General features: G+C 40.7%; 108 protein-coding genes, 4 pseudogenes and 1 CRISPR repeat array (2 of these 113 cut by a window edge). Of the genes and pseudogenes, 42 read left to right on the top strand and 70 right to left on the bottom strand.

Going from position 1 to position 115343, the window contains the following annotated elements:
• Positions 1–284 carry the end of a GUN4 domain-containing protein gene (locus ACMX3D_RS05685; protein WP_482750479.1) on the top strand. Its footprint begins 1399 nt before the window's first position, so the window shows 284 of its 1683 coding nt (coding positions 1400–1683); its start codon lies beyond the left edge, outside the window; its stop codon occupies positions 282–284.
• A 41-nt stretch (positions 285–325) separates the two neighbouring features.
• Positions 326–748, top strand: coding sequence for a hypothetical protein (locus ACMX3D_RS05680; RefSeq protein WP_482750478.1), 423 nt, complete (start codon positions 326–328; stop codon positions 746–748).
• Positions 749–1084: 336 nt separating this feature from the next.
• Positions 1085–3611: direct repeats of the CRISPR family, unit length 37 nt; unit sequence GTTTCAATCCCTGATAGGGATTATTTGAAATTTCAAC.
• A gap of 226 nt (positions 3612–3837) precedes the next feature.
• On the opposite strand, the gene cas2 is transcribed toward ACMX3D_RS05680, so the two are convergent.
• From cas2 to ACMX3D_RS05625, 11 genes are all read right to left on the bottom strand, one after another.
• Positions 3838–4128: a CRISPR-associated endonuclease Cas2 gene (gene cas2 / locus ACMX3D_RS05675; RefSeq protein WP_482750477.1), complete on the bottom strand. Its 291-nt coding sequence runs from the start codon at positions 4126–4128 to the stop codon at positions 3838–3840.
• A gap of 19 nt (positions 4129–4147) precedes the next feature.
• Positions 4148–5152 (bottom strand): type I-D CRISPR-associated endonuclease Cas1d, encoded by a 1005-nt coding sequence (gene cas1d, locus ACMX3D_RS05670; protein WP_482750476.1) that lies wholly within the window; start codon positions 5150–5152, stop codon positions 4148–4150.
• Between the two features lie 127 nt (positions 5153–5279).
• Positions 5280–5873, bottom strand: a complete 594-nt coding sequence (gene cas4, locus ACMX3D_RS05665; RefSeq protein ID WP_482750475.1) for a CRISPR-associated protein Cas4 — start codon at positions 5871–5873, stop codon at positions 5280–5282.
• A gap of 36 nt (positions 5874–5909) precedes the next feature.
• Positions 5910–6746: a CRISPR-associated endoribonuclease Cas6 gene (gene cas6, locus ACMX3D_RS05660; RefSeq protein WP_482750474.1), complete on the bottom strand. Its 837-nt coding sequence runs from the start codon at positions 6744–6746 to the stop codon at positions 5910–5912.
• 39 nt (positions 6747–6785) lie between these two features.
• Positions 6786–7397: a 2OG-Fe(II) oxygenase gene (locus ACMX3D_RS05655; RefSeq protein ID WP_482750473.1), complete on the bottom strand. Its 612-nt coding sequence runs from the start codon at positions 7395–7397 to the stop codon at positions 6786–6788.
• A 24-nt stretch (positions 7398–7421) separates the two neighbouring features.
• Positions 7422–8087, bottom strand: a complete 666-nt coding sequence (gene cas5d / locus ACMX3D_RS05650) for a type I-D CRISPR-associated protein Cas5/Csc1 (protein ID WP_482750472.1) — start codon at positions 8085–8087, stop codon at positions 7422–7424.
• 3 nt (positions 8088–8090) lie between these two features.
• On the bottom strand, positions 8091–9143 hold the full coding sequence (gene cas7d, locus ACMX3D_RS05645) for a type I-D CRISPR-associated protein Cas7/Csc2 (RefSeq protein ID WP_482750471.1): 1053 nt from the start codon (positions 9141–9143) through the stop codon (positions 8091–8093).
• Positions 9143–12127 carry a type I-D CRISPR-associated protein Cas10d/Csc3 gene (cas10d, locus tag ACMX3D_RS05640; protein ID WP_482750470.1) on the bottom strand — a complete coding sequence of 995 codons (2985 nt, stop codon included), beginning with the start codon at positions 12125–12127 and terminating at the stop codon, positions 9143–9145. The genes cas7d and cas10d overlap by 1 nt, the downstream gene beginning before the upstream one ends.
• A 3-nt stretch (positions 12128–12130) precedes the next feature.
• Positions 12131–14125, bottom strand: a complete 1995-nt coding sequence (gene cas3 / locus ACMX3D_RS05635; protein WP_482750469.1) for a type I-D CRISPR-associated helicase Cas3' — start codon at positions 14123–14125, stop codon at positions 12131–12133.
• Between the two features lie 59 nt (positions 14126–14184).
• Entirely contained in the window at positions 14185–14418 is a 234-nt protein-coding gene (locus ACMX3D_RS05630) for a DUF433 domain-containing protein (protein ID WP_482750468.1), read from the bottom strand.
• A gap of 76 nt (positions 14419–14494) precedes the next feature.
• Positions 14495–14701, bottom strand: coding sequence for a hypothetical protein (locus ACMX3D_RS05625; RefSeq protein ID WP_482750467.1), 207 nt, complete (start codon positions 14699–14701; stop codon positions 14495–14497).
• Positions 14702–15144: 443 nt separating this feature from the next.
• Here ACMX3D_RS05625 and ACMX3D_RS05620 point away from each other — a divergent pair, with 443 nt between their 5' ends.
• Positions 15145–16011 (top strand): WYL domain-containing transcriptional factor, encoded by an 867-nt coding sequence (locus ACMX3D_RS05620; RefSeq protein ID WP_482750466.1) that lies wholly within the window; start codon positions 15145–15147, stop codon positions 16009–16011.
• 7 nt (positions 16012–16018) lie between these two features.
• Here the strand turns inward: ACMX3D_RS05620 and ACMX3D_RS05615 are convergent, their stop codons facing one another.
• The 4 genes from ACMX3D_RS05615 to ACMX3D_RS05600 form a co-directional block, all read right to left on the bottom strand.
• A complete protein-coding gene (locus ACMX3D_RS05615; protein ID WP_482750465.1) occupies positions 16019–16921 on the bottom strand; it encodes a hypothetical protein in 903 nt (300 codons plus the stop codon).
• 10 nt (positions 16922–16931) lie between these two features.
• On the bottom strand, positions 16932–17435 hold the full coding sequence (locus tag ACMX3D_RS05610) for a phage tail protein (protein ID WP_482750464.1): 504 nt from the start codon (positions 17433–17435) through the stop codon (positions 16932–16934).
• A gap of 13 nt (positions 17436–17448) precedes the next feature.
• Positions 17449–17598 carry a hypothetical protein gene (locus ACMX3D_RS05605; RefSeq protein WP_482750463.1) on the bottom strand — a complete coding sequence of 50 codons (150 nt, stop codon included), beginning with the start codon at positions 17596–17598 and terminating at the stop codon, positions 17449–17451.
• Between the two features lie 72 nt (positions 17599–17670).
• A complete protein-coding gene (locus ACMX3D_RS05600; RefSeq protein ID WP_482750462.1) occupies positions 17671–19911 on the bottom strand; it encodes a substrate-binding domain-containing protein in 2241 nt (746 codons plus the stop codon).
• A gap of 301 nt (positions 19912–20212) precedes the next feature.
• Here ACMX3D_RS05600 and ACMX3D_RS05595 point away from each other — a divergent pair, with 301 nt between their 5' ends.
• A complete protein-coding gene (locus ACMX3D_RS05595; protein ID WP_482750461.1) occupies positions 20213–20851 on the top strand; it encodes a histidine phosphatase family protein in 639 nt (212 codons plus the stop codon).
• Positions 20852–20861: 10 nt separating this feature from the next.
• On the opposite strand, the gene ACMX3D_RS05590 is transcribed toward ACMX3D_RS05595, so the two are convergent.
• From ACMX3D_RS05590 to ACMX3D_RS05580, 3 genes are read right to left on the bottom strand one after another with little or no spacing between them, the layout of a single operon-like run.
• Positions 20862–25061: a CHAT domain-containing protein gene (locus ACMX3D_RS05590; RefSeq protein ID WP_482750460.1), complete on the bottom strand. Its 4200-nt coding sequence runs from the start codon at positions 25059–25061 to the stop codon at positions 20862–20864.
• A 29-nt stretch (positions 25062–25090) separates the two neighbouring features.
• Positions 25091–25276: a hypothetical protein gene (locus ACMX3D_RS05585; protein WP_482750459.1), complete on the bottom strand. Its 186-nt coding sequence runs from the start codon at positions 25274–25276 to the stop codon at positions 25091–25093.
• A 57-nt stretch (positions 25277–25333) separates the two neighbouring features.
• The gene (locus ACMX3D_RS05580) at positions 25334–26035 is read right to left on the bottom strand and encodes a hypothetical protein (protein ID WP_482750458.1); all 702 of its coding nucleotides are present in this window, start codon (positions 26033–26035) and stop codon (positions 25334–25336) included.
• Positions 26036–26258: 223 nt separating this feature from the next.
• On the opposite strand from ACMX3D_RS05580, the gene ACMX3D_RS05575 reads away from it, so the two are divergent.
• Entirely contained in the window at positions 26259–28229 is a 1971-nt protein-coding gene (locus tag ACMX3D_RS05575; protein WP_482750457.1) for a DNA polymerase III subunit gamma/tau, read from the top strand.
• Between the two features lie 132 nt (positions 28230–28361).
• Here the strand turns inward: ACMX3D_RS05575 and ACMX3D_RS05570 are convergent, their stop codons facing one another.
• On the bottom strand, positions 28362–29768 hold the full coding sequence (locus ACMX3D_RS05570) for a glycosyltransferase family 2 protein (protein WP_482750456.1): 1407 nt from the start codon (positions 29766–29768) through the stop codon (positions 28362–28364).
• A gap of 520 nt (positions 29769–30288) precedes the next feature.
• Between ACMX3D_RS05570 and ebsA the strand changes: the two genes are divergently transcribed.
• Together ebsA and ACMX3D_RS05560 are read left to right on the top strand one after the other, a co-directional pair.
• Positions 30289–30663 carry a type IV pilus biogenesis protein EbsA gene (gene ebsA / locus ACMX3D_RS05565; RefSeq protein WP_482750455.1) on the top strand — a complete coding sequence of 125 codons (375 nt, stop codon included), beginning with the start codon at positions 30289–30291 and terminating at the stop codon, positions 30661–30663.
• A 320-nt stretch (positions 30664–30983) separates the two neighbouring features.
• Positions 30984–32078, top strand: coding sequence for a phosphotransacetylase family protein (locus ACMX3D_RS05560; RefSeq protein ID WP_482750454.1), 1095 nt, complete (start codon positions 30984–30986; stop codon positions 32076–32078).
• 90 nt (positions 32079–32168) lie between these two features.
• Here the strand turns inward: ACMX3D_RS05560 and ACMX3D_RS05555 are convergent, their stop codons facing one another.
• Positions 32169–32579 carry an SRPBCC family protein gene (locus ACMX3D_RS05555; RefSeq protein ID WP_482750453.1) on the bottom strand — a complete coding sequence of 137 codons (411 nt, stop codon included), beginning with the start codon at positions 32577–32579 and terminating at the stop codon, positions 32169–32171.
• A 195-nt stretch (positions 32580–32774) separates the two neighbouring features.
• Here ACMX3D_RS05555 and ACMX3D_RS05550 point away from each other — a divergent pair, with 195 nt between their 5' ends.
• From ACMX3D_RS05550 to ACMX3D_RS05540, 3 genes are all read left to right on the top strand, one after another.
• Complete coding sequence (locus ACMX3D_RS05550) at positions 32775–33278, top strand: hypothetical protein (RefSeq protein ID WP_015112345.1); 504 nt, start codon at positions 32775–32777, stop codon at positions 33276–33278.
• Between the two features lie 200 nt (positions 33279–33478).
• Entirely contained in the window at positions 33479–33874 is a 396-nt protein-coding gene (locus ACMX3D_RS05545; protein ID WP_482750452.1) for an MAPEG family protein, read from the top strand.
• A 70-nt stretch (positions 33875–33944) separates the two neighbouring features.
• Positions 33945–34436 carry a YajQ family cyclic di-GMP-binding protein gene (locus ACMX3D_RS05540; protein ID WP_482750451.1) on the top strand — a complete coding sequence of 164 codons (492 nt, stop codon included), beginning with the start codon at positions 33945–33947 and terminating at the stop codon, positions 34434–34436.
• 452 nt (positions 34437–34888) lie between these two features.
• Here the strand turns inward: ACMX3D_RS05540 and ACMX3D_RS05535 are convergent, their stop codons facing one another.
• Positions 34889–35761 carry a DUF3153 domain-containing protein gene (locus tag ACMX3D_RS05535; protein WP_482750450.1) on the bottom strand — a complete coding sequence of 291 codons (873 nt, stop codon included), beginning with the start codon at positions 35759–35761 and terminating at the stop codon, positions 34889–34891.
• Positions 35762–35957: 196 nt separating this feature from the next.
• Positions 35958–36488, bottom strand: a complete 531-nt coding sequence (locus ACMX3D_RS05530) for a tetratricopeptide repeat protein (protein WP_482750449.1) — start codon at positions 36486–36488, stop codon at positions 35958–35960.
• Positions 36489–36638: 150 nt separating this feature from the next.
• Here ACMX3D_RS05530 and ACMX3D_RS05525 point away from each other — a divergent pair, with 150 nt between their 5' ends.
• The gene (locus ACMX3D_RS05525) at positions 36639–37055 is read left to right on the top strand and encodes a hypothetical protein (protein ID WP_482750448.1); all 417 of its coding nucleotides are present in this window, start codon (positions 36639–36641) and stop codon (positions 37053–37055) included.
• 51 nt (positions 37056–37106) lie between these two features.
• Here ACMX3D_RS05525 and argB read toward each other — a convergent pair whose 3' ends face one another.
• From argB to ACMX3D_RS05510, 3 genes are all read right to left on the bottom strand, one after another.
• Complete coding sequence (gene argB / locus ACMX3D_RS05520) at positions 37107–38000, bottom strand: acetylglutamate kinase (protein WP_482750447.1); 894 nt, start codon at positions 37998–38000, stop codon at positions 37107–37109.
• A 147-nt stretch (positions 38001–38147) separates the two neighbouring features.
• The gene (locus tag ACMX3D_RS05515; protein WP_482750446.1) at positions 38148–38708 is read right to left on the bottom strand and encodes a shikimate kinase; all 561 of its coding nucleotides are present in this window, start codon (positions 38706–38708) and stop codon (positions 38148–38150) included.
• Between the two features lie 145 nt (positions 38709–38853).
• Positions 38854–40467, bottom strand: a complete 1614-nt coding sequence (locus ACMX3D_RS05510) for an NB-ARC domain-containing protein (protein WP_482750445.1) — start codon at positions 40465–40467, stop codon at positions 38854–38856.
• 582 nt (positions 40468–41049) lie between these two features.
• On the opposite strand from ACMX3D_RS05510, the gene ACMX3D_RS05505 reads away from it, so the two are divergent.
• Entirely contained in the window at positions 41050–41250 is a 201-nt protein-coding gene (locus ACMX3D_RS05505; protein WP_482750444.1) for a hypothetical protein, read from the top strand.
• Between the two features lie 48 nt (positions 41251–41298).
• Here ACMX3D_RS05505 and ACMX3D_RS05500 read toward each other — a convergent pair whose 3' ends face one another.
• The 4 genes from ACMX3D_RS05500 to ACMX3D_RS05485 all read right to left on the bottom strand — a co-directional run bounded on the left by ACMX3D_RS05500 (position 41299) and on the right by ACMX3D_RS05485 (position 45927).
• Positions 41299–41994 (bottom strand): LapA family protein, encoded by a 696-nt coding sequence (locus ACMX3D_RS05500; protein ID WP_482750443.1) that lies wholly within the window; start codon positions 41992–41994, stop codon positions 41299–41301.
• A gap of 85 nt (positions 41995–42079) precedes the next feature.
• The gene (locus ACMX3D_RS05495; RefSeq protein ID WP_482750442.1) at positions 42080–42700 is read right to left on the bottom strand and encodes a flavin prenyltransferase UbiX; all 621 of its coding nucleotides are present in this window, start codon (positions 42698–42700) and stop codon (positions 42080–42082) included.
• A gap of 19 nt (positions 42701–42719) precedes the next feature.
• Positions 42720–45071, bottom strand: a complete 2352-nt coding sequence (locus ACMX3D_RS05490; RefSeq protein WP_482750441.1) for a ribonuclease R family protein — start codon at positions 45069–45071, stop codon at positions 42720–42722.
• 607 nt (positions 45072–45678) lie between these two features.
• On the bottom strand, positions 45679–45927 hold the full coding sequence (locus tag ACMX3D_RS05485; RefSeq protein ID WP_482750440.1) for a hypothetical protein: 249 nt from the start codon (positions 45925–45927) through the stop codon (positions 45679–45681).
• 139 nt (positions 45928–46066) lie between these two features.
• Here ACMX3D_RS05485 and ACMX3D_RS05480 point away from each other — a divergent pair, with 139 nt between their 5' ends.
• The 4 genes and pseudogenes from ACMX3D_RS05480 to ACMX3D_RS05465 form a co-directional block, all read left to right on the top strand.
• Positions 46067–46909: a hypothetical protein gene (locus ACMX3D_RS05480; RefSeq protein WP_482750439.1), complete on the top strand. Its 843-nt coding sequence runs from the start codon at positions 46067–46069 to the stop codon at positions 46907–46909.
• Between the two features lie 80 nt (positions 46910–46989).
• On the top strand, positions 46990–47451 hold the full coding sequence (locus ACMX3D_RS05475; RefSeq protein ID WP_482750438.1) for a hypothetical protein: 462 nt from the start codon (positions 46990–46992) through the stop codon (positions 47449–47451).
• Between the two features lie 18 nt (positions 47452–47469).
• Complete coding sequence (locus ACMX3D_RS05470; RefSeq protein WP_482750437.1) at positions 47470–47613, top strand: hypothetical protein; 144 nt, start codon at positions 47470–47472, stop codon at positions 47611–47613.
• A gap of 30 nt (positions 47614–47643) precedes the next feature.
• A pseudogene (locus ACMX3D_RS05465) lies at positions 47644–47829 on the top strand (hypothetical protein); the annotation flags it as partial.
• Positions 47830–47901: 72 nt separating this feature from the next.
• On the opposite strand, the gene clpP reads toward ACMX3D_RS05465, so the two are convergent.
• Positions 47902–48507, bottom strand: coding sequence for an ATP-dependent Clp endopeptidase proteolytic subunit ClpP (gene clpP, locus ACMX3D_RS05460; protein ID WP_482750436.1), 606 nt, complete (start codon positions 48505–48507; stop codon positions 47902–47904).
• A gap of 420 nt (positions 48508–48927) precedes the next feature.
• Here clpP and ACMX3D_RS05455 point away from each other — a divergent pair, with 420 nt between their 5' ends.
• From ACMX3D_RS05455 to ACMX3D_RS05430, 6 genes are all read left to right on the top strand, one after another.
• Positions 48928–49083 (top strand): hypothetical protein, encoded by a 156-nt coding sequence (locus ACMX3D_RS05455; protein ID WP_482750435.1) that lies wholly within the window; start codon positions 48928–48930, stop codon positions 49081–49083.
• Positions 49084–49211: 128 nt separating this feature from the next.
• Positions 49212–51338 (top strand): thioredoxin domain-containing protein, encoded by a 2127-nt coding sequence (locus tag ACMX3D_RS05450; protein WP_482750434.1) that lies wholly within the window; start codon positions 49212–49214, stop codon positions 51336–51338.
• 59 nt (positions 51339–51397) lie between these two features.
• Positions 51398–51622: a hypothetical protein gene (locus tag ACMX3D_RS05445; RefSeq protein ID WP_482750433.1), complete on the top strand. Its 225-nt coding sequence runs from the start codon at positions 51398–51400 to the stop codon at positions 51620–51622.
• Complete coding sequence (locus tag ACMX3D_RS05440; protein ID WP_482750432.1) at positions 51622–51885, top strand: type II toxin-antitoxin system RelE family toxin; 264 nt, start codon at positions 51622–51624, stop codon at positions 51883–51885. The genes ACMX3D_RS05445 and ACMX3D_RS05440 overlap by 1 nt, the downstream gene beginning before the upstream one ends.
• Before the next feature lie 80 nt (positions 51886–51965).
• The gene (locus ACMX3D_RS05435) at positions 51966–52601 is read left to right on the top strand and encodes a molybdenum cofactor guanylyltransferase (protein WP_482750431.1); all 636 of its coding nucleotides are present in this window, start codon (positions 51966–51968) and stop codon (positions 52599–52601) included.
• A 276-nt stretch (positions 52602–52877) separates the two neighbouring features.
• Entirely contained in the window at positions 52878–53792 is a 915-nt protein-coding gene (locus ACMX3D_RS05430) for an ABC transporter substrate-binding protein (protein WP_482750430.1), read from the top strand.
• A 52-nt stretch (positions 53793–53844) separates the two neighbouring features.
• On the opposite strand, the gene ACMX3D_RS05425 is transcribed toward ACMX3D_RS05430, so the two are convergent.
• The 10 genes from ACMX3D_RS05425 to rimI all read right to left on the bottom strand — a co-directional run bounded on the left by ACMX3D_RS05425 (position 53845) and on the right by rimI (position 62761).
• Entirely contained in the window at positions 53845–54798 is a 954-nt protein-coding gene (locus tag ACMX3D_RS05425) for an FTR1 family iron permease (RefSeq protein ID WP_482750429.1), read from the bottom strand.
• A gap of 116 nt (positions 54799–54914) precedes the next feature.
• The gene (locus tag ACMX3D_RS05420) at positions 54915–55349 is read right to left on the bottom strand and encodes a ferritin-like domain-containing protein (RefSeq protein ID WP_482750428.1); all 435 of its coding nucleotides are present in this window, start codon (positions 55347–55349) and stop codon (positions 54915–54917) included.
• Between the two features lie 152 nt (positions 55350–55501).
• Positions 55502–56542, bottom strand: coding sequence for a ComEA family DNA-binding protein (locus ACMX3D_RS05415; RefSeq protein ID WP_482750427.1), 1041 nt, complete (start codon positions 56540–56542; stop codon positions 55502–55504).
• A gap of 191 nt (positions 56543–56733) precedes the next feature.
• A complete protein-coding gene (locus tag ACMX3D_RS05410; RefSeq protein ID WP_482750426.1) occupies positions 56734–57759 on the bottom strand; it encodes a multicopper oxidase domain-containing protein in 1026 nt (341 codons plus the stop codon).
• 327 nt (positions 57760–58086) lie between these two features.
• Positions 58087–58392: a hypothetical protein gene (locus ACMX3D_RS05405; protein ID WP_482750425.1), complete on the bottom strand. Its 306-nt coding sequence runs from the start codon at positions 58390–58392 to the stop codon at positions 58087–58089.
• Between the two features lie 5 nt (positions 58393–58397).
• Positions 58398–58688, bottom strand: a complete 291-nt coding sequence (locus ACMX3D_RS05400; protein WP_482750424.1) for a DUF3349 domain-containing protein — start codon at positions 58686–58688, stop codon at positions 58398–58400.
• Positions 58689–58750: 62 nt separating this feature from the next.
• Entirely contained in the window at positions 58751–58906 is a 156-nt protein-coding gene (locus ACMX3D_RS05395; protein ID WP_482750423.1) for a peptidoglycan-binding domain-containing protein, read from the bottom strand.
• Between the two features lie 156 nt (positions 58907–59062).
• A complete protein-coding gene (locus ACMX3D_RS05390; protein ID WP_482750422.1) occupies positions 59063–59185 on the bottom strand; it encodes a hypothetical protein in 123 nt (40 codons plus the stop codon).
• 129 nt (positions 59186–59314) lie between these two features.
• On the bottom strand, positions 59315–61786 hold the full coding sequence (locus ACMX3D_RS05385; protein WP_190983501.1) for an ATP-dependent Clp protease ATP-binding subunit: 2472 nt from the start codon (positions 61784–61786) through the stop codon (positions 59315–59317).
• A 426-nt stretch (positions 61787–62212) separates the two neighbouring features.
• Entirely contained in the window at positions 62213–62761 is a 549-nt protein-coding gene (rimI, locus tag ACMX3D_RS05380; protein ID WP_482750421.1) for a ribosomal protein S18-alanine N-acetyltransferase, read from the bottom strand.
• A gap of 192 nt (positions 62762–62953) precedes the next feature.
• Here rimI and lysA point away from each other — a divergent pair, with 192 nt between their 5' ends.
• The 3 genes from lysA to uppS all read left to right on the top strand — a co-directional run bounded on the left by lysA (position 62954) and on the right by uppS (position 66193).
• Positions 62954–64360, top strand: coding sequence for a diaminopimelate decarboxylase (lysA, locus tag ACMX3D_RS05375; RefSeq protein ID WP_482750420.1), 1407 nt, complete (start codon positions 62954–62956; stop codon positions 64358–64360).
• A 163-nt stretch (positions 64361–64523) separates the two neighbouring features.
• Positions 64524–65447: a diadenylate cyclase CdaA gene (cdaA, locus tag ACMX3D_RS05370; RefSeq protein WP_482750419.1), complete on the top strand. Its 924-nt coding sequence runs from the start codon at positions 64524–64526 to the stop codon at positions 65445–65447.
• Positions 65444–66193, top strand: coding sequence for a polyprenyl diphosphate synthase (uppS, locus tag ACMX3D_RS05365; RefSeq protein ID WP_482750418.1), 750 nt, complete (start codon positions 65444–65446; stop codon positions 66191–66193). The genes cdaA and uppS overlap by 4 nt, the downstream gene beginning before the upstream one ends.
• A gap of 153 nt (positions 66194–66346) precedes the next feature.
• Here the strand turns inward: uppS and ACMX3D_RS05360 are convergent, their stop codons facing one another.
• Positions 66347–66619, bottom strand: coding sequence for a DUF3143 domain-containing protein (locus ACMX3D_RS05360; RefSeq protein ID WP_482750417.1), 273 nt, complete (start codon positions 66617–66619; stop codon positions 66347–66349).
• A gap of 31 nt (positions 66620–66650) precedes the next feature.
• Positions 66651–67196 carry a J domain-containing protein gene (locus ACMX3D_RS05355; RefSeq protein ID WP_482750416.1) on the bottom strand — a complete coding sequence of 182 codons (546 nt, stop codon included), beginning with the start codon at positions 67194–67196 and terminating at the stop codon, positions 66651–66653.
• Positions 67197–67433: 237 nt separating this feature from the next.
• Here ACMX3D_RS05355 and ACMX3D_RS05350 point away from each other — a divergent pair.
• A pseudogene (locus ACMX3D_RS05350) lies at positions 67434–67700 on the top strand (transposase); the annotation flags it as partial.
• An 18-nt stretch (positions 67701–67718) separates the two neighbouring features.
• Here the strand turns inward: ACMX3D_RS05350 and ACMX3D_RS05345 are convergent.
• Both ACMX3D_RS05345 and dnaK read right to left on the bottom strand, forming a co-directional pair.
• Positions 67719–68714, bottom strand: coding sequence for a DnaJ C-terminal domain-containing protein (locus tag ACMX3D_RS05345; RefSeq protein WP_482750415.1), 996 nt, complete (start codon positions 68712–68714; stop codon positions 67719–67721).
• 154 nt (positions 68715–68868) lie between these two features.
• Entirely contained in the window at positions 68869–70947 is a 2079-nt protein-coding gene (gene dnaK, locus ACMX3D_RS05340) for a molecular chaperone DnaK (RefSeq protein WP_482750414.1), read from the bottom strand.
• 329 nt (positions 70948–71276) lie between these two features.
• On the opposite strand from dnaK, the gene ACMX3D_RS05335 reads away from it, so the two are divergent.
• Positions 71277–72128: a M28 family peptidase gene (locus ACMX3D_RS05335; protein WP_482750413.1), complete on the top strand. Its 852-nt coding sequence runs from the start codon at positions 71277–71279 to the stop codon at positions 72126–72128.
• Between the two features lie 279 nt (positions 72129–72407).
• Here the strand turns inward: ACMX3D_RS05335 and ACMX3D_RS05330 are convergent.
• A pseudogene (locus tag ACMX3D_RS05330) lies at positions 72408–72619 on the bottom strand (hypothetical protein); the annotation flags it as partial.
• A gap of 102 nt (positions 72620–72721) precedes the next feature.
• Here ACMX3D_RS05330 and ACMX3D_RS05325 point away from each other — a divergent pair.
• Positions 72722–76420, top strand: a complete 3699-nt coding sequence (locus ACMX3D_RS05325) for a hydantoinase B/oxoprolinase family protein (RefSeq protein ID WP_482750412.1) — start codon at positions 72722–72724, stop codon at positions 76418–76420.
• A gap of 68 nt (positions 76421–76488) precedes the next feature.
• On the opposite strand, the gene ACMX3D_RS05320 is transcribed toward ACMX3D_RS05325, so the two are convergent.
• Entirely contained in the window at positions 76489–76731 is a 243-nt protein-coding gene (locus tag ACMX3D_RS05320; protein ID WP_482750411.1) for a hypothetical protein, read from the bottom strand.
• Between the two features lie 990 nt (positions 76732–77721).
• Here ACMX3D_RS05320 and ACMX3D_RS05315 point away from each other — a divergent pair.
• The 3 genes from ACMX3D_RS05315 to ACMX3D_RS05305 all read left to right on the top strand — a co-directional run bounded on the left by ACMX3D_RS05315 (position 77722) and on the right by ACMX3D_RS05305 (position 85818).
• Positions 77722–80046, top strand: coding sequence for a glycoside hydrolase family 31 protein (locus tag ACMX3D_RS05315; protein ID WP_482750410.1), 2325 nt, complete (start codon positions 77722–77724; stop codon positions 80044–80046).
• A gap of 350 nt (positions 80047–80396) precedes the next feature.
• Positions 80397–84278 (top strand): PAS domain-containing hybrid sensor histidine kinase/response regulator, encoded by a 3882-nt coding sequence (locus ACMX3D_RS05310; protein ID WP_482750409.1) that lies wholly within the window; start codon positions 80397–80399, stop codon positions 84276–84278.
• A 676-nt stretch (positions 84279–84954) separates the two neighbouring features.
• Positions 84955–85818, top strand: coding sequence for a DNA/RNA non-specific endonuclease (locus tag ACMX3D_RS05305; protein ID WP_482750408.1), 864 nt, complete (start codon positions 84955–84957; stop codon positions 85816–85818).
• Between the two features lie 201 nt (positions 85819–86019).
• Here ACMX3D_RS05305 and ACMX3D_RS05300 read toward each other — a convergent pair whose 3' ends face one another.
• Positions 86020–87198: an AI-2E family transporter gene (locus tag ACMX3D_RS05300; protein WP_482750407.1), complete on the bottom strand. Its 1179-nt coding sequence runs from the start codon at positions 87196–87198 to the stop codon at positions 86020–86022.
• A gap of 107 nt (positions 87199–87305) precedes the next feature.
• On the opposite strand from ACMX3D_RS05300, the gene ACMX3D_RS05295 reads away from it, so the two are divergent.
• Together ACMX3D_RS05295 and ACMX3D_RS05290 are read left to right on the top strand one after the other, a co-directional pair.
• Complete coding sequence (locus ACMX3D_RS05295; RefSeq protein ID WP_482750406.1) at positions 87306–87734, top strand: hypothetical protein; 429 nt, start codon at positions 87306–87308, stop codon at positions 87732–87734.
• A gap of 281 nt (positions 87735–88015) precedes the next feature.
• Positions 88016–89443: an LCP family protein gene (locus ACMX3D_RS05290; RefSeq protein ID WP_482750405.1), complete on the top strand. Its 1428-nt coding sequence runs from the start codon at positions 88016–88018 to the stop codon at positions 89441–89443.
• Positions 89444–89612: 169 nt separating this feature from the next.
• Here ACMX3D_RS05290 and ACMX3D_RS05285 read toward each other — a convergent pair whose 3' ends face one another.
• Both ACMX3D_RS05285 and ACMX3D_RS05280 read right to left on the bottom strand, forming a co-directional pair.
• The gene (locus tag ACMX3D_RS05285) at positions 89613–90272 is read right to left on the bottom strand and encodes a hypothetical protein (protein ID WP_482750404.1); all 660 of its coding nucleotides are present in this window, start codon (positions 90270–90272) and stop codon (positions 89613–89615) included.
• 166 nt (positions 90273–90438) lie between these two features.
• Positions 90439–90801, bottom strand: a complete 363-nt coding sequence (locus tag ACMX3D_RS05280; protein WP_482750403.1) for a four-helix bundle copper-binding protein — start codon at positions 90799–90801, stop codon at positions 90439–90441.
• A gap of 1087 nt (positions 90802–91888) precedes the next feature.
• Between ACMX3D_RS05280 and ACMX3D_RS05275 the strand changes: the two genes are divergently transcribed.
• Positions 91889–94480: a GAF domain-containing protein gene (locus tag ACMX3D_RS05275; protein ID WP_482750402.1), complete on the top strand. Its 2592-nt coding sequence runs from the start codon at positions 91889–91891 to the stop codon at positions 94478–94480.
• Between the two features lie 264 nt (positions 94481–94744).
• On the opposite strand, the gene ACMX3D_RS05270 is transcribed toward ACMX3D_RS05275, so the two are convergent.
• Both ACMX3D_RS05270 and ACMX3D_RS05265 read right to left on the bottom strand, forming a co-directional pair.
• Complete coding sequence (locus ACMX3D_RS05270) at positions 94745–95335, bottom strand: DUF2808 domain-containing protein (protein ID WP_482750401.1); 591 nt, start codon at positions 95333–95335, stop codon at positions 94745–94747.
• 72 nt (positions 95336–95407) lie between these two features.
• On the bottom strand, positions 95408–96094 hold the full coding sequence (locus ACMX3D_RS05265) for a hypothetical protein (protein WP_482750400.1): 687 nt from the start codon (positions 96092–96094) through the stop codon (positions 95408–95410).
• Between the two features lie 713 nt (positions 96095–96807).
• Between ACMX3D_RS05265 and ACMX3D_RS05260 the strand changes: the two genes are divergently transcribed.
• A complete protein-coding gene (locus ACMX3D_RS05260; protein ID WP_482750399.1) occupies positions 96808–97299 on the top strand; it encodes a DUF4149 domain-containing protein in 492 nt (163 codons plus the stop codon).
• A 164-nt stretch (positions 97300–97463) separates the two neighbouring features.
• Here ACMX3D_RS05260 and ACMX3D_RS05255 read toward each other — a convergent pair whose 3' ends face one another.
• Together ACMX3D_RS05255 and ACMX3D_RS05250 are read right to left on the bottom strand one after the other, a co-directional pair.
• Positions 97464–97766 (bottom strand): TMEM165/GDT1 family protein, encoded by a 303-nt coding sequence (locus ACMX3D_RS05255; protein ID WP_482750398.1) that lies wholly within the window; start codon positions 97764–97766, stop codon positions 97464–97466.
• Between the two features lie 229 nt (positions 97767–97995).
• A complete protein-coding gene (locus ACMX3D_RS05250) occupies positions 97996–98412 on the bottom strand; it encodes a TMEM165/GDT1 family protein (RefSeq protein ID WP_482750397.1) in 417 nt (138 codons plus the stop codon).
• 145 nt (positions 98413–98557) lie between these two features.
• Here ACMX3D_RS05250 and ACMX3D_RS05245 point away from each other — a divergent pair, with 145 nt between their 5' ends.
• Together ACMX3D_RS05245 and ACMX3D_RS05240 are read left to right on the top strand one after the other, a co-directional pair.
• A complete protein-coding gene (locus ACMX3D_RS05245) occupies positions 98558–98812 on the top strand; it encodes a YlcI/YnfO family protein (protein ID WP_482750396.1) in 255 nt (84 codons plus the stop codon).
• Complete coding sequence (locus ACMX3D_RS05240; protein WP_482750395.1) at positions 98805–99236, top strand: type II toxin-antitoxin system VapC family toxin; 432 nt, start codon at positions 98805–98807, stop codon at positions 99234–99236. The genes ACMX3D_RS05245 and ACMX3D_RS05240 overlap by 8 nt, the downstream gene beginning before the upstream one ends.
• Before the next feature lie 142 nt (positions 99237–99378).
• On the opposite strand, the gene ACMX3D_RS05235 is transcribed toward ACMX3D_RS05240, so the two are convergent.
• The 8 genes and pseudogenes from ACMX3D_RS05235 to ACMX3D_RS05200 all read right to left on the bottom strand — a co-directional run bounded on the left by ACMX3D_RS05235 (position 99379) and on the right by ACMX3D_RS05200 (position 103293).
• Positions 99379–100527, bottom strand: coding sequence for a DUF4429 domain-containing protein (locus ACMX3D_RS05235; protein WP_482750394.1), 1149 nt, complete (start codon positions 100525–100527; stop codon positions 99379–99381).
• Positions 100528–100566: 39 nt separating this feature from the next.
• Positions 100567–100647 (bottom strand): annotated as a pseudogene (locus ACMX3D_RS05230) (YkgJ family cysteine cluster protein); the annotation flags it as partial.
• An 82-nt stretch (positions 100648–100729) separates the two neighbouring features.
• Complete coding sequence (locus tag ACMX3D_RS05225) at positions 100730–101026, bottom strand: hypothetical protein (protein ID WP_482750393.1); 297 nt, start codon at positions 101024–101026, stop codon at positions 100730–100732.
• A gap of 48 nt (positions 101027–101074) precedes the next feature.
• Positions 101075–102334 (bottom strand): hypothetical protein, encoded by a 1260-nt coding sequence (locus ACMX3D_RS05220; RefSeq protein WP_482750392.1) that lies wholly within the window; start codon positions 102332–102334, stop codon positions 101075–101077.
• Positions 102331–102660 (bottom strand): hypothetical protein, encoded by a 330-nt coding sequence (locus ACMX3D_RS05215; protein ID WP_482750391.1) that lies wholly within the window; start codon positions 102658–102660, stop codon positions 102331–102333. Before ACMX3D_RS05215 ends, ACMX3D_RS05220 begins: the two co-directional genes overlap by 4 nt.
• Complete coding sequence (locus ACMX3D_RS05210; RefSeq protein WP_482750390.1) at positions 102657–102812, bottom strand: hypothetical protein; 156 nt, start codon at positions 102810–102812, stop codon at positions 102657–102659. The genes ACMX3D_RS05215 and ACMX3D_RS05210 overlap by 4 nt, the downstream gene beginning before the upstream one ends.
• The gene (locus tag ACMX3D_RS05205) at positions 102809–102991 is read right to left on the bottom strand and encodes a hypothetical protein (RefSeq protein WP_482750389.1); all 183 of its coding nucleotides are present in this window, start codon (positions 102989–102991) and stop codon (positions 102809–102811) included. Before ACMX3D_RS05205 ends, ACMX3D_RS05210 begins: the two co-directional genes overlap by 4 nt.
• Positions 102988–103293: a hypothetical protein gene (locus ACMX3D_RS05200; protein ID WP_482750388.1), complete on the bottom strand. Its 306-nt coding sequence runs from the start codon at positions 103291–103293 to the stop codon at positions 102988–102990. The genes ACMX3D_RS05205 and ACMX3D_RS05200 overlap by 4 nt, the downstream gene beginning before the upstream one ends.
• A 74-nt stretch (positions 103294–103367) precedes the next feature.
• Here ACMX3D_RS05200 and ACMX3D_RS05195 point away from each other — a divergent pair, with 74 nt between their 5' ends.
• On the top strand, positions 103368–103547 hold the full coding sequence (locus tag ACMX3D_RS05195) for a hypothetical protein (RefSeq protein ID WP_482750387.1): 180 nt from the start codon (positions 103368–103370) through the stop codon (positions 103545–103547).
• Here ACMX3D_RS05195 and ACMX3D_RS05190 read toward each other — a convergent pair.
• Entirely contained in the window at positions 103544–104326 is a 783-nt protein-coding gene (locus ACMX3D_RS05190; protein WP_482752279.1) for a tyrosine-type recombinase/integrase, read from the bottom strand. The two genes, ACMX3D_RS05195 and ACMX3D_RS05190, sit on opposite strands and share 4 nt — an antisense overlap.
• On the opposite strand from ACMX3D_RS05190, the gene ACMX3D_RS05185 reads away from it, so the two are divergent.
• Positions 104262–104450: a hypothetical protein gene (locus tag ACMX3D_RS05185; protein ID WP_482752465.1), complete on the top strand. Its 189-nt coding sequence runs from the start codon at positions 104262–104264 to the stop codon at positions 104448–104450. The two genes, ACMX3D_RS05190 and ACMX3D_RS05185, sit on opposite strands and share 65 nt — an antisense overlap.
• Positions 104451–104747: 297 nt before the next feature.
• On the opposite strand, the gene ACMX3D_RS05180 is transcribed toward ACMX3D_RS05185, so the two are convergent.
• A complete protein-coding gene (locus ACMX3D_RS05180) occupies positions 104748–105155 on the bottom strand; it encodes a hypothetical protein (protein WP_482750386.1) in 408 nt (135 codons plus the stop codon).
• A 378-nt stretch (positions 105156–105533) separates the two neighbouring features.
• Entirely contained in the window at positions 105534–105689 is a 156-nt protein-coding gene (locus tag ACMX3D_RS05175) for a hypothetical protein (RefSeq protein WP_482750385.1), read from the bottom strand.
• On the opposite strand from ACMX3D_RS05175, the gene ACMX3D_RS05170 reads away from it, so the two are divergent.
• Complete coding sequence (locus ACMX3D_RS05170) at positions 105688–105957, top strand: hypothetical protein (RefSeq protein ID WP_482750384.1); 270 nt, start codon at positions 105688–105690, stop codon at positions 105955–105957. The two genes, ACMX3D_RS05175 and ACMX3D_RS05170, sit on opposite strands and share 2 nt — an antisense overlap.
• Positions 105958–106188: 231 nt before the next feature.
• On the opposite strand, the gene ACMX3D_RS05165 is transcribed toward ACMX3D_RS05170, so the two are convergent.
• Positions 106189–108957, bottom strand: a complete 2769-nt coding sequence (locus tag ACMX3D_RS05165; RefSeq protein WP_482750383.1) for a DNA polymerase domain-containing protein — start codon at positions 108955–108957, stop codon at positions 106189–106191.
• A 2-nt stretch (positions 108958–108959) separates the two neighbouring features.
• Positions 108960–109451, bottom strand: a complete 492-nt coding sequence (locus tag ACMX3D_RS05160) for an NUMOD4 domain-containing protein (protein ID WP_482750382.1) — start codon at positions 109449–109451, stop codon at positions 108960–108962.
• 263 nt (positions 109452–109714) lie between these two features.
• Here ACMX3D_RS05160 and ACMX3D_RS05155 point away from each other — a divergent pair, with 263 nt between their 5' ends.
• On the top strand, positions 109715–110848 hold the full coding sequence (locus tag ACMX3D_RS05155; RefSeq protein ID WP_482747696.1) for an ISAs1 family transposase: 1134 nt from the start codon (positions 109715–109717) through the stop codon (positions 110846–110848).
• Between the two features lie 207 nt (positions 110849–111055).
• Here ACMX3D_RS05155 and ACMX3D_RS05150 read toward each other — a convergent pair whose 3' ends face one another.
• The 3 genes from ACMX3D_RS05150 to ACMX3D_RS05140 all read right to left on the bottom strand — a co-directional run bounded on the left by ACMX3D_RS05150 (position 111056) and on the right by ACMX3D_RS05140 (position 112908).
• Complete coding sequence (locus ACMX3D_RS05150; protein WP_482750381.1) at positions 111056–111196, bottom strand: hypothetical protein; 141 nt, start codon at positions 111194–111196, stop codon at positions 111056–111058.
• Between the two features lie 151 nt (positions 111197–111347).
• Positions 111348–112484: a tyrosine-type recombinase/integrase gene (locus ACMX3D_RS05145; RefSeq protein ID WP_482750380.1), complete on the bottom strand. Its 1137-nt coding sequence runs from the start codon at positions 112482–112484 to the stop codon at positions 111348–111350.
• 73 nt (positions 112485–112557) lie between these two features.
• Complete coding sequence (locus ACMX3D_RS05140) at positions 112558–112908, bottom strand: YkgJ family cysteine cluster protein (RefSeq protein WP_482750379.1); 351 nt, start codon at positions 112906–112908, stop codon at positions 112558–112560.
• A 130-nt stretch (positions 112909–113038) separates the two neighbouring features.
• Between ACMX3D_RS05140 and psb30 the strand changes: the two genes are divergently transcribed.
• Positions 113039–113173: a photosystem II reaction center protein Ycf12/Psb30 gene (gene psb30, locus ACMX3D_RS05135; protein WP_062296431.1), complete on the top strand. Its 135-nt coding sequence runs from the start codon at positions 113039–113041 to the stop codon at positions 113171–113173.
• Between the two features lie 153 nt (positions 113174–113326).
• Here the strand turns inward: psb30 and ACMX3D_RS05130 are convergent, their stop codons facing one another.
• A protein-coding gene (locus tag ACMX3D_RS05130) for a single-stranded-DNA-specific exonuclease RecJ (protein ID WP_482750378.1) crosses the window boundary here: on the bottom strand, positions 113327–115343 show its 3' portion. It continues 77 nt past the right edge of the window; the window shows 2017 of its 2094 coding nt (coding positions 78–2094); the start codon falls outside the window, past its right edge — the gene reads right to left on this strand; it ends in the stop codon at positions 113327–113329.

Below are 115343 nucleotides of genomic sequence, written 5' to 3'. Positions count from 1 at the left end.
AAGTAGATTACGAAACAGAAAAGAAACTTGGCGATCGCTTAGGGTGGCGAAAGGAGGGAAATTGGTTAAAGTACGACCAACTAACTTTTAATTTATCTCCAACAACACCGATGGGACACCTACCAGTCACATGGTTACACTATAACGAAGATATTGTTGACATATTTCCCCAATCATCAGCAGAATCATTATCAATGGCAGCTTGGCGAGTCGGTTCTTGGCTAGTATGGCAGATGCACTTATTTTTTACTCGTGTGAATGTTTGTAATGAAAATAATTTATAAATTAATTACAAACTATTTAATCCTAGAGAGAAATAAAGCCAATGAATAATATTGATATGAATCTTTCTGATACGGACATTGAAATTTTACTTCTTGGAAAATGGCGATTTAATAAAGAGTGGGAAAAAATTTCTATTGAATTTAAAGATGATATGACTTATAGGCAAACTAGGACTCAAACATTTATTTTATCTAAACCTAGAGAATTGCTCACAGGTAATCAGTTTTCTGGTGTATGGTATGTAGATGATAGAAGATTATGTTTAATTGCTAAAGCTGCTCCTAAATCATTTTTAAATTTAAATTTAGTAATCTTACCTAACATTAATATTGCAGACATAGTATTTAATTTAGTTTCTCTGTTTATAACAGAAAAATATGAAATTATTAAAATTAATAAAACGGAATTTATGATAAAAGATGAAAAACAATCAATTATTGGCAAAAAAATAATTAAGTCCTGAAAATTTCTAGAGCTTGTAAAGTTGCTTGAGTTAATGTATTTATAACTCCTAAGAGGAAGTTTGGAAAGTCATAAAAGATACTAAGAACCCCTCTCCAAACCTCTCCCCGAAGCGGAGAGAGGCTTTGAAACCCCATTCCCTATAAGGGAATGGGGGCTGGGGGGTTAGGTTTTTCAGATTTTGATGTTAACAATAATACTTTCCAAACAACCTCTAAGACTAACTATAATTTGGAAGAATAGACTTCTTGCATATATTTAACTTAAGCTTCACGCAGAGCCGCAGAGGCGCATAAAGGAAAGAGAAACTTATAGGTAATAGAGAGGTTGATGATATGTTTCAATCCCTATTAGGGATTAATTGAAATTTCAACTGTATCTAATAGATATATCAAGTATATCCAAACAAATAGCCCCGTTTCAATCCCTGATAGGGATTATTTGAAATTTCAACAAATCAGACCATGACCAACCTATGGTAGTTTTGCTGTTTCAATCCCTGATAGGGATTATTTGAAATTTCAACCTTTTTCTCCCACGCTCCCCTTGGTCAAAATTTCGTTTCAATCCCTGATAGGGATTATTTGAAATTTCAACCGCTGCTACTAGACGCACTAAAAGCAATCAGCGTCACAGTTTCAATCCCTGATAGGGATTATTTGAAATTTCAACTTGGCGGGGCCGAATACATCTTTGATATGTATGTGTACGTTTCAATCCCTGATAGGGATTATTTGAAATTTCAACTTGATGAGCCAACATACTGGGCTGGTACACCTGGTTTCAATCCCTGATAGGGATTATTTGAAATTTCAACCAGTAGCCGTAGGACGGAATAAGGACGGCTGAGAGTTTCAATCCCTGATAGGGATTATTTGAAATTTCAACTCGAGACAAGTACATCAGCGATCGCGCCAATATCTCAGTTTCAATCCCTGATAGGGATTATTTGAAATTTCAACCAGGTTTAACCTAATGGTTATGGGGATTGACTTCGGTGTTTCAATCCCTGATAGGGATTATTTGAAATTTCAACTTCTAGTTTGGGGTAAGGTTAAGAAACCATTGTCAGGTTTCAATCCCTGATAGGGATTATTTGAAATTTCAACAAACTTATACCTAAAGCCTACCAAGGTCTGGCAACATGTTTCAATCCCTGATAGGGATTATTTGAAATTTCAACCGAGCAACCCGATTACGCTAAAGAGCTTAAGCTTGCTGGTGTTTCAATCCCTGATAGGGATTATTTGAAATTTCAACTACACCACCCCAAAATTGACCACACAAATAACAATGTTTCAATCCCTGATAGGGATTATTTGAAATTTCAACGACAGCATGGACGAAGAACTTAGCCGCCACCTCTGTTTCAATCCCTGATAGGGATTATTTGAAATTTCAACTTGTAATTCCTTAATCAGTTCTGATAGTTGCATCTTGTTTCAATCCCTGATAGGGATTATTTGAAATTTCAACATAATATTTACTCTTGCATTTCTCTCGTCAAATGTGTTTCAATCCCTGATAGGGATTATTTGAAATTTCAACTCCCCTACACTGGCTCAAGTATTTGGCTCTAGCGCGTTTCAATCCCTGATAGGGATTATTTGAAATTTCAACCAAATCATTTATTTTATTATTAGTATTGTTATGTTTCAATCCCTGATAGGGATTATTTGAAATTTCAACCCAATGACTAGTAACTAATCACAACAACTTCAATAGTTTCAATCCCTGATAGGGATTATTTGAAATTTCAACTGCTGTAAATGGGCTGTTGATTCACGTTTAATCAAAGTTTCAATCCCTGATAGGGATTATTTGAAATTTCAACTCCCTAGAGAAAGTCTGCCTTAGACACAACATCCGCGTTTCAATCCCTGATAGGGATTATTTGAAATTTCAACTGATATGAGCAAGTGCGGTGCATTACTTACATGGGGTTTCAATCCCTGATAGGGATTATTTGAAATTTCAACCTCAAGCCCGACCAGTGTAGACACATTGTCCACTCCTGCTGGTTTCAATCCCTGATAGGGATTATTTGAAATTTCAACAGTCAACTACCGTTGATGTTAGGCTATCTACATTTGAGGTTTCAATCCCTGATAGGGATTATTTGAAATTTCAACTATCACTAGTAAACATTCGTGCTGAAGCTAACTTAGTTTCAATCCCTGATAGGGATTATTTGAAATTTCAACTTTAAGTCGTCTATGCAATAGTCTGCAATGATGGAAAGGTTTCAATCCCTGATAGGGATTATTTGAAATTTCAACTCAAACTAGCTACCTTCAGCTTTATGTAGATAGACGTTTCAATCCCTGATAGGGATTATTTGAAATTTCAACATTGCCCAAGTGGAATATACGAGGTTTTGTGAAACTTGTTTCAATCCCTGATAGGGATTATTTGAAATTTCAACAGCAAGAGTAGTATGCTATGCCGATACAGCTTTAGTTTCAATCCCTGATAGGGATTATTTGAAATTTCAACAATGGGTGTGTCAAGGTAAACAGTAGTCAAGTTGCGTTTCAATCCCTGATAGGGATTATTTGAAATTTCAACACTTCTCGAAGTCCGTTCGGGGTCATCCAAATAATGTTTCAATCCCTGATAGGGATTATTTGAAATTTCAACTGGCTAGAACTACTGGATATTGAAGCCAAAGTAAGTTTCAATCCCTGATAGGGATTATTTGAAATTTCAACCTGGTCACAGCTTTGAGCCACTGTATATCAAATTTTTTTAAGTTTCAATCCCTGATAGGGATTATTTGAAATTTCAACGCGATCGCCCACAAGTCTTAATCGCTTAGGAATGCCGTGTTTCAATCCCTGATAGGGATTATTTGAAATTTCAACTGCGGGAGCCGAAAAGCTAATCTGTATTTGGTTTTCGAGGTTCAGTTTCGCGGATGGGTTGATTATAGCCGGAGAAAATTTTAGGTGATTTGAGAAAAATAGCTGAAACCAAGACGATACAAGGTGCGCGGATGATTTTAAATGATTTTTTCTGCAAATTCTTGTACTGAAAGGAAGACAGCTATTTTTCCTCAACCCTGATTTTCTACAGCTACCCATCCGCGCATTAGGCAAAGAAAATGGTTTCGTCGCGGGGTTGTTCGCCACCGATGCGTTCGATTTTATCAAAACAGCAAGCGCAGAGAAAGTAAAAGCGGATGCTGTCGGTATCAGGTTTAATGAGTTTGTGCAAACGCGATCGCAATTTGGCATATTGAGTCTCGGTAAGCTGGCACTCAAATACGCTATACTGCACCCACTGTCCATAAGATTTCAAAATTTTATGGATTTTGGTACGGCGTTTGTCTTCTGGGACATCGTAAGATACAACCACTTTCTTTTTCAATTCATCTTTCACTCAAACTTCCTCCTGTCACCTATTTCAAAACCAGTGGCGGATATTTCTCGGTTTCACCCATAAGGTATTTCGCTAATAGTCGCGCTTGTAGTTCAAAAGCTTCTTGATAAGTGCATTTGCGCCCCATAACGGGATGTTTAAATTCGGATTGTTTTTTCTGTGCGTATAAGCGCAGGAATGTTTTTCGTCCTTCAGGTGTGAGGGAAACTGCACCGCTTAAGGGTTCGGTGACAAAATCTGCGGGTGTTAGCAGTTGCTTGTTTAAGGTAGATAACACTACTGCATCTACTATTAGAGGGCGAAATTCTTCCATTAAGTCTAGTGCTAGAGAGGGTCTACCATAGCGATCGCAATGCAGATATCCTAAATATGGATCAAACCCAACTATATTAATCGCACCCTGCACATCATGGCGCAATAATGAGTAACCAAAACTAAGTAAAGAATTCACCGGATCAGTAGGCGGACGGCGCAAGCGGTGAGAAAATTGAAATTCTGCATTCTTAATTAGTTCATTAAAACAACCAAAGTAAGCTGCACTACCAGCACCTTCTAAACCTCGCAGGGAGTTGATATTATGTGTAGTGTCGATGGGTGCGATCGCTTGTTCTAATTGTGTAATCTTTTTAGATAAATCTATATCGGAAGATTCGCGCTGGCGACGAGTGAGGAGGTTACGGTAATTTTTCAATTTACCACGTACAAATCCTTGGACTACATGAATTGCTTGGGGTGATTCTCCAGCAGCTTGCCATTGGGCTTTGCGGACAAATATATTTTTCGTAACTTCTGGTTCTATGCGTCCTAAATAACGACCATTTTCTGTGAGGAATGTGAGGGGAATGCTGCGTTCTAGTAGTTCTGAAATAACAGCAGGCGAAACGGTAGCACGTCCTAAAACTACTACACCTTCTATTTTGATGAGTGGTACATCTAAAATAGTTTTTTTATCGAATTTGACGCTAAGGCGTTCATCAATTTTGCCAATGAAAGCGTCTTCTTGGCTGATGTAAACTGTACCCATGATTATTTCCTTTATGAGAGGTGAGAGAGAGTTTTTTTTGACGCAGAGCGGCGCGGAGGGTAGTGCAGAGTTTCGCGGAGGATTAGACACATTTTTTCTTTGCGTCTTTGCGCCTTGGCGTGAGCTTTTAAATAGCTTCTTGATAGCGTCTTACTTTATCGGCTGATTGAGGAAGACATTGAGGAGATAAACTGCATCCATCACAGCGTTTTGTTTTGATGGCTTTGGGCATTGCGCCTGTAAATAAAAGCATTTGTACGGCTTCAATTGTTGCGATCGCACTCTGTCTTAATTCGTCGTTAATTTCTACTAGTTGACGTTGGTGTGAATGTGCATAATAAATATAGCCTATGCTGATAGATTTGCCTGTCATTTCTTCCAAACACAAAGCTTGAGCGCAGACTTGCAATTCATCATTATCCCATTCGCCTTTGCGTCCGCGTTTGTATTCGATGGGGTAGCATTCACCGTTTTCTAATTCAACTAAATCGGCTTTGCCAATCAGTTTGTACTTATCAGATTTCAACCAAATGGCGCGAATTTGCCAAGTTTCTTCACGTTGTCCTTCACTTAAAGTATGGACGCGATCGTGTAAGGTTGTACCTTCAATTGTGTATTGGTTATCACTAAATTCGCCTGCACAAAACATCCGCCAACAGCGATGCGAACAGTAGGCATATTGGTTTAATGCTGCAATTGGTATATATTCAATATCGTTCATAATTTATTTCACACTTCAGACTTCATAATTCATACTTCACATTCGACGTACCATTCCCATACCCATTGTTGTTTTGCGTCCGACTCCTGCATATAACGCAAAGTTAGCTAAGGTGTTAAGCTGTTTAATTTGGCTAGGTTCAGCTTCACCTAATATTCGATAATTAACTTCGCCAATAATGCCAATAAATTTGCTGCGAGAGTCGGCTAATATTTCTGTGTGGATGTTAACAAATGAAGGGAATATTGACTCAAGAGAAATGCCAGATAGTTCTATACCGCTATATTTATTCCACCGCGAAATTAGGGAATTGAAAACACATTCTCTAGTCGGAAGGGTAGTATCAAAATGTCCTTGGCGGAAGGCGGTGGGTGTGGCGAAGGTAAAGTTAAGAGAACGTTCAGTATCACTGGCTTCTTCGTACAATTGAGTATAGGTGCAAGCATTTGCCCAAGGTTGCGTTGATTGGGGTGTGCCTTGAATGCTGGTAATATACAAATCAGCCGGGCCAAGATGCCAAGGGTGATTAGGATTGAGGTTGAGCCATAGTTGCGTTAGCTTACCAAAAAGCGTGTCATCTAATAAGGAGATACGCCACCAGCAGGGTGTTCCGGCGGAAATTGGTTTTTGATGTTCCCACTGTAGTTTAGATCCCCCCCTACTCCCCTTCAAAAGGGGGGAGTTAGTGCTACTAATTTGTAGCGGGGAGAGGGTAAAGGCTTTGTCTGCGGTAGAATCATGTAAGCGATCGCCTAATTCTCGATCTACAGAACTGACTAGAGTTAAAAATAGGGCGTGTAAATGTCTACCTGTAAGATACTGCTGTGGAATAGGCGACTGCGGAAGCAGATTAAGAACTAGACTGTGCGGCATATAATCAAGTCAAAAGTCAAAAGGCAAAAGTCAAAAAACTTACTTGCGTTTCTTTGTTGTATTTTGAGCAACTCTAGACTCTACTGTAAACTCTGGTATTTCTACGACTTCAGCATCGCTTAAAGTATACTGTTCGCAAACTAAACTCAGGCGGCTTCCAGGGGTTCTCACAGCATTGACAGAATGAGTTAAATCGCCTTGAAAGTAGAGTAGGGTATTCATCTGCGGCTTAATTTGTCCTAGTTGGCGTTTGTGCGATTTGAGTACCAGTTCACCCCCTTCCATATTTTCTGGTACGCGCACATAAAGAACGCTGACAAAGGTAGGTGGTTCAACGGTTTTGCAGTAGGAACGTAGAGAACGATCTATATGCGGATCGACGCGAGAACCTTCTTTAAGTAGTAAGGGGTTGAGGTAAAAAGCGTTACAGTTAGGCTGGAGAGCCAAATCAAGGTAGGGTTTGAAGTAGGGGAATTTTTGCTCTACTGTGGAGATATGCGATCGCCTGAATACCACAGAAAATCCCTTAGTACCGACAAAATCGCGGTTGAGGTTGTTGACAGCAAAGTAAGGACAAGCATGAATTTCTCCCCACAAGTTATTGAGGTATTCGCTGGGGAAGGCGTTTGGTTGTTGCTGATAGTGTTTCACAAGTGGGGAGCGTTGCAGTAATAATTAACTACGAAAATGATATGCCATACGAGCCGGAATTTTGATGTCTTTCAACTCTTTGAATTGATAGTATTGCCCTCGCATTTGTACATTTTGAATTAAACTAACTGGAGGCATATTCACCACATCGTAGCTAATCACTTGATTGGTAAACATCACATCCAAAGGATTTAAAGGATATTTGCAGGTAAATAAACCTTCAGTAGTTTGAGGTTGTGGTAATGGTTCAACTGTCACCTCAGCCTTACTCATCCATTTACCTAGACGAATCCATTTTGGTAATTTGAGTTCTTTTTGGGAGATAACAAAAAACTCAAATACACTTTCTGGTGCTAACTCTCTAATACGTCCAAAAGTAGGAATATTTTTGCTGATTTTATCCATTTTGACATGATAAGAGAGGTTAGCAAATTTATAGGTGTGCGTTACATAAGCAGATTCTAAAGGACGTGCAGGTGTAATATAAATACCTTGCTGATTGAGAGGTTCTAAATCTCTTTCGTAATGGGGTATATGCTCTGCATCGTAATAACTACTTTTCGCTAAACCAAGAGCATAAGCCAGAGCATAGTTATGTAAATATTGCTCTGTTACATAAAGCCTACCTAACTCACGAGTAGCAAAATACAGTGGGTCTTGCAATGTCAGGAGAAGACGATAAACTTGCATACATTATGAGTCCTCCCCTTCATCTGTCTTATTTCTATTCCTTCTACTTCTGCTGCTGTTAGTATTTTCTGATTTTTCTTCTTTCAGAACACCCGTTGCTTTTGCATAATTTAAAGTCTCTTCTGTCAATAAATTCATCCATTGTTGAAAACTAGCCTCATCTGCAAGAATAGATTGAGCTTCATTTTGAAGAGATACAAGAGCTTCTTTTGCGATTAATTCATAAAAAACTCCGTCTTCTTGAATCAATTCATTGACAGCTTGCTCGGTAGCTTCTTTAAGAGAATCAAGTTCATAAGGAGGTAAAACTTCTCCGATAATGTCATAAATTTTTTGAGTTAAGCGCAAATTGCTGAAAATTTCACCGTCAGCAAATATTATTGCTACAACCTTATTTCGCATTTGTCCAGTACGTGTAGTCTGTGCGCCATAACGTTTAGTACGGTACAAATTATTCAACAGATATAAAAAAGTATTTGGTGTCGGGTCACGTAATGTAACTACACTGGGAAAAGGCACTTCTGGCAATACATGGTCTTGTTCACTAAAACGGTTAGTCGTGTCTGTTCCCTGCGTCATAGTCCCATCTTCATAAGGTGCGTTCAGCGTAAAAGTTCCGTGAGACTCTTCATATTTGGGAACAGCGTAAGCTGAATCTATAAAAACTTTGGATTTCTCCGAACCAGAATTATCCGCGCCACCTTTACCGACAGCATAACCGTAAATAACGCAGTCAGGACAAACTCCACAAGGATTTTCATTGTAAGCGCAGTCTTTATTATGTTGGGTTTTGATATGACTGTAGATTTCATAACGTCGCAATAATTCACGTCCTGTTAAACGTTCAGGAGTAGTTTGCTTACGTTTAAAAAGAACTAAACGACTAATTACTTGTGGAGCATTTATTCCGGCTCTAACTCTTGCTACATTTAGTTCTCCATCTGTTTTAAATACTGCATAAGAGTCAGTTTCTCGCAGAATTACAAAGTGAGCATATTTAGCTCCTGGAATGCGAGGAATAAAATCCTGAAAATGTTTCTTGTATTGTTCAAACATTAATTTGACTCCTTATTTTCTGATTTTTGTGCTTTTTCTTCAGGCTTTTTGATGTACTGTTTGATATACCAAGCCTCCGCCGCATGACGAATAAGATTGATATTTTGTCTTAGAAGTGATCTTTCAGACCTACAATAGTTCTTAAATACTTCGTTGACAAAATATTTAGCAAATTCTTCAATAACAGCTTGACGCAGGTTTTTATCCTTCACTACCTCCGATGGTATATAACCTTCGTTATTGTTATTTAGTACACCATCTACTAGAGAAAACAAGTAACCTTCTATCATTAATTGCAGATCATCGTCAGCAGTATTAGGCTGGCTTTCTAAGATAACCTTTGCAGCTATGTTTAAAGGTCGAATTCTTGTGTAAGCTGAGGAATTTTTACCTGACGCTCGATAAAACTCAGCATATTTGTTCACTAATCCTTCAATCATTTTCATAGGGCTATGGCATTTGTAATAATCGATTAACAGTTGGTAGTAACTTAGCAATTTTGCGGCAACAATAATTGATGGATCATTAAGCTGAGTTGCTTTCTTTTTACGCTCCTCCTTTTTAATATTTTCAAGTATGCGATCTGCGTAATGAAACACATACAAAGGACTAGTATCTAAAGATTGAGAAACATTGTTTAAAGCATTCCATACAGGAAAATTTCTACTATCACGGTATGCTTGGGATGTCAGGGCATACACAGCAAAAGCCGCAGGAATAGCAGTTAACAACTCATCAAGACGGAAACTAGATTTTCTGATGCTATGTTGCCAGTAAGTATGTACGTCATCCAAAACCGCAGTTTCTTTAAAATCTGCTCCTGAGTCGTATGGTGGAAGAGTTGAGCGACTCGCAACTACTTTAACACCAAAGGTTAAAGGTGCAATTAGCGTTAATAGTGCTGGCATATGCCATACTTCTGTATCAGTTGGTTTTTTAAATAATGCTGGAATTCCTAAAAGATAATAGCCGTGCATCTGTCCTTCTAAATATTCTGTTTTTTCAAGCCGCCGTTTCTCATTTTCCTTAGAATCACTGCCTACCCTAAAAACATCTGCACGGGGAATATATTTAGGAGCGTAATTATGTTTAGCTAATTCTTTATCTAAATCATAAAAGACATTTTGAGCAAAGCTTTGATAGGCTCGATTCATTATAAGAGCCGTTTCTGGAGTGAAGTAGTAATCTGGATAAAGGTGCAGATAAACAACATCATCATCTACTTCTAAACTCCTGCGTAAAGAGTAACTACGAAGCAGTTTTTCTGCTTGGCAAACTGTACAAATACCACGTAAAGATTCTTTGGAAAGGCTAGTCACTCGCTTGTTAGTATAACTAGAAAATTCCTCTCGGACATCAAAGGCACTATTACAAACAGCACATATTGGTTCACGTTTACGATTAGCTTTATTACGATGGTAACGATTTAACTCTTTTTCAAAATCATGGTGTTTATCACTATCGCTGATATCTAATATTTGAGCAATATAAGAATCAAGAAAAGCAAACGCTGTTAACTGTTGTGGTTTACCCCATTCTGCAATTACTTGGCGGATAGCTTTTATCATTACATTTTCAAGTTCAGCATCATTGAAGTTGCCATTTTTACCAATATAATGTCCAGCTAAAAAATACCAACCATGAGGTACACCGCCAAGAGCAGGTATGCGTTGTAAAGCTTCTAGATATTCATTCATATCTAAAGCATTAAGTAAAGCTTGGATAGCCTTTTCTTCACTTACTTCATAGTATTCTTTAAGAATATCTACTAATCCTCTAACTCCTTCTGCTAGTCTATCTACCTGTAAACTAGCTGGGTAATTCCAATCTAAATCTACTAATTCAGGAAGTAACCTGATTTTTTCTCTTCTTTCGCCAGTTATCGGAGGTCGCTTTTCACCAAGTATATTAAAAACTTGGCGAATAAGAGTTGCTGCTGCAAGTTCAACATCAGCAACTTCTTTCATATCTGGTTTACAACTGATAATACCTTTTGGTTGACGATAAATTAAACTACCTAATCCCTTAGAAGCAGTTTTTAAGATGTGCGATCGCACTATTTCAGCAAGGTTTGATAAATCTGGTTTTTCACTATCTTTTGGTGCAAAGTATGTAACTCCATCAGGGAAAAATAAAAAATCTATCCATCCAACTTCCCTTGCTTTCTTTAATACTGCATTGTGAATTGTTTGAGTTAATAATCCTCGGTTTTCTATAGTACGATGATGACGAATAATATACTTATCCTTTAACCTGCGTTGTACAATTGCCCGAATATTTTCTTGATATAAACTATCTGGACGATGAGCTATAGAAGCTACTAAGTCCGCAAAGCGAACAAACTCAGCTAAGTTCATCAAATGTTCAGGAGGTAATTGTATATCTTGGAAGTTAGCCAGAGTTAAATTTGCTCCTCTTGCATCTTCCGCATTTTGGGCAAGAAAGGCTATATCTTGCCAATATTCACTGCTGATAAATTTCCATAGTCTTAAAGTTTCAGCCCAAATGTTGAAATAATGCTGATATTTATTCCATTCTTTACCATCCATCCGCACATTACCTAATTGCGTAAGTACAACCTTATTGAGGTCGTGCAGAGTAACTGCTGCTAAATATAATCGTTGTTCAAGTTCATCTAAATTTGCTAATTTAACTAGAGTCCAACCACCAACCGCTGCATTTAAGAGGTGTATAGCTAAACTTTGGTCTTTATGTTCAACTAATTTAGTAATAATTTTTTCTTTTTTCTCTGCTTTGGCATTAATAGCTAACTTTTCAGCCGCTTCTAAACTCATTCCTTTTGCTGGCTTGAGGCTGAAGTAATCAAGAATATTAGGAAATACCTTTTCTATCCAATCTCTCAAAACTTTATCTTCAGCCTTATTCAAAGTGTCTAATGCTAAAACTACTAACGGAGGCTCTTTTTCCGGTATAACGGGTTTACCATAATCATTAGGCTGTAACCAATCAAAATCATCTGTCATTTTTCACTCTCCCGCAATAAATATTTCATTAGTTGGTTGCCAATATAGAAGACTGTCTAAAAGTAGTGCATCCAATCCAAAAGCGACAGGATATTGTTTTCGACTTAAATCTACTACTTTGTGTAATTCAAATAAAGCAGGTAATCTATAAATACGACGCAATGCTTTAATATCGTATTTACTAGGGTCTGCAACGCAAGTTGTAAGGGGTAAATATTCAAGCTGTTGATTTATTTTTTTAATTTCTCTATGCTGACTCTGTATAAAAAATCCTTTCCTTTCTTGTGCTATATTGAGAACCAATCTATCCAAATAATCTGGAAAAGTTACTTCTACAAGTTCATAGCTACTTAAATATTGTGTAATTCGTGCATATAATCCCAAATTGTTTTTATAAAAGGGTTCATTTAAATTTCGACTAATTTCCTGAGCTTCATCCTCTGAAATAAGTTCAAAATCTGTTCCTGTAAGTAACCGTAATAAACTAATACTCCTGACTGCATTTGTATATGGATCATTAATCCATATATCTAACTGTCCTGCACCTCGAAAAGTCTCCAGATCCTTAATAATAATTTTGTGTTCTTTGAGTTCGTTCAGCCGACACCATTTGGGAGTTGCACCAACAAGCCGCGTAGCTTCCTGAGAATAACGCTCAATCAGAGTTTGATATTGATCTTTTTGCTGATTAAGCAAACAAAACCTAATTGTAGAAAGGACACAACCCCAACGGCTTAAATATCGGTCAAATTTTTGAGGCTGTTGATATACTTTTTCTCTAACATTTGTGAAAAAACTTTCTCTGTCTACTTCGGTTTCATTACGATAAATCTCAGAAAATTTATCTTTTACCCAATCTGGAACTAAAGCTATTGCTTGATAATTGGTAAATCCATCATGTCTTCCTAGTCGGCCTAAACGCTGAATAAATGTTCCAGCATCTAAAGATTCGTAAATTAAAAAGTTTATAGCAAAGTCTACACCTACATCAACTGTGGAAGTTGCAATAATTAATTGTTTATTCATTGCATCTTCTCTAATTTTTGCACCAGTGAGACCTGTATTTTCCCCTATACTTAAGCCCAAATTAGTATTCTCTAAAGTTTTGATTATTCGCTTGGCAGCAAATACACTGTTAGCAATGATAAGTCCTTTAGATTTAGGATATTGAACAAAGAATTGCTTGATGTATTCTAAATTCTCAAAAACCCAATTTTCGATTCCCCCATTGCTTTGCTCAGAACTAACCAAATCTAACTTAACTTCGTGTAGAATTCTACGATGAGTATCACTTTTTTTTAAATCATGATCATACTCACCTTTAATAACTTTGGTAGTAATCCCTGCTTTGTCAAGAACTCTTAATAAAATATTATCTGGGGTTGCAGAAAGAAAAAGAAATTTTGCTGCAAAACGCTCTCCTAAACTTGCTCTGTTAAATGCAATACCATCCAAGACATTAGCAATTTGTGGTGCGCTAAAAATATGGAATTCGTCAAATACGACGTACCGATAATAAGTTAGCCAATATTCAGCTATTTGGGCTATGTTGCCAAATCTACGATTATAGTAAAAGCGGTGAATTAAAGTAAAGATATCAGGATTGGTTGCTATTAAGTCATTGCCTTCGGCTGCATTTTTCAATGTTTCAATTTTGTTAAAACCCTCAGCACTCATATAGGAAGCTAATTTAGCTCCTGTAAGTTCACCTATTTGTAAATCAAGATTAAGTTTATTTTTCCATTTTCCTATTTGTTTAGCTTGGTCGCGTATAAGCTCATTGGTAGGATAGTTCAATAAAGCTTTTCCAAACCCACGTTCATTAAAAGCTGGAAGAAGAGCAGCTAAAGTTTTACCGTCACCAGTTAGAGCAGTATCAAATACAATTTGATAATTTTTAATAGCATCCCAAACTTCTTGTTGATGAGTAACAAGTTGAATATGAGAAATAGATGTCTGGGAATATTTTGACCATGTAGAAAGGAGTTTGATTTTCATAAATTACTCTAAGTCCTGAAAAATTGGAGATAATTTGGTATGGTTCTACATACACTAAATTAATAAGAGTCTGCAAAAACATTCTTTATCATCTCTGCACTATAGGCAATACAAGCGAGTATGTCTTCTTTTTCTATACCTGGATAAGCTTCAATAATTGTCTCAATTGTTTTTCCTGCGGATAAAAGGTCAAGAATCAGAGAAACCCAAATCCGATGTCCAAGAATGCAAGGTTTACCAAAACAAATATTTGGATCAATGGAAATTCTGGACAGCAAATTATCATCGGTCATAGTCATTGACCTCACTAGCTGCTTTTTAAGGAAATGGGAATAGCTGGAACTACCCCCAATATGCGAGAAATATTATTTATACGATCGCTTTCGGCTTGATGAGCAGTCTATACTCGTGCTGTTGACCTTGGATACGACGTTTATCAAACTGATAACCACGCTTCTTGAGAGTGTGCATAGTTGCAGAAAATCGATGGCTAATTTTCTCTACTAACTCTTCTGTAGAATGCCAGCAAGTATCTGACATCAGTTGAAGCATCCGATCTTGAAGGTTATCTTTCATCAGAAATTACCTCGATAGGTTTACGCCGAAGAAGCCATGTTAGTGCTAACCTATGAGATGCCACTCAACATAGGTGAACTGAAACGGCTTTGTTTCGGTTCTCCTTAATATAACACTATAAATTTGTCTGTAGTAAAAAAGTGATTAACTAGCAGAATCAACAAAATTCTGAATGAGATTTTTTTAGATGTATACTAAAGAAGCCTTGAGATTCAAACATAATCCCTATAAGGGATTGAAATTGTAGGAAAGATGTGATCAAGGCATTAAGACAACTCATAAATCCCTATCAGGGTTTGTCAGCCAGAGCAAGACTCTGGCTTTTTTTATATCTTTATTCAAATACCTTATATTGTGTCCGTAACTGGTTGTTAAAAACTATATTGGCACGCAAAATAGAAGTTGACAAGAGATTACAAGTATAAAGTATACGGACAATTTTAATGAGTCGAAAAGGTCAATCTATTACACTGTCGATATCAGAACACGATAAAGCTGAGTTAGAAAACTTAGCTCTGGAATTTGGTATGAAGTGGGGCGATCGCCCGAATATCTCCAAATTAATAGAAGCGATCGCTCGTCATCATTTAACTATTGGTAAAAATCACGACTGGTCAGAATCGCGTATACGTGCTATTGACCGAGCAATGCGAGTATTAGGAGACGTAGGGCAAAATGAGCAGGCGCAGATAATCGCACAATTATTACTTGAACGTAGCGAACTACCAATACCTCTGCGAACCGACATCGAAAGTTTTTTAGGAAACTTACCTCCACAGTGGCGTTTAGAAATAGACCGTTACATCTTACGCCAGCAGCCGTTTCAACTCAGTTATCAAGACGCAGCACAACGAGTATGGAATTTTACTGTGCGTTACGCCAAAGTTACAACTCACGAAAAACGTCAGTATCTTGACTGCTGGTGTGAGGAAACCCAAGGTAACTTTGATGTCGAAGAACTACAGCACAATTGGAGTTTGCGTTTAGATAGGATACAAGATGCTGCGGTTTTACCTGTTGGTGGTGAGTGGCGTTTTGGTTTAGCAGAGATAGATGTAGAAATGTATCTTTTTGCTGGTTTAGCCTTTGCTTATCAACCTAAACCAGAAGACAAAACAAATGAATGGCTACCAGATACACGAAAAGTGCGGCGAGTTGTGAGGGGTGTTTTTAGTACCTTTTGGTTTATTCGAGAGGTGATGCAATATGCACCAGATTGTGTGATTGTAGCACCGGAGAATGTGCGATCGCTCATCAAAGAAAAACTCAAAACTCTCTGTCAGTATTATGATTTAGAAGTTGATTACTGAGATAAATTTACCAAGACAAACGCCCGGAGTAATTATTACCCCGGCGTTCGCTTTCTATCGCCAAACGCCGTTTGAGCATTTTATAAACTTCTCGTGCAAGAGTGTCCAAGTTTTCTAATTCTTCTTTTGAAGCAGAATCTTCGTCGGTCGATAAATTACTACCATTCTCCTCAATCGATTCGGCTGAATTTGAAGTTTTAGGACTGGCTTGGATAACTTGTTTAGAAGTGTGATTTTTTAGAGTTCTGATATGTTGTAAAGGTGTTAAATTATCCCTTTGTTGCTTGTCTTTGAGCGCTTGTATAACCGTTGTTTGGCTAACACCATCAACTTGAGTTTCACCAAAGAATTCAGCAATACTTGACCATGAATCTGGTATGTCTTGTACTGGTGCTTTTTGGATTTGGTAAGTAGGAGTAGAAGAAATAGGGACTGAATGAGGTATATCCTCTGAGTCTATTTTATTTGCAACTGATGATTGAGAAATAGGACGATAATTGGAGATTTTTTTTAAGGCTTTAGGTAACTGGGGAATTTCTCTTTTTGCTTGAATAATTGTCGAATTTACATTAGTAGGTGTGATCGCTTCAGTTTGAGATAGATCTATTGTAAGATTATTATTTTCTGATTTATGTTGAATATTAGTTGATTTTGTTACTTTATTTACTTCAGATAGATTTGATTTGTTTAAATGTTTTGGTTTAGATTCAGAAACAAAAGGTGAATTTTGAACTTGAGTGTCAGAATTAGATAATGCTTTTGCACCTATAGGCATTAAAGTTTTGGGGCTGATTAATTTTTGCCCCAAAGGTTTATGAGTTAGTAAAGGACGCTTTATCCCTAAGTTTAAGTCTGTTATTTCTGTTTCTGAAGGCTCTGAGCCAAAATTTGTTGTCTCATTTTTTGCCATATACTATTTATTAATTACTAGAAAAGAATCCTGAGCTATCGCGTCCAGAAAGAATAGATGCACCGCCAGACCTTGTTTTATCAACTTTCAAGCCTTCGTATGTTAAAGTTAATTCTTCAATAGCAACTGTGCTAGAATCTGCACTTAAACTTGGTGCTTTCCAGGAAATAGGTACAGCACCAATTAAAGTCCAACATTGCATTGTTTCGCCTGCTTGATTAAAAACTAAAATATTGACGTTACGTCGTTCTGTTGCACCACTCAAAACTTTATTTAACCAATTCCAGAATGTTAAGTCGTTAGTAATACCACGTTTGAGGATAACATCGGAAAAATCTGCGGGATTTAACAATACTCTTTGTTGATTATTAACACCACCTTCAGCAAATTTTTCAGTTTTAATGTTAACACCCAAACCTTGGCATTCTGTAAAACAGGCTGTGAGATTACTCTCAATTTCTACATAAAATCTATTTGCGGTAACATAATTTAACTCTCGGCTGCTGTTAGCCATTTTTCCCTCCTATCTAATTTTTAAATTTTTCTTTTTGCTGCTTTAAGTCTTCTTTCATCAATTCATAAACTTTATCACTCAGCTTCCATAGTAGTTGACGATCGCACATTATCTTTCCTGCTAACTTAGCAAGTGCTTTTTGTTTCTCACTATCATTATTCATATATAAAAAACTGAGAAATAGAATTACATATATCAATAAAGTTTACCTCTGGAATATTAGCCAAAAGTCTACTCAATGTTTATTTTCATTTAGTGGTACTAAACCAGCTTTCTCTAATAGTTGTTGTACTTCTGAGGTTCTCAGCATTTCTGCAAATTTTTGACCGATGGGAGGACGGCTGTTATCTCCAGGATACAATACAACTAATGGATAGCTTAGTGGATAGCTGCCTGTTTTAAAAACTTGAACGTTAGGTTTATAACTGCCTTTATCATCACATAAATCAGTATTTGGATCTATTGATTTACCATTATCTTGTACTAAAGTTTGCACAGCAGCATGATTACGATATGCTATTGCTAAGGGATAAGCAGAACACTGACCAAATACTTGGCTGAGTGTAGCAAAACCAATACTGCCAATATTTTCTTCTTCAAAGTCGCGCAAGACTTTTTGCAACATTTCTAAGGTTGACAAAGACGTGATATTGACTGTCGAATTTGTGAAAGATGTACTGGATTTTTGCTGTTGTTGTAAATTGCGAAAAGCTGCGATCGCACTTGCATTTTGTAGTACTCTATTTTCAAAAACTCTGATTGATTCTGTATCTTTGGGTATGTAAAGACTGACTGGTAAATTAGGTAAATTTGCTTTTTTTAATTGTTTCCAGTTAGTAATTTTACCTGTATATAAATCTTGTAATTGCTCAATACTAATCTGACCATTCAGCGCTCTTGGTAGACTTTTATCGCGCTTAGAATAACTAAAAGCTACAAATACCACTAAACCATCATAGGCAAATTCTTTATGTCTTAACTCTGGACTAAATTTTTCAACTAAATTAGCGATCGCAAAGTCTGCTTTACTAGATTGTACGTTAGCGATCGCTTGCTCTAAACTATCTTCTGGCTGGTAATTTAACTGCAATTTCGGCTGACTGGCTTTTAACTTTTCTTCTAGGGTTTGATTTTGCAATATCAAATTGCTTTGTCGTCGGATAAAACTCCAAGTACTTTCTTTTTCAGCACTGTAGTTAAATTTTCCCGCTGGTACACCAGTCACACTTTTTAAACAACAAACTACTGGTTCTTCAACTACATCTTCTTGATATTGAAATTTTTGTATTATCCACAATATTAATCCAACTAAAAATAATACGCCTAATATACTTAATATTAATATAGATGGACGATAGAGCTTATTTATTTGTTTTTCAGATTCTGCTGTAACTATTAATACTTCCTTTGGTAAAATCTGATGGATTTGTAATAATGATTGTCGTGCTTCTTCGGCATTATTAAATGGTGTACCTAGTCCTAAAAGTCTGAATAAAAAAGCTTTAAAATCTAGACTTACTAATTGCCAATACTGCTCTTGTTTCGGGTCAATATCTGTATCTAACGTATTACCTGCTAACAAATAAAAGGCAACATATCCTAAATCTATCAAGTCTTGAGCAACAGTAGAAATGATAGTTTTTGTAGTTGATAAATCAAACAACTTTTCCCACAATGCTAAATCACTTAAATGGATAAAAAATTCTGCGGTATCAGCCGCTATCAACAGACTATCAAGATTAATATTACCGTGAGCGATTCCCTGTTGGATTTGCCCAGTGGGAAGACTAAATTTTTGAGTGTGGAGAAATTGCAGAGTTTGTAATACTTGGTCAAGAACACGGTACACTTCCCTCTCAGACATGGGTTTATTAATAGTTGTCAGGTATGTCCTGAGAGTGGGATAAGCATCGATATTGCCGCTAGTAACAAGATAGCAGCGTTCGGCAACTGGATCTGCGATCGCATCCCAAGGAAAATTCAACCGAATATCTTGAATTCTCCCATCGGCTAAACTCAAACCAGCTAAGCGTTCAAAGGCTTGTTTCCGGTCTCTAGTTTCCTCTGAGTTAAAAGCCAGTTGGGGTAATAAATATTCTTTAATAATTGCTGGTTGTTGGTCTGTTAGTTGAATTCCCTGATATAAACGTCCCAGACCACGATTTCCAAGATAACTATCTATGCGATATCGCCCTTTATATCCCCGAAATTCAGTTTTTGCTGGTAAAAGCGCCGGAAAACCACAGTTTTGACAAGTTTTAGCAGTGGGATTTTGCTCTAGTGTTTTTTGTGTCCATTCACAGCTTAAAGTATTTCCCGTCCAGCAGCGATATTTTCTGTAGATGATATCCACCCCTGTAGGAGTTGGTGGTTGTGTTACAGGAGTTAAAATCGGTTCTGGTTCTGGAACTGGTGGGTTTTCTGCTTTAGGGAAAAACCTCTGAGGTAGTTTGGCTTTGATTTGTTCATAAACCACGACTGAAAACCCTTAGCGATCGCTTTATCTGCCGCATCCTACACTGAATTTTTGCTCACAGACATTAGACTTTCCGCTAAAAAATTGGGAGTAGGAAGTCATTGATAACTATTGGTTGTAAATTTTATCTAATGGAAGAGATTAAGGTCATTAGCAAGATTGAAGCTAGATACAAATTCAAAAATTTGTGGTTGATTGACTTTTTTGGTTAATTACTTTGTCCTGGTGTTACATACTTGATTGCAAGATTAATGGTACTTTATGTTTGCACACACTCCTTTATGCCAATCCTATACAAGCTATGACACTCAATTTATATTTACTACGACACGGAGAAACTACTTTTAGTCAAAGTGGTAATTTCTGCGGTGCAACTGATGCGGAGTTGACATCTGAAGGGATGGAGATGGCACAGAGTTTTGCCGATGTTTATCAAAAATTGAAGTGGGAAGCGGTTTATGTTAGCCCGATGAAGCGCACAATTGCAACTGCCAAGCCAATTTGTGATGCTATTGGTATGGATATGCAGTTACGTGATGGACTGAGAGAAGGTAGTTACGGCGAATGGGAAAGTAAGAGTAAATCGTTTGCCCAAGAGAAATACGCCGAAAACTATGTAAAGTGGTTGACAGAACCCGCTTGGAATGCACCACTAGGTGGCGAAACGGCGGTAGATATTGCTAACCGTTCTATGCCTGTAATTGCTGAAATTCAAGAAAAACATCCCCAAGGGAATGTTTTAGTAGTTTCCCATAAAGCCACGATTCGGATTTTGCTTTGCAGTTTACTGGGAATTGATTTAGGACGCTATCGCTATCGGGTGAATATTTTGGTTGCGTCGGTAAGTATGGTTAAATTTGACGTTAATGGCCCTTTGTTAGAAATCTTAGGCGATCGCCATCATATACCAGAACATCTTCGCTCTCGTCCAGGAACATGATAGTTCCTACTTAATTTCTGCCTGTAATTATGAACCCTGCCCAATAATAAGGATGATTATATGGCTTTTTATCAGGAACTATTTTGCTAACTCTATATAGATGTGTTGCTAAATAAGTTCTAATTCTTAATTCATCAGGATGGAGAGATTTAATTAGATCTGCATACCATATAGTTAATTCTCCGGCTGTTACTTCTTGCAACCATGTAGTAGCTTCAGTTAAGGCATTAGCTGGTGATTGATTGACCTGGAGTCGGCGATAAAATTCTATGCTTAATAAAGCACTGGCGGATGATTCAACATTCCAAAGAGTGCTGATAATTTGGGGAACTCCACTACAGAGAAAACCATGAACTAAGGAGACATATTCGGTAGTAATATTCTGGCTGAGATTACTAGCAAATTTGCAAGCGGAAAGTATTACTAAGTTGTAACTAATGAGATTTTTCTGACAGATGTCTTCTATTGTCAGTTTATCTTCACCTGCCAATTCCAATTCTGATTTTGCCAGTTCAATAAAATTGTTGATGGCATTACCTGTAAAATGAAAGATATTGTAATTCTCAGCTAAAACATTTTCTACATTAGTTTTAGTAGCTGCCTCCTCCTTGATACGTTGAGGATAATCAAACATTTGGCTGATAACTTCTGATTCCAACTTAGCAAATTTTGGTGGAGAATAATTTATTCTAGTCGGAGATTCAATGCTGAGGAATTTTTGCTCTTGCAATCGTCCTAAAATTCTAGGTTGTAAGGTTAAACCTAAGTGGACACTAGGCAAATAGTTAATATTTAATTTTGACTCTAAACCTGGGATTTCTGAGTCAGAATTATAAGGGTTAAACAGTACGTGCAAAGGCAATCTAGACAAATCGCGGTGAGGAATTAAAATTAGATTTGTGATGCCTTCAAGTTCTTGGGTAATTGTAGAAATTTCGAGAATTTTTTGCAGATGTAAGAGTTTTTCTTCCATCTGCGATCGCCAGAAATGATTGCTTTTAGTTTGTGGGTCTTGGGCTTGGTGACAATAATCTTGATATGCTTGATTCCAGTCTTCTAACCAATGTTCAAAAGCAATCAGTCTTCTACTAGCTTCAGGTAAAGGTAATTCTTGCAGCGGTTTAGTAGTTTCTGATGATATATTTCCTAATTCTTGTACTGGAATAAATACCAAAATAGGTGATGGCGCTTCATCTTTAATAATGAAAGTATGCAGGGCGGCTGGGCTAATATGCCAGTAAATAATAGCAGTGCAAGGATTCAATAAATGTTGAACTGAACGATAGTTGAGTGAATAAATTTCATCTTGCCAGCCAAACAAAAGCCATTGTAAACAAGCATTTTTTCCCTGTTCTGCTAATTCCCAAGCTTCTACCAAATCACCAGATTCGACTAAAAAGTCAACTGCTAATTGCCCAATTCCCGCAAATTTCAGCGCTAACTGTTTTTTACTTTCCTCGGAACGAGTCTCATCACTCAGCAATTCTTGTAATAAATTAGCGGCGCGTTGTTGTAATTCTTGTGCTTGTGTGATTTGCCCTAAACCTAACAGCACTTTAATTAAAGATTGCAGTATCTCTAAATGCAGCTGAGGAAACCCTTCCCAGCTAAGAGTTAACAGTGCTTGATTGTAGCCAAATACAGATTTGCGCCAATGTTGGCGGGATGCAGGTTGTTTTTTACCTTGTTCATAATGGGTGTTACCAATGGCGAGATGCAATCTACCCCAACCTTCAGGGTGCGTATCAGGGCGGATTTGTTTTAACCCTTGTTCATAGCTGGCTAGTTTACCCACATAACCGCCTTGCTTTAAGGCAGGATTAGTGGCGGCAACGCTCGTTAATAAATTTAATACATCGGTATCTGGTAGATGACCGATCGCCGTACCTCGACCAATCCAAGCTTCCCAGTAGTCCAGTTTGATTTGTAAGGCGTTGTCGTAAGCAACGATCGCTTCAGAATATCGTTCTAAATAAAACAGTGCTACTGCTTGATTGTACCAAGCTAGATGAAAGTCGGGTTTAATGGCTATGGCTTTTTGGTATGAGGTGATAGCTTCTTCGCGCTTGCCTAAGTTATCTAGCGCTACACCCCGGTTATACCAAGCTAAATAAAAATCAGATTGTGCAGCTAAGGCTTGATCCCAAGAGGCGATCGCTTCTGACCACTGTTTTAAATTAAACAGCACCACACCTCGGTCAATCCAAACTTCGTGATAGTCTGGTTGCAGTTCTAAAGCTTGATTGTATGAGGTGATCGCTTCTTCATACTGTTCGCTCACAGCTAAAGCGATACCTCGGTAATACCATGTTTCTGGGTCTTGGGGTTGTAATTCCAAGGCTTGATCATAACTTGCTATGGCTTCCCCCAGATGTCCCAACTTCAGTAATGCCAAAGCTTTACTAGCCCAAGCTTCTGGGTAATTAGGCTGAATTTCTATAGCTTGATTAAAAGATGCGATCGCTTCCTCAAATAATCCCAATTCTCCCAGAGTACCGCCGCGATTGTACCAAGCTTTGAAATGGTCTGGTTTCAGGTCAATAGCTGTATCATAAGCAGCTACAGCTTCGGCGAAACGTTCTAAATGGAACAATGTCAAGCCACGATTAAACCAATACTCATAAGATTCTGGTTGCAATTCAATGGCGCGATCATAAGAAGCGATCGCACCTGTTAAATCTCCGGTTTTCGCTTGTTGCAAACCTTGATAAAACCAAGCTTGAGCTTGAATGACTGCATTTGCCGGATTAGTTGTAGTAGGTAGAGACGGGTTAGATTGTGTTGTCAAATTTATCGCTAACTGCTGCACTAAATGAGCGCTTTGATCTAGCCTCCCCAACAGTTCATCTAGGGTATAGGCGACATTTGGATCTAAATTTGCTAAATACTGATCCCAAGAATTTTCCGAAGATACTGTGCTGACGATTCTTGTCTGTTGTTCTGGATATTCTAATAACAATTCGCCTAAGTTACCGATGACATCCTCCGCAGCCGGAGTCAAAAATGCTACTGCTGCGGCAGGAACAAATTCCTCTCCTGTGTCTTCCCAGGTTACTTCTTCCTGATTTTCTGTTGCTATTTCCTGCGGTGGTGAGGTGGTGAATTCTTCCCCTGCGTATTCCCAACTTGATACAGATGTGTTGTCTATTACATATTCTTGGGGTGGTGTAGTCTCTGCCAATTCTTCCGCTGTATACTCCCAGAGGCTATCTGGGGAAACTTCTTGGGATGGTGTGGTGGTGAATTCTTCCCCTGCGTATTCCCAAGTAGATAAGGATGTATTGTTTATTACATATTCTTGGGTTGGTGTAGTCTCTGCCAATTCTTCCCCTGGTGGGTACTCCCAGAGGCTTTCTGGGGAAACTTCTTGGGATGGTGAGGTGGTGAATTCTTCCCCTGCGTATTCCCAACTCGATACAGATGTGTTGTCTGTTACATATTCTTGGGGTGGTGTAGTCTCTGCCAATTCTTCCCCTGGTGGGTACTCCCAGAGGCTATCTGGGGAAACTTCTTGGGGTGGTGAGGTGGTGAATTCTTCCCCTGCGTATTCCCAACTCGATACAGATAAGTTATCTGTTGTGGAGTCTTGAGGTATTGTACGAACTACAAATTCTTCTCCTGTGTATTCCCAGATGATTTCTTCGACGTTTTCCGTAGAAACTTCATCAGCTGCATTTTCTTGCGGTTCATCATACTCCCACAACGATTCGCCTAAATTACGCAGCAAATTCTGTCCGGGAGTATTTAACACAGAATCACTTTCATCGTTGGTTGTGGATACAGCAGGTTGCGCCTCAGTATCTTCATTCCATTCGTCGAGATTCCGTGTCATTAATCGGATACCAATGTCGTATGAAAGTTCGCCAACTTTGCCGACATTGAGTTCTCCAAGTTGTACCATCTGCGCTGCTAACTGTTCATTAGGCGCAGGTGAAATTAACAATTTTTCACCAAAATTGAGTAACCAATCTATCCAACGCTCAGTACTAATACGGTCTTCCATGCGTTGGAGATATCTAATAGCCCACTGTTGCCCTCGTCCTTGATGTACCCCTTCTAGCAGTTGGGTAAACAGAAGTTCCAAATCAGCATTAGTTAACTCAGGAGGTGGTTCTACCATCTCCTGTTCCCTAACGGTTTTTAAAGTCTGTTTACTACCAGTGGGCTGGTTTGACTGTGTTTTAAGCCACTGCCATAGCTGCGTGAGCATCTGTACATACTCTGAAGGTTTTGTTTATCCTAGATTGTAGCGATCGTTATGTCAAAAAAATCTAGATTTGCGTGAAACCCACTGTTATTAACGGATTTATCGGGTAGATGTTTATAAAAAATATACAAAACTTTGTTAGTTGTCATCCATTGGTTACAAAGTGCTGAGTGCTGAGTGCTGAGTTGAAATTTAGTTTTTTCCAGCTTTTGAGCCATCAACACTGTCCTCGCCTAAGTGACTACAGCCATACAATCCAGAGTTAATGGATTTGCTCAAGCTAACGTTTCATCGGCAGATGAGCTACTGGGAGTATAGTATTGATGTACCAATTCCTTAATAATCACTTCTGGATCGTCTGACTCAATTCCAAGTTGCTGGGAAATTTGCTGACGTAAGTTTTGATCTTCCTGCATCATGCTAAACAACTGTTCTAAGGTGACAGTTTGATAATCTCCTTCGGGAATAGAGTTATCTGCTGTTTCTGTTTCTTGTTGTTCTCCATAGTTTTCTGCTGATGGGAAATTTGTTCTGGAAGCATCTGGCCCGTCATATTCCCAGATAGGTTCGCCAGAATTACGAGTCAACAACTGCATCCCAATTTCGTAAGCTTCATCTCCAAGTTCTCCTACACCCAAATCACCTAGTTGTACTAACCGCGCAGCTAACTCATTATTCGGTGTAGGCGCTGCCAATAATCTTTCGCCAAAGCGTCGTAACCACTCTATCCACCGTTCTGTGGAAACCCGATGTTCAATATTGTGTAGCCACTTCAGCGCCCAGGCTTGTCCTCGCGCCTGATGCACTCCCTCTAAAAGTTCGGTGAACAGAAATTCCAAATCTGTATCGCTCAGGGGTGGGGCTGACTCTGGCTGGATATTCACCTCAGCTTTTTTAGGAGTTGGTTTTCTCCCGAATAAACTTTGAAAGAGGTTTTTGAGCCATTGAACTAACCGCTTGAGCATTTGCCGCACCATAAAGTATTGTATACCCTAAGATTGTAGCGATCCAACTGAACTATGAAGTATGAAGGCTGAGGTCTGAAAAGTTAAGATTTCATACTTCATACTTCACACTTTATACTTTATTAGTTCAAATGTACTATACTAAAAAACAGACACACTGCGTTTAAAATATTTGAACGCCGAGTTGGGCGTTAATAGTAAATCAATTTTGAAAATGTAGTGACATTTTCCCTCCATGCCTTACGAACCCCTGCACCACAAGTATCGTCCGAAGAGTTTTGCTGAACTAGTGGGGCAAGAGGCGATCGCTACTACCCTAATTAATGCTATCCGTACAGCTAAAATTGCCCCTGCTTATTTGTTTACCGGGCCAAGAGGTACGGGTAAAACATCTAGTGCCAGAATTTTGGCCAAATCCCTCAATTGTCTCAATAGTGACAAGCCGACAGCCGAACCTTGCGGTGTGTGTGATGTATGTCAGGGTATAACTAAGGGCTATTCCTTAGATGTCATTGAAATCGATGCTGCTAGTAACACTGGTGTCGATAATATCCGCGAACTGATAGAAAAAGCACAGTTCGCTCCAGTACAGTGTCGGTATAAAGTGTATGTGATAGATGAATGCCATATGCTCAGTACCCAGGCATTCAATGCGTTATTAAAAACCCTAGAAGAACCACCTAAGCACGTAGTATTTGTTTTAGCAACAACAGATCCTCAGAGAGTTTTACCGACAATTATTTCTCGTTGTCAACGGTTTGATTTTAGACGCATTCAACTAGAGGCGATGGTCAAGCATTTAAATGCGATCGCCTGGAAAGAAAGTATTGATATTACTGAAGAAGCTGTCACCTTAGTAGCCCAAATATCCCAGGGCGGGTTGCGGGATGCAGAGAGTTTACTTGACCAATTAGCGTTGTTATCTGGGGAAGTCACACCTGATAGAGTTTGGGATTTAGTTGGTTCTGTCAGTGAACGAGACTTGTTAGCATTATTGAGTGCGATCGCTCAAGATAATCCAGAAGCAATTTTAGACTGTAGTCGCTACATCCTTGACCGGGGTCGAGAACCGCTGACTATTCTGCAAAATCTTGCCAACCTTTACCGCGACTTACTCATTGCCAAAACAGCACCCAACCGCCAAGATTTAGTAGCTTGTACTGGGCAAACTTGGGCTGCCTTAGTTGAATTGGCACAAAATTTCCATATCAGTACAATTTTGGCGGGACAACAACACCTGCGCACAACCGAAGTCCAACTCAAAAATACTACCCAGCCACGTTTGTGGTTAGAGGTAACATTGTTAGGATTGTTACCTAGCGCCAGCGTTCAGCCGTCAACCACAGTTGTTTTACCCAAAATTAGCATCCCTGCACCACAAAATAATTATCACCCAGCACCACCACCAACCCAAAAAGCCACCCCTGCACCTTCACAACAGCAACCAACCTCGCCACCTCTCCCTGTTGCTTCACCTACACCTACACAGCCAGTCACACCGCCTCCTGTTGCTTCACCTGCACCCACACAGCCAGTCACCCCTGTACCAGCTGCCGAAGAAGTTGTACCAGCAGATGCACAATTAGACTTAACAGCAATTTGGCAGCAAGTACTGAGCAATATTCAGCAAATTCCCCGACGAGCATTGTTAGGGCAAATGTGCCATCTCATTGAGCTTGATGGTAATAGTGCGCGTGTAGGTGTAAAACCTGCATGGTACGACAAAGTTAAATCAGATTTAACAATGATTACAGCGGCTTTTCAGCAGACATTCAATCGAAACATTGAGGTTAGTTTAGAAAAAGCCACTGCTACCACTTCTTCCACAACTAAAAAAGAACCATCAGTCAACGGTTCCAACCGTGTTCAGCAACCACCTACTCCTAAGTACAACAACCATAATTCACCACCAGCGCCAACACCGCAGCCAGTTGCACCTCCACCTGTACCAGTACCTCAGTCGCAGGTTACACCGCCACCTGTCAAAACCGAATTTCCAGCAAATGGTAATGGTACTGCTAACATCCAAACTCCGCCACAACCCACGCAACACTCCTCAGAAGAATGGGAAGAAGTGACTAGAGCCGCTCAACATTTGGCACAATTTTTTGATGGGCAAATTGTTCGCTTTGCCGATGATGGCTCAGATTTATCTAGTCACATAACTGCATCCGACTGGGTAGAAGAAGCAGAAGTAGATGACTAGTACAAAAAGTCTGAAGTCTGAAGTCTGACAATGAAGAAACCTATTAAGATCTCAATCTTTCGTTTTATATTAAACAAAAAAAAGGCAAAAGAAACACATTCTTTTGCCTTTTTCCTTTCAATTTTTACCTTTTTAATCTCCGCTGCCAGAATGCACTGTTTTTACCCATTTCAAGCGCTTTGGCCTGATGGACATCCGGGCAGTTGTACTACTCATTACTATTAACCAGTGCAACATATATAATGTGCCGCGTAAGGTTTGTAGAAGTAACACAGGATAAGTGGCAACAGTGAATTTTTGCTCTTGACGTATCCGCCGCAGTCCAGCAAACATACCAAAAACAGACATGGATACAGATAAGGTAGTGATTGGGCCTAACAATGGCAAGCGATGTCGAGCGATCGCCATTAACAAATCTGGGACAGCAGCGGTTGGCAAGATGTACATGGTGATCATGAACATGAGCATATCCCAGGTTTTACGGGTACCCATGCGGTTTTTCAGAATTAGATCCCAGTAATCTAAATAACGCTGATAGCCGCCTTCAGCCCAACGGTTGCGCTGATGCCAAAGGGCGATCGCAGTTGTCACACCTTCTTCTTGGACGGCTGGGTAGAATACGCACTCAATATCCCAATTATCCAGATGCAGGCGCAATGTCATATCCAAGTCATCGGTGATGGTTTCCTCGTTCCATCCACCACAACTTTCTAAGGCTGTACGCCGGACAAATTGACCGTTACCCCGCAATTCGCCAATACCACCCAGGGCAACCCGTTGTTGTTGGAACCAAGTGTCCAGAGCCATTTCTGCCATCTGTCCCTTAGTCCAAAAATTTTCCTTGGCGTTGGCGATCGCTTTACGCACCTGCACCGCACCAACTTTTTCTCTTTGAAACAAAGGTACTATCTGGAGTAACAAGTCTGATGGCACTTGAGCATCAGCATCAAACACGGCGATAATGTCGCCTTTTGTCTGTGGCAAAACCTGATTTAATGCTCCAGATTTACCACCACCAGCTTGAGGGGAACGCCTCAGTACTTTGAGTTTTTTATGTTCTTGCGCTAGTTCTGCTAAGATTTGCGGTGTTTTATCGGTACTGTTATCGTCAATTATCCAGACTTCGTATTTCCCATCGGGATATTCTAGATTGCAAAGATTTTTGACTAATTTACCAATTACCGCTTCTTCATTTTTGGCGGCTACCAACAAAGATACAGAGGGTAATTCGCCCTGCATTTCTTTTTGATAGTGGCGTGGTCTAGCAAATACTACCACCAAGGCATGAAGTCCCATGATTGTGGTCAACCCTAGGACAAAAATATAAGCCCAAGAAGCTAAGTGTAGAGCGATCGTACCACTCCAAACTATTGACAAAACCAGAGCGGCTTTACGTCTACGTCCTTGAAACCGGGATGGTTGAGACAAACGATTTGTCCCTACCAGTGACTCTTCTTCAGCCGATAGGTCAGCCAATAGAGAATCAAGCCCTTCAAGCTCTTTGTATGAATCGTTTTCAGGCCAGGAGTTCGCTGGCATAGGTTACTTAATGCGGTACCAGTATTTTTCTACACCCATAAATAAGCTGGGAATTATTTAACGTCAAACTTTTACTATGCTACCTGTACTTACCTGCTGCATCGAAGATTGGTACTAATTTACCCATCTGTATGTTGCCTTTGGATGACAAGTTGAGATTAAGCAAAGTAATCGCAAGACAGTCACAGCTTGCAGTTGTGACACATTGCAATAAGCGCGTTCACTGCCTAATATTAGGTTTTTTCGCGGCTACTGCCCCAGCTTGGATAAAAGCTAATGCAGCCTTATTGTAACTGAAATTTTAATATTTCTTAGTAGTAACTTTATTGGCACTATCACAAAGTCAAAACTAAAAAGACGAAATACAAAGAATTACTTATTATGTATTTATTTAATTAAGATTTTTACTCACACCCATAAGACTTGTTTGTTTGTAGTGTGTATTACAGTCTTTTTTTTGGGAATACTATTGACAACGATTAATATCCCCAGTTTCAACCAACTTGAGGAATATTCAACAATGTCTATTGAGCAACTCCAGCCTGCAACCCAGCAGCAAGCAAGCGTTTACTTGCCTTACATTCAAGGTACAAAGCGTAATTTCTTGCCCTATGCCATCAGTCTCTATCAAAAAGGCGTTTTAGAGGGACATCGCAAAATAGAAGCCAGTGAAAATATTCCCTTTGTCGCTTCTTGGAATGTGGCCACCTTGCCTTCTGACTTAACACGCTGCCGAATGCAGTTTGATGGGAACGCTGAACTCAATTACGAAGTGATGATGGCCAGTTTTGAGTTCATCGGTTTTTTGATTGAATTAATGGACAACTATAAACGTTATCGTGTGACAGACTTTTCCCAATCTTTTTACCGCAAGTTGCTGCGTATTGATGAATAAATAAATTCACTAACAGTCTAGGGTGTAGGATAACAAGCAAGATTTATTTCTCGCCAACCTACCCCAGACAGACATGATTCCAGGTTTTGAGGCATGGTAGAGTTAATGGATTTAGAAAACAGTTAAAGTAATAATTTAAATACCCAGTAGTTAATAGCTTAATAGCAGAAATACTATAAATAAAAGCTAATTTTTTAACCCAAAAAATGTTAACTCTCAAAAACTATGCTCACTAAGAGCGTAAGTCTTCTGCTGGAACAAACTAAAATTAGGAAACACCTAGCTGGGTTCTACTTCCTTTTGAAATTAGGAGTGCATGTGTGCCAAAATCTGCTAAACATCTGCTGATTGGCTCAACTGAAACTTACAGTGGAAAATCTGCCACAGTTTTGGGTTTGTCTTATCAGCTACAGCAAAAAGGACTGGATATTGCCTACGGTAAACCGCTGGGAACTTGTTTGAGAGCATCTGGTGGCACTGTAGTAGAAGAAGATGTCCAGTTTATTGCTTCTAGCCTTAACCTAGCAGCAAACCGCATTGCGCCTACCATGCTGGCTTTAGATGAAGTCAGTGTGCAGAAACGTTTAAGCGGCGAAGATAACACTAATTATCGACAGTCGCTGGTACAGCAATATTTACAAGTTGTTCGCGGAGATTTAGTCTTACTGGAGGGGCCAGGGAATTTAACAGAAGGAAATCTGTTCGATTTGTCGGCGTTACAAGTAGCAGAAGTATTAGATGCTGCGGTATTATTAGTAACCCGTTACAACTCGCTATTGTCGATAGATGCTTTATTAGCAGCTAAACAGCGTGTGGGCGATCGCTTAATTGGTGTTGTCCTCAACGATATTCCTACTAAAGAGTCAGAAATGGTGGAAAATCTTGTTCGTCCATTTTTGGAACAGCAAGGTATTGCCGTACTCGGAACACTGCCAAAAAGCGATTTACTCCGAAGCGTCAGCGTGGGTGAACTGGCAAATCAGTTAAATGCCGAAGTTCTCTGTCGCAGCGATCGCTTAGATTTGATGGTAGAAAGTCTGGCCATTGGCGCGATGAACGTTAATGCAGCAGTAAAATATTTCCGTAAACGGCGTAACATGGCAGTGGTAACAGGAGGCGATCGCGTCGAAATTCAACAAGCTGCCTTAGAAACCTCAACCCAATGCCTCATCCTCACAGGACAACTACCGCCGCAGCCATTCATTCTCAGTCGCGCTGAAGAATTGGAAATTCCGATTTTGTCTGTTGACTTAGATACCCTAACCACTGTAGAAATTGTTGACCGTACTTTTGGTCAAGTCCGCGTCCACGAACCAATTAAAGTGCAGTGCATTCGCCAGTTAATGAATGAGCATTTTGACATTGAGCGTTTATTACTGAAACTTGGCTTAAGTCCAGCAACAGCGTTGTCCTAGACGCAAAAGATTACCCAAGATGCCAGTAAGCTAATACACCTAAATGTTGTGTTCTGTCGTCAAGACTAGCATTCGTCAAAGTAATTAGTTTCATGCTTCGGCAAGCTTGCGGATATTATCCATCACTTCTGGTAAGACTTTTTGAAACTTTCGACCTAATAGGTTGCTGAATAAAAAAGACAAAATTCCAGTGAAGGAAATCTCGTGCGTAAAGAATCTACCACTTTGGTTTACGGTGAGATAACGTCTAACGTTGAGCTTGCACAAAGGCAACTGAGTGGTGAATGTGTAGCTCTTTTTTGGCTCTAAATCCGAGATGAAGAACACAGACACAGGGGCATTCTTGGGTTTTAGCTTACCTTTGGCATAGAGTGTGAAGTCTCCTTCAATGGATGCGGACTCTAGTTCTGTGTCCCATCTTGGCCAATTATTCACGTCAACCCATATCTCCCAGATCTTTTCTGGTGAGGCGTTAGTTTTTACTGTATGACTGAATTTCATCCTTTCAAGACTTACGCAATTTACTTAGATTTCATAGTTGAGGCTGTCAATAGTCTATCGTCCAACAAAAGCTGATTATCTAGCTACTTAGTTAAATAATTAAAAAATTGTAGCAATGTCTAACTTCAGCTGGCTTCTCACCTACACTCTGTTTGGTAAAATATCTGGGTCGTTAAATTCTAATTAATTCTATCTTTGAGCCAGTCAATAGATCTTATTAACCTCGATACATTAGCGCAAGAACTGGCGACAATCCAGCAAACAGGTTCTAAGCGAATTGCTTTGCTGGGTTCTCGCCATGTGCCGATTACCCATCAAAATCTGATTGAGATGATGACATACGCCTTGGTTTTATCGGGCAATCGAATCATCACCTCTGGTGCAACTGGGACTAATTCAGCTGCCATTAAAGGAGCAATGCGTGCTGATCCCAATTTGCTGACTGTGATTCTTCCCCAAAGCTTGGAACGCCAGCCTTTAGAATCTCGGCAGCAGTTAGAACAGGTAATGCATCTGGTAGAAAATCCCAGTAACGATAACCTGTCTCTGGCTGAAGCTAGTTACATCTGTAACAAAGAGATTGTCTCTCGTTGCCAGCAGTTAATTTGTTTTGCTTTTCATGACAGTCGCACTCTGCTACAAACCTGTGGCGATGCGGAAGAACAAAGAAAAGTAGTAACTTTGTTTTACTTTGATTAGTCAACAGGAGCCAGTGCGTTGGGGAGACAGTGCCGTGGGCGGGTTTCCCGACTTGAGGCAACTGTCGTCGGCTCTGCCGACTTGAAGCAACTGGCGTTCAATAGTCAACAGTCAATAGTCAACAGTCAAACAACTTACTGGCTATGGGCTATAGACAATAGACTATGGACTATAGACTATGGGTTATGGACTATTAACTAATGATTATTTTTCTGTACTGTATTGCCGCTGCTGCTGTACTAATTTATCTGCCGTTTTTGGTAGTGGGTTATGCTCGTGTCAGCGTTGGGTATGATATGTCAGCACCCCGCGCTATGTTTGATAAATTGCCGCCTTATGCTCAAAGAGCTACTTGGGCGCATCAAAATTCTTTTGAAACATTTATGATTTTTGCTGTCGCAGCATTGATGGCATATGTAACGAATGTAAATTCCTCTTTGGCTGTGGTGGCAGCGATCGCTTTTGTGGTGACTCGTTTGCTATACTCTATTTTTTATATTTTGAATATACCAATTCTGCGATCGCTCATGTTTGCTATTGGTTCTCTTAGTTCTGCAACTCTCATCTTCTTTAGCATCATTCAAGCAAACAATTAAGCACAGGGAAGAGGAGAGAGAATAGCAATTACAAGTTACCTCATCCACAATCCCAAGTTCAACATTTTTTATGGCTTCAACTTACTCCTTTGACATTGTGAGCGACTTTGATCGACAAGAATTAGTTAACGCTATCGATCAAGTCGTGCGAGACGTTAACAGTAGATATGACCTCAAAGATACTAAAACTACTGTCGAGTTGGGTGAAACAACTATTACTGTTAACACGGATAGTGAGTTTACCCTAGATTCTGTACACAATATTCTGCGAGAAAAAGCTGCTAAGCGAAGTCTCTCTCAGAAAATTTTTGATTTTGGCAAGGTTGAATCTGCTAGTGGAAACCGAGTACGTCAAGAAATCACACTCAAAAAAGGTATCAGCCAAGATATCGCCAAACAAATTTCTAAATTGATTCGTGACGAATTTAAAAAGGTGCAAGCCTCAATTCAAGGCGATGCTGTGAGGGTTTCTGCCAAGTCAAAAGATGATTTGCAAATTGTCATCCAACGGTTAAAACAAGAAGACTATCCGGTGGCATTACAATTTACGAATTATCGTTAAAAAATGCTCAAACCAAGTTAAGGTTTTGTAACTAAACTGCCAACAAAACAAATTTGTTGGCAGTTAGTTTTATTGAGCTAGGACAAAGGAAAAAATATAGCAGTCACAGCAGAGATAATGACAAAGACGAATTATCAAACATGGACACTGAGCGACTTTAAAGCCTGTTCCCTGTTCCCTGTTCCCTGCTACATCATTTAGACTGAGTAAGTGTACTTATTGTTGGAGAAAATCCAATGCGTGATCCACAGAAAAATGAAATTAAAATTGATCCAGGGACTGTGGTTTTAATTGTGTCTATCTTATTACTTTTGCCGCTGGTACTTGCTGGTTTTTTCTGGCAATGAAGATATTGATAGATAGTATATTCAGCACTCTCAAAAATTATTTACTTGGGACTGTGATCGCCAACTTCGGAATTAATCATCCCACTGGCGATCGCATTTACCTGACTATTCCGTAGCTGTTGGTTGAGGCGCAAACTGAACTCTGGGATCTGGCATGAAGGTGTATCTTAGGTACAGTCCACCCCAGACAAACAAGATAATTAACAAAGCACCAATACCGAGAGGGCTGGGAAGCCAGAAGACTACTTCTATATGGTTGAGTTCACCAGTTTGGAGTCGCCATACCAGTTGATTACCTTGTTTTTCTGGTTCGACAGCATTTTCTGTGAGTTGAATATTTTTAGCACCCCAAGGAGTTTTTAAGCTAAATTCTAAATCGAGAATTGCACCTGCATCAGTAAGAACGTTACCTTTGTTGGCAATTAGGGCAAGCGATCGCAAGTCTAAGTCATAAATTAAACGATTGCGGACTAACAGTAAAAAATTATTTTGGAATAGTAATAAATTTGATTCAATATTAGGTAATTCCGAATCAGATTCACTGGTTTTATTTTCTACTTTTTGATTGTTGTGGGAGCTAAAAAACTCATTAAACTTAGTTTGTAACTCCTGACCATTACTGAAGGGAATTGTAACTATAATTTCTTCTTGAGAAATTCGTCGCGCTTTGCCTTCAAGTTTCCGAGCGCGACTTTCGATACTATCTAACCATGCGTATACATAATCACCGCTAAAACTGGTGAGTCTTTCTCCTAACTTAATATGCTGAACCAGTTCACCGCTATTAGAGTGGTTAAAGTTTACGCCCACATCATATTTGACACAACCAGATAGCAGCAGGGACGTTAACACCACCAACCACACCACCGACTTTCGAGGGGAAAAGACAAGGTTAATGCTGCGTTCTATTTTTGCTGTTAAAAAGCCAAATGGTCGAATTAACCACATCAATATCTTTTCCAACTTAGAAAAATTCATTAGTGTATTTCTCCTAAAAAAACAACTAAAGTATGAAGTATGACTTATGAAGTCTGAAAGTTATATCTCACACTTTACTAAGAATTGAAAATCAATAGCCTCAGATACCTGACTTCTTAAAGAAGTCGCGTATCTAGTTATCCATTAATAATTTAGAAATACTATATTTCATACTTCACACTTCACACTTCATACTTTAAAATGCCAACCAAGCTAAGTAGGAGATAATTACGCCAATAGCAGTTATTGCCACCCAAATAAAGCGGTTATCTTGAGTATTGACCTGGCTGAGGTCAACAAATTCTGGTTCAGCAGGTTTTTTCTTGACAGAAGACTTGCCTGGATTGACAGCAACACGCATTTTGGATTCATTATCTGATAATGCACCCAAATCTGGAATTTCAGTCATCCATTCACTAGGTCTTTTAAGCTTTGGTGCTTGTAAAATGTAGAGCAATCGCCGAGCTTGTTTACTAATTTCTGAGTGGGGATGTCGTTGGAGTTGTTTGCAAAGAGCGATCGCTTCTTCATTTCTTCCGGCTGCTTCATAAGCTGTTACTAGCCAAATTTGTGCTTCCCCTCCTAAACGGGAATTACGAGCTAATAAAGCACTTGCCTTTTCCAGATTTTCTATAGCTTCTCGATATTGCCCATTTTCAAAGGCAACTCTCCCGGCTTGGTAACGCTTTCTGGCAATTTCTAAACTTGGTTCACTCGCGTTTTGCATATAAATCAGCACTGCCTTAATTTTGCCAATGCCAGTAATCTTTGTGAAATCTTTTTAGAAGCTGGCAATTTTCAATTAGATAAACTTTTAAAATTTTAACTAGTAGTCATCTGTAAAAATCCCTAATTATTCAATGCAGGTGAGCAAAATATGGTAAATATCAAGTCTTCTCAACTGAATTGGCTAGGAGCAGGACTTACTTTGGTATTGATGAGTACCGCAATTTCCCCAGCTTCAGCCCAACAAGTGATTGTGATTGAGCGTAACAATCCTTTTGGTGTGAGTCAGCCACCTGCTGTGGGTTCATTTATTTATGGTAGTCCGATTCCCACACCCATGCCCGTAGATCCAACAACAGGATTATTACCGAGTCGCACTATCTACCCTAATTATTATCCTCAAGTCAGGCACAACAGATACAATAATTCCACACTGGTAAATCCCACTTTTATCAATCCCATCATTAAGGATTCGACAATAGTGAATCCAGTGATCATCAATAATCATTCCTGGCAAAGGACACCATTTAGAGGGCGATCGCGGGTAATTATCAGACATTCTTGGTAATGTTATTTGTCCTTTGTCATTAGTCAAGACAAAGGACAAATGACCAAAATATTAAATAAACTGTGAACCCAAAATCATCGTTCCGATACCAACGTCGGTAAAAATTTCGAGTAACAGCGCGTGAGGAAGACGACCATCGATAATGTGTGCAGCCCGGACTCCTTGAGCGAGCGATCGCACGCAACAATTAACTTTGGGAATCATCCCCCCACTGACTACACCACTAGCAATCAGTTCCCGTGCTTCCCGAATATCAACTTTCGGAATCAATGTCGATGGGTCTTTATAATCTTTTAAAATCCCTCTAGTATCGGTCAGCAAAATTAACTTTTCTGCCCCCAGTGCCGCAGCAATTTCCCCAGCAACGGTATCTGCGTTAATATTATAAGCTTGTCCCGACTCGTCAGCGGCTACACTCGACACTACTGGAATATAGCCATTACTTGAAAGGGTTTCTAAAATTTTGATATTAACACCGCTGACTTCGCCCACAAAGCCGATACCTTCTTGACCTTGAGGACGGGCAGTAATTAAATTACCATCTTTGCCACATAGCCCTACAGCCATACCACCAGCTTGGTTAATCAGCGCCACAATCTCTTTATTAACGCGACCGACTAAAACCATTTCCACCACATCCATTGTGGGAGCGTCGGTGACTCGCAAACCATTTTTAAATTGCGCTTCGATGCCTAATTTATCTAACCAACTGTTAATTTCTGGGCCGCCACCGTGTACAAGAATTGGGCGCAAGCCAACACAGGATAAAAAGACAATATCGCGGATTACCTTGTCTTTAAGGGTGCTGTCTTTCATAGCCGCACCACCATATTTCACAACTACAGTGCGTCCTGCGAATTGTTGAATGTAAGGTAGTGCTTCGCTGAGTACCCGCACACGAGTGGCTTCAGCTTGCCTGATATACTCCGTATCGTTGACCATCATGGTTGAGATTTAAAACCTATGCAGTCAGTGTAGAAGACTTTCTCTCTGGTCACAATCTCTGATTTGAAAGTGCTGAGGAGCCAGCCGCGTGGGCGGGTTTCCCGACTTGAGCGGACTGGCGTTGCTGAGTATAAACAGAGAAATCGCTCAATTTTCTCCGTGCTGTTGAGATGTAGTTTTTTTCAGTACGCTAGGAATTGCTTCCATAACTTTATTAGCAATTTGCTCTGGTGTTTCCCCTGCTTGCATCATGATGTGCAGATCAGCTTGGGCGTAAAGTGGTTGGCGTTGTTCGAGGAGCGATCGCAATTTACCTTGCGGATCAGGATCTTGCAGTAGTGGTCTTGTGGTATCCTCAGCCAAGCGGGTGTAGAGTAGTTCCACTGGCACATCTAACCACACAATTAAACCGTGACGCAAATAACTCCAATTTTCTCTCCGCATCACAATTCCGCCACCTGTGGCTACTGTCAAATTGAGATGAGCGCTAACTTGTGCCAAAACATCACTTTCTAACTGGCGGAATGCTGCTTCCCCTTCTTCAGCAAATAACTGATTGATGGATTTACCTGCGGCTTTCGCAATCACATCATCAGTATCGACAAACCCGTAACCCAACTGCTGCGCTAGTAAACGCCCTACTGTTGTTTTACCAGCGCCCATCATGCCAATTAAGTACAGGCTTACTCCTTGCAATAAGCTGCTCATACAATTTTAGATTTTAGATTTTAGATTTTGGATTGAGAATTGCTGTCTGCGTCCGGCTTGTAATTAACTAATCTCTGGCAATTATTTATTAAACTAGTCTCACCAGTTGCTTTACTCCAGTAAATTCTCAACTCCTCACTTTACTTTAAATCTCGGCACTCAAGCGACTTTCTTTGATATGGTTTTTTAAGTGTGCAGCAAAAATTGTCTGACTCATTAAAAAGTAGCTTTCTTGTTCTTCACTTAATTTCAAGTTTTCTTCGATTAAGCGCTCAATCATGTACTCCATTAATACCGGAGTTTGAGAAAAGCTTGAAGCTTGTTGTTCGATTAATGAGCGCTTGTGTAATAAATCTACAGCTTCTAAAATTAATCTTTGCGACAGTCTAGGTGATAGACCTGGTATGGTATTTTTCTGCAATTGACGTACAGAAACAGCATTCTGATTCATCGCCAACCAGTACATCATGTGCTTTTCTAATTGCGACAAACGATTAAACTGTTGGTCTAATATGGCGCGAATCTCACCAAAAACTACGGTTCCCTGGGCAAGAAACTCATCAATATTGCCACCAAATAACTCTTGAATTGTCGTGGCCACTAATTTAAGAAATAGTGGGTTCCCGGCATATTGTTCTAACAAAACTCGGCATTTGTCTTCAGAGATATTAGCTAAACCTTTATATTTCAGAAGTGAAATGCTTTCTGATTGATTTAAGCCAGCTAATCTCAAAGAGCGAACAGGTAATGTAGTGCCTTCTAAGGCTGCTATTTCTGGAGTTTTTTCCCGACTAGTTAATATTAAGCAGCTTTGATGTTGAGATTCTCCTACCCGTCTAATTAATTCCCCATATAGTTCATAGCCTGGACGATATTGAATTTGCGGTAGCAAAAAGGGAGGAGTTGCATTCTTTATCCCTTGATGGCTGGCTGTTAATGTGGGGTAACTATCACTACTAGCTAAAATTGCATCAAAATTATCAAAAACAATTAAACACCTGGCATTACGCAAAAAATCTATCAATTGGGAGATGCGCCTTTCTACAGTTTCTGCAACTACTGTCTCTGCTGTTGGTAATAAAGTCTGAATTAACTGTTCTATGATCTGCTCTGGGGAAGGGGAAAGACGTAGCGATCGCCAGATAACATAATCAAACTGATGTTGAATTTCTTGTGCTAACTTCACAGAAAAAGCTGTCTTACCAATCCCACCCATACCCAAGAGTAGTAGTAAACGACAGCCTTCTTGCAAAATCCATTGTTGAGTTTTCGCAAGTTCTGCTGTTCGTCCGTGAAAAACACTCACATCAACTGCTTCACCCCAATCTTGAATTGAGGTTGATTTAAGTTTTACTAACTCTGTCTCTGGGGCTTTTTCTGTTTTTCTGGGAATGATTGCTGCTGGGAATTGAAAGTTGACTTTTTTGTACCCAGCTTTTTCAAGTAAATAAGTTACACGGCTCCAATTTTTAACTTTAACTGAGTAGCCAGCTGCATTACTCAGCATTTCTTCTAGATACTTGTATAATCCATTAGACAAATAAACTCTAACAGTACTACTACTTCGACTTTGATAAACTATACTGGCAATTTCCGCTGGGCTACAACCACACAGTAAACCTCTAAGGAATTTCTTTTCTACAGGTGTTAAAGCTTTACCTTTTGTTGATGCCAAATCTACGTATAACTTTTCTAACTCCCAATTACTTTTAGCTTCAAAAAAATCCTCTTCTACTTGATTTAAATCAGGTGCTGCCATTACTATTATTCATGTATTTAATATAACCCTCGGCAATATCCTAACTATTATTCGATGAAGTCAGAATAAATAAAAAGTAAATTTATAACGAATTTGCTAACTGTTGTTAGGTGACTTGGAAGTTCTTGCTTAGATATCTTTAGACTTAATGGAAATTTTATAAAGCTTGTTTGAAACTTTAAGCAAACAAATTCGGTCAATATAGATCTACGTAACTTTTGGTCTGTGCTGTGAGAATTTTAGATTGGCATCACACTGTGTTTTTAACATCACATTATTGGGATTCTAAAATTCGCTGACATCAGGTTTTCATCAATAATTTTTGCCGATAAAGGTGTAAAAAATGACTGAATTTTTGAGCTTGTATAAGCCAAGCTTTACAAAATTGAAGGTTTAAACACAAAAACCGACGCATATCTTATACCATTTCACGAAAATCCTGATACAAATTCATTGGTTGTTTACTCTTTCCCCTTGCCCCCTGCGCCCTGCTCTCCTGCGGTCTATTTGTATCAAACTTAAAGTGAAACGGTATTACTGAACTAAGCCCAAATCAATGTGGTGTGTTAAGAGGCATCAACCATGACTCGAATTCGTGACGTTGTACAACAAGCTTTAGCAACTGGCTATTTAACGGTTGAAGCAGAAAATCAATTACGGCATTTATTAACTACACGCTATGACTTGGAAGATTTTAACGCCTTCATGAATTTGCAAGAAGCCGCAATGAACGGCAAAGTTAAGCAAGAATCGCGTGAAAGAAGTATGAAGTGTAAAGTATGAAGTATGAAATTTTATCCTTTTGACAAATGACCATTGACCATTGACTCATTACTTACGTGGTTTGTCGTCATCTTCAAATTCATCGTCCTCAAAAAATGACCAGTCATCATCAGCATCATTGGCTGGTTCATCAGCAGGCTGTTTATAGGGAGGAATGATGACGCGGTAATCAGCATCATAAACAGATTCAGTCTTCCCTACAGCAGTATTTTTCGGTTCACGGTAGCTGTAAGAGTAAGTTGAACCAGACTGAGAGGAACTTTTGGGTTCTGGTTGACGTTCTTCTGGTTCAAAATTACGTACAGGTTGAGTTGTTGGTCTAGGAGGAGGCGTTTGTGGCGGTTGTTCCTCAAAGTCCCAATCATCGTTGGTATTGCTGGTTTCCCAATCATCAAATTCTTCACTTGCAGCCGCCTGATTTTGACTAGTAGATGAAGGAGAAGTAAAAGGTGTAGATTTAGGTTCTTCCCTGCTAGGTGTTCTAACACGCCGTGAAGTGGCTGCTGATTTGGGGGTTTGCCGTGGCTGCCCTTCAAAATAACTTGATAATTTCAATAAAGTAGTGATTAATACAGATGTCAAAGCACCCGCAGTAGTAGCGAATAAAATCCACATCGCTAGGGGTAATGGTTGAGTCCGCATCCCCAAAAATACTAACGATATAGCAGGCGACCAGTTCTGCACTAACAACAATGTTAGTCCTCCTAGTATTGCCACCAGTAAAATTAAGCGAATTACAGCCATAAGAAAGTATGAATTATGAATTATGAAGTATGAAGTGTGAAGTGTGAAATATAAATTTCATACTTCAGCCTTCATACTTCATACTTTAGCGATGTCCTTGCCACCGTTGAATTGGGATGCAGTCAATCTCTAGTTGATCTAAAGTCCGGGCGACAACAAAATCCACTAAGTCTTCGATGGTTTGCGGGTTGTGATACCAAGCGGGAATTGCTGGGACAACTCTCGTACCCGCTTCTGCCAAGGTTGTTAGGTTCCGCAGATGAATCAGGCTAAAAGGCGTTTCACGGGGAACGATGACTAGTTTGCGTCCTTCTTTGAGTTGGACATCAGCTGCCCGTTCTAGTAAGTCGGAACTCAAGCCAGCGGCAATCTTGGCTACTGTACTCATACTACAGGGGATGATAATCATCCCTAAAGTCCGAAAGGAGCCACTGGCAATATTAGCTCCGACATCACTCCAAGGATGACAGCGTAGTTTGCCTGCAATGGCTACTCCTGCTTGTTCGCGCCAGAATTGCTCTTGTTGAGTTGGGTCGGCTGGCATCTTAATTTCCTGTTCTGCTTGCCAAACCATGTAAGTTGATTTAGAGGCAACTAATTCAATTTCATAGTCGGCGGCAAGCAAATACTTGAGAGCGCGAACGGCATAAATTAGCCCAGATGCTCCTGATACGCCAATGATTAACGGCTTGGTGTGATTTGACACGCGATTTTCTTAACAAAACTTATTCATCATCAGCATAAGGTTCTAAATCGCTAGGTTCAAGTTCACGAGAGAGATAAATATCGTCTCTGTCATCGTTAATACCAGAACTACCTAACCCTTTAGGTATGCCATCACTGCCAACGGTGACTAAATCAATTTGTTGACGGTAGTAATCGACACTTTTCACTTGTACGGATACACGATCGCCTAATCTATAAGAAGCGCGATTTTTGCGTCCAAACAAGGCTTGTTGTCTGGCGCGATATTCATACCAGTCATCTTTGAGCGAACTGACATGAACTAACCCTTCAACCCGTAACGGGGCGCTGGGATGTTTTTGTTTGGGCGAGTCTGTGGTTGGTACTTCAATTTCCACAAAGAACCCGTAGGACTGCACACCAGTAATTACACCTTGGAAGACTTGACCGATGCGCTGTTTCATCAGTTGGGCTTTTTGCAAACCTGCTAAGTCGGCTTCGGCTTCTTGAACTTCTTTTTCGCGGTCGTTGAGTTGAATAATTACTCTGGTCAAATCGCTTTGCAGCTCTTGTTGTAATTCTGGGGGTAAGACGTTCCAGTTAACTTCGATGTGAGAAGAAGAGTGACGCAGGTTAACGCGGTCTTTCACACGGGTATTGCGGCGATCGCGTCCGTGTTCTATGAGTCTGTAGTAAACTCTTTGCATAAGCAAATCTGGATAGCGGCGCAAAGGAGAAGTACAGTGAGTATATTGCGCCAATGCCAAGCCGAAGTGACTGCCTTTGGTGGTGCTGTAGGCGGCTGGTTTGAGGGTATCTTGCAATAGATAAGTTAACACCTGTTCGGAAGGTGATTCAGCAAACGCCCGTGTTAATAGCTGGTAATCTAGGGGTTGAATATCCGCTTCGGGATCTAATGTGAGTTCTACGCCTAAATTGATCGCCAGTTTGAGCATTTCTTGGACATCTTCGGGATCAGGTGCGCCTTGCGCTCGCCAGATAGCCGGAATGCCTAAAGCACTTAAATGTTCTGCCATTAGTTGATTTACCAATAGCACAAACTCGGTGAGGAGCGATCGCACAGTTAAATCGTTCACGATCACCGCACCTAACATTCCTTCATCAAAGTAAGGATTTTGATTCGGTGGTAGATTTAACTGCAAACTACCACGCCCTAACCGCACTTGTTTGACGATTTGGTGTAAACTTTCGAGGTCTTGGATTAGCTGTATTACTTCCTCAGATTCTTTGGAGGGTTGACCATTGAGAATAACTTCTGCTTTGTCTTTATTAATGGCTGTGTCTACATTAATTACACTCGGCTGAATTTCCCATTCTTCTACTTCACCCGTCGTGGGATCGATGGTAATCAAAAATGAGAGTGTGAGGCGATCGCTTCCCGCCACTAACGAACAACGGTCTGCTACAGTATCCGGTAACATGGGCAGTACTAAATCACCCAAGTATACAGAACGTCCCCGCTTCAAGGCTTCTCTATCTAATATTTCGTCTGGGTGAATGAAGTGAGAGACATCGGTAATGTGGAAGCCTAAACGCCAGCCTTTGTTTGTTTTTTCTAAACTCAAGGCATTTTCAACCAGCTTGGCATCAGCATTGACACCAGTAATTGCTAAGGTAAATAAACTGCGTAAATCTAATCTATTTTTTAGGTCAGCTTTCAATATCCTTTTCGGCAATTTAGAAGCTGCTTCTTGCACCGCTTCCGAGAAATTTCGGGATAGGTCATGTTTACAAGTAACTAAATCAATATCGGCTGCGGCTTCCGCATCACTACCCAAAATTTGCACTACTCTCCCGACGGGCGGATATTGTGCTAACGGATAACGCAGAACTTCGACATGGGCGAGATGGTCGATTGCTTCTGCTAAAGTCATGCCGTTTGTTTGCAACTTCAGTTCAAACAATAGTCGATCATCTAAAGGCACAGCCCGGAAACCACTTTCTACTTGTTTAATCCGCGCCAGTAAAGTGTGATTAGAACGTTCTAAAATTAACTTAACTTCGCCTTCAGGAGAGCGACGACGACTGCCTTCTTTAAGAACTCTTACCAAAACGCGATCGCCATTCCAAGCATTACTTAAATGACTTTCGCGGATGTAGATATCTTCAGCGCCTTCTACATCTTGAATTGCGAAGCAAAAGCCTTTACTAGAACAACGGAGTTTGGCTTCGATCATCCCTTCTTCAAAAACGCGGCGATATTTGCCTCGTTCTTTGACCAAAATCCCGATTTTTTCTAGTATTTCTAAGGCAATATGCAGCTTTTGTAAACTATCCTCATCTTCGCAGCCAAGTTTCTTTTCTAAAACTTTCCGAGCTACCAATTTATCATCGGTGAAATTGGCAAGGAGTGTAGCGATTGAAAATTCCATGCAGTGAACCGACCTTTGGTCAAAACATCATGTTGGTTTAATCTGGTTCTTTTCTGTATACCCTCACGGCCTACAGACACTAACTAACTGGAAACGAATTGCCCTGAGGCATGGTTCTGTGAAGTTCCAAGCGGAGGAAGCTGACATACCCAAAGATAAAGTCGCTTCTAAAATCTAGGAACTTCTCACTGCACGACCATTTCAGAGTTCGCTGGCGCTTTTTTGCCTCTTCATCTAACCAAACTGATAAAGTACGCCTGATTTGGGTTTTACCTAGTAGGTAATTACGCGAAGGCTTTTTGAGAGGCTGGCTTAAGATTACTCTCCACACTGCCCAAAAGCGCTAGGTAGGAAAAACCACAGGTGTTTGATTGTTTAGCTTGAAGGTGCTTTTACGCCATCAGACTCTGATTTTTAACTAGGAGAAACTGCCGATAAACCCAATTTTCCCATCTGTAGAATCGGTAACAATTAGGCCAGCAGTCATGCAAGCAGTGAGGGCGAACCGTATCTCCATTATTGTAGATTTAGAGCGTACTTCCAGGAAATAATTCTAGATAGAGAATTAGGTAAATAGTATAGCATTGAAGGTGATATCACCTAGCTATTAAGGGCAGTATTCGATAATTTTGTCAAAAAAATAGTTACTGCCGCAATGACAACACAGAAACACAGCACAATTATTACCTTGAATTTTAAAATACCAGAAAAATTGGACTGAGACTGCTGTAGTAGTTTTAGCAGGCGATCGCCTTGGGTGACGAATTAAATCTTGCCAAAACTTAGATTTAATTACATTTTTCTCTGCCGACACAGGAATTAGGGACTTAAAATTAAAATATTTCCATAGATTCACTGTGGACAAACTCAGTGATCTCCCACTACAGGTTAAAATTTCTCAAATTTGGGTGATCAACAGCAAGTACCAGTGATTGGGGCATATAGATAAAATTAACCCCGTAATTTAGCAGACATTAGATTTTGGTGACAGTATTATGTTGGCTCAATTTCAGAGCTTGTATCCCAACGGCAGTTTAACTTCCGAATTAGTAGACATCTTTCAAGGTAAATACATTGTTAGAGCCAGCGTGCAAATTGACGGTGTAACTCGTGCTACTGGGTTGGCAGCAGCAGAAACCGTAGAAGCCGCAGAAGATCATGCTCGAACTAGAGCGTTGATGGTTTTGGGGGTTGCAAGTTCACCTCAAATACAGGCTGAATCATCTCCTAAACCAACAATTTCAATACAACCAAATCCTGTTGTCAACACAACAGTAAGTGTGAATGAAACCACATATTCATCTACAAAAAACCAGGATTTAGAATTAGCCACAAGTAAACCTGAAATATCTTTACCATCTACTAGTAGTAAGAATATCGAGCCTGATTTATTTGCAACCGAGGCACTCAGCACTGATACTTACACTCCAGATTTAAGTCCCAGTTTGCCTTTGACTCCTAGCCGCGAACCAGCATTTATTCCCCCTGCGGATAATTTGGAAATCGAAGTGAGTCATCAGCCAGAAACCCCGGCATTTTCTGGGATGGCTGCAAGTAACGTCACACCATTTACGCCCCGCAATTATAGTTCTTCCGAAACTACAACTACTCCAACAACCACCAGCAAGAGAAAAAAGAAAGCTGAACCAGTCGATTTATCAGATGTCATTGCCAAAACCGATGTTGAACTGCAACGTTTAGGCTGGACACCAGAACAAGGCAGAGAACATTTAATTAAAACTTACGGTAAGCGGGGGCGTACCTTGCTGACGGAAGAGGAATTGCACAGTTTCTTACAATACCTGCAATCTCAACCTGATCCGATAGCGGGGTTTTGATGAGTTATTAGTCATTTGTCATTTGTCCTTTGTCATTGGTAAGCACTAATGGCAAAGAACTATTAAAAATTAAGATATTTATGGAACGATTAGATTTATCTGAGATAGTTGCTAAAACTGATATCCAAATGTACCGTTTAGGTTGGAATCCAGAAAGGTTTAGAGATTATTTGGTCAAGACATATGGTAAGCGATCGCGCGTTTTATTAACTGAAGAAGAATTACTAGAATTCCTCAGATACTTGAAAGCTCAACCTAATCCACCAATAGAACAAATTCTGATTGCTAGAATCAACTCCGAACTCGAACGTTTATGTTGGACAGGAAAGGAAGAAAAAGAATATCTTATAAAAACCTATAACAAGCAAAGTCTTACTGAGCTTAACCTTGCAGAATTAAGAGAATTTTTTAGATATTTAGAATCACAAGCGGTAATAACAAGCTCCTATGATATTTACAGTGAGTATGAAGAATTTCAAGATTACTATATAGATCCAGAAGAATTAGGCAAAGTAGTAAATAAACCATCGCCTGAAAACTGAGCTAAAACTGATGTCCAAATGCAGCGTTTAGGCTTGAGTGTAGAGTGGGGAAGAGATTATCTGATTAAAACTTATGGCAAGCGATCGCGCCAATTATTAACAGAAGACGAATTACTAGAATTTCTCGAATTTCTAGAAGCTCAAACTTCGTCACCAGAGTAATTTATTGAACCTCAGCCATTAGAAGAATTTTTGATTAAAGCGATCGCTAAAACTGATGTCCAAATGCAGCGTTTAGGTTTAAATGAACAGTGGTTAAGAGATCATCTCATTAAAACTTACGGTAAGAGAGGGCGCTATTTATTAACTGAACAAGAATTATTAGAATTTCTCAATTATCTTGAATCGCAACCCACACCTATAGATGAATCTACATAAAACTAGTAGGGTGAGAATTATAATTCCCACCCTACAACTAATGACTAATGACTAATGACCAATGACCAATGACTAAACCACAGCCATCGGACGGCTACCAGCAGCGTTACGGTCAATTACTTGGTCAATCAAACCGTATTCTCTGGCTTCGTCGGGTGACATGAAAAAGTCGCGTTCGGTATCTTCGGCAATGCGCTCAATTGGCTGACCAGTGTGTTCAGCAAGAAAGTCGTTGAGTCGCTTTTTGTGATACAAAATTTCCCGCGCTTGAATTTCAATGTCAGTGGCTTGACCTTGTGCGCCGCCTAAAGGTTGGTGAATCATAATCCGAGAATGGGGTAGACTCATCCGTTTGCCTTTAGCACCCGCACTGAGGAGGAAAGCTCCCATACTTGCTGCTAATCCGGTACAAATGGTACAGACATCTGGGCGGATATGCTTCATAGTGTCAAAAATACCCATACCAGCAGTTACCGAACCACCAGGGGAATTGATATACATATAAATGTCTTTTTCCGGGTCTTCTGCATCTAAGAACAGCATTTGAGCAACTATCAAGTTAGCTAAGTTGCTGTCAATCTGCTGACCTAAGAAGATAATCCGCTCACGCAACAGTCGTGAGTAGATATCAAAGGCGCGTTCACCTCGACCCGATTGTTCAATAACGATAGGAATCATGCAGCGTTCTTGTAGCTAATTTACATCTATTTTATCGATGACAACGGCTAATGGCTGTCGTCACCCCTAAGACAGCTAATTATCTCTTGAGTTTGATAGATGTAAATCATGATTACAGGCACTTTTTATAGAGAGAAGCGTCTAAGGAATTGTCCATTGTTTGCTGCGAGCGGTCAATTTAACAATATCTGACGCGCTGACTCAGGCAAAGCAAGGAAACCTACACCATCTCAGTAGCGTGGTTATCAGACTGCTGGAACAATATCCTTAAATGCGCATTCTGTTAATAAAGGTAACTTAATTTAGTAATTTCAGGACATTTGTCCAGAAAACCCCGACAAATTCGGAATTTCGTTAGTACGGGGTGTAGTTAAAAAAATGGATTTTACTTGCAGTGCTATCACTTGAGGGAGACCTGCCATGCTCGAAAAACTTGTGCAAGCCGCCATCATCACTTTCTTGCTCCATCTGATAGCAGGAATTAATCCTAATACAAAAATTCAAGCTAATGTCAAAGCACCCGCACAAGAAACATCAACAACAATCATCAGTTTTCTGTGGCGTTCTTTGCCCTAGTAAGATAAGGCAAAAGTAAAAAGACAAAAGGCAAAACTTGATTGAGTTTTGTTGAGGTGTGTATCTCTACTAATACTTCAAGAATGTAGACTGGGCAAAGAAGGCATCTATCCGCATACAAAAATATCATGACTAATCGCCTTGCTCAAGCCAAGAGTCTCTACCTACGTAAACACGCCGAAAATCCGATTGATTGGTGGCCTTGGTGTGATGAAGCTCTTGCGACTGCGAGGGCAGAAGATAAGCCGATCTTTCTTTCGATTGGTTATTCCAGTTGCCACTGGTGTACTGTGATGGAAGGTGAGGCTTTTTCTGATGCTGCGATCGCTGATTACATGAATACCAATTTTCTGCCTATCAAGGTAGACAGAGAAGAACGTCCAGACATCGACAGCATTTATATGCAAGCCTTGCAGATGATGAGCGGTCAAGGTGGTTGGCCTTTAAATGCCTTTCTCTCTCCAGAAGATTTGGTTCCGTTTTACGCCGGGACTTATTTTCCTATTGATCCCCGCTATGGTCGTCCCGGTTTTTTGCAAGTGTTGCAAGCTTTGCGGCGCTACTATGACACAGAAAAAGAAGATTTACGCCAACGCAAAGCCGTAATCTTAGACTCACTCCTCACCTCTGCGGTCTTACAAGATGGTGATCCCCATGAAATTCCAGAAAATGAATTACTGGGCAAAGGTTGGGAAACTAGCACCGGGATCATTACTTCCAATCAATACGGTAATAGCTTTCCCATGATTCCCTATGCAGAATTAGCACTGCGGGGAACTCGATTCCATTTACCATCTCGCTATGATGGTAAGCAAATTTGTACTCAACGGGGGCTAGATTTAGCGCTAGGTGGTATTTACGATCATGTAGGTGGTGGCTTTCATCGCTACACTGTTGATCCCACTTGGACGGTGCCTCACTTTGAAAAGATGCTTTATGATAACGGCCAGATTGTCGAGTATCTAGCGAATTTATGGAGCGCGGGTATTCAAGAACCTGCTTTTGCTAGGGCGGTGGCTGGTACTGTGCAATGGCTCCAACGGGAAATGACTTCCCCAGAAGGGTACTTTTACGCTGCTCAAGATGCAGATAGTTTCACTAGTGCTGATGCAGCAGAGCCAGAAGAAGGGGCTTTTTATGTGTGGAGTTACAGCGAACTAGAACAGCTGTTAACACCCGAAGAACTAACGCAATTACAGCAAGAGTTTACAGTTACTTCTCAAGGGAACTTTGAAGGGTTGAATGTACTGCAAAGACGTAATGCAGGGCAATTGAGTACAGAACTGGAAACTGCATTAGCTAAACTATTTACGGCTCGTTATGGTAACACACCAGAATCATTAAAGACCTTCCCGCCAGCGCGTAACAATCAAGAAGCTAAAACCCATAATTGGCCTGGCCGCATCCCCTCGGTGACAGATACAAAAATGATTGTGGCTTGGAATAGCTTGATGATTTCTGGGTTAGCTAGAGCATATAATGTTTTTCAAGAGCCTTTGTACTTGGAATTAGCAACACAAGCGGCTAACTTTATTCTGAAGCATCAGTTTGTCGATGGACGTTTCCACAGACTGAATTATCAAGGTGAAGCGACAGTGTTAGCGCAATCTGAAGATTACGCCTTCTTCATTAAAGCGTTATTAGATTTACATCAAGCTTATTTAACTCAGCAACGCCACTTGCTTCAAGTCGGGGAACCCGCCCAACGCAGTGGCTCCTCAGCACTTAGCACTCAGCACTCTGATTGGTTGGAAAAAGCGATCGCTATCCAAGAAGAATTCGACGAATTTCTCTGGAGTGTAGAACTAGGAGGATATTTTAACACATCTAGCGATGCAAGTCAGGATTTGATTGTGCGCGAACGCAGCTATGCAGATAATGCTACACCTTCGGCTAATGGAGTGGCGATCGCAAATCTTGTACGATTGGCATTGCTCACTGATAATCTGCATTATCTTGATTTAGCCGAGCAAGGCTTAAAGGCTTTTAGAAGTATTATGAGTAGCCATCCTCAAGCTTGCCCTAGTTTATTCACAGCTTTGGATTGGTATCGTAACTCTACCTTAATTCGCAGCACTACCGAGCAAATTAAATCTCTTATTTCTGAGTATTTACCTGTAGCAGCATTTTCTGTAGTCTCTAACCTACCAGACGGAAGCATTGCTTTAGTTTGCCAAGGTCTGAAGTGTCTTGCACCTGCAACAAGTGTTGAACAGATGTTGCAGCAAGTGCAGCAAAGTCAAACTAGAGGATGATTACTTTTTGTGAACCAGAAAACTGATAAAGTCTATTTACTACATAAAGCAAAATAGCAATGAAAACAGAACAAGAAAGAAAAGAAATAATTGCATCTATCAACGTATTGTTAAACCAAGCTTATGACAGTGTTTTAGATGAAATACTCGCGTATTTACAAAGAATTGATGATATAGAAGATGCGGAAGATTTACAAGCTATTAAAGAAGCTAGAGAAGATAGACGCTTCAATGGGACTGTATCTTGGGATGAATATCAAGGATATAACAAAGAAACGGCTTAATGTATCAAATTGAATTGACTAAGGGTGCTATAAAACAACTAAATAAACTACCAAGCAATATTAAAGAACGCATCGATGCTAAAATTTTAGATTTAGCTATAGAACCGCGTCCAGATGGAGTAAAAAAAATAAAAGGTGATGAAAATTCTTATCGTATTCGAGTAGGAGACTACCGCATAATTTATGAAATATATGATGATATTTTACTAATAAGTGTAGTTAAATTAGGGCATAGAAGTAAAGTTTATAAAGACGAAACTTGACAAATAAAAAAATTTCAAGGCCAATAACAACATTGAGGACAGGGGGAGACGAGGGAGAGAAGTAACTTAAATAGTGACCAATGACAAATAACTCAGTACTCAGCACTCAGCACTCAGCACTTCTATCTGCCATTGTCCTAGCTGGCGGTAAAAGTTCGCGTATGGGACAGGATAAAGCGTTGCTTCCTGTTCACGGAGTGCCTTTGTTGCAGCGAGCTTGTCATATTGCTGCGGCTTGTGCTGATATTGTTTATATCGTCACTCCCTGGCCAGAACGCTATCAACACTTAACATTGCCCCGTTGTCAGTTTATTCGAGAAGTGCCTTTGTCTGGTGAAACTGGCAATGAACCTTTAAATCATGGGCCGTTGGTAGGGTTTGCTCAAGGACTAGCGCAGGTGCAAACTGATTGGGTGCTGTTACTTGCTTGCGATTTACCGAAGTTACAGCTTGAGGTTTTGCAAGCATGGGTGGCTGAACTCGATAGTGTAGGGGAAGATGCGATCGCGGCTTTAGCACATCATACTAAAGGCTGGGAACCTCTGTGTGGTTTTTATCGCCCTCGTTGTTTGCCACAACTACTAGATTTTATCAACCAAGGCGGGCGATCTTTTCAGCAGTGGCTTAAGCAACATCCTGTACAAGTGTTGTCTTTACCTGCTACTGATATGCTGCTTAACTGTAACACTCCAGAAGATTGGGCGTTGATGCAGTAAAAACAGTATTTTAGCAAGCAATTAGTCAATTTTTGATTAAAGGTTCTAGATAGTAAAAAGTTTTACTATAAATTTTTTACCAAATTCAATATTTGTTATTTACTTAACAGTAGTTTTACGACCTTCTACTGTATATTATGTAAAGCTTTTCTCAATAAACCTTGTATACTTAATGGCGAGTAGCACAGCCACAAATTCTTGGGGAATTTCGGCTAGTGTTTAACTCGCTTTTTTATAATATATAAGACCCTAATTAAAATAATTTGCTTTTTTTATATGTATCGTCGTTGGATATTATCTGCATTAGCTATTATATTAAGTGTATTTTTAAATGCTTGTAGCACGGCAAATACTCAACAGCCACAAGCGCAAACAACAAATATTGCAGTAACAACTAATAATCAACAATCTGCTACAAGAGTTGTTACTCTTTCATCACTTTCTACAGATATCATTTATCAACTTGATAAAACCAAGCTAGTTGGAATTACTGGAAGTTCATTATTTAAAAATGACCCAGTTCTTAAAAATATTCCTCGCATTAGTGAAGGACAAACTCCTCCTAATTTAGAAAAAATTGTGGCTCTAAAACCAGATTTAGTCATTGGTGTAGAAGGTTTTTCCAACCAAGTCATTCAAAAATTACAAGAATTAAAAATTCCTACTTTACTTACTCAAGTTAAAACATGGGAATCTTTAGAAAATCTGACTCAAAAACTTGCTGATTTAATTGGAGCCAACCCCCAACCTTTGTTAACTCGCTACAAAAGTTTTTTGCCAGATCAACAAGTTCAAAATGTTTCTACGCTAGTTTTGGTGAGTAATCAACCAATTCTTACACCAAATAAAAACAGTTGGGCTGGAGATTTATTAGAAAAATTTCACATAAAGAATGTAGCAGCAGAATTACAAGGTAAAAGTCCTTTTGGTGGTTATGTTACTCTATCAGCCGAGAAAGTTTTAGAAGCTAATCCACAGGCAATAATTGTAGTCAATCCTCCACAAGCAAAATCAAATACAGAGATTTTAGAATCTTTTAATAAAGAACCTTTTTGGCAAAAACTCAAAGCAACTCAAAATAAGCGAGTTTATATTTTTGACTATTATGGATTGGTCAATCCTGGTAGTATCGATGCAATTGAAAAAGCTTGCCAGCAACTTAAAAAAGATTTGTTTGCATTAAATGGATAAATTAAATTAGGGTGAGTATTATAATACCCACCCTAATTTTTGTAGTAATAGCTTACTTTTGGGCAAGAGAAACATTTTTAGTGGATTTAGATTTGGGAATCTCGCCACCTAAACTGCGGAAGTATAACCCGCCAACAGTTAGCAAAAATACAATATATCCCACTGCTTGCACAATATATAGATTTTCTCTATAGCCAAATAAAGATTTCAGAATAATGCCTGGAAATTGATCATCAGGCAAAATACTAGAAGTATTCCAAACTATCGGCCCTAAAATGCAAGAATGGACTTTGGTAAAGTGTTCATAATAAAAACAAAGGCTTTCGGAGGCGCGACTGCTGAGGGCTAAGTTAGCGACAGCATCATCAAAATGTTTTAATGCAGAAACTACTAATCCAGCAACAATCAACACCAATAAAACGCCCATAACTTGGAAAAATTGGCGAATATTGATTTTGACACCTACTTTAAATAACAATACGCCAATTCCAGCTGCTACCAGTAAACCACCAAGAGCGCCAATTGTCGGAATCAGACCTTGCTGAAAATTAGCGGCGATAAACAGTACGGTTTCAAAACCTTCGCGGACTACAGCTATTAAAATTAAACTGAAAACGCCCCAACCAGCATTTGCTTTTTGTGTGAGTGCTTCGGTAACAGCACCTTCAACTTGGGCTTTCATAAATCTGGCTTGCTTCGTCATCCAGATTAGCATCCAACTGAGCATAGCGATCGCCAGCACACTAAATATACCTTCCAGTGCTGGTTCAACTACAGATGTGTATTGCGGATTAATTTTTCCTAGTGCTTGAATTACAACGCTAAACAGCACACCTATCAATGCGCTGACAGCAATACCAACGCCAACACCAGCATACACCCAAGAATTCAGTCGGGATTGTTTGGCTTTTTTCAATAAAGCCAACACTATCCCCACAACTAAGGCGGCTTCTACTCCTTCTCGGAGTGTAATTACAAAAGTAGGTAAGGCAGTACTAAAATTCATTTTTCTTAGTCCAGAGTCAATAGTCCAAAGTCAATAGTCTAAAGTCAATAGCCCAAAGTCAATAGTTAAGTGTCTATATTTTTGACCATTGACAATTGACTATTGACTATTAACTATTAACTAAAATCCCGGAGCATTTTTTTCAATTCGAGATTATGCAACTCTTCTTGTCCAATCATGCCACGAGCAAATTCTTCTAAATAGACACTAGCATTGCTGACAGTATCTAAAAGAGTTTTGTACAATTCCAATGCTTTCTTTTCATGAGATAAGCTTTCTGCCAAAATGTCTTTGACGGAATGCTTAAAAGTTTCTTCCATCGGTGCAATTCTGAGTGTGGGATGCCCATCTAAACCTGTGAGAATTTCTCCCACTTGTTGGGCATGAAGTAAAGATTCACTCGCTTGCGCTTTAAAAAAAGCCACAATAGGAATGCGATTCGGCCCAGTCACCATCAAGGAGTAATGTGTGTAGCGTACTACTCCTGCTAACTCAAATTCCATGATGGTATTGAGGAGTTCTATAGTCTTTTGCTGGTCAAGTTCTTGCATCAGTTGTTAAGTTCAGCAATATACAAATGGAGCGTCACGAGTAATTAATTAGGCATGAAGCACAGAACATTTTCACGTTTCACATCTAATTATTTGCTCACGGCTCACTCATTTTAAACTTTTGACTCTGTATTTTTCTGTTAGTTTTGAGTCTATCGTTGTGCCTGTGTACTTGATTTATCAACAACTTTTTGAGAATTTTGCTCAATGGTTTTGATTAACTGGGTTACTTCATCAGGCGTTTTCACTGGTTTAGCAGGAGGAATGGCGCTAGGCCAGACTTTGATGAGTTCACTGAAACTAGTTTCAATTGCTTTGTGTGCTTCGGGACTATCTTGCGCTACTTGACTAGAAATACCTTTGTATAAGTCGTTGGCATAAACAACGAAGCCACGAGAGTCTTGATATTCAATGGCTGCGGCTATTTTACCATCAGCGATCGCTGCTCTATATTCCGAGTTCGCTGCATCCAATAATCCATTAATTACTTGGAGGACAAATCCTGGTTTTGTGCGTTGGGCTTCTGGTAAAACGGCGATCGCGCCATCTACAGATTGCACAGAAGTAGTAAAATTAGTTTTGATTTTGGCATTCTTCGGATTAGATTTCACCAAATCTTGCAAACTTACCAAAGTTGTCTTGAATTCTTTAACTTTGCGTTCATTCAGTTGATCTTCTACATCCACATAGATTTCCTCAACTGGGTGTCCAATATGCGGTTCTGCTTGTTTTGGCAGATTTTTGTCTAACAGTTCTTGTGCTACTAAAAGATGTCCTTTCATCAAGCCTAACTTTGTCATGTAATCAACATCTTTGGCTTCACCTGTCAGCACAACTTCTTGAACAGTTACTTGGTCTTTAATTTGGTCAAACTGTTCTTGTGTGATTACTTTTTTATTAACTAAATCTTCTGGAGTCGCATAAGGACGGTTCGCCTGAATTTTATTCGATAAGGCTGGAACACCTAATTTAGCTTCAAATTTATCTAACTCTGATAAGATAGCGTCATTTATATTAATTTTTGCTTTGCTACTGTGACCACTGTGAGTTGTAGTTTCTGTAACTTGGGCTGTTGATGTTGAGTTAGTACCTGGTGTAGATGGATTTTCGGCAGTTGGTGTGCTGTTACATGCACTCAGGGTAACAATAGCCGCAGTAGCAATAGTTAAACAAAAGTATTTAAAATTTTTCATCTCTTCAGCAGTTGATATGACTCAGTGTCGTAGAGTTTGCTATGCTCATTTTGCAGGTAATGCAATACTTTTGCAACTACCTCCTAAATTTTTGAATATATTTTCATATCTTTTTCAAGATAATTGAGACTCAAACCCATTAAAATAACTATTTATGGATAATTTAAGTCAGATTTTCTTGACTAAGCAAATTAAGAACTTTTGAGAAAACTTTGAGAAGAATTATCAGCAATTACTTCAAATTGACCCATGCAACCATTTTCTGCGATCGCATCTTGATGAGGATGGAACATATACTTACCTGGATAGCGGAAGGCAAATTCTAAAATGTGCCGTTCTGCTACACCCATTGTGATCACATCGGTTTTCTCGCTGGGAGTCATAGTCATACCACTGCGGTAAACATCAAAGAAGTTGGCGTGTAAATGGAAAGTCACCGCCGGATCATATTCAATGATGTTGAGAACATACAGCCGAACCAACTGATTTTGATAAATCGGGATGGGATGATGCATGTAGTGATGTGGCAATCCGTTAAAAGCGTAGTATTCATTATGGCTATCGTCGTTTACGTCATACCCAGCCATCACTAAGACAATCTCATCGGCCGGAGGGCGCGGCGTGGGGGGATCAATGATAAACATCCCGTATAAACCCTTAGCAATATGACGGGTAACTGGTTCAATATGGCAGTGGTACAAATGAACGCCATATGGTTCTGCGTCAAATTCATAAATTGCAGCGCTACCATTGCTGACGGGACGAATCCCATCCATCTCTGCGGGATGAACACCATGAAAATGTAGAGAGTGAGAATGTCCCGCCTTATTGAGAAATAATATCCGCACGCGCTCGCCTTGTTTCGCCCGTAGTGTCGGCCCCGGTATGCGACCATTTAAATCCCAGACGTTGTAAGAAACAGCGCTATTAAGTTGAATTACCGAAGTACCCGCAGTTAACTGAAATTCTCGTACAGTCCGCCCGTTTTCCTGCTTTACTGTGCCATAATCAAAGTTTCGCAGCATCTGCATAGGATTAGCAACTTGATTTGTTGCTGCCATCTCCAGAGGTGGTACTTTGACTATCGACTTGCTTTGGGCGTTCAGGGTGTGCCAAAGTGCCGCCGTACCTACAAATCCAGCACTGCCTATTCCCAGTTTCAGCAGTTGACGACGACTTAACAGTTTCTCTTTACCCAGAAAGAAGTTGTTAGGCATAGCCTTAAAATCACAAAATTGGCACAAAAAAAGTTGCAAAATATTTGCAACTGATATCATTTATAATATCGTAAGTAAGAATTATTAGCAATAATTGTTAATTCTACATTGCATCTATCGCAGGTATCAAATCTGAGTTAGAGAAATTATTTTTGATGCAGGCGATCGCTTACTTATTCTACGAGTTTTTTACTTACAAAGCTTTATTGTTGTAATCACATCAATCTAAAATATATTTAATATTTGAATTTACATTTACCCCAACGTCAATATTCAATATATCTATCTCAAAAATTAACTCCCCAATTTCACCAAACCTGCCTGAAATCATATCCGTCCACAAGCACCTGTTTCATTGAGACGGAAAGTAACCAGCCAGCCAGTCGGATATTCTTGACGTGCTTTTTTTTCAGCAATCTCTATATATGGGTCAATAAAATAATCACCACTGTTTGGTTCAATAACAATAAACCAGTTGTAATGTTCATCTATTAATTGCGGACACACTCTATCAAAAGTCACACGCGCTTTTTGCCCACGATCATTTCTTTCTTCTGCGCGTCTAGCTAACTCTTCTGGTGGTAAAGTAAATTCTGGAAAGATTCTTCCTTGTTGATGATAATTCGATCGCATCTAAATTACTCATCTAGCCACTTTTGATAACCGCAATTAAGTAAAAGAGTTTTTAAATTAGCAATAGCTTCAGCTTTAGGAATATCAATTGACTGTACTCGATATACATCATTGAGTACCACACTATACTCTTTACCAAGGTAGTAGGCGATAACTTCTGCTACGTTTCTATCTGACATTTCCTCACTTAGTATTGCTAAAAGTGGTTCATAATTTTCAGCTTCGATACCATCAGGAAAAGCACATTGGATTAATTTATAGGTGCTTTGTAGATAAGGTGGAATAGTTATTTGCATAATTAATTGAGGTAGTACTGCCCAAGGCTGTTGAGAAGTACGCTGCTATTAGCTAACTGTTCCTATATAGCCATCAATTTATGCTGAGTTTTTTCATCAACAATTCCAGTTACTTCCAAACCATACTCTAATTGGAAAGCCTTCACTGCACGCTTCATTTCTTCATCAAAAATTCCATCAGGTATACGCTTAAAAAAGCCTTTACTGAATAGTATCATTTGAATATTTGTTATCCAGCCATTATCCCTGTCTCCTATTGAGTAGCCTGTTAAAGCTTCATATTCCTCATTAGATAAAACTCTACCACCATAATGTTGGAGCCATTCTACTAGTTCTTGTGAATCTGTTTCAACTGAAATGAGATACTCACCTGTTTATGGCTTTTTATTAGTTGCTGTATATGTTTTTAGCTTTCCTCTGAATTGCTGATTCCAAAGTTCTTGCTGTATATTTCGTGCAGTATCTTCATCGGTAAATCCAAAATGGAATTTAGGCATGGTAGTTTCTCCTTGAATCATAGAACTTAGTAAACAGCTTAACCATTGTGACAAGAAAACAAAAACGGTAGAGAAATATATCCTCTACCGCTTACTAATATTTACTTGAGACTCAATTCCAAAGGTTAATTACGACTCAATACCTTGAGGTAACAACTCCCGGCGCTGTTGAGAACTGACTTGCACATTGCCGTTTTCATCGACATCAACTAAGGCAGTATCGCCATCTTTGATGCGACCAGAGAGAATTTCTTCGGCTAGGCTATCTTCTAACAAGCGCATAATTGCCCGACGTAACGGTCTTGCACCGTAGCTGGGGCTGTAACCTTCTTGGATGAGCCTGTCTTTGAAGCGTTCGGTGACTTCTAAGGTGATGCCTTTTTCTGTCAGGCGACCAAACACTTCTTTGAGCATGATGTCGGCGATTTGGGTGACTTCTTCGCGGTTGAGTTGACGGAAGACGATGATTTCATCCAAACGGTTGAGGAATTCTGGACGGAAGTACTGTTTAAGTTCTTCGTTAACCAGAGTTTTAATGCGGTTATACTGCGATTCACCAGCATCTTCATTAAATTCAAAGCCGATGGTGGAAGCGCCTTTTTCAATTACCTTGGAACCGATGTTGGATGTCAAAATCAGCAAGGTGTTCTTGAAGTCAACGGTGCGACCTTTAGCATCGGTTAACCGACCGTCTTCTAAAATTTGCAGCAGCATATTGAAGACATCGGGGTGGGCTTTTTCGATTTCGTCGAACAGCACCACGGTATAAGGACGACGACGTACAGCTTCGGTTAATTGACCGCCTTCGTTATAACCGACGTAACCTGGAGGCGAACCAATCAATTTGCTGACGGTGTGGCGTTCCATATATTCCGACATATCCAGGCGGATCATTGCTTCTTCGGAACCGAAGAAGTAAGAAGCCAAGGATTTTGCCAACTCAGTTTTACCTACCCCAGTCGGCCCGGAGAAGATAAAGCTGGCGATGGGTCGGTTGGGGTTTTTCAAACCGACACGCGCCCGACGGATTGCCCGTGAAACTGCTTTCACTGCGTCTTCTTGACCGATTAAGCGCTGATGCAAGGTGTCTTCCATGTGCAGCAGCTTCTCGGATTCGGACTCGGTGAGCTTGTTGACTGGTACACCTGTCCAGGAAGCAACGATGTGAGCAATGTCTTCTTCGGTAACAACGGGTTCTACACCGTCACCACTTGCACCGTTGGTTTTGCTTTGAGCGATCGCCCGGATTTCGGCTTTGATTTCCATTTCTCGATCGCGCAGTTCCCCGGCTCTATCAAAGTCTTGGGAACGCACTGCATCATCTTTTTCTTTTAAGATTTGGCGCAGTTCTTTATCTAACTCTTTGGCTGCGGGGGGCAGTTGGGAGTTGATTAACCGCACGCGCGAACCTGCTTCATCAATCAAGTCGATGGCTTTATCTGGCAAGTAGCGATCGCTGATATAACGGTCAGACAATTTCGCTGCTGCAATCAAAGCTTCATCAGAAATTTTCAACTTGTGATGTTGCTCGTAGCGATCGCGCAATCCATGCAATATTTCTATAGTTTCATCGACTGTCGGTTCACCTACCATTACTGGCTGGAAGCGGCGTTCTAAGGCTGCGTCGCGCTCGATGTGTTTGCGGTATTCGTCGAGGGTGGTAGCACCGATACACTGCAATTCACCTCTAGCCAAAGCTGGTTTGAGGATGTTAGCTGCGTCGATCGCACCTTCGGCTGCACCTGCACCAATCAGGGTGTGTACCTCGTCAATTACGAGAATCACGTTACCCGCCTGGCGAATTTCATCCATGATTTTCTTCAGGCGTTCTTCAAATTCACCCCGGTATTTGGTTCCTGCTACCAGCAAACCGATGTCTAGCGTGACTACGCGCTTGTCTTCCAGGATGTCGGGGACATCTTTGTTGGCAATGCGGCTCGCCAAACCTTCGGCGATCGCAGTCTTACCAACCCCTGGTTCACCAATCAGCACTGGGTTATTTTTTGTCCGGCGACCCAAGATTTGAATTACACGCTCAATTTCTTTCGCGCGTCCTACGACTGGATCAAGTTTATTGTCCGTCGCCATCTGGGTTAGGTTCGAGCCGAATTCATCCAAGGTTGGAGTCTTAGTGCGTCCCGATTGCCCGGTCGCCGAAACCTCTGCTGTTTCTCCCAGCATTCGGATGACTTGGGTTCTTACCTTAGATAGATCCACCCCAAGGTTTTCTAGCACCCTAGCTGCTACACCTTCCCCTTCCCGGATCAGGCCCAACAGCAGATGCTCGGTGCCAATGTAGTTATGCCCTAATTGGCGCGCTTCTTCTAGGGATAGTTCTAGAACCCGCTTTGCCCGTGGCGTAAACGGAATTTCCACGGCCACAAAGCCTGAACCCCGGCCTATGATTTTTTCTACTTCAATACGGGCATCTTTGAGATTGACACCCATTGATTTCAGCACCTTGGCCGCAACTCCTGTGCCTTCCCCGATCAGACCCAGTAGGATCTGTTCGGTTCCCACAAAGTTGTGACCTAAACGGCGGGCCTCTTCTTGGGCCAGCATGATTACCTTAATGGCTTTTTCTGTGAAGCGCTCAAACATGGCTTTATCCTATCACCTGCGTCGTGCCGGTACGCTGATTTTAGCACAGGCTAAGGTTTTGGGTGTCTGTATCAGAGATAATAGACATCCAAGGGAGACTACTCAATTTGATGGATGAAGTTGTCAACTGTTTATGAATTTTGCTGCGGCTACTGGATTGAGGAGCTTTGATTTACTAGCTTTTCAGCCTAGATTGTAAATAGTTAGCCGCTGTTATTAATAAATATTATTTTACCAGTCACAAATATTAATTATTAGCATATTTTGACACTAAAAGTCAAAATTCTGATAAAAACATTTTTTATTTTAACTGAAAAATAAATATTGATTAAATATTCTAATGAGTTAAAGGTTGTGATTTGTCATTGGTTATTGGTCAATAGTCAAGAGTCCATAGTCAAAAGTTATTCTTCTCTGCTCCCCGGACTAACTAATTAATTGCCAAGAGAATTGGCTCAACTGTTTGCTAACAATGGTGTGCCAATTGTCTAAAGTTTTTTGAAACTGGGGATATTGCAAATCTGATAGCCAAAGAATCAGAGCATCTTCGCCGTTATCTTTGTAGTAACGTCGTCGCCGCCCAGCGGTTTTGAAGCCAAATTTCTGATATAAGGATATAGCGGCAACGTTAGAAGCTCTAACTTCGAGGGTGGCTCGTTCCAAACCGCGATCGCAAGCTGTCTTCAACAAAGCGTACAATAAAGCCTGTCCTAAACCTTGACGGTGGTATTGGGGATGAATCGCCAAAATTGTAATGTGGGCTTCGTCTAAAATCGCCCAAAAGCAGCCCATACCTAAAAGTTGAATGCTAGACAATGGTGAAAACAAACCCAGTAATTCGCTGTTAGGACTGTCCAACTCGCGTTGGTAACCTTCCATTGTCCAAAGACCCCCAAAACAAGCTTGATCGAGTTCTAAGATTGCACTTAGGTCATTTGTTGTAAGCGATCGCAATTTTAAGTCTGATGAAATCACATTTATCAAAAGTGCTGAGTTAAAACTGCCTTAACGTATAAGTTGATTAATGGCTATGGGAAAGTTCTCTCCTACTTTTTACTTTACTCAGCACTCAGGACTCAGGACTCAGGACTCAGCACTGTGTTGGTAAACTTAAAATCGGGATACTTCCTCACGCCCTTAAGTTAAACAAGGACAATTTATATAGTTATGGTATCGACTCACCCCACTGAGGTTCAATATACTGGTACTCAGTATTTGCCTCAAAGGCTCAACCCAAACGAAACTGTTTCGCCCAACCAGGAACTTTTACCCTTAACAGCTAAAGTTAACAGTAATGATTGCCTGGAAATTGGTGGGTGTGATGTCACAACCCTAGTTCAGCAGTTTGGTTCGCCTTTATATATTTTAGATGAAGAAACTCTCCGTTCGGCTTGTCGGCAATACCGAGATGCTTTTAAGCAATACTACCAAGGTGAATCTCAAGTATTGTATGCTTCCAAAGCATGGAATTGTCTAGCTGTTTGTGCGATCGCGGCCTCAGAAGGTTTGGGAATTGATGTCGTCTCTGGGGGCGAACTTTACACAGCCTTAAGTGCTGGCGTTAGTCCTGAGAAAATTTACCTCCACGGAAATAATAAATCATCAGCAGAACTAACTTTAGCAATTGAATCTGGTGTCACGATTGTTGTAGATAACTGGCAAGAATTGCACAACTTGGTGGAATTGACCCAAAACACCCAACCAGTTCGCATCATGCTGCGATTGACTCCTGGTATTGAATGTCATACCCACGAGTATATTCGCACCGGACACTTAGATAGTAAGTTTGGTTTTGACCCCAACGACTTGGATGAAGTATTTACCTTTGTCAGCAAGCAACCTACTTTGAACTGTGTGGGTTTGCACGCTCACATTGGTTCACAAATTTTTGAACTACAACCCCATCGAGACTTAGCTGCTGTCATGGTGCAGTGGTTCCGGGATACTGCTAAGTACGGTTTAAATTTAACCGAATTAAATATTGGTGGTGGTTTAGGTATTCGCTATACAGAATCCGATGATCCACCGAGTATTGAAGATTGGGTAAAGGTAATTTGTGAAGTTCTTCAAGAAACTTGTGCAGCGGAAAATTTGCCATTACCAAAGCTATTATGTGAACCAGGGCGATCACTAATTGCTACAGCATGTGTCACTGCCTATACCATTGGCGCAACCAAAGTAGTACCAGAAATTCGTACCTACGTATCTGTTGATGGTGGAATGTCCGATAATCCCCGACCAATCACCTACCAGTCAGTTTATCGGGCTGTAGTTGCTAATAAAATGTCTGCTAGTGTTACAGAAACAGTCACAGTAGCTGGTAAACATTGTGAATCAGGAGATATCCTAATTAAGAATGCCCAACTACCAAAAACTGAACCCGGAGATATTCTCGTAGTTATGGCAACTGGTGCTTACAATTACAGTATGGCATCTAACTACAACCGCTTACCCCGACCGGCAGCAGTAGTAGTGGCAAATGGCGAAGCAAATTTGATTTTGCAACGCGAAACTTATCAAGACTTGATTCGACAAGATTGCCTACCAGAAAGACTCAAGAAGTCTGAAGTATAAAAGCTGAAGTATGAAAACTGAAGGATGAAGGCTGTAGATCCGAAGGGGCTTGCCGCAGGCTAGGTTAAAAACTAAAGGATGAAATTTATACTTCACACTTCATACTTCACACTTCACACTTCACACTTCACACTTCACACTTCATACTTTCATTCCAGATGTCATGAGAGATTGGTCAAAGCATTGGCTGACAAACCTAGGATGGTCGCAGTCCTTGCTACTTGGGACTCTGGATATTGTATTAGTGCTGGCGCTGACGTACATGATACTAGTTATTATTAGCGAGCGCCGGACACTATGGATGGTGCGGGGATTTATTATTTTAATGCTGGCATCGGCACTCAGCGGTAGATTGGGTTTACCACTGCTGAATTTTGTCCTAGAAAAATTAGTGATTGGTTGTGCTGTGGCGATGGCAGTAGCCCTACAATCAGAGTTTCGGCGATTTTTGGAACAATTAGGACGTGGAGAATTACGCCAATTGTTTCAAACATCCAATTTGTCGATCCCCAAATCTGATAGTGTGATTGATGAAATTGTGGATGCGGTTAAAGAACTTTCAAAAAACCGAATAGGAGCTTTGCTAATTTTGGAAACCACTGGCCCAATTGACGAGCGAGATTTTTCTGTGCCTGGAGTTAAGCTGAATGCTGAGGTCTCTAAGGAACTTATACAAACGATTTTTCAGCCGAAAACTTTGTTACATGATGGGGCGACTTTGATTCGTGGCTCACGAATTGTATCATCAGGTATAATTTTACCACTTTCGGGACGCACAGCCTCGCGCCAGTTGGGTACTCGCCATCGGGCTGCGATGGGAATTACTGAGCGAGTCGAAAATTGTATTTGTGTAGTTGTATCAGAAGAAACGGGTTCTATTTCCTTAGCGGAACGGGGAACCCTAAATAGACCACTGACAATTAGAAAACTCAAAGAGTCCTTAGAAACTCGCTTATCTCCAACTGTGGATCGGGAAGCAGTGGCTCCTGGTCTGTTAAGCTGGGTGCGTCAGATTGGTAGTAAAGCACTGGTACTGGTTTCACGTTTACTTGGATTACCATCGACCGCTTCTCGAGATAAAAAATGACTGTACAACAAACTGAACTGCAATATTTGCCTCCCGACTTGAAACGGGAACTACTGCCCAAACACGTTGCGGTGATTATGGATGGCAATGGTCGATGGGCTAAACGTCAAGGTTTACCACGAATTATGGGTCATAAGCGTGGTGTAGATGCCTTAAAGGATTTGCTGCGTTGTTGCAAAGACTGGGGAATTGAGGCACTCACAGCTTATGCTTTTTCCACAGAAAATTGGAAAAGACCGCAGGAAGAAGTAGATTTTTTGATGACTTTATTCCAAGTAGTTTTGCGCCAAGAACTGCGGGAAATGGTTGAGGAAAACGTGCAAATTCAGTTTGTGGGAAATTTGCAAGCTTTGCCGCGATCGCTTCAAGAAGAAATTACCCGTTCAATGGAAGCGACTAAAAATAATCGCAGTATTAAGTTTTCTGTGGCAACTAATTATGGCGGACGGCAGGAAATTTTACAAGCTTGTCGCGCGATCGCTCAAAAAGTCGAGCAAGGTATCCTCAAACCAGATGAAATTGATGAAGCAGTATTTGAAAGCCATCTGTATACTGCGGGAATTGATGACCCCGATTTATTAATCCGCACTAGTGGTGAAATGCGCCTTTCCAATTTCCTACTCTGGCAAATGGCCTACGGAGAAATTTACATTACTGATACTCTTTGGCCAGATTTTGACCGGGCGGAATTTCACCGGGCTTTGTGTGCGTACCAGCAACGAGAGCGAAGATTTGGGAAAGTATGAAGTGTGAAGTCTGAAGTGTGAAGTCTGAAGTCTGAAATGTAAATTTCATTCTTGTGTTTTTAACTTAGCCTGCGGCAAGCCCCTTCGGGTCTACAGCTTTCATAATTCATCCTTCAGATTTTTTCATACTTCATCCTTCATACTTCAGACTTTTTAAGGGCCAAAAAACACGGCTTGTTCGATATCTTCCCGGCTGAGAGAATACTTGAAGGAGCGTTGGATGTCTTGTTGATTATCTCCAGCCTCAATATATCTGACTACTATTTGCTCAATATCTAACCAAAGTTCAGCTTGCCAATCGGGTCTTTGCACGCGCCAACAATGACGTTGTGTTTCATCTTGTTGACAACCTTGGTCTTTTAACCATTGCTCAATTTGTGGTAGAGGATGATTATATAAAGGTGTATCTGCTGGCAAAAGAGACATAGTAATTAGGTATTTTGAAGAAAGAAACTGTTTAATTGAAACTTGACAAGTTAAAGTTTTTTAACTCCCCAGGAAGCTTTAATTGCGATAGGTTAGAAATTTGCTTTTCGACTTTCGGGGGTGGTTGGGGTAATTGAGTTTGAAAAGCTGCCTCACCACGAGCGAATCCGATCGCGATCGCGAGTAATAAACATCCGACAAAAGTCAGTCCCAGAATAAATAAAGCGAAGATTTCGCCAGAAGAAAGCGGGCGATCGCTGGCATCTAGATAAGCTGATTTAGAGTAATCATAAGAATAGCGCACCGGACGATGCAAATCCGCAGGTGCTTGAATTACACCAAAGCGGGAATAACCAATTTTCAAATCATAGCTGAGTCGCCGTTCTGGATGGCTCAAAGTGGCATAAGCTTCATTAATTTGCTGAAATTTAGCAGTAGCAAGGGCAGCAGGTAATTCTGTAGTGTCAGGATGATAGCGCTTGCTTAGTTCCCGATAGGCACGGCGAATGTCTATCACCGATGCTGAGGGATGCAGTCCTAGTAGGGAGTAGTAGGAAGTTTCACTACTTTGTGGCATTGCCCCGTTTTGATTCACGGCTGTTTGAGGTTTGCGATCGAGTTTTTTCTAATATTGTAAACCTGCCTGCCTATTCCACAGAGGGAAAAATCATTAGATTTTCAGGCTATTGCGGGCGATTATGCCTGCGAATTTATTTATGAAGATGATAGCCTCTAAATTATGCGATCGCACAATTCTTTATCTCGGATATACGGCAATTGTTATAAGGTCATTCTGGAAGTAAGAATAAGACGTGCATTAGTTCCGGAAATTATGAGGTGGGATATGGTTGTAATACGTGAGTCACCTTGGTATCAAGAAATCTTGCGTGAAGGCGAAGCACGCGGACGAGGAGAGGAATTATATTCCAGTATCGAACTCTTATTGGAGATGAAATTCGGCAATCCAAGTTTAGAGTTAATGCCAAATATCTCCCAAATAAGTGATGTACAGCAATTAAAAGCTATTCAACAAGCTATTAAAACTGTCAACACTATTGAGGAACTACAGCAACTTTTATAGGTTGGTGAGTAGAAAACTCTAACCTAGTAAATCAGCGCGGGGTTTAAAGGTTTCAATTTGCCGAATTTTTTCGTAAAGTTCTTTTTCTTCAGGGCTAATATTTTTTGGTGTAACTATCTGAATCTCCACCAGTTGATCGCCACGTTTGCCGTTGTCAGTGGGGTAGCCTTTATTTGCCAAGCGGAATCTTTGACCAGACCTGACTCCGGGGGGGATGGTCATTTTCACGGGGCCGTCGAGGGTAGGTGCTTCTACAGATCCGCCGAGAACTGCTTCGCTGGGAGTTACTGGTACTTGACAGGCTATATTTGCGCCTTCTAGTTTAAATAAAGGATGCGGCTCGACGGTAATTTTTAGGTACAAGTCGCCGCCGCCGATACCTTGGTTTTTCAGGCGGATACTTTGACCTGTAACCATAGCAGGAGGCATTGTCACTTCTAGCGATCGCCCATCTTCTAAACGAATGCGTTCGTTACCACCTTGATAAGCTTTTTCTAATGGTAAGGTTAATCTCGCTTCAATATCTCTCCGCGCAGGTTTTGGGGGATTTTTTGGAACTGCATATTCAACTCTGCTGTTCGGCGAACGAAAAGGATCGGTTTTAGTGGTACTACCGTTTCTATTGCTTTGGCGACTACCAATACCGACTACTTGATTGATAAAGTCTTCAAAATTAGCAAATTGACTAGGATCTACAGGTTGATTGCCGTTGCTGCGATCGCTTGGACGTTCTCCCCAGCCTTTTGGTTTGGGTGTTTGTTTACCAGCAAAGCCTTTTTGCTTCCAATAACGGCTAAATTGGTCATATTGCGCTCTTTTGGCAGTGTCGGAAAGAATTTCGTAAGCTTCGTTAACATCTTTAAATTTTTCTTCGGCTGCCTTATTCCCTGGATTCAAGTCAGGGTGATATTGTCTAGCTAATCGCCGATAATTCTTTTTAATTTCTTCATTAGTGGCATCTTTAGGTACTCCCAAAATTTCGTAGTAATCGCGGAAATTCTGCAAATTTTGCATAGTCAGTTATTTAAATTGAGATTTTAGATTTTAGAGGTTGGTAATAATTATTAAGTAACCAGTAATACAATTTACCAATTACTTATTTCTGATTACCAATTACTAAATCCGTATTTTGAATCAACTTTCTCACCTAAGTAAAGGTCGGGGAGTACTACAACCAATCATCCTCATCATCCCAATTATCTTGGTAGCTAGGACGAGATGTGCGGCGAGAAGGACGACTGTCGTAGGATGAAGAACGGCTGTCTCTGCCGTAATCTCTGCCATTGTCTCTACCGTAGTCTCTGCTGTTATAGGAATCGCGTTCTCGGTAGGTATCTCGATAGTAATCTGGTTCTCGGTCTCGTTCTTTATCACTGCCTCCCGTGAAGATTTCTTTAATAGTGCCGAACAAGTCGTCGTCTTCATCTTCAGCGTAATACTGACGGACTTCTCGGTTTAGTTCATAAAGTGCATCTTGCAAGTCGGCGTAAGCTTGATCAATGCCGCGATCGTCGTTGGCTTGTAAACTATCTTTCAGTTCACGGCAAATATTATCAATGCGTTGACGGCGACTACGGGCAAATTGCATACCAAATTCCAGGGCTACTTCTCGCAGTTGGCGTTCGGCTTGTAAAATTAATGCCTCAGAACGGGTGCGTTTTTCAACGCGTTCTTTGCGTTCGCGGTCAACATCAGCGTATTTTTGCGCATCCTGAATCATGCGATTGATTTCCGATTCAGTCAAGGTGGAAGCGCCTTGAATGGTGATACTTTGTTCTCTGCCTGTGGTTCTATCTAAAGCTGTTACCTGTAAAATACCGTTGGCATCAATATCAAATGATACTTGTACTTGCGGAATCCCACGTGGCGCTGGGGGAATGCCGTACAGCTTGAACCGTCCCAGAGATTTGTTATCTCCGGCCATTTCCCTCTCACCTTGGACTACGTGAATTTCTACGGTGTTTTGGTTATTTTCCGAGGTGGAGAAGATGTCAGAACGGCGGACTGGGATAGTTGTATTGCGGGGAATGAGTTTTTTCATCACGCCGCCAATAGTTTCTAGCCCTAAAGATAAAGGTGTGACATCCAATAACAGTAAATCCTTCAGTTCCCCAGCAAGGATACCTGCTTGAATGGCTGCACCAACGGCGACGACTTCATCAGGGTTGACATTTTCGTTGGGTTCAATGCCAATTAAGTCGCGGACTAGTTGCTTCACCATCGGCATTCGTGTGGAACCGCCAACTAAGACGACTTCTTCGATATCTTCTGGCCTGAGTCCTGCATCTTTTAATGCCCGTTTGACTGGTGTGCGGACACGTCCCAGCAAGTCAGTACATAAAGCTTCAAATTGAGAACGTGTGAGGCGAGTTTCGATATGTTTTGGCCCGTCTTCTGTGGCGGTGATAAAGGGTAAGTTAATATCGGTAACGCTGACAGCAGACAATTCGATTTTAGCTTTTTCTGCTGCTTCCATTAAACGTTGTAGAGCTTGGCGATCGCGTCTTAAGTCTACACCTTCCGTCTCTAAAAATTGCTCTGCTAACCAATCAACTATTTTTTTATCAAAGTCATTTCCACCCAGTTGAGTATCGCCACTGGTAGATTTAACTTCAAATACACCATCCCCAACATCTAAAATCGACACGTCAAAAGTACCACCGCCCAAGTCAAAGACTAAGATGGTTTCGGTGTCACCACGATCTAACCCATAAGCTAAGGAGGCGGCGGTGGGTTCGTTGAGAATTCGCAGCACTTCTAAGCCAGCAATTCTGCCTGCATCGCGGGTTGCCTGTCTTTGAGAATCGTTAAAATAAGCGGGAACTGTAATAACTGCGCCTGTAACTGGTTCTCCTAAATAACGGCTGGCATCATCGGCTAATTTCTTGAGTACCATTGCCGAAATTTCTTCGGGTGCAAAATCTTTACTCAGGCGGGGACAAGCAATTTTAATATTGCCAATTTCATCTTTGCGGATAGTGTAAGGTACACGCTTAGAGTCTGGAGTTAGTTCACCATACTTCCGCCCAATGAAGCGTTTGACTGCAAAAAAAGTATTTTGCGGGTTGAGGACTGTTTGCCGCCGTGCCATTTGCCCAACCACTCTCTCGCCATCTTTGCTGAAACCAACTACGGAGGGTGTTGTGCGCATTCCTTCTGCATTGGCAATCACCACCGGCTTGCCACCCTCCATCACGGCGACTACTGAGTTGGTTGTACCCAAGTCGATGCCGACTACCTTGCCCATGCGTTACGTTTCTCCTAGTGTGTCTTATATCTATATATATTATGTTTAGCCAGGACTACCAATAGTATGAAGCTATTAGTGAAAAACACCTCAATGGTATAATAATCAATTAAGGCAAAAGGTGAATAAATTTAAGGTTAAGGAGCTAGTTGCAAGACTAGGATAGCATTCACAATGCTGCGTATGTCTCAGTAGCCTTAAATTTCAATAGTCGAATAACTCTACTGTATTAGTGTTTAAGTTGGGTAATCCACACTTCTGTAATTGACTTTTGGCATAATTACTAATTATTGGTGGGTTAATTTCATACTTCATACTTCATACTTCAGTTGAATTTACAAGAGCAATTACGAACTCATCTGCAAGAAATCGCCCGCGAACGCGATCCTTTCTTGGCAACAGCTGGGCATTTTTTTGTCCAAGAATACATTCGGCAACAATTTGCTCAATGGGGAAGTGTGGAAATCCACACCTTTGCAGTTAGAGGTAAAACCTGCAACAACCTGATTTTAAATTTATCTGCCCAAGCAGTTGGCAAGAATCAAGATTTACCCCCAATATTGATTGGGGCGCACTATGATGCTGTACCAGGAACACCAGGGGCAGATGATAATGCTACAGGTGTAGCGGTGTTATTAGAATTATCGCGAAAATTTGCGGCGGAACCTGCTAAGTATCCCTTGCGGCTAGTAGCTTTTGATATGGAAGAATATGGCTTACTAGGAAGTGCTGAATATGCAGCTTTATTGCATCAACAACAGCAACCGCTCCGCTTAATGATATCTCTAGAAATGCTGGGTTATTGCAACACTACCCCCGGTTCCCAGGATTATCCCCGTCCGTTGGAGAAATTTTATCCTAATCAAGGTGATTTTATTGCTTTGATTGGGAATTTGCGGACAATTCGTGATTTAATCAGCCTTAGTCGGAGTATTCGGAAAGTAGGTGTATCTAGTCAGTGGCTACCAGTACCCAACCGAGGTTTAATTGTGCGCCAAACTAGACTCAGTGATCATGCACCATTTTGGGATTTAGGCTATCCAGCAATTATGGTGACAGATACGGCATTTTTACGGAATCCTCATTATCACAAACCTAGTGATGCGATCGCTACTTTAGATTTAGATTTTCTTACAGGTGTCTGCCAAGGTTTAGAACAGGGAATTAGACGCTTAAATTAATTTGTGACGTTATCTGGATGCGATCGCATATTCGGTAGCATACTCATTAACTTATACGACAGCTACAAATGTAGGTTGGGTGGAGGAACGCAACCCAAAATCATCCAGACTTTGTTGGGTTTCGCTATCGCTACACCCAACCTACGAATTCATTTCTATATAAAATTGCTATTTCTAGATTATCAAAAGCCCAATTTTATATGAATTTACGCATAGAAATAGAATACAAACTAATTGAGCATTCAAATTAGAATAAAAATAAAAATTCTGACAAATCAAAGTATTTGTCCGAAAAACTAATAATAAACCTAAAACAAGATAGGAATAACACTGTCTAACGTGGGATGAGATACAGGTACATTAAAATAATAAAGGATAGAAATAATCACCCCAAACAAAGCACACAACAAAACACGTGGATAAATTGATGAGATAACTGAACCTTTTAACTGAAATGTCATTTGAAAGCAGTTAAATTTCTCAAGTTTCACGCAATTTACCTCAAGGAATATCTAGGTAACAAATCAAGCAAGTATCTGATAACTTAAAAGTCATACCTGAGAAGTAGTAAAGTAGACATTAAGGAATTCATAATGACTGAGGCATCCGCATTTTCTGTAAGTTGGGAGTTTTGGATTGATAGAGGCGGAACGTTTACTGATATTGTGGCGAAACGTCCTGACGGACAGTTAGTAATTCACAAGCTACTTTCAGAAAATCCTGAACGCTACACCGATGCAGCAGTGCAAGGAATTAGAGAAATTTTAGGTATTTCTGCTGATGCACCAATGCCAGCCGATCGCATCGCGGCGGTGAAAATGGGAACAACTGTAGCGACAAATGCCTTATTAGAGAGAAAAGGCGATCGCACAGTTTTAGTAATTACTCAAGGATTTCGGGATGCCCTACGTATCGGTTATCAAAACCGTCCCGACATTTTCGCCCGTCAGATAATTCTGCCAGAAATGCTCTACGAAAAGGTAGTTGAAGTAGAGGAACGTTACAGCGCTCAAGGCGAGGAATTAATACCTTTAAATATTGATGCTGTTCGCCCACAATTACAAGCAGCTTACGATGATGGGATTCGTAGTTGTGCCATTGTTTTCATGCACGGCTACCGCTACACCGCCCATGAACAGCAAGTTGCCACTTTAGCTAAAAGTATTGGATTTACTCAAATTTCCGTCTCTCACGAAGTCAGCCCGTTAATGAAATTAGTCAGTCGGGGTGACACGACAGTTGTTGATGCCTATTTATCGCCAATTTTGCGGCGATATGTTGATCAAGTTGCCAGTCAACTGATATTAGGGAATCGGGAATCGGGAGTAGGGAGTAGAGAAAATCAACACTCCCCACTCCCCACTCCCCACTCCCTAAAATTGATGTTCATGCAATCCAATGGCGGACTGGCGGATGCACAGAACTTCCAAGGCAAGGACAGTATTTTATCCGGCCCTGCGGGTGGGATAGTTGGTGCAGTGCAAACAAGCCGCATGGCTGGATTTGACAAGATTATCAGCTTTGATATGGGCGGCACATCTACCGATGTGGCTCATTACAATGGCGAGTATGAACGCACCTTTGAAACCGAAGTTGCAGGGGTACGTCTGCGGACACCAATGATGGCAATTCATACCGTTGCGGCTGGTGGTGGTTCCATTGTGCAGTTTGATGGTTCTCGGTATCGGGTGGGGCCAGAATCTGCTGGGGCAAATCCTGGTCCGGCGGCTTATTCCAAGGGTGGGCCGTTGACGGTGACTGATTGCAATGTGATGGTAGGCAAGTTGCAACCAGAGTTTTTCCCCAAGGTATTCGGGGCAAATGCGAATTTGCCATTAGATGCAGAGGTTGTGCGGCAGAAATTTCAGCAATTGGCGGCAGAAATTGGCGATGGGAGGACACCAGAAGAAGTCGCTACGGGTTTTTTGGCGATCGCAGTTGATAAAATGGCCAACGCCATCAAAAAAATCTCTCTCCAGCGTGGTTATGATGTGTCAGAATATACTCTATGTTGTTTTGGCGGTGCTGGTGGACAACACGCTTGTTTAATTGCCGATGCTTTAGGGATGAAGCAGGTGTTTATCCATCCATACGCGGGAGTATTATCTGCTTACGGCATGGGTTTGGCAGATGTGCGGGTAATCCGCGAGAAAGCGGTGGAAGCAGTTTTGAGTGAGGATTTGCTGACTGAATTGGAATCAGTTTTGCTGAAATTGGCAGCAGACGCGCAAGGGGAAACAAACCGCACAGACGCAAAGGAATCAAAGGTAGACGTTTTTCGCAAGGTGCATTTAAGGTATGAAGGGACGGATGCGCCTTTGATTGTAGATTTTGCTGATGTGGCAATGATGCAGCGTCAGTTTGAAGAGTTGCATCGTCAGCGTTACGGGTTTATTGCCCCAGAAAAGCGGCTAATTGTAGAAGCGGTGGCGGTGGAAGTGGTAGCAAAGCACGATGCGCCAGAAGAAGCTGTAATTTCACGCAGAGATAATCAAGAACCTGTAGCAGTAGCAACTGTGCAGATGTACACTGCTGGTGCATGGCAGACTACACCAGTGTATCAACGGCAGGATTTACAACCAAGAGATTGTATAGCGGGGCCAGCCATTATTGTCGAGGCGACAGGTACAAATGTCATTGAACCCCATTGGCAAGCTGAATTAACTGCACACAATCACTTAGTCTTAACGCGACAAACAAAACAAAAAACACTCAGCACTCAGCACTCAGCACTCAGTACTCAAAAAGATCCCGTCATGCTGGAGATTTTCAATAATTTGTTTCGGGCGATCGCGGAACAAATGGGTATAACCTTACAAAATACCAGTTCATCTGTAAATATCAAAGAACGCCTTGATTTCTCCTGTGCAATTTTTGACGGTGCTGGACAATTAGTAGCGAATGCGCCTCATATTCCCGTGCATTTGGGTTCCATGAGTGAAAGTGTGCAAGCTTTAATTACAAACTATGGCGACACCATCAAACCTGGTGATGTCTTTGTCTCCAATAACCCTTATAACGGTGGTACTCACCTACCAGACATTACCGTTATCACCCCAGTCTTCCCCAACTCTCAACTCCCAACTCCCAACTCCCCACTCTTTTACGTCGCCTCACGGGGACACCATGCAGATATCGGCGGTATCACCCCTGGTTCTATGCCGCCTAACAGTACAAATGTAGTAGAAGAAGGTATATTAATCGATAACTTCCAGTTAGTTGAAGCAGGCAAATTCCGCGAAACAGAATTAGTCCAGTTACTAGCTAGTGAACCTTACCCAGCCAGGAATATTACGCAAAACTTAGCAGATTTAAAAGCACAAATTGCCGCCAATGAACGCGGTGTGCAAGAACTCTTAAAAATGGTAGAACACTACAGTTTAGAAACTGTACAAGCTTATATGGGTTTTGTGCAAGATAATGCGGAAGAATCTGTACGGCGTGTTATAGAAGTTCTCAAAGATGGCAGTTTTAGTTATGCTTTAGATGATGGTAGTATTATTCAAGTTACAATTACCATCAACCAAGAAAAATGCAGCGCCAAAATAGATTTTACTGGCACTTCCAGCCAACAGTTAACTAATAATTTTAATGCTCCGGCAGCAGTTTGTAAGGCGGCAGTTTTATATGTTTTTCGCACATTAGTTAATGATGATATCCCTTTAAATGCCGGATGTCTTAAACCTTTAGAAATTCATATCCCTGAAGGTTGTATGTTAAATCCTTGTTACCCTGCGGCGGTGGTTGCGGGAAATGTGGAAACTTCTCAAGCAATTACCGATGCTTTATATGGCGCGTTGGGTGTTTTAGCTGCTTCTCAAGGAACAATGAATAATTTTACTTTTGGCAATGAACGCTATCAATATTATGAAACCATCTGTGGTGGTTCTGGTGCAGGTGCAGATTTTGATGGTACAGATGCAGTTCACACACACATGACTAATTCGCGTCTCACAGATCCAGAAGTATTAGAATGGCGTTTTCCGATTGTTTTAGAAAATTTTACTATTCGTTCTGATAGCGGTGGTAAAGGACATCATCATGGCGGAAATGGTGTCATCCGTCGCTTACGTTTTCTGGAACCGATGACAGCAGCTATTTTGTCAAATCATCGTGTAGTTGCACCTTTTGGTTTATGTGGTGGTGAAGCAGGTAAAGTAGGAAGAAATTATGTTAAAAGGTGCGATGAAACTATTGAGGATTTAGGTAGTAAAGCTGTGGTGGAAATGAATATTGGTGATGTGTTTGTGATTGAAACACCTGGCGGTGGTGGTTATGGATTGGCTGGATAAAAGCATTCGTGAGTGACAAGATACCCGACTTTTTGAAGAAGTCAGGTATCTGAAATTTCTCCTAAAAATTAAATCACCGCTTTCTGACGTGGACAATCAAACACTACGACAAAATTAGCGTCAGGTATTAGTTGACGTAAACTTTGCACATGACCATCTGCATCTGATCGACTGCGAAATCTCGCAACTGTTACTCGTTGCATATCTGGAAATAAACGCGCAACAATCCAAGAATTTAGCCGTTCTTTGTAGGCGATCGCCTGAGTCTGAGTTTCTGAGGAGAAATCTTTGTAATTGCTGTTTTGTGACATGATTAATTTATCCATAAGCAATCTAGTGAAGAGGGTTAGCGAATTTTTTGGCGAGGATGCTAAAGTCTCTTCCGGAAAAATTGGATTTACTTGCCACATTAATTGTTGATTATCAATTTCTAACGCTAAAGCTTAGCGCTCATTAGTTTTAATTCCCAGCCAAATTATGAATTTAAGAGCATTAAAACAACGTACAGTATTAAAAATTATTGATGTAGCGATTGAATTAGATTGCACATTATCTTCAATTCGCAACTGAGAAAGGGGTAGAACAGCACCAAAAAATGGATTTATGGCAAGTCTTCGGCTTGTGGGATTTATATCAATGCACTGAAAAAAACTGATGCAAGCAATCTAAGAACCGATTTTGGCTCAAGATACTTAGCTTTGCTTGAATATCACCTGAATAATTAAGTTGCTTTTTATGGTTAAGCGATCGCATCATCCCACACCAGATATAAATTCGTCCTCCTCCTTACGAGAGAAGACAAAAAAGTTTAGTACATAATTTGATTTGCATATTTAATATTTTTGACTGTTGACCCTTGGCTGACGGCAGTCAATAACTTCATCAAGTGATTATGCAATGAATATATAGCAATCCTTAATAAGTTGCCAACAAATATGTTTTTGGTTCCCTGTATCAACAAGTAGTTGATCAATCAAATAAAATTTTTATCGAAATACAAAAGGGAGAAAGAAAAAGAAACTTGATAGTACAACTTTCCTTTTCTTTCTCTGCCTTAGCTTGTCTTCTAACCTTGCTTTCAGCAGAATGTAAATTTACATTCTGCTAAATTCACACTTAATATTATGTTAAACCTTAATATTGAAATTGTGTATCCATATCACGATAGAAATAATAAATCTACTCTAGTAGGGATGCGATCGATAAAAGAATTAATAATTTTAATGATGAGGTTGCTTCATTTTTAAGAATCAGCTTAATATTTAAAAGCTACGTCAATATTATTATTAAAAAACTTAATTATGCCACAATATTTTGGAAAACTCCCCAGCACTAACCAACCTTGGAAAACAGTTGGCGCAGTGGAATTGGTAAATAAAAGTGAACGTACTATTAATTTGGAATGTGGTAATTCACGCCTCAGCCTCAGCATACTTGCCGCTAATTTAATTCGTGTGCGTTTTGCAGCCACAGGCGAATTTTTACCCCGACGTAATTGGGCTATAACTTTGGATGATAGCGAGTGGCAAAAATTACCATTTGAGGTACAAGAAACTAATTCCACTGTAGAAATCACCACAGAAAAAATCCGCATCTGCATCCAAAAGCAAAATTTTCATCTTACCTGCTTTGATTTAGCACATCGTCCTTTTGCCCAAGATGCAAATATAGGTATTGGTTGGCGTTTAGGTGCAGTTGCAGGCTGGAAAGAAATTGCCGCCGATGAACATTTCTACGGCTTTGGTGAACGCACAGGCTTTTTAGATAAACTCAGTCAAGTTAAAACAAACTGGACAGTTGATGCTTTAGATTACGACGCACTCACCGATGAAATGTACCAAGCAATTCCATTTTTTATGGCGTTGCGTCCCAATGTTGGCTACGGCATTTTTTTTAATACCACCTTCTGGAGTCAATTTGATATCGGTGCAGAACAACCAGGTGTCTGGAAGATGGAAACTCGCGGTGGTGAGTTAGATTATTACATCATCTACGGCCCTGAACCTGCCCAAATTCTCCGCACCTATACTCAGTTAATTGGGAGAATGCCTTTACCTCCCAAATGGGCATTAGGATATCACCAATGTCGTTGGAGTTATGAATCAGAAAGTGTTGTCCGGGAATTAGCACAAGAATTTCGCCAGCGTCGCATTCCCTGTGATGTGATTCACCTTGATATCGACTATATGCGCGGTTATCGCGTGTTTACATGGAGTCCCACACGCTTTCCCAACGCCGAAAAATTAATTGGTGACTTAGCAAAAGATGGCTTTAAAACAGTAACAATTATTGACCCTGGCGTAAAGTATGAACCAGAAGCTGATTATCATGTTTTTGACCAAGGATTAGCCAACGATTATTTTGTGCGAAAAGTTGATGGGAGGCTGTTTCACGGTTATGTTTGGCCGGAAAAAGCTGTATTTCCTGACTTTATGCGTGCTGATGTGCGGCATTGGTGGGGGAATTTACACAAAAGCCTTACAGATATTGGCGTGGCGGGTATTTGGAATGATATGAACGAACCCGCTATTGATAATCGTCCCTTTGGGGATGGCGGCGAGAAGATTTGGTTTCCGTTGGATGCACCGCAAGGGGAAACTACTCATCAAGAAGTGCATAATTTGTATGGGTTGATGATGGCGAAGGCTTGTTATGAAGGGTTGCAACAACATCGTCAACAAGAGCGATCCTTTGTCTTAACTCGTTCTGGTTATGCTGGAGTGCAGCGTTGGTCTTCTGTGTGGATGGGGGATAACCAATCTTTGTGGGAACATTTGGAAATGTCCCTACCCATGCTTTGCAACATGGGACTTTCGGGTGTGGGATTTGTGGGGTGCGACATTGGCGGGTTTGCAGGAAACGCCACAGCTGAATTATTTGCCCGTTGGATGCAGGTAGGAATGCTTTACCCGTTGATGCGTGGTCACTCGGCTATGTCTACGGCGCGTCATGAACCTTGGGTATTTGGCGATCGCACCGAAAATATCTGTAGAGAATATATTAATCTGCGTTACCAGCTTTTGCCTTACATCTACAGTTTATTTTGGGAAGCCGCCACCACAGGCGCACCAATTTTAAGACCATTACTTTACCATTTTCCTAACGATAGTAAAACTTACACCCTTTACGATCAAGTACTGTTAGGTTCCTCACTGATGGCTGCACCAATTTACCGTCCTGGTATTGAGCATCGAGTTGTCTATTTACCCGCAGGTACTTGGTATGACTGGTGGAGTGGCGAATCTTATCAAGGCCCTACTCACATTCTTGTTCATGCACCCTTAGAAAAAATGCCACTTTATGTCCGTGGTGGTGCTGTGATTCCCATGCAGCCAGTGATGCAATATGTTAATGAATTACCATCTCATGAAATTCGCCTTCGGGTTTGGCCTGGCAATGGTGAATTTAGTTTTTATGAAGATGATGGGCAAACATTCGAGTACCTCAATCAAAATTTTTCCCTCAGAAAAATTAGTGTAATTACACAGACAAACCAAACAATAGTCAACATTAGTACGCGAGAGGGAAAATGGACACCTCCACAGCGGCAAATAATTGTGGAACTTGTAGGTGTAAGCCAGCAGCAATTTCCCGATGATGGTCAACAACAAAGCTTGTCTTTTTAATTAGCTACAAAAAATTCAACATATACAGCAGGGAACAGGCAACAGGGAACAGCTTTGAAAGCATCGTAGTATATAGCTTTCTTCTCCAATTTGTACCTTATTCACTTGCAATCTGCTGTATCTTGCAGATTTTTTTGTGTTGACGCTTAACCGTCAACAGTCAACAGCATAAGTAATTGTGTAATTTCAAGGTGAGCTTCGCAATGATCAAATAGGAGTTCTATTATAGATAGATGAAAAAACAGCGAATTTATCGTAATTTCTGAGACGCACAATAAAAGATGTAAACCCACAAAACGTCAAAATTTTAGCACGCTAGTCTAGTTATAGATGCGGTTACAAAAATATCAATGCTAAACAGCAACTGCTTGCAACTGCAAGATATCAGGAATTCAATAGTAGTAAAGGTTGCAGCAGCGATCGCCATCCTCGCTGGTAGTTTTGTGCTGTTTGGCTGGATATTCGACATTGAATTTCTCAAGGGGGGTAGCAATCCCCGTTTGTTGACAATGAAAGCAAACACAGCAATTTGTTTTATTTTTTTAGGTATGTCGCTGTGGTTGTCACAACTCAATAAAAACAAGCAGACTGATGGGGATTTAAGACATAAATTTAAAAGAAGACAGCAAATTATTTATTTGTGGCTTGCTAGAGCATTTGGATTAGTACCAATCATTGTTGGCGCACTCACAATTATTCAATATTTGTTTGGCTGGAATTTCGGAATTGACGAGCTACTGTTTCGGGATTCACAAACTCCTTTGTTGACATCTTATCCAGGGCGGATGGGATTAAACACCGCATTGAACTTTTTGTTGCTGGGTAGTGCTTTAGAACTTTTGACTTATCCAAAAAGCGAACGCCGTAGTTGGTATAGTCAAATTCTGACTCTCATAGCTGGGGTGGTTTCCTTAGAAGCACTCATTGGTTACACCTACGATGTCAAAATTCTCTACAGTTTCTATCCTTCCGGAACACCAATGGCGTTACACACAGTATGCCTGTTCAGTCTGCTGTGTGTAGGAATTCTCTGGGTGCGGGTTGACCAAGGATTAATGCGGGTAATTAATAGCCAAACTTATGGTGGCTTACTGGCGCGTCGTTTATTAATGGCCGCGATCGCTGTACCTTTATTATTAGGGTGGTTAATTATTCAAGGTCAGCGAGCCGGACATTATGACCCAGCTTTTGCCATAGCGCTATTTGCACTGATCCTGATTATTATTTTTGCCCTTTTAGTTTGGCAATGTGCAGCAGTTGTTGAACGTCTGTGGTACAAAAACGAACACACTCAAAAAGCACTAAGAGCCTACGAAGAAAAACTCAAAAGTTTCGTTGATGCTAACGTGATCGGCATCTTATTTGGAGATGTGTACGGTAATATTCATCAAGCAAATGACGAATTTCTGGGTATGGTTGGTTACACCCAAGAAGATTTACTCGGAGGCCGATTAAAGTGGGACAAAGTCACCCCACTAGAATATCTGCATTTAGATGAGCAAGGAATTGCCGAAGCCAAAGCCAATACCAGTGGCGCTTGCACACCATATAAAAAAGAATATATTCGCAAAGATGGTAGCCGCATACCAGTGTTAGTAGGCTACGTACTAGTGGGAGAACAACGGGAAGAATCTGTAGCCTTTATTCTGGACTTAAGGGAACGACAGCAAGCACAAGAAAAAATTCTGCAACTGAATCGAGATTTACAGCGGCGGGTTGTTGAGTTGCAAACGCTATTAGATGTGATTCCCATAGGAATTGGCATTGCCGAAGATCCTGAATGTAAGAATATTCGAGTTAACCCTTGTTGTGCCAAGCAATTAGGTATCTCAACAGATACAAATGCTTCTCTCAGTGCGTCTGTTGACGAACGACCAACAACATTTAAAGTCTACCGTGAGGGTCGAGAACTAACTCCAGAAGAATTACCTATGCAATACGCCGCAGCTTATGGTGTGGAAGTTCTAGATTTTGAAGTCGATGTTGTGCATGAAAATGGTCAAGTCACCAAGTTAGTAGAATACGTTGCGCCTTTATTTGATGAAGAAGGCAAAAGCAGAGGTTGCATTGGCGCATTCTTAGATATTACTAGCCGCAAGCAAGCCGAGGAATTACAGCAAAATCAACAAAAATGGCTAGAAAATGTGCTAAACCTGATGCCTAGACCATTGCTGTTTATCGAACCGGGAACAGCGCGGGTAACATTTGCCAATCGAGCGGCGAACGAATTAGCTGGAGGTGAATTTCCCCAAGGAATACCAGCCGAAGAGTATCACAAAGTTTACTACTGCACAGATGCCACCGGCAATCGTATTCCCAACGAGCAAATGCCAGGGGTACGAGTTGCCCGTGGTGAACGTTTGGATGGAATGGAAATGGATTGGCATACAAGCCAAGGTGTGTATTCTTTATTAATATTTGCGGATACGCTGCCAGCAATGCATGGTTATCCAGCCACCTGTATATTAGTATTTCAAGATATTACTAACCTAAAGCAAGTAGAAAAAGCATTATCACTGGGAAATCAAAGGCTCCAGCTACTGTTTAGCACAGCCAGCGCTCTCTTATCCAGCCAGAACCCTGTGGCGTTGATTGACAGCGTTTTCTGCCACATGAAAGAACAAATTAGTTTAGATGTTTACTTCAACTATTTAATTGAGGATAATTCACAGGTAATGCGTCTAGCTTCTTATGGAGGCATTGCAGAAGAAATAGCCAAAGAAATTGAATGGTTAGAGTTTGGTCAAGCAGTCTGCGGTACAGCAGCCCAATGTCGCCAATCAATTTATGTAGAAGCTGTCCAGCAAGGAACAGATGCCAAAACAGACTTGATTCGCTCACTAGGTGTGAAAGCTTACTACTGCTACCCATTAATCGCTCAAGGCAAGTTATTCGGTACCCTTTCTTTTGGTAGTCGCAGGCGTGATTTCTTCAGCGAAAATCAAAGAAGCATGATGCAGGCGATTTGCGACCAAATTGCGATCGCAATGGAAAGGGCAAGTTTAATTACTTCGTTGCAGCAGCAAACCGAGCAGTTGCAAGAAGCCAACCGCATGAAAGACGAGTTTTTAGCTATACTCTCTCATGAATTGCGATCGCCTCTCAATGCAATTCTCGGTTGGGCGCAACTACTACGCAACCGCAAACTGAGTGATAGCCAAATTGCTAAGGCGCTAGAAACCATTGAGCGCAATGCTAGGGCGCAAACCCAAATGATTGAAGACTTACTCGATATCTCACGGATGATTAGAGGGAAGTTACATCTAAAAGTTTCTACTTGCAATCTGATCAATATTATTGAATCAACAATTGAAACTGTTACTTTAGCAGCCCAAGCCAAAGAAATCGACTTACAATTTTCAAAGGTTAATCATGGACAGTCACAGCACAGCGAAAGCCAATTCTTAATTTCTGGTGATAGCGATCGCTTACAGCAAATCATGTGGAACTTGCTATCAAATGCCATTAAGTTTACACCCCAAGGCGGTAAAGTTGAAATTCGACTCTCCAGAACTGTTGGTCATGTTCCAGAATCCATCAGCTACGCTCAAATTCAAATAATTGATACAGGTGTTGGGATTCAGCACGAGTTTCTGCCTTACGTCTTCGATAGATTCCGTCAAGCCGACAGTTCCAGCACCAGAGCGCACGGTGGATTAGGATTAGGTTTAGCAATTGTACGTCACTTAGTAGAATTGCACGGCGGTACTGTACATGTAGATAGCCCAGGAGAAGGACAAGGTACGACGTTTACCGTCAAATTACCTTTACTTGTGCCAAACAAACAAACAATGTCTGAGTCAGTCAGTTTACTAACAGCAAATTTTGATGTTTTACCTTCCAGTCCCTCCCTTACTGGTGTGCGAGTACTAGTGGTAGACGACGAAGCCGACACCCGTGAATATATGACCACAGTACTGCAACAATGTCATGCCGAAGTGCAAGCTGTTGGTTCAGTTCCAGAAGCATTACAAGTTATTTCCCAGTGGAAACCAAATGTGTTAGTCAGTGATATCGGTATGCCCGGTGAGGATGGATATTCATTGATTCGGCAATTGCGATCGCAACCTCCAGAACAAGGTGGTAAAATTCCCGCAGCAGCTTTAACCGCTTACGCTAGAGCCGAAGATCGGATGCGTGCTATTCAAGAAGGTTTTCAACTACATTTACCTAAACCCATTGAACCTGCTGAGTTAGCGACAGTAGTGGCCAGCCTCGTAGGCAGAACTTAAACACTTTTGCTAATTAAAATAAATTTTTTCCAGAAATTGCCATCATATCTGATTTATAGCAATTCTCATTTGAGACTAATTTGCACTCAGCAATAGTATTTTTACTCCCTACTCCCACCCCAATTGACTATTTTGGATTGCAACTTGGGATGAGTTATACCATTTTGGATTTTGGGTTTTAGATTTTGGATTGGGAATTGCTATCTGCGTATAGCTTCTATCAATTCATCTGTCGCAAACATTTTTCAAATTGGTATTACTTACACAAGTAGGGGCATATATATCAATACGGTTAAGTTAGGGTTATGTGGTGAGAATATCAGGTTTGTAGAGACGCAAAATTTCGCGTTTCTACTGGTTTACAAAGCATAATGAATTATCTTATCTGAACTGTATAGGCATATATATGCGCATTTGTAGAGTGTTTATCTGCAATTAATTATTTTTTCTCCTGCTTATTCATGCACAAATTACTATCAAGACTTTTTCCGATTAAGTAATATTTAAATTTCCGATAAGTATTGGAATGATTACTAAATATTAATGCCAAGTTTACGACTTTTTTACCTCTTCTTATTCAACCAGAATTATATTTCAGACGCTAAGTTTTACCCAACTTCTGTAATCAATACAGAAACAATTGTATTTTATTTCAACTAATCAGCAACACATCAACATGCACAAGTCTAAATTTTTTAAGGTTATTTTACCTGTTGCCTTGCCAGCAGCACTTTTCGTTCTGTTTAATGCTTTCCAAAAGCCACTTACCGCTCAAAGCTCAACAAGTATTCATTTAACAATGGGTAATCCTAGCGGTGCTGGCACTAGTTCTCTCAATAACTACCTATTACTTAAAAGTCAGTACGCACTCTCATATAACTGTTCCAAGAGAATACCAAATTGGGTAAGTTGGCAGTTAAACTCATCATGGTTAGGTAGTGCGCCTCGCCAGGATGATTTTCGTGCAGATACCGCAGTGCCTTCCAGTTGCTATCGAGTCGGCGGTAGTGACTACGTTGGTAGCGGCTTTGACAGAGGACATATGACTCCTTCCGCCGATAGAACCAACACAATTACTAATAATTCTGCTACATTCTTGATGTCGAATATCATTCCCCAAGCTCCTGATAATAATCAAGGTGTATGGGCAAGTTTAGAAGATTATTGTAGAAGTTTGGTCAGTCAAGGTAAAGAACTTTATATTATTTCGGGTAGTTACGGTACTGGTGGAACAGGGTCAAATGGTTACAAAACCTCATTTCCTGCTGCAACAACTCCTAGTACCAGTATTACTGTCCCAGCAAGAACTTGGAAGGTTATTGTAGTGTTAGACAGACCAGGTTTAGGAGTTAGTGGTGTAAATACTGGTACCAGGGTAATTGCTGTTGATATTCCTAATACACAAGGCATAAGAAGCAACCCTTGGAGAAATTACAGAGTTAGCGTTGATACTCTGGAATCAAGAACTGGGTACAACTTCCTTTCTCAAGTTTCTGACTCTATCGAAAATGTGATTGAGGCTAGAGTTGATAATTTGTAAAGATAGTTAGTGAAATTCATACCAAGTTACCTTAGTTAGTGTTATTTGGTGAAAAATTAGTTTAGTAACAAATTTGATTCTCAACCCTACTAACTTTGGCAACTTGGTATCAAAATTAAAGGATGTCTAAAAACTTTTGAGTAATGTATTCAAGACTTTGTTTTAGAGAATAAAACAGTCCTGCTCACCTCTCAGCCTCTTCTAAGGTAATGTTGGTTCAGAAAAACTGAGGGGATTTTTAGCCTCGGCTTTGGGTGATTCTTCCACTATGCTGGGTGCAGTTTTCTCACATTTAGAGGTGCTGTCATCTGTTTCGCTACTTAACTTACCAGGACGCAGAGCTACTAATGCAGTCTTGACGATGACAGCAGTTGGTACTGCTACTATGACACCTAATAATCCCCCAACTCTCGCACCAGTCAAGACAGAAATTAGTATCCAGACTGGGTTTAAGCCAGTAAAACTGCCTAATATCCGAGGAGCAATTAAATTTTCTAAAATTTGTTGCACAATTACGGCTGCGAGTAAAACTCTGGCTCCCATCCAAAAATCTTGCAAAGCCACTAGCGAGGTAGTCAGGATAATACCCACAGAACCACCAAAGGGTACAAGAGCCATAATCCCGATGGTGAGACCAAATAACAGACCGAATGGCACTTTCAGCCACAAAAAGGCAGGAATTAAGGCTGAGGCCATACAGGTAGATAAAATTAGCTGAGTGATAAAAAAGTTTTGGAAACTGAGGCGGACTGTTTGCGAGAAAGGTTCACGAAATCTGCTGGGTAGCCAATCTACTAAACTTTGCCAGAGTTCATCGCCATGTTGCAAAAGATAAAAAGTCAAAACCATCGTCAGCAGAAAATCTAGCAAGCTAGTGAATGTGACAACAGCCAGGTTGAGAACTTGTCCTGCGATCGCTTGGAGTTGTCCCTTGACGCGATCGTTTATTTGCACTACAAGAGCATCAAGGTTAATTGGTAAACCGAGAACTTCTGCTTTCTCGTTTAACATCATTAACTGCGATCGCCCAGAATCAATCAACTCTGGTAAGCGAGCTACTAGCTGCTGAGCCTGAGTTAACGCTAACGGAAACAGAGTCACGCCTAATGCTAATAAAATCGATAACGCTAATAAAAACACCAGGACAGCAACTTGCTCTCGCTTAGCACCGTGATGCTCCATCCAGCTAACGGGGTAGTTGAGCAGAAATGCCAGTACAGAGGCTCCGACTAAAATAACTATTAGAGAATGAAAATAATCAAAAATTGCTGAAATCGCCCAACCATTGAGGACTAGCAGTGGTGCGAACAGAGCGATCGCTCCGATTCGCGCTATTGGTGTTAGTGTCTGCCACCAGTCGATTAGCTTGCGTGTCTGCATCTTTAGCCGCTTGCGAGATAAAACTAAATAAATCTTTCTCTAAAGCCTATTATCTCTAACTACATTACAGTCTTTCATCTCTCTAGTTTAGGATTAGACTCACCCAAATGGAAAATCTTGAACCAATTAGTGATTCTTCAGGGGTAGAGGCGGGTCATAACTCTGCCTCTACCATCTTGAGTCCAAACACAGATACTCATAAAAGACAGTTGCTGATTTATGTAATTCCCGTTATTGGTGTTCTACCATCTTTATGGACTCTTTATCGTCACCAGGGAAGTCGGGAACAACTGACAGTTAGCCGTCAGTCTATTACTCTGACATTTACTTGGTTGTTAGCTTATCTTTTCTTAGCAACTGGTGCAGCAACGTCTGAATTTTTTGGATTGCGTTTATTAATACTCAATAGCTTTCTGACATCGGGTTATTTTTTAGTGAGTATTTGGCTAATTTTTCGGATTATTCGGGGAAAATCTAGTCGTTTACCAGGGTTGAGTAACTTCGCTGAGAGAATTTTAAGCAAGTATTTATCATGATGCTGATCAGTAAACCTATAGACAGTATTTTTACTGAATTTTTATCTAATTACAGATTATCTCCTAGCGGATCTGGTCAAACTGACTTATTGTTGTCATACTTCAATAAAACATATCGGGATTTGCCACAAAAAAGAAAAATCCTGCTATAAGTGTTGTGGTTGACACAACAGGGAAAAATCAACATGGTTAATTAAGAGTTAACTACTAATGAGTTGATGTATTTGCCAATTTATCATCTGCAAATTTACCGATTTTAATCAGCAAGTGTGAGGAAGTCTGTGACCAGTCAAAGAACTTCGGCGGAAGAAAACCACTCAGCAAAAACCCCCAAATCGAAGGGCAAAAAGTCGATAAACCCCAAATCCGGACGTTGGTTGTGGTTTTGGGTGGGGATGAGCGGCATTGCAATGGTGTCAGCAATGGCGGGGGCTTTGTTGGCGGTTTCTTTAACTAGTACGCCGTTGCAGCAAGCCGATCTCAGCCCCCAAGAAGAAGCCGTCTTTGATAGTGATGCGATCGCTGGTAGTGGATTGCGATTTTCTGAATTAACTCGCCCTGTGAATCTTCTAGTTCTGGGGATGAGTGTACTACCACCAGATGTCCAAAATCCTCCTGCCGATACCAAAAATCTTCGTTACTTGCCGCAAGTCAATTCTTTTGATGGTCTTTCTGATGTCATGCTGTTGGTCAAATTTGACCCAGAGACGAAAAAAATAGTCATGCTTTCAATTCCCAGAGATACCCGCACAGAAATCGAAGGGCATGGAATGCGAAAAATTAATGCCGCCAACGTTGAAGGCGGCCCAGCTTTAACGGCTAAAACTATCAGCAATCTTTTGGACGGCGTTGGTATTGACCGTTATATTCGGATTAATGTTCTGGGAGTTGCAAAACTTATTGATGCTTTGGGCGGCGTTACAGTCTATGTTCCCAAAGATATGAAATATCAAGATGATTCTCAGCATCTATATATAAATCTAAAAGCAGGCAAACAACATCTCAACGGTGACCAAACGCTGCAATTACTGCGTTTTCGCCATGATGAATTAGGCGATATCGGTCGGATTCAACGTCAGCAAATGGTAATGCGTGCTTTGACTGACCAAAGTCTCAACCCTGCTACCCTAACTCAGTTACCCAAAATTCTCAATGTTGTCAAAGAACACATTGATACTAACTTGACGGTAGAAGAATTAGTGGCGTTATTAGGTTTTGGTGTGCGTACCAATCGCTCCAATATGCAGATGCTAATGCTGCCAGGTCGCTTTAGTGAGAAAGGTGAGTATGATGCCAGCTATTGGTTGCCTAACAAAAATGAAATTGCCAAACTCATGGCTAAACAATTTGGTTTAGAATCAAATGTTGGAACCACTGAAACTCCAGTGACTGACCCAGGTTCTGTACGAGTAGCCATTCAAGATAGTACAGGCAGCGATCGCGCTACCCTGCGGCCTTTAATTCGAGCTTTGGAAAGGGCAGGTTATCGTAATGTTTATGTAGCCAAGCCTTGGAGTGAACCGCTAGAAGTAACTCACATTGTTGCCCAACAAGGAGACGGCAATAGCGCTGAATCAATTCGGGATATTTTGGGAATAGGCGAAGTGCGGGTTGAAAGCACTGGCAGTCTTTATTCGGATGTGAGCATCCAAGTGGGTAAAGATTGGTTGCAACAAAGAATGCTTTTAGATAATTCTACTCAACCTTAAATTTCCAGTATAAAGTGTGTAGACACCCTTTGGGTGGCTTCCCGTTCGCGTAGCGTCTCCCTTTGGGAGAAGGGTAGTATGAACTATGAAGTATGAAATGTTAGGTATCAAGTTCATTCTTTAGTTTTTAAACTTTAGCTTTCAGACTTTAGCTTTCATACTTCAGACTTCAAAAGGCGAAAGAGTTTACCACCTGTTGATATGCTCGACGGTAAATAGCATCATTATTGCCATAACCAGTTTTGGATAAGGACACAACAATAATCCGGGAGTCTTTAGGGCTAATAAAAGCTACGTTTTCGTTTTCGTATAAGCCACTAGATTGAAATTTTACTCCCGGTTGTCCGGCAATCTTTGCAGATTTAAAGTCGCGGCTACCTGTAAATTGGTTACTCTGCTTCACCCACTTTTGCAAAGAGAATTTGCGGGGATTATTATATACAGCTACTTGAACATTGGCTGGGTATTCTGTACCACCTTCATAAGCTCCAGCGCGGATTTTTTGTGCGTGTTGTTTAGTCCAGATATCAATAGCTGCTAGAGGAGAATCAACATTATTTCTAGGAGTTGATATTTTGTTATCTATCACAAAATCTTTGGTGGAGTAGCTAAACCGAAAACGAAAGCGATCGCTACGGTAAATAGCTTGGTCTTGCGGTACAGGTTTGGGAGTAGACTTTTCTAAAGAAACAACTTGTTTAGCGATCGCCTCGTTATTTGGAGAAGAACTCACTGTAGATTGGCAGGCAAGTGTTCCAACTGCTACCAAACTCATCAAAATTGGCTGCAAAATCCATTGCTTAATTTGCTTGTTGTTAACTTGCATCATTCACTCCTGGGAATTTTATCTTGTAGGCTTTCTGGAGATACATAGATCCAAGTTTTCCAAGACAATTTCCGTAATTTATTAATTCTAAAAACTTCAAGCGCCCAGACTGCTAGAGCCTGAGCGCTTGAATAATAGGTTGCAGAGAAACTTCTGCGAAGTAGTTAAATTAAGCAGGCATCATTTGCATAGAACGGCAGGCTTCGGCGCACTTGCGGCAAGCAGCGGCACATTCCATCATCTTGGAATCATCGCTCATTTGTTCACAAGCCATTGCACAGCGATCGCACATTTCTGCACACAGCATACAAGTGCGTCCCATGAATTCCGAACCACCCATCATCATATTCATACACATCATGCACATTTCCGAGCAATCGCGCATCATGCCCATCATGCTCATGTCCATGTACTTACCGCCTTTGCTCATGCAGTAAGTCATCGTTTCCATACACATTTTGTGACATTCCATGCAAGCGTTCATGCAGGTTTGCATTTCCGAAGTCATGGATTCAGTCATCATCATCATCATAAGAAAAATCTCCTGATTGTTTGATGCTTTAATAGTGTCCTTGGTAGGACTTACCTATAACATTAATCTGCTTTTTTTAAGTGGTCAATACAGGTTTTTATGTCAAAACTTTAAGCCAGATATCCCGATAAATTTACCGTAATTGATTAACAATTACCCATAAAATAGTGATGTTTTTCAGCAAATGATTAATAGTCTAAGCTTTCAAACAACGGTGACAAACTAGAGATTGTTTTACAAAGTCTAATTTCAGCTAGAGAGTAAGTCTAGAGCTATCTTATAGCTACAAATAATGTCATATTTCTTTAACAAGCAATTAAAAAATATTTTTAAATTACATGAACTTGTTGGGAAAATTTCATTGATCTAAAGATAGATATTGTAAATCCATACCTACGAAATATTATTTGTTTATTATGATTGCCTAAAAATCAAAAAGTCATTTACATAAATCATGCTTATGTAGAACAAGAAAAATTTTTATTTTAATTCCATAAATATACTGAAGAAGACAAGATAACGTCTATATTCATTAACGTAATTCAGATTATAGTTAAGAAAGAGAACAATCTCTTTCAGCGAATGTCTGGCACCTATCCTGTTACTCAACTTATCGAGATTGAGATAACTATGAGAATTCAGGAAACCCGCCAAAACACACAAACTTTATCAACCTACCGCCATAGGTTCAACCTCGACTGCGATTGATGATTGCTGTCTGTGTCTAGGTTCGATGAATTCATTTGTGGCAATAATTTGGAAAATTGATGTTAGTTTAGGCAAAATTTTGGGAATTATCCAAATAGTACTCTCATAAATATTGTCTATTCCAAATCACGGCTTAGTTTTGGCTAATGCATCTTTAGCAAAGAACATGGCAAGAAAACGAACTATATTGATTTTTCATCGCCAAAATTCTATCAAACTCAGGATTGGCAAAGACAGGGGTAAAGCAGGATGACGCAGGCTCAACGAAGGATTAAACTGTGGGTAATGTCAATCATTTATGGCTAAAAGCAACACATAAATAGAATTAATGACAGTGTTAATTATTCCTAAAGTCTAATTCTCCTATAGAAAATTACTTATGACAGTGCATCAACGTAGTGTTGGGGAGACCGCTGATTTAATTATTGGTGTTCACAACCAAGAAAATCACCAATTACAACCCAATTCTGCTCCTGTGGGTGCTCTTGCCAGAAGAAAAGGCACTATTTCTACTTTTCTTGCTCCCCTGACTCAGGATACTTTTAAACAAGTTGTCACTGAAGTCGAGAACAAATTACAGATTGTGCATCAAACCCTGTCAATGTTGGATTCTCACGGGTTTGAAACAATCCTGCAAGAAATGTTGCAGTCAATTACCTTAAAAACTGGGGAATTATTAGGAGCAGACCGGACAACTATATTTTTGTTAGATGAAGAAAAACAAGAACTATGGTCAATTGTCGCAGAAGGAGAAGGCGATCGCTCGTTAGAAATACGGATACCCGCAGATAAAGGTATTGCTGGTGAAGTTGCGACATTAAAACAAGTAGTTAATATTCCTTTCGATTTCTATAACGACCCACGTTCGATATTTGCACAAGCACAAGAAAAAATTACTGGCTACCGCACCTACACCATGCTGGCTTTGCCACTGTTAAATGAACAAGGTCGATTAGTAGCAGTAGTACAATTACTAAATAAATTAAAGTCCTTAGCTAATCCCGATGCGCCTTTAGCAGAGCGCATTGATACTGGGGGTTTTACTCGTAACGACGAGCAATTATTTCAGGAATTTGCGCCTTCGATTCGCTTGATTTTAGAATCATCGCGTTCTTTTTATATGGCGACGCAAAAACAAAGAGCTGCGGCGGCGTTGATGAAAGCGATTAAGTCTCTGAGTCAAAGTAGCCTTGACTTAGAAGATACCCTGAAGCGGGTAATGGACGAAGCGAAAGAATTGATGAACGCCGATCGCAGTACTCTTTGGTTAATAGACCGCGATCGCCATGAATTGTGGACAAAAATTACTCAAGATGACGGTTCAACCAGGGAATTACGCGTACCCATCGGTAAAGGTTTTGCGGGTATAGTAGCTGCATCCGGCAAAACGCTAAATATTCCTTTTGATTTGTACGATAATCCCGACTCGGAAACAGCTAAACAACTTGACCAGCAAAATGGTTATCGTACCTGTAGCTTATTGTGTATGCCAGTGTTTAACGCCGACCAACAATTGATTGGCGTTACACAACTGGTAAATAAAAAGAAATCTGGCGATTTTCCAGCTTATAATCCAGCGACTTGGCCAAAAGCGCCTGAATGCTTTCAAGCTAGTTTTGACCGCAACGACGAAGATTTCATGGAAGCGTTTAACATTCAAGCAGGAGTAGCGTTGCAAAATGCGCAATTGTTCGCCACAGTCAAACAACAAGAACAAATGCAACGGGATATTCTGCGGAGTCTTTCTAATGGTGTAATTTCCACAGATAAATCAGGTTGCATTATTGCTGCTAACGAAAGTGCTAAACGCTTGCTCGGTTTAGAAGCCGAAGACCGTTTGGAAGGTAAATTAATTAGTGAGGCGATCGCCATTAAAGAAGGTGACTTTAGCAAATGGTGTCAAGATGCTTTACACGCCAGCGACCTCAAACGTCGCCAGCAATATTATCCTGACCGCACACTTTTAAGTTCTGGTACAGAACAAGAACAACACAGTATTAATTTATCGATTAATTCCATTGCTGATGTGAGTGACCAACAGCAAGTGCGTGGTGCGTTGGTAGTAATGGAAGACATTAGCGATGAAAAACGCCTCAAGAGTACAATGTACCGCTACATGACTCAGGAATTAGCGGAAGAATTACTCAAATTAGATGATGCCAAACTAGGAGGCGATCGCAAAGAAGTTTCAATTTTATTCTCTGATATTCGCGGTTACACCACTTTGACAGAAAACCTGGAAGCAGAAGAAGTGGTGAGTATGCTGAATGAATATTTTGAGTCGATGGTAGAGGCAGTTTTTAAACATAAAGGTACTCTCGATAAATATATCGGCGATGCCATTATGGCTGTGTTCGGTTCTCCCCTACCGTTGGAAGAACACGCTTGGATGGCCGTACAAACATCCATAGAAATGCGTCATCGCTTGCACGAATTTAATCAACGTCGCTACGCAGCTAATAAACCAAGAATTAATATTGGCATTGGTATTAATTCAGATACAGTGATTAGTGGCAATATTGGCTCAAGTAAGCGGATGGAATTTACCGCGATTGGCGATGGTGTTAACCTTGGTTCGCGCCTAGAAAGTGTCAGTAAACAATACGGTTGTGACATTATTCTCAGTGATAATACTTTTAAACCCTGTCAAGAATACATTTGGGCTAGAGAATTAGATTATATTCGTGTCAAGGGTAGAAACGAGCCAGTATCTATATATGAACTTGTAGGTTTACGTTCCGACCCTATTCCGAACGAAAAGCTGCAAGTCATTGAACACTATCACAAAGGACGCGAGTATTACCTTAAGCGCCAGTTTACCTACGCTAGGGCTGAATTTGCCAAAGTTTTAGCTTTTGATAACCAAGATAAAGCTGCTATGTTACATCTTCTACGTTGTCAGCATTGGCTACAATCACCACCAACTGATTCAGATTGGGATGATGGTGTTTGGACGTTTAACGAGAAGTAATTTTATAGCAAAGTGCTGAGTGCTGAGTGCTGAGTGCTGAGTAGAAACTCAGTAGACCTCTTGCATGAATCAGATTATGCCTACTAAACAAGTGAATTTTCTGTAACTCTTTGTGTCTTTGCGCGAGACTTAAAATTCGTGTTTTATAACATTCGTGCCAGAAGTCTAGTATTATCAGGGGTTTTAGCAATCAATATAGTCCTAACATCTGCTTCGACTGCTATAAATTAAAATTTTACAAAAAGCTTGGGCGGTTTTTATTGACTACCGCCAAATGCCATAGAATCTCCCCGGCCAAAATACTGAATCGCTGTGGTTATAAAACTGCAATCTGCCATAACCTAAAAATTGACCGTGAGATTTTTCTCCTGGGGGAAAAGCTGTAACTCCAAACAGATACACACCGCTACTGTATGGATTTTGCCAGGGTTTTAGACCAACTGTAATTGTTTTACCTGGAGAGACTGGCGGGTCAAATGTTATGGTCACAGTTCGAGTTTTGCGATCGCCCACCACATCTTTTAATTCTATCTTTTGCCCTCTACCAGAACGCTTACCTTCAAAAGCAAAACTGTCATTCAAATCAAAGTTAATATTATCTACTCCCTCACGCTGGTTAATTGTGAGGCGTTGTAGTGGTTCTCCGGCATTCTCTGGCAAGCTGATTGTAAAATAGTATGTCGCACCCCATACGTAAACTTCATTATAGGTAGTAGCAGTTTCAACTAAGCGCGGCGGTTGTGCAAAATACACTGTGCCATCTTGCAACTGAATTGCCTGACTTGGCGGCAGAAGACATTCTTGTATTAAGGTTACACTGGCGATCGCTGCACCCAACAACACTCTAGGACGCATTACTTTTTTTAGATGACTACTTCATTAATATTGTATGTTGCGTGTGCTGAGGCTGCATTATTTCAGTGTTCATCACAAAAAATCTGATGAAGATGACAGCCGAATTGCACTGCTTACTTCTTGCAGACATAACCTTATAAAATATATAAACCAACTGGTTATTCCCAAGAATTTAAATACATCTTCAATCACTACATTAATCTCACTTATGAGCGTATCAGACATAATGGATAGACTAAAAAATACCGTAGCAGCTAATAAAATAACAAACTCAGTTTTTTTGATAACTTTGATATTTTTCACCAAAAAACTGACAAAAATTCCTAAATAAATTACATAAGCTAAATACTCATGAATACGTAAATATTCAGGAAAAACAACTTCATGAATCATAAATAAATCATCTAGCATCAATAAAGATGTCAACAATCCTGAAAATAATAAAAATTTAGATATTTCTCTAGAACGGTTATATTTTTTTAGGATCGCAGAACTAAAGAGACATATTGAGGCACAAGCACACCATAATAGAATGCCAATATTGGATATCATTCCTATGTAAAAACGTGCATGAGTGATTACCAATGGATCTCTGGTTAGTAAATCAAGCGATAATTTAGTTATTAACTTAAAAAATATAAAAATTAAAACAACTGGTATGATTGTCACCAAACATGATAAGGCAACAATTTTAACTTGCTGGCTTAAATTTGCTTGATTAGTGTAAATTATATTTTTTTTAAACAACTCTTTTATCATTGTTATATTTTTCTTTCAAGTGACTAATACAGTTTCACAGTAAATTTTGATTGTTCAAATTGCTTTATTTGCTTTTGATATTACATTGATGAATTACAAACATGAGTAAGATTTTGATGAACAGAGGTTCATCAATACAGCGGATTTCCCTAAAACTTATTTTTTGATTAAAAAAGATTATTTAGCTGCGCACTTTATTGGTTGCCTAATTAACCAGTTTTATACAAAGCTCTTGCTGAGCAAGGATTTAAAGTTAAGTAAAGGTTAATTTTAAGTTAACTATTAAGTAAGTATAATCACATATCAAAAGAAAATAATCAAGCTTTAAATATCTCTCTTTTGTGCAATTTTTAAGTAATTATGCTCTATCCTGAGAGGGAATTATGCAAAAAGTTTAGAGTTTTCAAAAAATTATGTATAAGAAAATACAAAAACTGCACCTGATTCTAGTCTTGCAATACAAACAGACCAGTAGTGGTAGGTGGTTTATTTTTTCCAACGACTCAGTACAAGGAATCTTCGGTTTTGATTGGAGGTATCTGATTAATGCAGGTTGACTCTTAAAATTTTATGTATTAACCTTTCTTTACGTTTTTGTTACTAGTTTTGTTCTTGTAGTTAATACTAATTTGTAAAAGTTAATTGATATTTGTTGTCAAAGCTACTATTTAAGTTAGACACTAAGAGTAAAAGAACAGCAATTATTTTGTGTTATGAATACTCTTGCTACAGTTGAATTCAAAGGGTCAATTTGGCGGACTGCCATTATGTTGACATTGGGCTTTTGGCTAGGTGGTAGCCTAGTTTTAGATTGGGTAATTATGCCTAGCCTTTATCTTTCGGGTATGATGACCGAAGCTAGTTTTACTACAGCTGGCTATGCAATTTTTTGGAATTTTAATCGCATTGAATTGTTATGTGCTGCGGTAGTTTTAACTGGTGTATTGGCTTTAAGCAAATCCAAAGCAACTTGGCATCCTAATACGATTGTTTTCGCGATTATATTGTTAACTATATCTCTGTTAGAGACTTATTTCTTTACTCCACAAATGTGCGCAGCAGGGGTTCATCTCAACTTGTTTGAGCAAATCACAACTCCCGGAAATATGAATTTGTTACACGGAGGTTACTGGGTACTAGAAACCCTCAAGCTTATGACTGGCGGGATATTGCTAAATAAATGCTGGCGGATGCAAGCTGAATAAATACATAAAAAAGGTGAGTAGGTAGTAGAGAATACAATCTTCTGCATTATTACTTATTGCCTGTGGTCTGTTAATGCAAATAATCTATCCCCCATTACCAAAATCGAAAGTTAAAAAACCCCAGCTTTTTAGAAAGACTGGGGTTTTCATTTTTCATTGATAAATTAGGGTGTTGTTTCCGAATCTTGCGATTCTTCGTTGTTAAAAAATAACAGCCTTGCAGCCAAAATTGCAAAACCTACAGCCGCGATCGCTTTTAAAATCCGTGTAGGTAATAATTCTGATACCGCACCCCCAGCTAACGCGCCTAAAAGACTGGTTAAGAGAAGTGCGCCTGCTGTACCAAAAAATATCGCCTTCTGAGATTGACCACGACTGGAAAGTGCGATCGCAGCTAACTGGCTTTTGTCACCTAATTCTGATAAAAAAACTGTAATAAAGCTTATTCCTAAAAGATGCCAATCCATAAATTTATCGGGAGTAGGGAATGGGGAGGGGCTGACAGGTGTAGGTTTTTTATATGGGGATGAGTGGGTAATCTCAAACAGAGTTCTAAACGTGGTTCAAATCACGAAATTTCGTTCTTATGCGGAAAATCAAAGACTAAAATTTGAGTTTTCAACCAACGGAAAAACCTCATTTCAGCCACGTTTGTAAAATACCTACACTTGTCAGAGGGGGGAGTAGGGATGTAAATTAACCTTGCAATACATCCCAAAACAGCATTACCGAGATTAACAGCAACATTACTCCGGCTGATTTTTCTACAGTTTTGGGACTGAGGCGGCTAGATATCCAACTACCTAACAGTACACCTAATAAACTAGTAGTGATGAGCGCAGCCGCAGAACCGAGAAAAACTACCCAAGGTGCATGAGATTCTGCACTCATTAACAAGGTCGATAGCTGGGTTTTATCACCGATTTCTGCAAGAAAGATGGTAACGAAAGTTGTGCCAAACACTACAAAAGCTGATTCCTGCTTTTTTGGACTATCAGTAATTACAGGTTCCAGTGACTCAATAGTTGTAGTGGTGAGTTGAGATGTAGTGTTTTCCTTTAATTCTGGCAAGTCTTTCGCAGAAATAGCTACGGGTGCAGTGTCAAGTTTCACAGGCAGTATTTTTGTTACTAGTTGTTTTTCATATTCTTCTCATTTTCTCAGATAGTTGTGATAAATTGCAACTATTTTGCGTGAATATTAGCGAGAATAAAATAGTTACAATGACTGATACCATTAATTGGTTGCAACGAATGTTATGGAACGTGAAGCTTTAACAATCCGTTTTCCCTCTGAACTACTTGCTAAAGCCAGAAAACTCAAAGATGATCGAGAATCGTTTAATGATTTAATTGTTGAGGCTTTAGAACGAGAGGTAAAACGCAGGCGCGGATGGGCTGCACATCAAAGAATTCTTGCCCGCAGCGAAATGATCAAAGCTAAAACTGGTGTACAACCAGCCTCTACAGATTTGATTCGCAGTCTCAGAGAGGATCAGGGGCGACGTGACTAGAGTTTTGTGTATAGATACCAGTGTTTGGATTCCCTACCTTGTCCCAGAAGTTTATCAAGCACAAGCGATCGCCCTAATAGCAGAGGCTTTAAGTTTGAATATACACTTAGTAGCACCTGCTTTTGCTTGGGCAGAGGTTGGCTCAGTATTACGCAAGAAAACACGGATGGGATTGATCACCGCAGAGGAAGCATTAGGTTTTTTTGAAGACTTCTGCGAACTTCCGATTGATTATCTTGAAGAAGAAGCAATTCGGTTAAAAAGTTGGGAAATTGCGGAACAATACCAATTATCAACTCTTTATGATGCAGCATTTCTCGCTTGTGCCGAGATGACATCTGCTGAGTTTTGGACTGCTGACGCTGCACTGGTTAGAATACTCACACCCAGACCACCTTATTTGCGGGAAATCTGCGAGTTATAGAAGTTTTTCAATAAATAATTTGTTTGAAGTTGGGATTTCCATCTCAAGTATGCGAAGAATTGTTTTCTAAAACTTCAGTCTTCCCATAACGTTCTGTCCAACTTCTTTGGATGACCTCTAAAATATTTACCAAGTATGAATTTTAATATTGTTTTACACCCCGCTCATCTATAATTACAATCCCAGCTATAATTAACAATCCGCCACTTATTATAAATGTTAATACAGACAAATTTTTGAGAGCAGAATCAACAGAGCTAAAAGACATACCAATAAAGGAAATAATCAACATAACAAGTAGCGGCTTAATTACTTTTTTGGCAAGTAATTTATTAGAGGCTGTTACTTTTTGGGTAACTTCTTTTTGTTCTATAATTTTTGTTATTTTATTTTTTTTAAGTTCTAAAAATCTAAGTTCATCAAAATCAATAGGTTCAGCATCTATTACACTATTAATATATCTCTTTATTTCTTCAAATTCAGGTTGCTCTAAATCAGTGAACAAAATAGTATTTTCATCTGTTACTGCCGCAAATACTCCACCTTTTGATTCAATACTCCCCTGGATAGAAAGCTGTAAGTATCCTTTTGTTAAAGCATCAGCGCACTTAAATTGTATAGCTGTAATTCGGCTTATAGGAATTTCTTTATCACCTTTAAGCCCTTGAGTCATAAATGCTGTTGTTCCTTTCCTGGAAATGATTACACGATTAGGAGTTAAACGAATTTGACCATTACTACCTTCTATTTCGTAATATTTATTACTAGGTTTTTGTTTTTTTGGAGTACTTGAAGGTTGCTCCAATTGTTGGCTCTGCTCGCTGGAGAAGCTTGGATAAGTGTTAATAGAAGAAGTTACTGAAGAACTAGCTTTAGCTTGTACTACTACCTCAAAATCTACATTCCACGCTGGAAACTCTTCACCTATCTGCCGTCCATAAACTTTAACTCTCTCAAAAGATGTAGCACCTAAGCCAGCTATACCTTTGCGAACAAACCCAACTAAGGCTTGTTGATCTGGTACTTGATTAGATTCCAGCATCACCTGCAAGCAAGCGTCTTTAAGGGCAACTTTCGCATTGATGCCTTTACTTTGTAATTGGCGGTTCATCAAAGATGCAATTGCCTGTACATTTCCCTGTTTAGCTAGTTCTAATAGATTCGGCTGTGTCATAACCAATAAATGTGAAACTGGAAGAAACAAACATTCTATTGTTAGGATTCCCTGTTTACAGCCATAAGCAACATTTTCATAATTTTGTGGTCTTGCAAAGTTGGTGGGAAGCAGCATTAAAATAATGTTTCGGATTAGAATCAACTTCACATAAGTTTAAATCCCTACAGCTTTGTCAAAACGCAACATTTCTAAACTGCGATCGCCATATACCCCTTCAAACTGTTGGCGACAGCAACACAGTAATGCGACACGACAGCGTAACACCTCAGTTAATATCAGGCTTCAGAGTAGCCTAACTCGTAGCCAGTGGTGTTGTCTACTGTTCCAACTGACTTTGCGGAAGCATCTGTTTTAATTCCTCCAATAACACCAACGCTTTGTCATACGTTCTTGGTGTTGTACCAGTCTTGCTGACCCGTGCAGCCTCCTCAGCCTGTGCTTGCCACGTCTCAACTAACACGCGCAATTGCTCAATGTTAGCGACTGCGGCAACCTCATCAAAACCAACAGGCACACGGACAACCTTAGTATCAGCAACATCTGTATACTTTCGGTTGCTGGCTGGTGTACCCGCCTTCCGTCCGGCTCCAACCCTGAAACCACCTCTAGGCATAGGCTCTATCCCTTATTTGAATTGCTGTTACAGCATATCATAACACAGTTACTCGTCGGTTTCCAGCATCGCCAGCAGTCGTTTGCCCTCCTGGAACCGTCTACCACTGAAACCTAGAACCTCAGTAATGATGTGCGTATCGCTACAACCACGCTGACGGGCATCAGTCACAGCGTTTTTAGCATCCCGAACCGATGATGAAAAACCACTTCCACCTATTTCCTGTGCGGCTTCCGAGGTTTTCAGCGTGTTGGTATCGTGTTGTGTTGGTAAGCTGTGCGGAAGTGATGACTGTAGTAGTGTGCCAGTTTGGGAATTGTCCATCAGTGGTTGGGAGTTGTTAACAACCCACTCACACGGCTTGTCATCTACGATAAAACGCCCGTGTGGAAACGTTTCCAACCACGCCAACAACACGTCATTACCTAGTTTACGCGCCCGTTCTCGTGCCTTACTGCCCAGGTATACCCGTGTAAAACAGCTATCACGTAGGTCAGCATCACCCTCTAACCCCAGGTTTTTTACGGTGTCGTTCTGGGCGATGGCAGCTATAAAACACAACGGTTTACGTCCACGTTTGGCATGACCAACAACCCAGTTAGCTGCTGTGTCAGACGATGAAACCAACGCTGGCAACTCCTCAGCTATGGTTAGCCGTGGTGTATCCGTCCATCGTTTACCAGCCTCACGTCTGCTGAGTATGCGTTGTTCCAAAACATCTAGGTCAGCGTTCATGGCTGACTCAATAGCTGTCAGGTCATACACTCGTTGGGCTGGTTCAACAAACAACCAGTCGTCTACTGTTCCGTCAACATCGTAGACCTGAAACTGCCAACCTACCAGCCGTGACGCAAACGCCTGTATGAGTGTTGACTTACCATCGCCTGTACCACCTACAACAAGTAGATGTTTTAGTGGCAGACCGTTCTTACCAGTGTTGAGCCAGTAGGTCACAGGGTCAGTAATGATGTTCTCGTCAAGCCAACGTTGGTTGTATTTGACTGTCACTTGTTGAACGCCATTAATAACACGCTGATACCACGCTATGTTTTCACGTCGGTCAAGTATATCTAGGTCAGCAGTCACGTCAGCTAACTCTAACCGCGTGAGTGACAGACGACGGCTGACTTCTGCCATACACAACCCTGACGCTAGAACGACAGCCTTACTCAGACCACGTTGTTGACTGAGAGCGTGAGGTAAACCAACAAGAGAAACGACTGCTGTTAACGTGGCGCATACACCAGTAGTTGTCAGCAGTCGATACAGTAGGCGTATATGTGATGTTGGGTATTGTGGGGTTGTCATAAACCAACAAGTAGACCAATAGCAAACGCAAGTGTTAACGCTGGTAGTTGATGACCATGTAAACCGTTATGACGTTGCCATGACAACCACGCACCAACACCAATAATAATGACGGCTGCAACCTTGGGTAGTTGAGCCAACGCTGGTAAAGTTAGCGGTATGAATGTCAACACCTGAACACAGAAAGCCGTTGTGTAGCAGACCAACAGAGAGTTAAAGAACAGAGACAACCACTGTCTACTACTGACGTGTGGCTCAACTGGTCGTTGGTAAGTGTTATCAGGTAGGTCAATAACTATCGCATCGTGTTTGTGAGCGTCAGTCATGGTCGTGCGTCCTTGATAGCGTTCTGATAGGCTTTGTATTCAGCCTCAACACGTTGGCATTGTTGACGCTGGTCGGCGTTGTAGAGGTACAACCAACCAGCAACACCAACAGCTATCAACACCAGTAGAGTAGGTGAGTTATCAGCTTTCATTGTTTGCCAACATGCCTCTCTAAATAGTTTGCGTAGTCGGTGGTTGGGGCTTCATAGATGATGGTTGTAGTGTTACCTGCTGCGGTTGTTGTGGTGTCAGTCAGTGTCACGGTTTGGTCATCTATCATCATGTCGTCACGATAAACGACAGTATTAGGAGTGTTGTTAGGGTTATTCATAGGTTGCACAAATACCCATTGATGTTTGTGTTGTAAGCCTGTTTAGTGGTCAGGCTAATACATACAGACTTGCTGACTTTCATAAACAACTCGTCAGCGATGGGAGATGTAGCGAACACTGAATATAACGGCATAGATGTGACTGTCTGAGTGTTCGGGGAAACTGAAACACTCAGGTTAACTGTCTTGCGTCCATCACCGTTACTTGATGGCGGTGCAACTAGTTGACGTTGGCGACGCTTAACCTTAGCGTTCTGTTGCTGAGGCTTAACGATGCTGTTGCTATCGGTTTCTGATGGCATAGCTTAACTGTTAGTCTAGGTTAACGAGGCAACCATATTGCCTTGGTATAACCAGTATAACTTATATAACTGTTATGTCTAAGACACCTGAGCAACTTGTTGTTAAAAACTTCCCAGCCAGTCTACGCAACCGTTTGCGGTTAGAAGCTTTGTCGCGTAACGTCACTATGGCAACGTTATTAACCCAGATAGTTGAGGAATGGTTGGCTGAGAATGGAACGGTTGCTGTAAACGCTGGAGACGATAACAGTTAAACATTAAGGTACAGTGATGCACAGTCGTTTGGGTCAGCCTCCAGATACCAGTTTGTTGTAGCGATGTTGGCATGACCGAGGCTTTCCTTTACCAGTTGAATACTCGCACCATTAGCGAGGCTGTGACTGGCACAGGCATGGCGTAGAAAGTGAGCCGACACTGACGACGGTAAACCAACAGCTACGGCACAGGCTTTAACTATCTTGGATGCGTTGCAACGGTCGAGTTGTTTACCTGACTGCTTACGGTGACGGTTGCTGTATGACTGAAACACGTAGTCATTCTGTCCGTTGTGTTGTTGGGTTGTTCTCAACTCGGTCAACTCAGACCATACCGACTGAGGCACAACCAATGTACGATACTTGCCACCTTTACCCAACACGCTGACGGTTGTTTTTATGGTGTTGACCTCGGTAAAGTCAGACCAGCGTAAACCAACAGCCTCACTGACACGCAACCCTAGACTGTACAACACCTTCAACAGACAACGGTTTCGCAGGTCATCGGTTCTATCCAACATCCTGAATACGTTTTGCTGGGTTAGAGTCTTACCTGCTAACGTTGTTGATGCTTTCGGCTTACGGACAGCAGCCATTGGGTTGGCTGTGATGAAACCCAAACGGACAGCGAACGAGCAGAAACTAGACAGCGATGCTAACTTACGGCGTATCGTGGCGACAGCATACGACTGTTCTAGGTGTTGAGCATAGGCAATGAACGTCATAGGTGAGATGGCACGAAAGTCATCCAGTTTGGCGAACGTTCTAAACTGGCGGATGTCACGGCTGTATTGTTCGCGTGTTGTTCTACTCAGACCAACCAACCACAACTCAATAACTCGTTCTGTGGTGATGAGTGTTGGGGTAGGCAGGTTATCAGGTATCACTACCTCGGCTTCATAAACTGTAAGTGTGGCTGTCATGGTGCGATGTGTACCTGTCTCGAAACTACTGTTTTGTGATGTGTAGGTGTTTGGAGAGAGTCAACCGTCATTATGGGTTGGCTTTAGTGTCGCTGTGAGTTTTTACCAGTTGTAGTAATACGCGATGATAAATACTAAAGCGATGAGCATTGTTATTTCAGCCATATATATGTGTTCGTTGGTTTAGTGGTGTTGGTTCTTAGGGGGTAGGGTATCGGCGTTGTCGCCACGTCTTGATACCTATTTGCTACCCCATAGTGGTGGTGTGGAAAAGACTTTACGCTGTCATCAGTTGGCGCAACTCGGCATACCACTGATGTCTACGTCGGCGTATTTCTCGCTGATGTTTTATGTGGTTGGTTGTTGTGGTGTACAGGTATGTGATGACTGGTGTGATAGTGGCAATGAGTTGTTCAGCGATGGTGATGATGAGTGTCAACAACAGCAGCATCGGTTCAGCGTGGTTTGTTGGTGTTGGTTGTGACGTGGGTAATGGTTGGGGTTGTTCAGGTTCATCACTAGGCTGAACATCATCAACTGGTTGCGACGGTGCGGTTGCAGCTAGGTGTGCATCGATAGCTGACTGCCATGTTGCTTTTGCTGACAGCTTACCGAATGTCGAAACGTATTCACGGGTTAAACCAAGGTCAGATGCTTGTTGTTTCAGGGTATTAATAATTGTCATGGTTGCAAATTTCCTTTGGGGCAGTGATGTGAAGTGGTTGTCTGCCCTTCGATGTTTTAGTTGTACCAAACCGTTTGGACACTGTATATAGTCAGCCCTAACCAGTTGTATCGCTCGTTCACACGCACACCACGTGCCGTCTGTTGTTCGGCACAGCGTTAGGGTATGCGGCGACGGGGGGATGACGCGCCTGATATAAACACTAGAACCACTGAAATATCGCGTGCAATATCCCACACAGAAAACTAGACGCTGCAACGGTTTCAGCCGTCATATCTACCAGCCTAATGTGTTGGTTGGTGTATGGTTGGTATGGTGTAGTGTGCCAGTTGTCCTAAGTGTCACAATGGGTTGGTATTGTTATCATAATTAGTTATACTAGTTATATAAAGATAACCAAGCACACCATACACTAACACACCAATAGCGACGTTGGCGCGATATATGCCAGCGTCGTTGTTGTTTATAGTGATGTAGTTGACAACTAGAGATGTGTTCGTAGTATTGTTGTGGTACGTCTAGGGTATACAACATGGACGACCAACAGACACAGACTCCACTGACTGATGCTGAGGTAGCAACACAGTTGCACAAACTCATTCACCACATTGAGGCACAGCTAAACGCACGAGAGTTATCAACAAACTGGCTGATGAAACGTTCACTAAGCCATTTAGCTAGGGCGCTGCTATTCTACTCACTGGCAACACGCCAAGAGCCACTGAACATTCACAAGTCTTTAACAATTCGTACAGATAACCCACCATCGTCAGATAGAGTTGACCCTAACAAACATACGTAGATGACGTTGGGTTGGTTTTGAGCCGCTATCGTGGGGTCTGCTCCTATCCCCATATAGGGAGGATGGTTTTTGAAACCCGCATGGTTGAGCCATTCTTATACTGTACCGCCCCCCCTACTTTTGAAAAACAAGGGTATCCGGTACAGTAAAATAGTTGAGAATAATGTCAATAAGAAACCCCACAAGCCAAACGCTAATGAGGTTCTATATATAACGATGGTGTACGTAGACTTACGCTGTACGTTTAACCGCGTGTTTATTACCCTTGGTTTTACCAGCAGCTAAACTATCGAGCAACATCTGAGCGTGTACCTTTGACCAACCATCTTCCCCGTAACGCTCGAAAAACTCGACACTTTCACCACGCTCGAATACTTTACGTTTGTTGCGTTTCTCGTATTCAGCAACCGTGTTATAGAAGATATGAATGTTGTTATACCGTGCCGTCCTTTCCTCTATTATCTCATCTCCTGGTCGGTGGTCTTTTAGGTGTTCATAGCCGTTGCAACTTTGAACCTCCAACCACTTGCCAACCTTCATTAACGAGCGATGATGATAACTCAGGTCATCGGGGAAGGTGTCGCAGTTATCGACTATATTCTTTAGTATTGCAAAGGTTGGGTGTTTACGTAGGTCGCTGTCCTTATATTCCCTAGCTCCCCGTATCTTGTACACCTCATTCCCGTGTCTGGTGACGAGTAGATAGTGAGCCTTGTTAATGTAAGCTGCAACTGTAAACGTGTTCTCTAGTTTGTGTTCGATAGCAAATGGAAGTGACAACCCGTAGCGTTGCCAGAAGTTGTTAATGTGTTGGGTTGCTAACTGGTCGAGTTGTTTCAACTCACCCTCATCGTTACTAAATACACTTTCCCAGTTGATACCTGCTAACGGTTCTAAAACACGGGTAAAACGTGCGTCCTTCCATTGAGTGTTATCGCTCAACACCGCCAAACCTGGTAGTTTGGCGTTGTCACGTAGAACAGGTACAGACAACAGTGAATACATCCCACCATCGGTTATCGACTGACGGGTATGTAAGGCTTTGTTGAGCATCCACGCCCCAACCCTAGCCCGTGCCGTGATGTTGTTGGCAACGACTGTATTACCTACACTAAAGTATGGTGACGCTATAACTCCATAGGTTGTGTTGACAAACAGCTTTAACGCCGCTTGTTTAGCGTCGGCTTGGGTTCGTTCGTCCTCTGTCGCAGACTCACTCTTTTTAAGTTTCTTTAGTTTGTTGCGTTCGTTGACCAACTTACCGATGAAGTGTTCCAACGGTAAGCCAACCCAACATCGTGTACGTGTATCGCGTGAGTGACCGTGTTTACCATCACGGTTATACAGTTGACCTTTATCAGCAACCACTATATTAACCCACTGGTCAACACTATCAACACGGTCAGAGTTTAGGTACGCAACGCCGCTAACAACCTCTAAGTCTAGTAGTTGCTTTACTTCGTTGTCAGTTGCTACAGCCCGTATTACTCGCAACACATCACTGGTTATTATTCCGTTGCGTATCTGTTTACGGATGAGGGCAAACTCACCTGGGATGTGTGACAAGTCATCATCTCGGTCTGGGTCGTTGGTTGTTTTATCCCAGTCGCCTAAACCTGCGCGGTTTATCTGGGTTTGTGTGACGAGTTTGCTGTAAATGAGGTCTTGGGTAAAGGATAAGTCACCACTAACTGTCACCGTCCACAGGTTATCTACTAACTCACTCTCATTACGTTTCAGCCATTGTCGTAGTGTGACGCGGGGTTGGTTTGGTTTAAAACCCCAAACAGTCGGCAACCCTAACGGATAGATAAACTCACGTAACGCTGAACCATAACATGATGCTAGGTCAATGTCCGCCCCAACGTGACAAAGGTATTCAGATGGTCGTTCGTTGTTGCATCGACCACCTTGAACCAACGCGTTAAACGCTGCTGTATCACCTGTTATCTTGCTGAAGTATTCAACACCCGACTGACTATGGGCGAGGTATTTAAACGACCCTCGAATGTATTGGTTCAGTAGTTTGTGACGTTCATCCTTTGGGTTTAACTCCCAGTTTGCTATATCATTAACCAACGTTTCAACATCTCGGTAGCGTTGGGTTGTGCCGATGTAAGCTGCCAGTGAAAATTTATAGTCAGGTGATGCTGTTTCTAACAACCCAAGCTTACGCATCGCAAACTTAAGTAGGTTCTTGTTAGGGTGTTGAGTGTATATCCACTTATCCAAAGTAGCGGCGACTAATGCGCCTGTGGTCATTGGGATATTATCACCTGTAAAGCAGTCGTCTACTGGGATACCTATGATGTCATGTTGTACCCATCGCACCAACTCAACAAAAGCATCGTAGATGTCGTTAAGTATGTCAACATCGCCAATAGTGTACGCTGCAAACGTGGTTGGTAATACCTCCAAACCGTCACGCATATCCAAACCGTCACGCATACGTGTTTTATATTCATCCATCTCGTTCTTTGATGGCATCTCCAAGCCGACAGCTTCAGCCAAACCCTTTAAGCTTCCTGGTGTCCATCCCTTCATGTCCTTGATGCTAACGCTGTAATGTTTACCGTCTAACTCTAGCTTAACTGGTTGTGGTGTTGAAATGTTTCGTTTTTGTTGAATACCTCCACTCAATAACAACGGTTTAAAAATGTCCCAACCAAGTGAGTATTCAATATCTTTTGGAGAGTAGAACATTATCAGTCTAATACTCTTATAAACTCCGGTTGGGTCAACAGTTGCAACCACTTTATCCAACAGGTTAGTTGAGTCTGTCATTGACACAAAGTCAAGTATTACATCGTTATTATTTGACCATTTAATCAGTGTATTTTTGCATTCATCACTAACAGTTTCATCGACAAATATGAAACGCCATTTAAGCCAACCTACAACGGTAAATGTTGTGGCTAACCAACTATTGTCAGGTGAATGCCACTCACTATCTGTTGCTATTTTGAGGGGTTGCGTTATAATAGATGTGTTGTTCAACATAACTATATGACCCCCTTATTACAAGTGGCGTTGTTGGTTGTTGTTGTGTTTAGAATTGTTGTTAACCCGTTAGAAGTTGGTTGCTTCTGATGGGTTCTTTGTTTGTGTAGATAACGTTCGGTATTTCTTGCGTTCTCAGCCCTACTCACGTACCGCAAGTTGAACAGTCTGTTATCTGTTTTTACTCGGTTGATGTGGTCGCACACCAGATGTTTTGCACGTTCACCAACAAAAGCTAGTAAAACAAGTTGATGAACCTTCCACTGTTTAGAGTGGTGTTTGTTGTATAAAGTGACTTTTAGATAACCTCGCTCTGAGCGTTGCTTCAAAAGTTGGCGTTTCTTTTGACGTGCATAGTTGAGTGATGCTACACGCCCCATATTTGAGACTTCGTATTTACCCTCATAACCAGGGATGGGTTTCCAAACTTCAGTGTCACGGTTGTTAACCTGAATAGTTACGTCAGTCTCAACAATGTTCTGTAGGTGGTTCATCTTTCCACCTCACTCTTTAAACTTTCTATTTGGCTGGAGTATTGGGAGGTGAGACTGATACGGAACAGGTCAGCTAACCAGGGCAAACGCATCTAAATATTGATGCACAGAACGAAAGAAGAGGCTTGGAAGTACAACCGTAAGCCATCAGTAACAATAAGAACTGATCGGTTGAGAAGAGAGTAGGGATACAGAACATAAACTCGGTATGGTATTGTCAAAAAGTATCCTCAAGAAAAAAAGCACGCTACACTGACGTTTGGATGAAGCTCAAGCCCAAAATCACAATAGCTGACCATTTTGCACAGATGTCAGATCCAAGAGTAGACCGCACAAGATTACATAAGCTAATTGATATTTTGACAATTGCGATTTGTGCAGTAATCTGTGGAGCAGATAGTTGGGTGGCAATAGAATTGTATGGCTGCACAAAGTATGAGTGGTTAAAAACATTTTTGGAGTTACCAAACGGAATACCATCACACGATACATTTGCAAGAGTGTTTGCACAATTGAATCCACAGCAATTTCAGTCATGTTTCTTAAACTGGATAAAATCAACTCAGAAGATAACAAATGGTGAAGTTGTAGCAATTGACGGTAAAACTTTATGTGGTTCTTATGATAAAAGTAGTGGTCAGAGTGCGATTCAAATGGTAAGTGCATGGGCAACTACGAATAAATTAGTGTTGGGACAGGTAAAAGTAAACGAAGCATCTAATGAAATTACAGCTATCCCAGAACTACTGAATGTTTTAGAGTTGAATGGTTGTATCGTGACAATTGATGCAATCGGTTGCCAAAAAGAAATTGTGAAGTTAATTACGCAACAAAACGCAGATTATGTAATCACCTTAAAAAAGAATCAGGGTAATCTATATGAGTTAGTAGAAGAACTATTAAGAACAGGAATAAGCACAGGGTTTGAAGGGCTTCACCATAGCACATATAAAACAGAAGAAACGGGGCATGGTCGTGATGAAATCCGCAATTATGTGATGTTATCTGGAATTGAATCTCAGCTTGACCCAGATTCAGTTTGGTCAAACTTAAAAAGTGTTGGGATGGTAGAGTCTGTTCGACAAATAGATGGTAAAACAACAGTGGAGACTCGTTATTATATTAGCAGTCTTGAGAATGATGCGAAAAAATTTGCTAATTGTGTTCGCAGTCATTGGGGCATAGAAAATTCGTTACATTGGGTATTAGATGTAGCTTTAAAAGAAGATGACTGCCGGATTAGGAAAGATAATGCTCCACAAAATTTTGCAGTGATGCGGCAGATAGCAGTAAATCTTTTAGGTAAAGAGAAACGTGTGAAGCGGGGAATCAAAAATAAACAGTTTTTGGCAGCAATGGATAATAACTATTTAGAAAGAGTTTTAGCTTTAGCGTAAACTAGCTTGTCAATAATTTGGTTAAGATTGTTGCTTATTTTTAAGGGTAAGCTTACTTATTTATAGCTGAATAGTTAGCTAATTTATCTTTAAACAAGAGTTATTTCATTAGCGATAAGCTAATTTACTTGTTAGCAAAAAAATCGATTTGTTCTATTTATATTTTGGTCAAGTTTTGCACTTATGAAAATGATTTTGAAATCCTTATTAGTTTTTGTTAGGAAATAAGGTGCGTTTTCCCTGGTCAGCTAACGTTGTGCCTGACTGGGCGGCTAGTTTGGTGTATACCTCTTGTTCATCACGGGTCAGTCTTACAGTTATTTGGATATTACGTTTGTTAGTTTTCATTCACGTATTACCTTTTGTGGTGTACGTTATTTCCTGTAACCGCGACATTGATGAGTGGTCTTAAAATGACGACACGACAAACTGTCATTACAGCGTTTGTCATAGATGAGAGACTATATTGTTTGTCGAGTAATGCTAAAAGTCGAATGCCTCAGAACACAGGCACGTCTGCCACAGCGTTACCTGCGTAGTGTTTAAGTATTATGGCTGGGGAATTTCCTACCAACTTAGCTATCTGAGGAATAGTTAACCCAGCTTCGAGACCTAACGTGATGAATGTTGAACGACAGGTATATGGTGGTCTGTATCGTTGCACCTTGCCTTCTTTAACCAGACCGTTCACAATAAGCTTCCAACCCAAAGCTATGGGTATAGTGTCGTTGTTTATTTGTTTTCCCTGATGTTTTGTGACAAACACCAGTGACTCAGGTTTATTCTCATTTTTCTTAATGTTTTGCAACAACTCAGCCAACACAATGTTGCATGGAAAGCGGCGTGGTTTGTGTGTCTTCGTGTCCTTTACCAGCTTGTACCTAGCTGAGTATGCCTCACAGAATAGAATGCTATCTGACGATACATTACACCAACGCAACGCAACAGCCTCACCGGGGCGACAACCAGTCATGAATAGAAACTGTATAAACGGCGCGTAGTGGTTGTATACGGGGTGTTCTTGGTATGCTTGGATGATGACATCACGTTCACTGCGGCTGAACGGGTCGATGTTTTCGCTGTTCCAACTGCGCCTCAGTTTGTTGGACATACCCTTAAATGGGTTGCTTTCAACTAAACCTGTGTCAACAGCCCACTCAACACAAGCGTTTAGCTGTTCTAACACTCTCTTTGCAGCGTCATTTGGTAGCGTCGTTACAAGGTAATGCCTGATATCAGCCGCATCACTGAGGTTGTGCGACGGTAACTTATTAATGTGGTTGGCAAAGTAACCGCAATACTTCTGGATAAACGTGGTCGTTGCTACCAAAGGTCTACGGTATTCACAGTAAGCAGACCATAGCTCACGTATGTCAGGTACAGTTTTTAGTTTAGTGACAATAACAGACTGTTGTTGAAACTTATACTTAGTAAGTGTTGTGTCCAGTCTGTTTTGTTGAATATCTTCCTCTATTTCCCAGGCTTTTATCTGTGCCTTGCGTCGGTTTTCTGGTGTGTCGTCCAACCCTGTAAAGATATACCGAGCGTTAACATCGGCTATTGTGCGTGGGAGTCTTAGACGTAACTTATTCTGGTTTACTTCAATTCCTACAGAACCTCGTTTGTTTCGTTTCATTGGTTTTTGGTTAGTTGTTTGGTAGCCGTTTTGGTAGCCAATTCACTAACCGAGGTGTCATTCTGTCCGACTGCTATAAGCCAACGGCTTTGTCGAAGCGCAGCATTTCTAAAGAGCGATCGCCATATACCCCTTCAATCTGTTGGCGACAGCAATCTATCGCAAAATCATTGAGTTCTTCGGGTTCAATACCATACATATCTTGAAATGCCTCTGGTTCTACCCGGCAGAAACGCGGACGGTTAGGATAAATACGGCATTCTCTTGTATTATGGTCGAAATTAATACACCATCCACCTTCACCTACCATACTCAGGTAAAGTTCTAACTCCTCTGGCGAGAGATATTCGTCTAAATCGGGACGGTCGGCTGGGTCGAGATTACAGCAGGCTCCACATTGCTTGACACATTGCCAGTTTGCCATTTTGTGTTTTTTCCTATAATTTTGTTAAGTAAATTAAAAATCACGTACCGTTGCCGGATATGATCAATTGCGGGTTTTGCAACTGATTGATTATCGAACTTTTTAAGACAATTGGGAGGAAAGAGAAAAAATGTTAGACGGTATTATTAGCACTTTCACCAGCATCAACTGGGAAGTTATTTTCCAACTGCTTTCTGTTGCATTAATTGTCATTGCTGGCCCAGCTGTAATTTTTGTCCTGGCTTTTCGCAACGGCAACCTGTAGAAGTACTGAGTGCTGAGTGCTGAGTGCTGAGTGAAAAATCAGTATTCATTACTCAGCATTTACAGCAGATGTTGGGTAAATAAGGTACAAATTTTCCCAAAAAATAATATTCTAAGGAACTTGCAACCCTGTTCCCTGTCCCCTATTCCCTGTTCACTGCTGTATGTATGATAATGCTTGCAAGGCGGCTTGGATAATGGAATCATACTGTGGTTGAGATATATCAACTTCTATAGCCTCTTCACGACTGGTTCCCAACAAACCGATTGTGCGTTCTGGGTACATAACTAAAATTTTACCTTCAGGATTTTTAATTCTAAGTTCTGGTAAAGAATTGTTTTGGTAGATACCACAAATGTACTGACGTTGCTTGTACTCAAAAGTGGTTCTGAGTGAGTTAGGTGGGGAAGTGTAAAAAATTTGAGTGGATGTGTTTGTTAATCTCACTCCTAGTAACTCTAACTCAATAGTAGTGTCACCATTAAAAGTGTTTTCGCGTAACTTGTAAGCCACATCAACTCGCAGTGGTAAGGGGAAGTAATCACGCCAACGCCAAGCGATCGCCTTAATTGTATATTGCTGATCATCAATAGTTTGAGCTAGTGTCACCTTAATATGACCCTTACCCACAATTTGCTGTTCTATGACTTGGACATTCGGTGTCCAAAAAACTGGGTCGGGGTTATCGATACCGCAAGGATGCAGCGCATTTAGTTGTTGGAAAAGCTGCTGATTGATTTGATTAAAATTAGCTTGAGCGTCAATTTTCAGGAGTGGCTTGAGGTGTTGCGGTTCTAAATACTGATTAGCAAAATCAATTAAACGCGATCGCACCAATTCTAAATTTTCTACTGGTAAAGAAAATCCACCTGCCGCTTTGTGTCCGCCAAACTTACCTAACAAATCTCGACAGTATTCCAAAGCTTCAAACACATGAAACTCAGGAATTCCCCGTGCGGAACCGCGTATGTGTCCTTCATCTTCATACGTACCGATGAATACAGGCACACCGTAGCGTTCCACCAACCGCGAGGCGACAATACCAATCACTCCATGATGCCACTCAGGTTGTACAACAACTAATACACGGTCTTGCGGTAAAGAGGCAATGAATTCTGATTCTACGTAAGCGATCGCTTCTTGTTCAATTTCCTCACACATTTGCTGACGGCTGGTGTTTGTTTGCTCGCACTGCATTGCTCTTGTCAGTGCAACTCCCATATCATCAGTAGTCAGCAAATCAATCACAGTCTGAGGATCACCAATGCGACCAACAGCATTAATCCGGGGGCCAAGACGAAAACCGATATCCTCTGGTTTGAGGGATTTGGGAGTGGGGAGTGGGGAGTGGGGAGTGGGAAGTGGGGAAGAATTACCTGCTTCCTTCGCTTGTACTCCTGCGATTTGAATTAATGCTTGCACACCAGGTAATCTAGACTTGGGCAGATGCTTTAATCCACGTTTTACCCAACGGCGATTCACACCAGTTAACGGAGCTAAATCTGCAATAGTTCCCAGAGTGAATAATTCTAGCATGGGCTGAATTAAGCCTCTAGTTTCGCCTAGCTGTTGTGCGAGACAGACTGCCAAAATATAAGCTACACCAACACCAGCCACACCGCGATAAGGTGAAGATTCGGCGATGAGTTTGGGGTTGAGGATAGCATCGGCTGGGGGTAATTGTTGCGGAATATCGTGGTGGTCGGTGACAATGACATTTAATCCGAGTTCTTTGGCTCTAGCGATAGGTTCATAAGCAGAGATGCCATTATCGACAGTGAGAATCAGCTTGACACCTTCGCTGTGAAATTCTTCGACGATGCGTTTGTTGATACCATAACCTTCGTGCATCCGACTAGGGATAGCATAATCTACCTGAGCGCCTAAAGCACGGAGACTCCGCAATAGTAATGCAGTGCTAGTCATACCATCTGCATCATAGTCACCACAAATAGCGATTTTACTTTGAGATGCGATCGCCTCTTGCAACAACTCCACGCTCATCGCCAAATCGGGAAATTCTTCCAAAGGCGAAGGTAAAACTATCGATTCTGGCTCTAAAAATGCTTGTGCTTGTTCTGGTGTTTCAATACCACGATTGATTAATAACTGGCTGATGATAGGAGAGAGATTAGTAGAAATGGCCAGTTTTTCAGCTAAATCTGTTTTT

Source organism: Anabaena sp. TISTR 8404, from assembly GCF_056847745.1.
This window is presented reverse-complemented; position numbering and strand designations above follow the sequence as displayed.

Coding starts and splice junctions, on each gene's coding strand:
- ACMX3D_RS05410 (WP_482750426.1), bottom strand. CDS start 57,759: ATGCCTAACAACTTCTTTCTGGGTAAAGAGAAACTGTTAAGTCGTCGT.
- ACMX3D_RS05500 (WP_482750443.1), bottom strand. CDS start 41,994: ATGGCTGTAATTCGCTTAATTTTACTGGTGGCAATACTAGGAGGACTA.
- ACMX3D_RS05280 (WP_482750403.1), bottom strand. CDS start 90,801: ATGATGATGATGATGACTGAATCCATGACTTCGGAAATGCAAACCTGC.
- ACMX3D_RS05255 (WP_482750398.1), bottom strand. CDS start 97,766: ATGGATTGGCATCTTTTAGGAATAAGCTTTATTACAGTTTTTTTATCA.
- ACMX3D_RS05525 (WP_482750448.1), top strand. CDS start 36,639: ATGGTAAATATCAAGTCTTCTCAACTGAATTGGCTAGGAGCAGGACTT.
- ACMX3D_RS05470 (WP_482750437.1), top strand. CDS start 47,470: ATGCAGCGTTTAGGCTTGAGTGTAGAGTGGGGAAGAGATTATCTGATT.
- ACMX3D_RS05630 (WP_482750468.1), bottom strand. CDS start 14,418: ATGACCGATGATAATTTGCTGTCCAGAATTTCCATTGATCCAAATATT.
- cas5d (WP_482750472.1), bottom strand. CDS start 8,087: ATGCAAGTTTATCGTCTTCTCCTGACATTGCAAGACCCACTGTATTTT.
- ACMX3D_RS05170 (WP_482750384.1), top strand. CDS start 105,688: ATGGACGACCAACAGACACAGACTCCACTGACTGATGCTGAGGTAGCA.
- ACMX3D_RS05420 (WP_482750428.1), bottom strand. CDS start 55,349: ATGCAAGAACTTGACCAGCAAAAGACTATAGAACTCCTCAATACCATC.
- ACMX3D_RS05430 (WP_482750430.1), top strand. CDS start 52,878: ATGTATCGTCGTTGGATATTATCTGCATTAGCTATTATATTAAGTGTA.
- ACMX3D_RS05570 (WP_482750456.1), bottom strand. CDS start 29,768: ATGCCAGCGAACTCCTGGCCTGAAAACGATTCATACAAAGAGCTTGAA.
- ACMX3D_RS05490 (WP_482750441.1), bottom strand. CDS start 45,071: ATGGAATTTTCAATCGCTACACTCCTTGCCAATTTCACCGATGATAAA.
- uppS (WP_482750418.1), top strand. CDS start 65,444: ATGACTGTACAACAAACTGAACTGCAATATTTGCCTCCCGACTTGAAA.
- ACMX3D_RS05160 (WP_482750382.1), bottom strand. CDS start 109,451: ATGAACCACCTACAGAACATTGTTGAGACTGACGTAACTATTCAGGTT.
- ACMX3D_RS05615 (WP_482750465.1), bottom strand. CDS start 16,921: ATGGCAAAAAATGAGACAACAAATTTTGGCTCAGAGCCTTCAGAAACA.
- lysA (WP_482750420.1), top strand. CDS start 62,954: ATGGTATCGACTCACCCCACTGAGGTTCAATATACTGGTACTCAGTAT.
- ACMX3D_RS05395 (WP_482750423.1), bottom strand. CDS start 58,906: ATGATACTATTCAGTAAAGGCTTTTTTAAGCGTATACCTGATGGAATT.
- ACMX3D_RS05585 (WP_482750459.1), bottom strand. CDS start 25,276: ATGGCTCAAAAGCTGGAAAAAACTAAATTTCAACTCAGCACTCAGCAC.
- cdaA (WP_482750419.1), top strand. CDS start 64,524: ATGAGAGATTGGTCAAAGCATTGGCTGACAAACCTAGGATGGTCGCAG.
- ACMX3D_RS05435 (WP_482750431.1), top strand. CDS start 51,966: ATGACAAATAACTCAGTACTCAGCACTCAGCACTCAGCACTTCTATCT.
- ACMX3D_RS05450 (WP_482750434.1), top strand. CDS start 49,212: ATGACTAATCGCCTTGCTCAAGCCAAGAGTCTCTACCTACGTAAACAC.
- ACMX3D_RS05625 (WP_482750467.1), bottom strand. CDS start 14,701: ATGAAAGATAACCTTCAAGATCGGATGCTTCAACTGATGTCAGATACT.
- ACMX3D_RS05405 (WP_482750425.1), bottom strand. CDS start 58,392: ATGCGATCGAATTATCATCAACAAGGAAGAATCTTTCCAGAATTTACT.
- ACMX3D_RS05455 (WP_482750435.1), top strand. CDS start 48,928: ATGCTCGAAAAACTTGTGCAAGCCGCCATCATCACTTTCTTGCTCCAT.
- ACMX3D_RS05200 (WP_482750388.1), bottom strand. CDS start 103,293: ATGCCATCAGAAACCGATAGCAACAGCATCGTTAAGCCTCAGCAACAG.
- ACMX3D_RS05220 (WP_482750392.1), bottom strand. CDS start 102,334: ATGACAACCCCACAATACCCAACATCACATATACGCCTACTGTATCGA.
- ACMX3D_RS05510 (WP_482750445.1), bottom strand. CDS start 40,467: ATGGCAGCACCTGATTTAAATCAAGTAGAAGAGGATTTTTTTGAAGCT.
- ACMX3D_RS05680 (WP_482750478.1), top strand. CDS start 326: ATGAATAATATTGATATGAATCTTTCTGATACGGACATTGAAATTTTA.
- ACMX3D_RS05400 (WP_482750424.1), bottom strand. CDS start 58,688: ATGCAAATAACTATTCCACCTTATCTACAAAGCACCTATAAATTAATC.
- psb30 (WP_062296431.1), top strand. CDS start 113,039: ATGTTAGACGGTATTATTAGCACTTTCACCAGCATCAACTGGGAAGTT.
- ACMX3D_RS05610 (WP_482750464.1), bottom strand. CDS start 17,435: ATGGCTAACAGCAGCCGAGAGTTAAATTATGTTACCGCAAATAGATTT.
- ACMX3D_RS05540 (WP_482750451.1), top strand. CDS start 33,945: ATGGCTTCAACTTACTCCTTTGACATTGTGAGCGACTTTGATCGACAA.
- ACMX3D_RS05555 (WP_482750453.1), bottom strand. CDS start 32,579: ATGAAATTCAGTCATACAGTAAAAACTAACGCCTCACCAGAAAAGATC.
- ACMX3D_RS05235 (WP_482750394.1), bottom strand. CDS start 100,527: ATGCTGCTTCCCACCAACTTTGCAAGACCACAAAATTATGAAAATGTT.
- ACMX3D_RS05245 (WP_482750396.1), top strand. CDS start 98,558: ATGGAACGTGAAGCTTTAACAATCCGTTTTCCCTCTGAACTACTTGCT.
- argB (WP_482750447.1), bottom strand. CDS start 38,000: ATGATGGTCAACGATACGGAGTATATCAGGCAAGCTGAAGCCACTCGT.
- ACMX3D_RS05210 (WP_482750390.1), bottom strand. CDS start 102,812: ATGAAAGCTGATAACTCACCTACTCTACTGGTGTTGATAGCTGTTGGT.
- ACMX3D_RS05440 (WP_482750432.1), top strand. CDS start 51,622: ATGTATCAAATTGAATTGACTAAGGGTGCTATAAAACAACTAAATAAA.
- ACMX3D_RS05310 (WP_482750409.1), top strand. CDS start 80,397: ATGCTAAACAGCAACTGCTTGCAACTGCAAGATATCAGGAATTCAATA.
- cas6 (WP_482750474.1), bottom strand. CDS start 6,746: ATGCCGCACAGTCTAGTTCTTAATCTGCTTCCGCAGTCGCCTATTCCA.
- ACMX3D_RS05505 (WP_482750444.1), top strand. CDS start 41,050: ATGACTCGAATTCGTGACGTTGTACAACAAGCTTTAGCAACTGGCTAT.
- ACMX3D_RS05360 (WP_482750417.1), bottom strand. CDS start 66,619: ATGTCTCTTTTGCCAGCAGATACACCTTTATATAATCATCCTCTACCA.
- cas3 (WP_482750469.1), bottom strand. CDS start 14,125: ATGAAAATCAAACTCCTTTCTACATGGTCAAAATATTCCCAGACATCT.
- ACMX3D_RS05260 (WP_482750399.1), top strand. CDS start 96,808: ATGAATACTCTTGCTACAGTTGAATTCAAAGGGTCAATTTGGCGGACT.
- ACMX3D_RS05620 (WP_482750466.1), top strand. CDS start 15,145: ATGAGTCGAAAAGGTCAATCTATTACACTGTCGATATCAGAACACGAT.
- ACMX3D_RS05305 (WP_482750408.1), top strand. CDS start 84,955: ATGCACAAGTCTAAATTTTTTAAGGTTATTTTACCTGTTGCCTTGCCA.
- ACMX3D_RS05205 (WP_482750389.1), bottom strand. CDS start 102,991: ATGAATAACCCTAACAACACTCCTAATACTGTCGTTTATCGTGACGAC.
- ACMX3D_RS05475 (WP_482750438.1), top strand. CDS start 46,990: ATGGAACGATTAGATTTATCTGAGATAGTTGCTAAAACTGATATCCAA.
- clpP (WP_482750436.1), bottom strand. CDS start 48,507: ATGATTCCTATCGTTATTGAACAATCGGGTCGAGGTGAACGCGCCTTT.
- ACMX3D_RS05415 (WP_482750427.1), bottom strand. CDS start 56,542: ATGAAAAATTTTAAATACTTTTGTTTAACTATTGCTACTGCGGCTATT.
- ACMX3D_RS05215 (WP_482750391.1), bottom strand. CDS start 102,660: ATGACTGACGCTCACAAACACGATGCGATAGTTATTGACCTACCTGAT.
- ACMX3D_RS05225 (WP_482750393.1), bottom strand. CDS start 101,026: ATGCCTAGAGGTGGTTTCAGGGTTGGAGCCGGACGGAAGGCGGGTACA.
- ACMX3D_RS05515 (WP_482750446.1), bottom strand. CDS start 38,708: ATGAGCAGCTTATTGCAAGGAGTAAGCCTGTACTTAATTGGCATGATG.
- dnaK (WP_482750414.1), bottom strand. CDS start 70,947: ATGGGCAAGGTAGTCGGCATCGACTTGGGTACAACCAACTCAGTAGTC.
- ACMX3D_RS05345 (WP_482750415.1), bottom strand. CDS start 68,714: ATGCAAAATTTGCAGAATTTCCGCGATTACTACGAAATTTTGGGAGTA.
- ACMX3D_RS05315 (WP_482750410.1), top strand. CDS start 77,722: ATGCCACAATATTTTGGAAAACTCCCCAGCACTAACCAACCTTGGAAA.
- cas4 (WP_482750475.1), bottom strand. CDS start 5,873: ATGAACGATATTGAATATATACCAATTGCAGCATTAAACCAATATGCC.
- ACMX3D_RS05530 (WP_482750449.1), bottom strand. CDS start 36,488: ATGCAAAACGCGAGTGAACCAAGTTTAGAAATTGCCAGAAAGCGTTAC.
- ACMX3D_RS05325 (WP_482750412.1), top strand. CDS start 72,722: ATGACTGAGGCATCCGCATTTTCTGTAAGTTGGGAGTTTTGGATTGAT.
- ACMX3D_RS05275 (WP_482750402.1), top strand. CDS start 91,889: ATGACAGTGCATCAACGTAGTGTTGGGGAGACCGCTGATTTAATTATT.
- ACMX3D_RS05145 (WP_482750380.1), bottom strand. CDS start 112,484: ATGAAACGAAACAAACGAGGTTCTGTAGGAATTGAAGTAAACCAGAAT.
- ACMX3D_RS05385 (WP_190983501.1), bottom strand. CDS start 61,786: ATGTTTGAGCGCTTCACAGAAAAAGCCATTAAGGTAATCATGCTGGCC.
- ACMX3D_RS05425 (WP_482750429.1), bottom strand. CDS start 54,798: ATGAATTTTAGTACTGCCTTACCTACTTTTGTAATTACACTCCGAGAA.
- ACMX3D_RS05285 (WP_482750404.1), bottom strand. CDS start 90,272: ATGATGCAAGTTAACAACAAGCAAATTAAGCAATGGATTTTGCAGCCA.
- ACMX3D_RS05270 (WP_482750401.1), bottom strand. CDS start 95,335: ATGCGTCCTAGAGTGTTGTTGGGTGCAGCGATCGCCAGTGTAACCTTA.
- cas10d (WP_482750470.1), bottom strand. CDS start 12,127: ATGACAGATGATTTTGATTGGTTACAGCCTAATGATTATGGTAAACCC.
- ACMX3D_RS05545 (WP_482750452.1), top strand. CDS start 33,479: ATGATTATTTTTCTGTACTGTATTGCCGCTGCTGCTGTACTAATTTAT.
- ACMX3D_RS05480 (WP_482750439.1), top strand. CDS start 46,067: ATGTTGGCTCAATTTCAGAGCTTGTATCCCAACGGCAGTTTAACTTCC.
- cas7d (WP_482750471.1), bottom strand. CDS start 9,143: ATGTTTGAACAATACAAGAAACATTTTCAGGATTTTATTCCTCGCATT.
- ACMX3D_RS05320 (WP_482750411.1), bottom strand. CDS start 76,731: ATGTCACAAAACAGCAATTACAAAGATTTCTCCTCAGAAACTCAGACT.
- ACMX3D_RS05300 (WP_482750407.1), bottom strand. CDS start 87,198: ATGCAGACACGCAAGCTAATCGACTGGTGGCAGACACTAACACCAATA.
- ebsA (WP_482750455.1), top strand. CDS start 30,289: ATGTCTATTGAGCAACTCCAGCCTGCAACCCAGCAGCAAGCAAGCGTT.
- ACMX3D_RS05175 (WP_482750385.1), bottom strand. CDS start 105,689: ATGTTGTATACCCTAGACGTACCACAACAATACTACGAACACATCTCT.
- ACMX3D_RS05295 (WP_482750406.1), top strand. CDS start 87,306: ATGGAAAATCTTGAACCAATTAGTGATTCTTCAGGGGTAGAGGCGGGT.
- ACMX3D_RS05155 (WP_482747696.1), top strand. CDS start 109,715: ATGAAGCTCAAGCCCAAAATCACAATAGCTGACCATTTTGCACAGATG.
- ACMX3D_RS05355 (WP_482750416.1), bottom strand. CDS start 67,196: ATGCCACAAAGTAGTGAAACTTCCTACTACTCCCTACTAGGACTGCAT.
- ACMX3D_RS05140 (WP_482750379.1), bottom strand. CDS start 112,908: ATGGCAAACTGGCAATGTGTCAAGCAATGTGGAGCCTGCTGTAATCTC.
- ACMX3D_RS05165 (WP_482750383.1), bottom strand. CDS start 108,957: ATGTTGAACAACACATCTATTATAACGCAACCCCTCAAAATAGCAACA.
- ACMX3D_RS05185 (WP_482752465.1), top strand. CDS start 104,262: ATGAACGTCATAGGTGAGATGGCACGAAAGTCATCCAGTTTGGCGAAC.
- ACMX3D_RS05590 (WP_482750460.1), bottom strand. CDS start 25,061: ATGCTCACGCAGCTATGGCAGTGGCTTAAAACACAGTCAAACCAGCCC.
- ACMX3D_RS05445 (WP_482750433.1), top strand. CDS start 51,398: ATGAAAACAGAACAAGAAAGAAAAGAAATAATTGCATCTATCAACGTA.
- cas1d (WP_482750476.1), bottom strand. CDS start 5,152: ATGGGTACAGTTTACATCAGCCAAGAAGACGCTTTCATTGGCAAAATT.
- ACMX3D_RS05390 (WP_482750422.1), bottom strand. CDS start 59,185: ATGCCTAAATTCCATTTTGGATTTACCGATGAAGATACTGCACGAAAT.
- ACMX3D_RS05195 (WP_482750387.1), top strand. CDS start 103,368: ATGTCTAAGACACCTGAGCAACTTGTTGTTAAAAACTTCCCAGCCAGT.
- ACMX3D_RS05580 (WP_482750458.1), bottom strand. CDS start 26,035: ATGGTGCGGCAAATGCTCAAGCGGTTAGTTCAATGGCTCAAAAACCTC.
- ACMX3D_RS05150 (WP_482750381.1), bottom strand. CDS start 111,196: ATGAAAACTAACAAACGTAATATCCAAATAACTGTAAGACTGACCCGT.
- ACMX3D_RS05605 (WP_482750463.1), bottom strand. CDS start 17,598: ATGAATAATGATAGTGAGAAACAAAAAGCACTTGCTAAGTTAGCAGGA.
- ACMX3D_RS05265 (WP_482750400.1), bottom strand. CDS start 96,094: ATGATAAAAGAGTTGTTTAAAAAAAATATAATTTACACTAATCAAGCA.
- ACMX3D_RS05535 (WP_482750450.1), bottom strand. CDS start 35,761: ATGAATTTTTCTAAGTTGGAAAAGATATTGATGTGGTTAATTCGACCA.
- ACMX3D_RS05595 (WP_482750461.1), top strand. CDS start 20,213: ATGACACTCAATTTATATTTACTACGACACGGAGAAACTACTTTTAGT.
- ACMX3D_RS05575 (WP_482750457.1), top strand. CDS start 26,259: ATGCCTTACGAACCCCTGCACCACAAGTATCGTCCGAAGAGTTTTGCT.
- ACMX3D_RS05180 (WP_482750386.1), bottom strand. CDS start 105,155: ATGACAATTATTAATACCCTGAAACAACAAGCATCTGACCTTGGTTTA.